General features: G+C 63.1%; 112 protein-coding genes, 2 tRNA genes and 1 pseudogene (2 of these 115 cut by a window edge). 61 read left to right on the forward strand and 54 right to left on the reverse strand.

The window, feature by feature from the left end; all coding sequences use genetic code 11:
• From I6A82_RS12345 to I6A82_RS12365, 5 genes are all read left to right on the forward strand, one after another.
• Positions 1-962: the 3' portion of a mannose-1-phosphate guanylyltransferase gene (locus I6A82_RS12345; protein ID WP_198095117.1), read on the forward strand. It extends 112 nt beyond the left edge of the window; only the last 962 of its 1,074 coding nucleotides appear in the window; the start codon falls outside the window, past its left edge; its stop codon occupies positions 960-962.
• 78 nt (positions 963-1,040) lie between these two features.
• Entirely contained in the window at positions 1,041-2,342 is a 1,302-nt protein-coding gene (locus tag I6A82_RS12350; protein ID WP_198095118.1) for a UDP-glucose dehydrogenase family protein, read from the forward strand.
• Between the two features lie 204 nt (positions 2,343-2,546).
• A complete protein-coding gene (gene hslV / locus I6A82_RS12355) occupies positions 2,547-3,104 on the forward strand; it encodes an ATP-dependent protease subunit HslV (RefSeq protein ID WP_198095119.1) in 558 nt (185 codons plus the stop codon).
• 271 nt (positions 3,105-3,375) lie between these two features.
• Positions 3,376-4,680, forward strand: a complete 1,305-nt coding sequence (gene hslU / locus I6A82_RS12360; RefSeq protein ID WP_198095120.1) for an ATP-dependent protease ATPase subunit HslU — start codon at positions 3,376-3,378, stop codon at positions 4,678-4,680.
• Between the two features lie 56 nt (positions 4,681-4,736).
• The gene (locus I6A82_RS12365; protein ID WP_198095121.1) at positions 4,737-5,798 is read left to right on the forward strand and encodes a phosphatase domain-containing protein; all 1,062 of its coding nucleotides are present in this window, start codon (positions 4,737-4,739) and stop codon (positions 5,796-5,798) included.
• 13 nt (positions 5,799-5,811) lie between these two features.
• Here the strand turns inward: I6A82_RS12365 and I6A82_RS12370 are convergent, their stop codons facing one another.
• Both I6A82_RS12370 and I6A82_RS12375 read right to left on the reverse strand, forming a co-directional pair.
• Positions 5,812-8,688: a M16 family metallopeptidase gene (locus I6A82_RS12370; RefSeq protein WP_198095122.1), complete on the reverse strand. Its 2,877-nt coding sequence runs from the start codon at positions 8,686-8,688 to the stop codon at positions 5,812-5,814.
• Between the two features lie 74 nt (positions 8,689-8,762).
• Positions 8,763-9,593, reverse strand: a complete 831-nt coding sequence (locus I6A82_RS12375) for an SDR family NAD(P)-dependent oxidoreductase (RefSeq protein WP_232343439.1) — start codon at positions 9,591-9,593, stop codon at positions 8,763-8,765.
• Positions 9,594-9,656: 63 nt separating this feature from the next.
• Between I6A82_RS12375 and I6A82_RS12380 the strand changes: the two genes are divergently transcribed.
• Positions 9,657-10,241: a NifU family protein gene (locus tag I6A82_RS12380; RefSeq protein ID WP_198095123.1), complete on the forward strand. Its 585-nt coding sequence runs from the start codon at positions 9,657-9,659 to the stop codon at positions 10,239-10,241.
• 49 nt (positions 10,242-10,290) lie between these two features.
• On the opposite strand, the gene I6A82_RS12385 is transcribed toward I6A82_RS12380, so the two are convergent.
• Positions 10,291-11,019 carry an SIMPL domain-containing protein gene (locus tag I6A82_RS12385; RefSeq protein ID WP_198095124.1) on the reverse strand — a complete coding sequence of 243 codons (729 nt, stop codon included), beginning with the start codon at positions 11,017-11,019 and terminating at the stop codon, positions 10,291-10,293.
• A 170-nt stretch (positions 11,020-11,189) separates the two neighbouring features.
• Between I6A82_RS12385 and cysD the strand changes: the two genes are divergently transcribed.
• From cysD to I6A82_RS12450, 13 genes are all read left to right on the forward strand, one after another.
• Positions 11,190-12,128 (forward strand): sulfate adenylyltransferase subunit CysD, encoded by a 939-nt coding sequence (gene cysD / locus I6A82_RS12390; protein WP_332310988.1) that lies wholly within the window; start codon positions 11,190-11,192, stop codon positions 12,126-12,128.
• Positions 12,128-14,068 carry a sulfate adenylyltransferase subunit CysN gene (cysN, locus tag I6A82_RS12395; RefSeq protein WP_198095126.1) on the forward strand — a complete coding sequence of 647 codons (1,941 nt, stop codon included), beginning with the start codon at positions 12,128-12,130 and terminating at the stop codon, positions 14,066-14,068. The genes cysD and cysN overlap by 1 nt, the downstream gene beginning before the upstream one ends.
• Entirely contained in the window at positions 14,058-14,822 is a 765-nt protein-coding gene (locus tag I6A82_RS12400) for a 3'(2'),5'-bisphosphate nucleotidase CysQ (protein WP_198095127.1), read from the forward strand. The genes cysN and I6A82_RS12400 overlap by 11 nt, the downstream gene beginning before the upstream one ends.
• A gap of 73 nt (positions 14,823-14,895) precedes the next feature.
• Entirely contained in the window at positions 14,896-15,495 is a 600-nt protein-coding gene (locus I6A82_RS12405) for a malonic semialdehyde reductase (protein ID WP_198095128.1), read from the forward strand.
• 21 nt (positions 15,496-15,516) lie between these two features.
• Positions 15,517-16,137, forward strand: coding sequence for a tRNA (adenosine(37)-N6)-threonylcarbamoyltransferase complex dimerization subunit type 1 TsaB (tsaB, locus tag I6A82_RS12410; protein ID WP_198095129.1), 621 nt, complete (start codon positions 15,517-15,519; stop codon positions 16,135-16,137).
• Positions 16,138-16,175: 38 nt separating this feature from the next.
• Complete coding sequence (rimI, locus tag I6A82_RS12415; RefSeq protein WP_198095130.1) at positions 16,176-16,586, forward strand: ribosomal protein S18-alanine N-acetyltransferase; 411 nt, start codon at positions 16,176-16,178, stop codon at positions 16,584-16,586.
• Positions 16,587-16,722: 136 nt separating this feature from the next.
• Positions 16,723-17,130 carry a MucR family transcriptional regulator gene (locus tag I6A82_RS12420; RefSeq protein ID WP_198095627.1) on the forward strand — a complete coding sequence of 136 codons (408 nt, stop codon included), beginning with the start codon at positions 16,723-16,725 and terminating at the stop codon, positions 17,128-17,130.
• 115 nt (positions 17,131-17,245) lie between these two features.
• Entirely contained in the window at positions 17,246-17,668 is a 423-nt protein-coding gene (locus tag I6A82_RS12425; protein WP_187336654.1) for a Fur family transcriptional regulator, read from the forward strand.
• Positions 17,652-18,491: a lysophospholipid acyltransferase family protein gene (locus tag I6A82_RS12430; protein WP_442945108.1), complete on the forward strand. Its 840-nt coding sequence runs from the start codon at positions 17,652-17,654 to the stop codon at positions 18,489-18,491. Before I6A82_RS12425 ends, I6A82_RS12430 begins: the two co-directional genes overlap by 17 nt.
• Before the next feature lie 70 nt (positions 18,492-18,561).
• Entirely contained in the window at positions 18,562-19,884 is a 1,323-nt protein-coding gene (miaB, locus tag I6A82_RS12435) for a tRNA (N6-isopentenyl adenosine(37)-C2)-methylthiotransferase MiaB (RefSeq protein ID WP_198095132.1), read from the forward strand.
• A complete protein-coding gene (locus tag I6A82_RS12440) occupies positions 19,884-20,879 on the forward strand; it encodes a PhoH family protein (protein ID WP_198095133.1) in 996 nt (331 codons plus the stop codon). Before miaB ends, I6A82_RS12440 begins: the two co-directional genes overlap by 1 nt.
• Entirely contained in the window at positions 20,872-21,369 is a 498-nt protein-coding gene (ybeY, locus tag I6A82_RS12445; protein WP_198095134.1) for an rRNA maturation RNase YbeY, read from the forward strand. The genes I6A82_RS12440 and ybeY overlap by 8 nt, the downstream gene beginning before the upstream one ends.
• Positions 21,370-21,422: 53 nt before the next feature.
• On the forward strand, positions 21,423-22,337 hold the full coding sequence (locus tag I6A82_RS12450; protein WP_187336660.1) for a hemolysin family protein: 915 nt from the start codon (positions 21,423-21,425) through the stop codon (positions 22,335-22,337).
• Between the two features lie 46 nt (positions 22,338-22,383).
• Here the strand turns inward: I6A82_RS12450 and I6A82_RS12455 are convergent, their stop codons facing one another.
• Positions 22,384-23,028: an MOSC domain-containing protein gene (locus tag I6A82_RS12455; RefSeq protein ID WP_198095135.1), complete on the reverse strand. Its 645-nt coding sequence runs from the start codon at positions 23,026-23,028 to the stop codon at positions 22,384-22,386.
• Positions 23,029-23,049: 21 nt separating this feature from the next.
• Complete coding sequence (locus I6A82_RS12460) at positions 23,050-23,280, reverse strand: DUF2945 domain-containing protein (protein WP_198095136.1); 231 nt, start codon at positions 23,278-23,280, stop codon at positions 23,050-23,052.
• A 95-nt stretch (positions 23,281-23,375) separates the two neighbouring features.
• Here I6A82_RS12460 and I6A82_RS12465 point away from each other — a divergent pair, with 95 nt between their 5' ends.
• From I6A82_RS12465 to I6A82_RS12485, 5 genes are all read left to right on the forward strand, one after another.
• Positions 23,376-24,524 carry a glycosyltransferase family 4 protein gene (locus I6A82_RS12465; RefSeq protein ID WP_198095137.1) on the forward strand — a complete coding sequence of 383 codons (1,149 nt, stop codon included), beginning with the start codon at positions 23,376-23,378 and terminating at the stop codon, positions 24,522-24,524.
• 46 nt (positions 24,525-24,570) lie between these two features.
• The gene (locus tag I6A82_RS12470; RefSeq protein WP_198095138.1) at positions 24,571-25,887 is read left to right on the forward strand and encodes a replication-associated recombination protein A; all 1,317 of its coding nucleotides are present in this window, start codon (positions 24,571-24,573) and stop codon (positions 25,885-25,887) included.
• Positions 25,868-27,256 carry a serine hydrolase domain-containing protein gene (locus tag I6A82_RS12475; RefSeq protein WP_198095139.1) on the forward strand — a complete coding sequence of 463 codons (1,389 nt, stop codon included), beginning with the start codon at positions 25,868-25,870 and terminating at the stop codon, positions 27,254-27,256. The genes I6A82_RS12470 and I6A82_RS12475 overlap by 20 nt, the downstream gene beginning before the upstream one ends.
• Positions 27,257-27,266: 10 nt before the next feature.
• Positions 27,267-28,139, forward strand: a complete 873-nt coding sequence (locus tag I6A82_RS12480) for a hypothetical protein (RefSeq protein ID WP_198095140.1) — start codon at positions 27,267-27,269, stop codon at positions 28,137-28,139.
• An 80-nt stretch (positions 28,140-28,219) separates the two neighbouring features.
• Positions 28,220-28,295, forward strand: a tRNA-Thr gene (locus I6A82_RS12485).
• Between the two features lie 345 nt (positions 28,296-28,640).
• Here I6A82_RS12485 and I6A82_RS12495 read toward each other — a convergent pair.
• The 5 genes and pseudogenes from I6A82_RS12495 to I6A82_RS12515 all read right to left on the reverse strand — a co-directional run.
• Positions 28,641-29,434 (reverse strand): annotated as a pseudogene (locus I6A82_RS12495) (IS3 family transposase); the annotation flags it as partial.
• A 67-nt stretch (positions 29,435-29,501) separates the two neighbouring features.
• Complete coding sequence (locus I6A82_RS12500; protein WP_198095141.1) at positions 29,502-29,975, reverse strand: hemerythrin domain-containing protein; 474 nt, start codon at positions 29,973-29,975, stop codon at positions 29,502-29,504.
• 109 nt (positions 29,976-30,084) lie between these two features.
• Complete coding sequence (locus tag I6A82_RS12505; RefSeq protein ID WP_198095142.1) at positions 30,085-30,477, reverse strand: response regulator; 393 nt, start codon at positions 30,475-30,477, stop codon at positions 30,085-30,087.
• Positions 30,474-32,852: an ATP-binding protein gene (locus I6A82_RS12510; RefSeq protein WP_232343655.1), complete on the reverse strand. Its 2,379-nt coding sequence runs from the start codon at positions 32,850-32,852 to the stop codon at positions 30,474-30,476. Before I6A82_RS12510 ends, I6A82_RS12505 begins: the two co-directional genes overlap by 4 nt.
• Positions 32,853-32,932: 80 nt before the next feature.
• Positions 32,933-33,583 (reverse strand): response regulator transcription factor, encoded by a 651-nt coding sequence (locus I6A82_RS12515; RefSeq protein ID WP_332310972.1) that lies wholly within the window; start codon positions 33,581-33,583, stop codon positions 32,933-32,935.
• Between the two features lie 118 nt (positions 33,584-33,701).
• On the opposite strand from I6A82_RS12515, the gene I6A82_RS12520 reads away from it, so the two are divergent.
• The 6 genes from I6A82_RS12520 (at position 33,702) to I6A82_RS12545 (ending at position 39,479) form a co-directional block, all read left to right on the forward strand.
• Positions 33,702-34,343 (forward strand): hypothetical protein, encoded by a 642-nt coding sequence (locus tag I6A82_RS12520; protein WP_198095145.1) that lies wholly within the window; start codon positions 33,702-33,704, stop codon positions 34,341-34,343.
• A 97-nt stretch (positions 34,344-34,440) separates the two neighbouring features.
• Positions 34,441-34,980: a Csu type fimbrial protein gene (locus tag I6A82_RS12525; protein WP_198095146.1), complete on the forward strand. Its 540-nt coding sequence runs from the start codon at positions 34,441-34,443 to the stop codon at positions 34,978-34,980.
• Positions 34,981-34,984: 4 nt separating this feature from the next.
• The gene (locus tag I6A82_RS12530) at positions 34,985-35,497 is read left to right on the forward strand and encodes a Csu type fimbrial protein (RefSeq protein WP_232343440.1); all 513 of its coding nucleotides are present in this window, start codon (positions 34,985-34,987) and stop codon (positions 35,495-35,497) included.
• Entirely contained in the window at positions 35,494-36,234 is a 741-nt protein-coding gene (locus I6A82_RS12535; protein WP_198095148.1) for a fimbrial biogenesis chaperone, read from the forward strand. Before I6A82_RS12530 ends, I6A82_RS12535 begins: the two co-directional genes overlap by 4 nt.
• A gap of 30 nt (positions 36,235-36,264) precedes the next feature.
• A complete protein-coding gene (locus I6A82_RS12540; protein WP_198095149.1) occupies positions 36,265-38,535 on the forward strand; it encodes a fimbria/pilus outer membrane usher protein in 2,271 nt (756 codons plus the stop codon).
• Positions 38,526-39,479, forward strand: a complete 954-nt coding sequence (locus I6A82_RS12545) for a Csu type fimbrial protein (RefSeq protein ID WP_198095150.1) — start codon at positions 38,526-38,528, stop codon at positions 39,477-39,479. The genes I6A82_RS12540 and I6A82_RS12545 overlap by 10 nt, the downstream gene beginning before the upstream one ends.
• A 157-nt stretch (positions 39,480-39,636) precedes the next feature.
• Here I6A82_RS12545 and I6A82_RS12550 read toward each other — a convergent pair whose 3' ends face one another.
• Complete coding sequence (locus I6A82_RS12550; protein WP_198095151.1) at positions 39,637-40,710, reverse strand: glycosyltransferase family 4 protein; 1,074 nt, start codon at positions 40,708-40,710, stop codon at positions 39,637-39,639.
• A 27-nt stretch (positions 40,711-40,737) separates the two neighbouring features.
• Here I6A82_RS12550 and I6A82_RS12555 point away from each other — a divergent pair, with 27 nt between their 5' ends.
• Both I6A82_RS12555 and I6A82_RS12560 read left to right on the forward strand, forming a co-directional pair.
• On the forward strand, positions 40,738-42,825 hold the full coding sequence (locus I6A82_RS12555; protein WP_232343441.1) for an HAD-IIB family hydrolase: 2,088 nt from the start codon (positions 40,738-40,740) through the stop codon (positions 42,823-42,825).
• A complete protein-coding gene (locus I6A82_RS12560; protein ID WP_198095152.1) occupies positions 42,819-43,709 on the forward strand; it encodes a glycosyltransferase family 2 protein in 891 nt (296 codons plus the stop codon). The genes I6A82_RS12555 and I6A82_RS12560 overlap by 7 nt, the downstream gene beginning before the upstream one ends.
• Here I6A82_RS12560 and I6A82_RS12565 read toward each other — a convergent pair.
• The gene (locus I6A82_RS12565; RefSeq protein WP_232343442.1) at positions 43,702-44,943 is read right to left on the reverse strand and encodes a glycosyltransferase; all 1,242 of its coding nucleotides are present in this window, start codon (positions 44,941-44,943) and stop codon (positions 43,702-43,704) included. The genes I6A82_RS12560 and I6A82_RS12565 overlap by 8 nt on opposite strands.
• A 31-nt stretch (positions 44,944-44,974) precedes the next feature.
• Here I6A82_RS12565 and I6A82_RS12570 point away from each other — a divergent pair, with 31 nt between their 5' ends.
• Positions 44,975-45,670: a hypothetical protein gene (locus I6A82_RS12570; protein ID WP_198095153.1), complete on the forward strand. Its 696-nt coding sequence runs from the start codon at positions 44,975-44,977 to the stop codon at positions 45,668-45,670.
• A gap of 224 nt (positions 45,671-45,894) precedes the next feature.
• Here the strand turns inward: I6A82_RS12570 and I6A82_RS12575 are convergent, their stop codons facing one another.
• Positions 45,895-48,948 carry a TonB-dependent receptor gene (locus I6A82_RS12575; RefSeq protein ID WP_198095154.1) on the reverse strand — a complete coding sequence of 1,018 codons (3,054 nt, stop codon included), beginning with the start codon at positions 48,946-48,948 and terminating at the stop codon, positions 45,895-45,897.
• 280 nt (positions 48,949-49,228) lie between these two features.
• On the opposite strand from I6A82_RS12575, the gene I6A82_RS12580 reads away from it, so the two are divergent.
• From I6A82_RS12580 to I6A82_RS12590, 3 genes are read left to right on the forward strand one after another with little or no spacing between them, the layout of a single operon-like run.
• Positions 49,229-50,470, forward strand: a complete 1,242-nt coding sequence (locus tag I6A82_RS12580; RefSeq protein ID WP_198095155.1) for a putative DNA modification/repair radical SAM protein — start codon at positions 49,229-49,231, stop codon at positions 50,468-50,470.
• A 13-nt stretch (positions 50,471-50,483) separates the two neighbouring features.
• Positions 50,484-51,914, forward strand: a complete 1,431-nt coding sequence (locus tag I6A82_RS12585; RefSeq protein ID WP_198095156.1) for a UdgX family uracil-DNA binding protein — start codon at positions 50,484-50,486, stop codon at positions 51,912-51,914.
• The gene (locus I6A82_RS12590; protein WP_198095157.1) at positions 51,911-52,228 is read left to right on the forward strand and encodes a hypothetical protein; all 318 of its coding nucleotides are present in this window, start codon (positions 51,911-51,913) and stop codon (positions 52,226-52,228) included. The genes I6A82_RS12585 and I6A82_RS12590 overlap by 4 nt, the downstream gene beginning before the upstream one ends.
• A gap of 441 nt (positions 52,229-52,669) precedes the next feature.
• Here the strand turns inward: I6A82_RS12590 and I6A82_RS12595 are convergent, their stop codons facing one another.
• From I6A82_RS12595 to I6A82_RS12610, 4 genes are all read right to left on the reverse strand, one after another.
• Positions 52,670-53,419 carry an N-acetylmuramidase domain-containing protein gene (locus tag I6A82_RS12595; RefSeq protein ID WP_198095158.1) on the reverse strand — a complete coding sequence of 250 codons (750 nt, stop codon included), beginning with the start codon at positions 53,417-53,419 and terminating at the stop codon, positions 52,670-52,672.
• 77 nt (positions 53,420-53,496) lie between these two features.
• A complete protein-coding gene (locus I6A82_RS12600) occupies positions 53,497-54,549 on the reverse strand; it encodes an AI-2E family transporter (RefSeq protein ID WP_198095159.1) in 1,053 nt (350 codons plus the stop codon).
• 28 nt (positions 54,550-54,577) lie between these two features.
• Positions 54,578-54,662: transfer RNA gene (locus I6A82_RS12605), tRNA-Leu, on the reverse strand.
• 83 nt (positions 54,663-54,745) lie between these two features.
• Positions 54,746-56,200: a coniferyl aldehyde dehydrogenase gene (locus tag I6A82_RS12610; protein WP_198095630.1), complete on the reverse strand. Its 1,455-nt coding sequence runs from the start codon at positions 56,198-56,200 to the stop codon at positions 54,746-54,748.
• 159 nt (positions 56,201-56,359) lie between these two features.
• Between I6A82_RS12610 and I6A82_RS12615 the strand changes: the two genes are divergently transcribed.
• The gene (locus I6A82_RS12615) at positions 56,360-57,550 is read left to right on the forward strand and encodes a thiolase family protein (protein ID WP_187336703.1); all 1,191 of its coding nucleotides are present in this window, start codon (positions 56,360-56,362) and stop codon (positions 57,548-57,550) included.
• A 104-nt stretch (positions 57,551-57,654) separates the two neighbouring features.
• On the opposite strand, the gene I6A82_RS12620 is transcribed toward I6A82_RS12615, so the two are convergent.
• Entirely contained in the window at positions 57,655-58,149 is a 495-nt protein-coding gene (locus I6A82_RS12620) for an SH3 domain-containing protein (RefSeq protein WP_187337019.1), read from the reverse strand.
• A 121-nt stretch (positions 58,150-58,270) separates the two neighbouring features.
• Between I6A82_RS12620 and I6A82_RS12625 the strand changes: the two genes are divergently transcribed.
• The gene (locus I6A82_RS12625) at positions 58,271-59,269 is read left to right on the forward strand and encodes a 2-hydroxyacid dehydrogenase (protein WP_198095160.1); all 999 of its coding nucleotides are present in this window, start codon (positions 58,271-58,273) and stop codon (positions 59,267-59,269) included.
• Between the two features lie 256 nt (positions 59,270-59,525).
• Complete coding sequence (locus I6A82_RS12630; RefSeq protein ID WP_198095161.1) at positions 59,526-60,794, forward strand: ammonium transporter; 1,269 nt, start codon at positions 59,526-59,528, stop codon at positions 60,792-60,794.
• A gap of 6 nt (positions 60,795-60,800) precedes the next feature.
• Here I6A82_RS12630 and I6A82_RS12635 read toward each other — a convergent pair whose 3' ends face one another.
• From I6A82_RS12635 to I6A82_RS12645, 3 genes are all read right to left on the reverse strand, one after another.
• Positions 60,801-62,204, reverse strand: coding sequence for an NAD(P)H-dependent flavin oxidoreductase (locus I6A82_RS12635; protein ID WP_198095162.1), 1,404 nt, complete (start codon positions 62,202-62,204; stop codon positions 60,801-60,803).
• Between the two features lie 172 nt (positions 62,205-62,376).
• Positions 62,377-63,522, reverse strand: a complete 1,146-nt coding sequence (locus I6A82_RS12640) for a glycosyltransferase family 4 protein (RefSeq protein WP_198095163.1) — start codon at positions 63,520-63,522, stop codon at positions 62,377-62,379.
• Entirely contained in the window at positions 63,519-64,394 is an 876-nt protein-coding gene (locus tag I6A82_RS12645) for an alpha/beta fold hydrolase (RefSeq protein WP_198095164.1), read from the reverse strand. The genes I6A82_RS12640 and I6A82_RS12645 overlap by 4 nt, the downstream gene beginning before the upstream one ends.
• Positions 64,395-64,441: 47 nt before the next feature.
• Here I6A82_RS12645 and I6A82_RS12650 point away from each other — a divergent pair, with 47 nt between their 5' ends.
• Positions 64,442-65,818 (forward strand): protein adenylyltransferase SelO family protein, encoded by a 1,377-nt coding sequence (locus I6A82_RS12650; protein ID WP_332310989.1) that lies wholly within the window; start codon positions 64,442-64,444, stop codon positions 65,816-65,818.
• A gap of 6 nt (positions 65,819-65,824) precedes the next feature.
• On the opposite strand, the gene mscL is transcribed toward I6A82_RS12650, so the two are convergent.
• A complete protein-coding gene (gene mscL, locus I6A82_RS12655) occupies positions 65,825-66,286 on the reverse strand; it encodes a large conductance mechanosensitive channel protein MscL (RefSeq protein ID WP_198095165.1) in 462 nt (153 codons plus the stop codon).
• 128 nt (positions 66,287-66,414) lie between these two features.
• Here mscL and I6A82_RS12660 point away from each other — a divergent pair, with 128 nt between their 5' ends.
• From I6A82_RS12660 to I6A82_RS12680, 5 genes are all read left to right on the forward strand, one after another.
• Positions 66,415-67,020: a LemA family protein gene (locus I6A82_RS12660; RefSeq protein WP_198095166.1), complete on the forward strand. Its 606-nt coding sequence runs from the start codon at positions 66,415-66,417 to the stop codon at positions 67,018-67,020.
• A complete protein-coding gene (locus I6A82_RS12665) occupies positions 67,020-67,910 on the forward strand; it encodes a TPM domain-containing protein (RefSeq protein ID WP_198095167.1) in 891 nt (296 codons plus the stop codon). Before I6A82_RS12660 ends, I6A82_RS12665 begins: the two co-directional genes overlap by 1 nt.
• The gene (locus I6A82_RS12670) at positions 67,910-68,593 is read left to right on the forward strand and encodes a TPM domain-containing protein (protein WP_198095168.1); all 684 of its coding nucleotides are present in this window, start codon (positions 67,910-67,912) and stop codon (positions 68,591-68,593) included. The genes I6A82_RS12665 and I6A82_RS12670 overlap by 1 nt, the downstream gene beginning before the upstream one ends.
• An 11-nt stretch (positions 68,594-68,604) precedes the next feature.
• Complete coding sequence (locus I6A82_RS12675) at positions 68,605-69,138, forward strand: NUDIX hydrolase (protein ID WP_198095169.1); 534 nt, start codon at positions 68,605-68,607, stop codon at positions 69,136-69,138.
• A 104-nt stretch (positions 69,139-69,242) separates the two neighbouring features.
• Positions 69,243-69,911 (forward strand): hypothetical protein, encoded by a 669-nt coding sequence (locus I6A82_RS12680; protein ID WP_232343444.1) that lies wholly within the window; start codon positions 69,243-69,245, stop codon positions 69,909-69,911.
• A 39-nt stretch (positions 69,912-69,950) separates the two neighbouring features.
• On the opposite strand, the gene I6A82_RS12685 is transcribed toward I6A82_RS12680, so the two are convergent.
• From I6A82_RS12685 to flgB, 29 genes are all read right to left on the reverse strand, one after another.
• Positions 69,951-70,235: a UvrB/UvrC motif-containing protein gene (locus I6A82_RS12685; RefSeq protein ID WP_198095171.1), complete on the reverse strand. Its 285-nt coding sequence runs from the start codon at positions 70,233-70,235 to the stop codon at positions 69,951-69,953.
• A 72-nt stretch (positions 70,236-70,307) separates the two neighbouring features.
• Positions 70,308-70,586: an ETC complex I subunit gene (locus I6A82_RS12690; protein WP_198095172.1), complete on the reverse strand. Its 279-nt coding sequence runs from the start codon at positions 70,584-70,586 to the stop codon at positions 70,308-70,310.
• 331 nt (positions 70,587-70,917) lie between these two features.
• Positions 70,918-73,356, reverse strand: coding sequence for an ATP-dependent helicase HrpB (hrpB, locus tag I6A82_RS12695; RefSeq protein ID WP_198095173.1), 2,439 nt, complete (start codon positions 73,354-73,356; stop codon positions 70,918-70,920).
• Positions 73,353-74,747, reverse strand: coding sequence for an MATE family efflux transporter (locus I6A82_RS12700; RefSeq protein ID WP_198095174.1), 1,395 nt, complete (start codon positions 74,745-74,747; stop codon positions 73,353-73,355). The genes hrpB and I6A82_RS12700 overlap by 4 nt, the downstream gene beginning before the upstream one ends.
• A 9-nt stretch (positions 74,748-74,756) precedes the next feature.
• Entirely contained in the window at positions 74,757-75,770 is a 1,014-nt protein-coding gene (locus tag I6A82_RS12705) for a polyprenyl synthetase family protein (RefSeq protein ID WP_198095175.1), read from the reverse strand.
• A gap of 85 nt (positions 75,771-75,855) precedes the next feature.
• Positions 75,856-76,179 carry a hypothetical protein gene (locus I6A82_RS12710; protein WP_198095176.1) on the reverse strand — a complete coding sequence of 108 codons (324 nt, stop codon included), beginning with the start codon at positions 76,177-76,179 and terminating at the stop codon, positions 75,856-75,858.
• Between the two features lie 5 nt (positions 76,180-76,184).
• On the reverse strand, positions 76,185-77,186 hold the full coding sequence (locus I6A82_RS12715; protein ID WP_198095177.1) for a chemotaxis protein CheB: 1,002 nt from the start codon (positions 77,184-77,186) through the stop codon (positions 76,185-76,187).
• Positions 77,187-77,191: 5 nt separating this feature from the next.
• On the reverse strand, positions 77,192-77,641 hold the full coding sequence (locus I6A82_RS12720) for a chemotaxis protein CheW (RefSeq protein WP_187336720.1): 450 nt from the start codon (positions 77,639-77,641) through the stop codon (positions 77,192-77,194).
• 23 nt (positions 77,642-77,664) lie between these two features.
• Positions 77,665-78,027 carry a response regulator gene (locus tag I6A82_RS12725; protein WP_187336721.1) on the reverse strand — a complete coding sequence of 121 codons (363 nt, stop codon included), beginning with the start codon at positions 78,025-78,027 and terminating at the stop codon, positions 77,665-77,667.
• Positions 78,028-78,051: 24 nt separating this feature from the next.
• Entirely contained in the window at positions 78,052-78,603 is a 552-nt protein-coding gene (locus tag I6A82_RS12730) for a chemotaxis protein CheD (RefSeq protein ID WP_198095178.1), read from the reverse strand.
• Positions 78,600-79,613: a protein-glutamate methylesterase/protein-glutamine glutaminase gene (locus I6A82_RS12735; RefSeq protein WP_198095179.1), complete on the reverse strand. Its 1,014-nt coding sequence runs from the start codon at positions 79,611-79,613 to the stop codon at positions 78,600-78,602. Before I6A82_RS12735 ends, I6A82_RS12730 begins: the two co-directional genes overlap by 4 nt.
• Entirely contained in the window at positions 79,610-80,476 is an 867-nt protein-coding gene (locus I6A82_RS12740; RefSeq protein WP_198095180.1) for a CheR family methyltransferase, read from the reverse strand. Before I6A82_RS12740 ends, I6A82_RS12735 begins: the two co-directional genes overlap by 4 nt.
• Entirely contained in the window at positions 80,473-82,788 is a 2,316-nt protein-coding gene (locus I6A82_RS12745; protein ID WP_198095181.1) for a chemotaxis protein CheA, read from the reverse strand. Before I6A82_RS12745 ends, I6A82_RS12740 begins: the two co-directional genes overlap by 4 nt.
• Complete coding sequence (locus I6A82_RS12750; RefSeq protein ID WP_198095182.1) at positions 82,785-83,069, reverse strand: STAS domain-containing protein; 285 nt, start codon at positions 83,067-83,069, stop codon at positions 82,785-82,787. The genes I6A82_RS12745 and I6A82_RS12750 overlap by 4 nt, the downstream gene beginning before the upstream one ends.
• Before the next feature lie 39 nt (positions 83,070-83,108).
• A complete protein-coding gene (locus tag I6A82_RS12755) occupies positions 83,109-84,521 on the reverse strand; it encodes a methyl-accepting chemotaxis protein (RefSeq protein ID WP_198095632.1) in 1,413 nt (470 codons plus the stop codon).
• 253 nt (positions 84,522-84,774) lie between these two features.
• Positions 84,775-86,181 (reverse strand): methyl-accepting chemotaxis protein, encoded by a 1,407-nt coding sequence (locus I6A82_RS12760; RefSeq protein WP_198095183.1) that lies wholly within the window; start codon positions 86,179-86,181, stop codon positions 84,775-84,777.
• 122 nt (positions 86,182-86,303) lie between these two features.
• Entirely contained in the window at positions 86,304-87,227 is a 924-nt protein-coding gene (locus I6A82_RS12765) for a flagellar motor protein MotB (protein ID WP_198095184.1), read from the reverse strand.
• Between the two features lie 4 nt (positions 87,228-87,231).
• Positions 87,232-88,095 (reverse strand): flagellar motor stator protein MotA, encoded by an 864-nt coding sequence (gene motA, locus I6A82_RS12770; RefSeq protein WP_198095185.1) that lies wholly within the window; start codon positions 88,093-88,095, stop codon positions 87,232-87,234.
• Between the two features lie 134 nt (positions 88,096-88,229).
• Positions 88,230-89,078, reverse strand: coding sequence for a flagellin (locus tag I6A82_RS12775; protein ID WP_187336730.1), 849 nt, complete (start codon positions 89,076-89,078; stop codon positions 88,230-88,232).
• 36 nt (positions 89,079-89,114) lie between these two features.
• Positions 89,115-90,446 carry a flagellar hook-associated protein FlgK gene (locus I6A82_RS12780; protein ID WP_198095186.1) on the reverse strand — a complete coding sequence of 444 codons (1,332 nt, stop codon included), beginning with the start codon at positions 90,444-90,446 and terminating at the stop codon, positions 89,115-89,117.
• Positions 90,443-90,739 carry a rod-binding protein gene (locus tag I6A82_RS14705; protein WP_332310974.1) on the reverse strand — a complete coding sequence of 99 codons (297 nt, stop codon included), beginning with the start codon at positions 90,737-90,739 and terminating at the stop codon, positions 90,443-90,445. The genes I6A82_RS12780 and I6A82_RS14705 overlap by 4 nt, the downstream gene beginning before the upstream one ends.
• Entirely contained in the window at positions 90,736-91,848 is a 1,113-nt protein-coding gene (locus I6A82_RS12790; RefSeq protein WP_198095187.1) for a flagellar basal body P-ring protein FlgI, read from the reverse strand. The genes I6A82_RS14705 and I6A82_RS12790 overlap by 4 nt, the downstream gene beginning before the upstream one ends.
• Positions 91,848-92,516: a flagellar basal body L-ring protein FlgH gene (locus I6A82_RS12795; protein WP_187336733.1), complete on the reverse strand. Its 669-nt coding sequence runs from the start codon at positions 92,514-92,516 to the stop codon at positions 91,848-91,850. Before I6A82_RS12795 ends, I6A82_RS12790 begins: the two co-directional genes overlap by 1 nt.
• A gap of 14 nt (positions 92,517-92,530) precedes the next feature.
• Positions 92,531-93,319, reverse strand: a complete 789-nt coding sequence (gene flgG / locus I6A82_RS12800; RefSeq protein ID WP_187336734.1) for a flagellar basal-body rod protein FlgG — start codon at positions 93,317-93,319, stop codon at positions 92,531-92,533.
• A gap of 52 nt (positions 93,320-93,371) precedes the next feature.
• On the reverse strand, positions 93,372-94,115 hold the full coding sequence (locus I6A82_RS12805; protein WP_198095188.1) for a flagellar basal body rod protein FlgF: 744 nt from the start codon (positions 94,113-94,115) through the stop codon (positions 93,372-93,374).
• Positions 94,116-94,157: 42 nt separating this feature from the next.
• Positions 94,158-94,988 carry a flagellar hook-basal body complex protein gene (locus I6A82_RS12810; protein WP_198095189.1) on the reverse strand — a complete coding sequence of 277 codons (831 nt, stop codon included), beginning with the start codon at positions 94,986-94,988 and terminating at the stop codon, positions 94,158-94,160.
• A 49-nt stretch (positions 94,989-95,037) separates the two neighbouring features.
• A complete protein-coding gene (locus I6A82_RS12815) occupies positions 95,038-95,688 on the reverse strand; it encodes a flagellar hook assembly protein FlgD (protein WP_198095190.1) in 651 nt (216 codons plus the stop codon).
• The gene (flgC, locus tag I6A82_RS12820) at positions 95,685-96,077 is read right to left on the reverse strand and encodes a flagellar basal body rod protein FlgC (RefSeq protein WP_187337029.1); all 393 of its coding nucleotides are present in this window, start codon (positions 96,075-96,077) and stop codon (positions 95,685-95,687) included. The genes I6A82_RS12815 and flgC overlap by 4 nt, the downstream gene beginning before the upstream one ends.
• Positions 96,078-96,092: 15 nt before the next feature.
• On the reverse strand, positions 96,093-96,443 hold the full coding sequence (gene flgB, locus I6A82_RS12825) for a flagellar basal body rod protein FlgB (protein ID WP_187336738.1): 351 nt from the start codon (positions 96,441-96,443) through the stop codon (positions 96,093-96,095).
• 208 nt (positions 96,444-96,651) lie between these two features.
• Between flgB and I6A82_RS12830 the strand changes: the two genes are divergently transcribed.
• The 8 genes from I6A82_RS12830 to I6A82_RS12865 all read left to right on the forward strand — a co-directional run bounded on the left by I6A82_RS12830 (position 96,652) and on the right by I6A82_RS12865 (position 102,908).
• On the forward strand, positions 96,652-97,365 hold the full coding sequence (locus I6A82_RS12830; protein ID WP_198095191.1) for a MotA/TolQ/ExbB proton channel family protein: 714 nt from the start codon (positions 96,652-96,654) through the stop codon (positions 97,363-97,365).
• Complete coding sequence (locus I6A82_RS12835) at positions 97,362-97,805, forward strand: hypothetical protein (RefSeq protein WP_198095192.1); 444 nt, start codon at positions 97,362-97,364, stop codon at positions 97,803-97,805. The genes I6A82_RS12830 and I6A82_RS12835 overlap by 4 nt, the downstream gene beginning before the upstream one ends.
• A 63-nt stretch (positions 97,806-97,868) precedes the next feature.
• A complete protein-coding gene (locus I6A82_RS12840) occupies positions 97,869-98,393 on the forward strand; it encodes a flagella basal body P-ring formation protein FlgA (RefSeq protein WP_198095193.1) in 525 nt (174 codons plus the stop codon).
• A gap of 96 nt (positions 98,394-98,489) precedes the next feature.
• The gene (flgM, locus tag I6A82_RS12845) at positions 98,490-98,768 is read left to right on the forward strand and encodes a flagellar biosynthesis anti-sigma factor FlgM (protein WP_198095194.1); all 279 of its coding nucleotides are present in this window, start codon (positions 98,490-98,492) and stop codon (positions 98,766-98,768) included.
• A gap of 8 nt (positions 98,769-98,776) precedes the next feature.
• Positions 98,777-99,070 carry a hypothetical protein gene (locus tag I6A82_RS12850; protein ID WP_187336743.1) on the forward strand — a complete coding sequence of 98 codons (294 nt, stop codon included), beginning with the start codon at positions 98,777-98,779 and terminating at the stop codon, positions 99,068-99,070.
• A gap of 158 nt (positions 99,071-99,228) precedes the next feature.
• Positions 99,229-100,026: a transglycosylase SLT domain-containing protein gene (locus tag I6A82_RS12855; RefSeq protein ID WP_198095195.1), complete on the forward strand. Its 798-nt coding sequence runs from the start codon at positions 99,229-99,231 to the stop codon at positions 100,024-100,026.
• 8 nt (positions 100,027-100,034) lie between these two features.
• Positions 100,035-102,164 carry a flagellar biosynthesis protein FlhA gene (gene flhA, locus I6A82_RS12860; protein WP_198095196.1) on the forward strand — a complete coding sequence of 710 codons (2,130 nt, stop codon included), beginning with the start codon at positions 100,035-100,037 and terminating at the stop codon, positions 102,162-102,164.
• 15 nt (positions 102,165-102,179) lie between these two features.
• Positions 102,180-102,908, forward strand: coding sequence for a sigma-70 family RNA polymerase sigma factor (locus tag I6A82_RS12865; protein WP_187336746.1), 729 nt, complete (start codon positions 102,180-102,182; stop codon positions 102,906-102,908).
• A 117-nt stretch (positions 102,909-103,025) separates the two neighbouring features.
• On the opposite strand, the gene I6A82_RS12870 is transcribed toward I6A82_RS12865, so the two are convergent.
• From I6A82_RS12870 to I6A82_RS12880, 3 genes are all read right to left on the reverse strand, one after another.
• A complete protein-coding gene (locus I6A82_RS12870; protein WP_198095197.1) occupies positions 103,026-103,874 on the reverse strand; it encodes a flagellin N-terminal helical domain-containing protein in 849 nt (282 codons plus the stop codon).
• A 234-nt stretch (positions 103,875-104,108) separates the two neighbouring features.
• Positions 104,109-105,008 carry a flagellin N-terminal helical domain-containing protein gene (locus I6A82_RS12875; RefSeq protein ID WP_198095198.1) on the reverse strand — a complete coding sequence of 300 codons (900 nt, stop codon included), beginning with the start codon at positions 105,006-105,008 and terminating at the stop codon, positions 104,109-104,111.
• Between the two features lie 254 nt (positions 105,009-105,262).
• Positions 105,263-106,150, reverse strand: coding sequence for a flagellin N-terminal helical domain-containing protein (locus I6A82_RS12880; protein WP_198095199.1), 888 nt, complete (start codon positions 106,148-106,150; stop codon positions 105,263-105,265).
• A 312-nt stretch (positions 106,151-106,462) separates the two neighbouring features.
• On the opposite strand from I6A82_RS12880, the gene I6A82_RS12885 reads away from it, so the two are divergent.
• The 8 genes from I6A82_RS12885 to I6A82_RS12915 all read left to right on the forward strand — a co-directional run.
• Positions 106,463-107,773: a sigma 54-interacting transcriptional regulator gene (locus tag I6A82_RS12885; RefSeq protein WP_198095200.1), complete on the forward strand. Its 1,311-nt coding sequence runs from the start codon at positions 106,463-106,465 to the stop codon at positions 107,771-107,773.
• A 22-nt stretch (positions 107,774-107,795) separates the two neighbouring features.
• Entirely contained in the window at positions 107,796-108,137 is a 342-nt protein-coding gene (gene fliE, locus I6A82_RS12890; RefSeq protein ID WP_425498183.1) for a flagellar hook-basal body complex protein FliE, read from the forward strand.
• A 1-nt stretch (position 108,138) separates the two neighbouring features.
• Positions 108,139-109,863, forward strand: coding sequence for a flagellar basal-body MS-ring/collar protein FliF (fliF, locus tag I6A82_RS12895; RefSeq protein ID WP_198095201.1), 1,725 nt, complete (start codon positions 108,139-108,141; stop codon positions 109,861-109,863).
• A gap of 58 nt (positions 109,864-109,921) precedes the next feature.
• Entirely contained in the window at positions 109,922-110,926 is a 1,005-nt protein-coding gene (gene fliG, locus I6A82_RS12900; protein WP_198095633.1) for a flagellar motor switch protein FliG, read from the forward strand.
• The gene (locus I6A82_RS14595; RefSeq protein ID WP_232343446.1) at positions 110,919-111,539 is read left to right on the forward strand and encodes a hypothetical protein; all 621 of its coding nucleotides are present in this window, start codon (positions 110,919-110,921) and stop codon (positions 111,537-111,539) included. The genes fliG and I6A82_RS14595 overlap by 8 nt, the downstream gene beginning before the upstream one ends.
• Positions 111,536-112,882 carry a FliI/YscN family ATPase gene (locus I6A82_RS12905; RefSeq protein WP_442945111.1) on the forward strand — a complete coding sequence of 449 codons (1,347 nt, stop codon included), beginning with the start codon at positions 111,536-111,538 and terminating at the stop codon, positions 112,880-112,882. The genes I6A82_RS14595 and I6A82_RS12905 overlap by 4 nt, the downstream gene beginning before the upstream one ends.
• Positions 112,879-113,310 (forward strand): hypothetical protein, encoded by a 432-nt coding sequence (locus I6A82_RS12910; protein WP_198095203.1) that lies wholly within the window; start codon positions 112,879-112,881, stop codon positions 113,308-113,310. Before I6A82_RS12905 ends, I6A82_RS12910 begins: the two co-directional genes overlap by 4 nt.
• A gap of 471 nt (positions 113,311-113,781) precedes the next feature.
• Positions 113,782-113,818 carry the 5' portion of a flagellar hook-length control protein FliK gene (locus I6A82_RS12915; protein WP_198095204.1) on the forward strand. Its footprint extends 1,424 nt past the window's final position, so the window shows 37 of its 1,461 coding nt (coding positions 1-37); it begins with the start codon at positions 113,782-113,784; its stop codon lies off the right edge, out of view.

Raw genomic sequence — 113,818 nt, forward strand, 5'->3', positions numbered from 1 at the left:
TTCAGCTTACCATCGCTCGTGCATCGGATCCCGCGCGGTTCGATCCGCCGATCATTGTTGCCAATGGACGCCATGCCGACCTGGTCGAGCAGCAGTTGGCAGACATGGGCGTTGAGCCCGGTGCCGTAATCCTGGAGCCCGCCGCGAAGAACACCGCGCCCGCCATCGCGCTCGCCGCGCTCGAGGCTGGCGCTGACGATACGCTTATCCTGGTGATGCCGAGCGATCACGCCATCGCCGATCCGGACGAATTTCGTACCGCCGTGGCGCAGGCGGCACCCGTTGCACGCGATGGTTGGCTCGTTACCTTTGGCATTCGGCCGAGTGGCCCGGAAACCGGTTATGGCTATATCGAGATGAACGACGTGCCGATGGGCGACAGCGGCCTAGCCACGGTCCTTCGCTTCATCGAGAAGCCGGATGAGGAACGCGCACGCTCGATGTTGCGTCAGGGCGGTTTTGTCTGGAACGCCGGGATCTTCCTGATGCGTGCAGATCGGTATCTGGCCGCGCTGGAGCAATATGAACCGGACGTCGTGTCGGCGGCGCGTCAAGCGCATGACCGCCAGACGAAGGAGGGCGCGCGCCGCCTGCCCGATGCGGACAGCTTTGCCGCCGCCCCCTCCATTTCCATCGACTATGCCGTGATGGAGCGCTCGGACACTGTGGCCGCCATGCCGCTCGATTGCGGCTGGTCCGACATCGGCAGCTGGGACGCGCTGGCCGATCAGCATCTGCCCGATCCTTCTGGCTCGGTCGTGCGCGGCAACGCTTTGGTGCATGACAGCACCAACTGCATGGTCCGAAGTGACGATGTGCGCGTCCACCTGCACGGCGTCAGCGATCTGATCGTGGTCGCCAGCGGCGGCGAAGTCGTCATCATGCCGCGCGGGACCAGCCAGAATATGCGCGCGGTCGTTGATGCCGCCCGTGAACGGGACGCGGAGACGAGCGCCAGTTGATTTCACTTCGCGCTACCGTAAAGACGCGGCAACGCAAATATCCTCCACCCCTGCGGTGCGATCGGAAGGGAAAATACGATGAAGGTCGTCATGATCGGATCGGGCTATGTCGGCCTGGTATCGGGAGCCTGTTTTGCCGATTTCGGGCATGACGTGGTCTGCGTCGACAAGGATTCAAAGAAGATCGATGCGCTCCATCAAAATGTGATGCCGATCTACGAACCCGGGCTCGATACGCTGGTGCAGCGCAATGTTGATGCCGGTCGCCTGTCCTTCACCACCAATCTGACCGAAGCGGTGTCCGGTGCGGACGCGATCTTCATCGCCGTCGGCACGCCATCGCGCCGCGGCGACGGCCATGCCGATCTGTCCTACGTCTATGCCGCCGCCGAGGAAATCGCCAAAGCTGCGGACGACAGGACCGTGATCGTCACCAAGTCCACCGTGCCCGTCGGCACCGGAGACGAGGTGGAGCGCATCTGCGCCGAGGCAGCGCCGGGCAAGACGCTCGCCGTCGTCTCCAACCCGGAATTCCTGCGCGAAGGCGCCGCCATAGAGGATTTCAAGCGGCCCGATCGCATCGTCGTGGGCAGCGAGGAAGAATGGGCGCAGGACGTGATGCGGGAGGTCTACCGCCCGCTCTACCTCAACGAATCGCCGATCCTGTTCACCAGCCGCCGCACGTCGGAGCTGATCAAATATGCCGCCAACGCCTTTCTGGCGACCAAGATCACCTTCATCAACGAGATGGCGGACCTGTGCGAAAAGGTCGGCGGCAATGTGCAGGACGTTGCCCGCGGCATCGGACTGGACAAGCGCATCGGCCCCAAATTCCTGAACGCCGGCCCCGGCTATGGCGGCAGCTGCTTCCCCAAGGACACGCTGGCCCTGCTCAAGACCGCGCAGGACAATGAAAGCCCCGTGCGCATCGTCGAGGCCGTGGTGAACGCCAATGATCTGCGCAAGCGCGCGATGGGCCGCAAGGTGATCGCCGCGATGGGCGGCGAAGCGCGGGGCAAGAAGGTCGCGCTATTCGGCCTTACCTTCAAACCCAATACCGACGACATGCGCGACGCACCGTCGATCGCCGTCGTCCAGGCGCTGACCGATGCGGGCGCGGACATCACCGCCTTCGATCCCGAAGGCATGGAAGAAGCCGCCAAGTTGCTTCCTGATGTTGTGATGACCGACGGACCCTATGAGGCCGCCTCGGGCGCCCACGCCGTCGTGATGATGACCGAATGGGACGCGTTTCGCGCGCTCGATCTGGGACGCCTTGCCAATGTCATGGCAGGCGATGCGCTGGTCGACCTGCGCAATGTCTACAATCCCGAAGACGTGGCGAAGGCCGGGCTGAGCTATTCGGGCGTGGGACGGTAAGAAAGAACTCTCGACAACTCAATCGTCATTGCGAGGCGCCCGAAGGGCAACGAAGCAATCCAGAACGGACGCAGCGCTGCGCACACTCTGGACTGCCGCACTCCGGGCTACGCCCTCCGCTCGCAATGACGATTTACTGATCGGCGGCACGGGAATTCCCTGCCCGCCTTGCCTCCCCCGCCCGCGGCTCCCATATGCCCGCGCATGACGGAAAAACTCCCAAGCTGGCACGGCACTACCATCCTGTCCGTGCGCAAGAACGGCAAGGTGGTCGTGGCCGGAGACGGCCAAGTTTCGCTCGGCCAGACGGTGATCAAGGCGAATGCCCGTAAAGTGCGCCAGCTGCATGACGGCAGCGTGATCGGCGGCTTTGCCGGTGCCACCGCCGACGCCTTTACCCTGTTCGAACGGCTCGAATCCAAGCTGGAGCGCCATGGCGGGCAGCTGATGCGTGCGGCGGTCGAGCTCGCCAAGGACTGGCGGACCGACAAATATCTACGCAATCTGGAAGCGATGATGGCCGTCGCCGACAAGGATGTGACGCTGATCCTCACTGGCAATGGCGACGTGCTGGAGCCCAATGACGGCATCGCCGCAATCGGATCGGGCGGCAATTACGCCCTCTCCGCGGCGCGCGCCCTGATGGATTATGAAGACGATGCCGAAAAGCTCGCGCGCAAGGCAATGAAGATCGCCGCCGAGGTGTGTGTCTACACCAATGAGAATGTGACGCTGGAATCGCTCGACGCGACCACGAGCTGACCGGCCCGCAACCCTTGATCTTGTCGAAGGGTGCTTTGCGATACGGACAGACGTCCTTCGACAGGCTCAGGACTTACGGAGTGGGAGGCAGGCTCAGCTTGGAACAGAATTCTGTCCTACACGAACCCATTCGGTTACGGTCTGATCGCATGACCGTCGCAGCCGCCCTCTCCACTTCTTCCAGCCCCTTCCCCGCCGTCTTCGAAAAACCCTCTCTGGACAGTGTGAACTGTGTGAAGCTGTCCGACACCCGCATGCTGATGGAAACCCCATGAAAGACACCCTCACCCCCAAAGCCATCGTCGCCGCGCTGGACGAACACATCGTCGGCCAGAAAGAGGCCAAGCGCGCGGTTGCCGTGGCGCTGCGCAATCGCTGGCGGCGCCAGCGCCTGCCCGAGGCGCTGCGCGACGAGGTGACGCCGAAGAACATCCTGATGATCGGCCCCACCGGCTGCGGCAAGACCGAGATCAGCCGCCGCCTGGCCAAGCTGGCGGACGCGCCGTTCATCAAGATCGAGGCGACCAAGTTTACCGAAGTCGGCTATGTCGGCCGCGACGTGGAGCAGATCGCACGCGACCTCGTCGAGGAAGCGGTGCGGCTGGAGCGCGAACGCCGGCGCGAGGCGGTGCGCGAGGATGCGAGCAAGGCGGCGATGGAGCGCCTGCTCGACGCGTTGACCGGCAAAGGCGCGAGCGAGGCGACACGCGAGAGCTTCCGCCAGCGCGTGACCGACAACCACATGAACGACGCAGAAGTCGAGGTGGAGGTGCAGGACAGCCCCTCCACCCCGATGGAACTGCCGGGCATGGGCGGTCAGGTCGGCATGATCGACCTCAGCGACATGATGGGCAAGGCGTTCGGCCAGAAACGGACCAAGAAGCGCAAGATGCGTGTTGCCGATGCCTGGGACAAGCTGGTCGAGGAAGAGAGCGACAAGCGCCTCGACAGCGACGATGTGGCGCGCGCCGCGATTGCGGATGCGGAAGCGAACGGCATCGTCTTCCTGGATGAGATCGACAAGATCGCCGTGAACGAGGGCCGCCAGGGCGCATCGGTCAGCCGCGAAGGCGTGCAGCGCGATCTGCTGCCGCTGATCGAAGGTACTACGGTGGCGACGAAATACGGGCCGATGAAGACGGACCATGTGCTGTTCATCGCCAGCGGCGCGTTCCACGTCTCCAAGCCCAGCGACATGCTGCCCGAGTTGCAGGGCCGCCTGCCGATCCGCGTCGAGCTCAGCGCGCTGACGGAGGAAGACTTCGTGCGCATCCTTACCGAGACCAAGGCGAACCTGCCGACGCAATATGTCGCCCTACTTGGTACCGAAGAGGTGAAGCTGCAGTTCAGCGACGATGCGATCGCGTCCGTTGCGCGGTTCGCGGCGCAGGTGAACGAGAGTGTGGAGAATATTGGCGCGCGGCGGCTGCAGACGATCATGGAAAAGCTGCTCGACGACATCAGCTTCGAGGCGGAGGACCGCGGCGGCGAGACCATCGCCATCGACGCGGCCTATGTCGAGAGCCAGCTCGAGGAGATCGCGAAGGACACGGACCTTAGCAAGTACGTGTTGTAAGGCGGCATCGGCGCGGCGCGCTTGCCTTGCGCGCGGCGCTATGCCAGCCGCAGGCCATGCCGCTTCGCCTTTTCGCCCGCCGTCGCCCCGTCGGAATCGCCGCTTATAACGGCTTTCGCAACGAGGAGGCCATGGAATTGACGGTGCGCGTGCTGCGCCAGCCGCCGCAACCGCGTGCTGATCCCTCTCGGCCAGCCAAGTTCCTGTATATGTTGCGGCTTTATGCCAGCCACGAAGTGCCCGGCGTGCGTGTGCGGCTGCGCTTCGGCGATCTGACGGCGGAAAGCGTGAGCGACGATGAGGGCTTCGCACGGTTCGAGCTGCGCCTGCCCTCCTCGCGCCCGCTGCCCGAGCATGCGGATTGGGAAAGCTGCACGCTCGACATGCCCGATGTAGAAGGTGCGGAGCCGGTGGAGGCCGCGATCCTGGCGCCCGGCACCGACAACCGCATCGCCGTCATCTCGGACATCGACGATACGATCATCGAAACAGGCGCGCACCGCTTTACCCGCAACTGGCGCCGCCTGATCCTGCAGATGCCGGAGGACCGCAAGGCCGTCACCGGCGCCAGCGACTTCTACGCGGAACTGGGCGGCGTGCGCCCCCAAGGCGGAACACGCCGCCCGTTCTTCTATGTCTCGTCCAGCCCCTGGAACCTCTACGGCTTCCTGATGCGCTTCATTCAGCTGCAGAAGCTGCCCGAGGGGCCGATGCTGCTGCGTGACTGGAGCCTCAGCCTGAAGACGCTCGGCAAATCGAGCCACGGTGCCCACAAGCGCGCCTCGATCGCGCACATTCTGGGCTTCTACCCGTCGCTGCGCTTCGTGCTGATCGGCGACGATACGCAGGGCGATGCCGAGGCCTATGCCGACGCGGTCTCGCTCTACCCAGGCCGGGTGGAGGCGGTGCTGATTCGCACCACGTCGACATTGGCCATGGGCCCGCGCAAAAGCGCGGCGATCGAGCGCATCCGCGCAAGCGGCGTCGCGGTGTGGATCGGCGATGGCTTCGACGTAGGCCAAAAGATGCTGGAGACGCTGCGTATCGACAGGACAGGCGACACCGCACGGCTGATCGATCCGGCAGACGAGGCGTCAAAGCAAGCGGCGGAGGCCTGAGCCACCGCCCTGCTCAGCCCCCGCTCTTGGCAGGCAGCACCTTTAGAACGAAGCCCTGCCCGGGCTTCAGATACTGCGCGGCCAAGGCCTGTATCTCGACCGGCGTGACATTTGTGTAATCGCTGAGCAGACTGCGCAGCCGCTGAATTTTCTGCGGATCGCGCGTGGCGCCCTCCAGCTGGTCCATCCAGAAGGTGTTGCCGGAGCTTGCCCGCAGGATGAGCTGACGGATCGGTTCGACCGCCCGTTGCAGTTCGTCCGCCGGCACCGGATTGGCGGCAAGATCCGCCGCAATCTCACGCGACAGTTTCAGGAACAGGTCGACATTGCCAGGCTCGACCTGGCTAGCGGCAACCAAATAGCCGCCGCTGTCAAAGCCGGTCGGCCAGTTGCTGGACACGAACGGACTGTAGCTCTTGGCCTGCTCAGCCCGAAAGCGCTCGAACAGCCGATCCTGAAAAATCTCGGCGAGCACATCGAGCTGGCGGCTCTGCGTCACCTTCGCCTCGCCGCCGCTGGTTTCCCAGGCGATGGCGACGGCGGCCTGATTGGCCGGGCCCTGATGCGTTTCGGTCACCGTTTCGCCCGCTTTGGCAAAGCGATGGACCAGACCGTCCGGCGCAAGGGCTTCCGCCTCGCGCGGCTTCAACGCACCGAAGCTCGCCTCCAGCGCAGCGATCGCTTCCGGTCGCTGGAAATCACCGAACAGCAGCACCTCGATCGGCCCTGCCGCCAGCTGCGGCGCCCAGGTCTCCTTGAACTTTTCCGGCGTCAATGACGCCGCGGTTTTTCCATCCGGCACCAGATAACGATGATCTTTGCCGCTGAGCAGCCAAGTGAGATCGCGCTGGAGGACCGAGGAAGCGGAGGTTTCATAGCTGGGATAGCCGACCGCGACCGCCGCCTTGGCGCGCTCCACCGGTGCCGGTGCCCAGCGCGGATCGGCGAGCTTGGCGGCGAGGAGCTGCAGCTGCCCGGCCATGTCCTGAGGACGCGTCTCGGCGGACAGTTCGAACGCATCGTCGTCGATATCGAAGGCAATGCCGATTCGGCGGCCATTGGCCAGCTTGTCGAGCGCCTCACGGTCGAGATCACCGACGCCGGAATCGATCAGCGCAGCCGGGCCGGACCAGACCGGTGCGTCGCCGTCGGGGGAAAAGGCCTGATAGCCCTTGCCGAAGCGCACCAGTACGCGGACCGTATCGCTCTCGGCCGGCGTCTGGCGAAGCAGCACGGTGACGCCGTTCGACAGCGTCAACTGCTCCATATCGAGCTGCGGAAGCGGCGTCGTGCTGACAACCGTGCCGGGAGACCCCAGCTTCGGCAAGGCATCGAAGCCTAGCGCTCCTTGAGTAATGCGCGCGCCGCTATCGGCCGTCACCGGCGTGGAGAGCGCCGCGGCCAGTGCGGGCGCGCCGCCCTCGATCGGCGTCGGGGAAGCCATCAGAATGCGCGTATTCACGCCATCGAATTGCGCCTTGGTGGACGCAAGGATGGCAGCAGGCGTAATCTTTCCCTGCATGCTCTGAAAGATGTCCAGCGCGGTTTGCGGAGCGGCCACGCTTTCGCGGATATCGACCGCATTGACGATATCGTCCGCCTGATTGGCAGCGCTTTCATAGGGATATTTTTCCAGCGATGAGCGGAACTGCGTGCCGACAAATTCGATCTCGCGGTCGATATCTTCCTGAGACGGCGGCGAAGCCTCGGCATCGGCAATCACCGAACGCACGTCTTCCAACGCCTTTTTCCAATCCGTTCCCAGCGGCACGACCTGCACCGATGTAACATTGGCAGAGCGGCTGATGTCGTCGCTGTTGATCGAGGCTTGCAGAAAGCTGCCGCCTGCGCGGGCCTTGGCCTCCAGCCGGCGGTTGATGATCAACCGCGCAATCAGATCGGTCATCAGCCCCTGATTATAGGCGATGGTGTCTTGCTTCAGGCGCCATGGCCGTTCGGTCAGAATGCTGATGGTGGCCGGAAGGGTCGGGTCCACCACCACGTCTGCAGTCGCACCGCCAGTCGTCGGATCGCCGAAATCGGGCGCGGGCACGGCTTTGCCATTGCCCTTCCAGTCCGCGAAATATTGCTTGATGAGCGCCTCATAAGTCGCCGGATCACCATCGCCCGCCATCACGATCACTGTATTTTCGGGCCGGTACCAACGGTCGTGAAACGCCTGCAGCTTATCTGGCGACGCGTTTTGCAGGGAGGCTACGGTGCCGATCGGTGCGCGATCCGCAAGGCGCTGCCCCTGGAAAAACAACTTGCGAGTGGCATCGCTCAATTTCAGCGAGGCACCATCATTCTCGCGCAGCTCCGCCTGCACGATCTGCTTCTCCGCGCCCACGGACTGGGCGTTGATACGCGGATCGCGAATCATGCCGGAGAGAATCTGCATACTTTCGCCCAGCACGCCCGGGTTCGCATTGGGCAGATCGAGCTGATAAACGGTCTGCGTCGGCGTGGTGCTCGCATTGCTGTCCGAGCCGAAGAACACGCCGAAGCGCTGCCAGATGCGCTTGGCTTCGCCGTCCGGAACATGGGTGGAGCCGCGAAAGGTGAGATGCTCCAGCAGATGCGCATATCCCAGCTCATCGTCACGCTCATGCAGCGATCCGGCATCGACACGGATACGGATGGAGGCCTGATCCGGCGGCACGCCATTATGCTTCACGGCATAGCGCAGGCCGTTGTCCAGTTCGCCGAAGGTCCAGCTCTCATCGACCGGGATTTCGCTGTTTTCATACAGCCAAGGCCGCTCCTGCGACGCGGGCACCGCCTCTACTGTCGAAGCGACGGGCACGGTCGTCTGCGCCTGTAGCGCGACCGGCATCAGCGTGGTGGACAGAAGGATGGCGAGCGCGGTCTTGCGCAGCGTGGATGTCATAAGCGAAGCTTTAGACATGGCTCGCCTTGCTGGCCAGTGAACATGCCCCAGCGGCATTGCGGCTTTTCAGGGGATTAGCGCTCGTCCATCCGCTTCGCATAGCCTTCGCGAACCATGCGATCCATCAAGTCGAACACCTGGTCCGGGCTCTCTGCCCGCATAGCGGGGAGGCCCGCTTCCATGCCGTCGGCAATCACGATTTCCCGCTCGCCCTTATTTAGCGCCTCCAGGATGCGCTGCGCCACCGCCGATGGCTCAAGCCCCTGATCGATGGCCTTGTCGCTGACGCCCCGGCGCGATCCGTCTCCCGCCAGCGCGTTGCGCGAGACATCGGTGCGCACCGATCCGGGCGCAACGGTCAGCAGATGCAGGCCGTGCTGTGCGCATTCGGCCCGCAACGCATCGCCATAGCCGACGAGGCCGTGTTTTGCCGCGCAATAGGCGGTGCGCATCGGCACGCCGACTTTGCCCGCCACGCTGGAGATGTTGACGATCCAACTTGCTTCCCGCTCCAGCAAATGGGGCAGAAGCGCCTGCGTCAGTGCAATGGGGGCCACAAGGTCTACCTCGACGATCCGCCGATAGACGGCGAAATCGGTATCGACCGCGAGGGAACGCTGCGAGATCCCCGCATTATTAATCAGTCCGTCGATCGCGCCGGTAAAGCCGACAGCATCCTGAACCCTCTCCGCCAGCGCTTCATAATCGGTGGTCTCGAACGGCAGCACCAGGCACTTTTCCGGGCCGATTTCGTCCGCCAGCGCGCTAAGTGCGTCCTCGCGGCGGCCCGAGAGCACGAGCTGCGCGCCCACCTTGCCGAACGCGCGGGCCAAAGCCTCGCCGATGCCGGACGAGGCACCGGTGATCCAGATCGTCTTGCCTTCGAACATGCGCTGCCCTTTCATTGCTTCATCACCCCTTGCCGCGATGGGTTGAAGCATCGGACAATCGGGACCAAATGGGAAGCCATGCTGATCGAAACCGAAACCACGCCCAATCCTGCGACGCTCAAATTCCTCCCCGGCCGAACGGTCATGGAGGCGGGCACGCGCGACTTCGCCGATCCGGAGGAGGCAGAGGCCTCCCCGCTCGCCGATGCCCTGTTCGGGCTTGGCGATGTGACCGGCGTGTTCTTCGGCAGCGACTTCATCTCCGTCACCGCCGCGCCCGGCACCGACTGGACGGTGCTTCGCCCGGAAGTCCTCGCCACCCTGCTCGACCATTATTCGGGTGGCATGCCGCTGTTCAAACCCAGCGCCGGCAACGGCATCGCCGTGCCGCCGGAGGAAGACGAACTTCCGCTCGACGATCCCGCCGACGAGGAGATCGTGGAGCAGATCAAGGAATTGATCGACACCCGCGTGCGCCCCGCCGTGGCAGGTGACGGCGGCGATATCGTTTACCGCGGCTTCCAGCGCGGCGTCGTCTACCTACGCATGCAAGGTGCCTGCGCGGGCTGCCCCTCGTCCACCGCGACGCTGAAAATGGGGATCGAGCAGCTTCTGAAACATTATGTTCCGGAAGTGACCGAGGTGCGCGCCGCGGGCGCCTGACCCGGGCCTCAAGCGTGCGGGGAAGGCAGCGCCCTCCCCGCTCTCAAAACTACTGCACCATCGCGAATTCGAAGTTCACGGTTACGTTGGTGCCGATCTCGCCCGGCTGGACAGGTGCCTTCGCTTCGGCCGACACCATTCGCTTGGCCATCGGGCGCGGCGGTTGCGGATAATTGCCGCCACCATCGACCGATTCCGAAACCGTCAGCAGTCGCACGTCCGAATAGCCGAAATTGCGGGCATATTCGCGCGCCTGCGCCATGGCATGTTCGACCGCGCGTTGGCGCGCCTCGGCCTTTACCGCAACGTCGTCGTCGATGAAGAAATTGGGGCCGCTCAGGTTGTTCGATCCGGCCTGCACCACCTGATCGAGCAGCTCACCCAGCCGATCGATATCGCGCACCGTTACGGTAACGTTGTTCGACACCTGATAGCCGGTGAAGCGCGGCGGCTGGTTCTGCTGATAATCATATTGCGCGTTCAGATTGATGCCGCTGGTCTGGATGTCCTTGTCCGCAACGCCCAGCTTCTTGATCCGCTCGATCAGCGCGGACATCTGCGCGCTGTTCTGGCGCAGCGCTTCGGTTGCGGTGGGAGCCTGGGTGGTCACGCCGGTGCTGAACGATGCCGCATCGGGCGCGCTGCGCACCTCCTCGGTGACGCTGAGCGAAACGACCGGCGCCTGCGCGGCAACCTGCACCTCTGCCGCCATGAGTGCCTGGGGCGCGGTTCCCGCCATCATGGCAAGGCCGGCGAGAGCATATCGAACAGTCTTCATGTGGGTCTCCCTTAACTGCTAAGTCGACGGCGAACGGGCCACATCCCGGCTCGTTCCGAATGTGAGTGCCGCTGTGGCACCCGCTTCGAAGCAAATCTTGGGGGTAGCCAAGTGAAGCCCGGTTGAACGCCTAGCCGCCTATCCGTACCTCCAATCCCGAACCCCGTTTCATAACAGCGACCAACCGAGCGACTGCGAACATGACCGCCGAGCCCCTGACCCATCTCCAGCGCCTGGAGGCCGAAAGCATCGCGATCATGCGCGAAGCGGTGGCCGAGGCGGAAAACCCCGTGATGCTCTATTCGGTGGGCAAGGACAGCGCAGTCATGCTGCATCTGGCGCGCAAGGCCTTCTTCCCAGCGCCGCCGCCCTTCCCGCTCCTCCATGTGGACACCACCTGGAAATTCCAGGCGATGTATGCGCTGCGCGAAAAAGCCGCACGCGAGGCGGGGATGGAGCTGATCGTCCACCAGAACCCCGAGGCAATCGAGCGCGGGATCAACCCCTTCGATCACGGTCCGCTGCACACCGAAATGTGGAAAACCGACGGGCTGAAACAGGCCCTGGACAAGCACGGTTTCGATGTCGCCTTCGGCGGCGCGCGGCGCGATGAGGAAAAAGCGCGGGCCAAGGAACGCGTCTTCTCCTTCCGCGCGGCGCGGCACCGCTGGGACCCGAAAGCGCAGCGTCCGGAGCTCTGGCACCTCTACAATATCCGCAAGAGCAAGGGCGAGTCGATCCGCGCCTTTCCGCTCTCCAACTGGACCGAACTGGACATCTGGCAATATATCCAGCTGGAGGGGATCGAGATCGTGCCGCTCTATTTCGCCGCGCCGCGCCCTACCGTGGAGCGTGACGGCCTGCTCCTCATGGTCGACGACGATCGCTTCCCGTTGACGGACGGCGAGGAGCCGGTGATGCGTTCGGTGCGCTTCCGCACGCTCGGCTGCTACCCGCTCACCGGCGCGGTGGAGAGCGAGGCCGCTGATTTGAACGCCGTGATCCGCGAGATGCTGCTCACCACCACCAGCGAGCGCCAGGGCCGCGCGATCGACCGCGAGGCGGGGGATGCCAGCATGGAGAAGAAGAAGCAGGAGGGCTATTTCTGATGGCCGATGCCGATCCCATCTACCGCACCGACGCGCTGATCGCGGAGGACATCGAGGCCTATCTCGAAACCCATCGCCGCAAATCGATGCTGCGGTTCATTACCTGCGGCAGCGTGGACGACGGCAAATCGACGCTGATCGGGCGCCTGCTCTACGATTCCAAGATGATCTTCGAAGATCAGCTTGCCTCGCTGGAGGCCGATTCCAAGCGCTTCGGCACGCAAGGGGGGCAGATCGATTTCGCACTCCTCGTCGACGGGCTCGCCGCCGAGCGCGAGCAGGGCATCACCATCGACGTCGCCTACCGCTTCTTCGCAACCGAGAAACGCAAGTTCATCGTCGCGGATACGCCGGGGCATGAGCAATATACGCGCAATATGGTGACGGGCGCATCGACGGCGGACCTTGCCGTTATCCTGATCGATGCGCGCAAGGGCGTGCTGACGCAGACGCGCCGCCACAGCTATCTTGCGCATCTCATCGGCATCCGGAACATCGTGCTGGCGGTGAACAAGATGGACCTGGTCGATTATGACGAGGCGCGCTTCCGGGAAATCGTGGCCGATTACCGCATCTTTGCGGACAGCATCGGGATCGAGGATTTCACCGCGATCCCGCTTTCCGGCCTTGCGGGCGACAATATCGCTGAAGCCAGCGAGCGGACGCCCTGGTATGACGGCCCCGCGCTAATCGAGCATCTGGAGACGGTGGAGCTGCCGCGGCTCGATAATCAGGCCAAGCCGCTGCGCATGCCGGTGCAGATGGTAAGCCGCCCGGACCTCGATTTCCGCGGCTTCGCCGGGCAGATCGCGAGCGGCGTTGTGCGTCCCGGCGATGCTATCCGCGTGCTGCCGTCCGGCAAGACCTCCACCATCGCGCGTATCGTCACGATGGACGGCGATCTGGAAGAGGCCGTTGCAGGCCAGTCTGTTACCCTGACCTTCGCGGACGAGATCGACTGCTCGCGCGGCGATGTCATCGCCGCCGCGGACGATCCGCCGCAGGCCGCCGACCAGTTCGAGGCGACGATCGTCTGGATGGGCGATCAGCCGATGGTGCCGGGGCGCGGCTACTGGCTGAAGCTGGGCACGCGCACGGTTTCCGCCACGGTTCAGGCGCCGAAATATCAGATCGACGTCAACGATATGACGAAGCTCGCCGCGCGGACACTAGAATTGAACGCGATCGGCGTGGCTGAGGTCACCACCGGCAGCGAGCTGGTGTTCGAACCCTATAAGAGCGAAGACGGCAGCCCCAATGCCCCGCTCGGCGGTTTCATCCTGATCGACAAGATGACGAATGCCACGGTCGGCGCCGGAATGTTGAACTTCGCGCTTCGCCGCGCGCTCAACATCCACCGCCAGGACACCATCGTCACCCGCGACGGACGGGCCGCGATGAAGCATCAGCGCGCGGCCGTGCTATGGTTCACCGGGCTCTCGGGATCGGGCAAGTCGACCATCGCCAATCTGGTGGAGCAGCGTCTGGCCGCACGCGGGCATCACAGCTTCCTGCTCGACGGCGACAATGTCCGCCATGGCCTCAATAAGGATCTGGGCTTCACCGATGCCGACCGGATCGAGAATATCCGGCGCGTGGGCGAAGTCTCCCGGTTGATGACCGATGCGGGGCTGATCGTACTGACCGCCTTCATCTCCCCCTTCCGGGCCGAGCGCGAACTGGTGCGCTCGATGATGGAACCGGGCGAATTCGTCGAAATCTTCGTGGACACACCGCTGGAGGTTGCCGAGGAACGCGATGTGAAGGGCCTTTACAAGAAGGCACGGTCCGGAAAGCTCGCCAATTTCACCGGGATCGACAGTCCTTATGAAAGGCCGGAAAACCCTGAAATCCATATCGATACCACGAAGATCAGCCCCGAAGACGCCGCCGATCTGATCGTCGATCGCGTGGCGGGGGGTTGGGCCTATGCCATCTGATCCGTTGGCCCGTCGCGATGATGCCGCGCTTGCTGCCGAGATCGCGGCAATTGCAGGCGATTATTTGTGCTCGCTTCGCGACCGGCAGGAGCTGATCGGCAAGGCGCTGGGCGCAGCGGGCGATGAGGGGGCGAACCAGCGCATCATCGAGATGCTTCGCCGGGAGCGGCCGGATGACGCCATCCTTTCGGAAGAGTGCGCCGATGTCGGCCACCGCGCGAGTGCGCGCCGCGTCTGGATCGTCGATCCGCTCGACGGGACGCGCGAATATGGCGAGGGCCGGGATGACTGGGCGGTGCATGTCGCGCTGGCGCTGGACGGCATTGCCGCCATCGGCGCCGTCGCGCTGCCATCGCTCGGAACTGTAATGCGCAGCGATGAGCCGTCCCCCCTTCCCGCCGCCGGCAATCCGCTGCGGATGGTGGTAAGCCGGACACGGCCGGCCAAGGAAGCGGTGGCGGTGGCCGAAGCGCTCGGCGCGGTGCTGGTCCCCATGGGTTCGGCCGGGGCGAAGGCGATGGCCGTGGTGCGCGGACAGGCGGATATCTATCTGCACAGCGGCGGGCAGTATGAATGGGACAATGCAGCGCCTGTGGCCGTGGCATCCGCATTCGGACTTTACTGCGCACGGCTCGATGGATCGCCGATGCGCTATAACAGCGCCGACCCGTCGCTCGGTGATTTTCTGATATGCCGGGCAGAACTGGCCGATCTGGTGAACGATGCGATGGAGAAGACCACGCCGCACTCTTGAACTTCATGGCTTGCGTGCCACCTGTGGTCCGCCATATCCGGTGCCTTCAAGACCAGACAGGGATAAGACCATCATGCCGATCCGCGAGCCTCTCGACGACCATTCACTCGACCAGATTTTCCGCGAGGCGCGCACCTATAATGGTTATCTCGACAAAGCAGTAAGCGAGCAGCAATTGCACGCGATCTGGGAGCTCATGAAGATGGGCCCGACCTCGGCAAACCAGCTGCCTGCCCGCATGATCTGGTGCCTGAGCGATGATGGTCGTGAGCGGCTGGCCGGCCATGCAAGCGAAGGCAATGCCGACAAGGTCCGCAATGCACCGGCCGCCGTCATCATCGGTATGGACGAGAATTTTCACGAGCATCTGCCCGACCTCTTCCCGCATGCCGATGCCAAAAGCTGGTTCGAGGGCGATCTGGAAAAGCGCAAGGAAAGCGCGTTCCGTAATTCCAGCCTGCAGGGCGCCTACTTCATCATCGCCGCACGCGCACTCGGCCTCGACACCGGCCCTATGTCCGGCTTCGACGCAGAAGCGGTGAACGCGGACTTCTTCGGCGACACCCCGCATTTCAAGGCGAACTTCATCTCGACGCTCGGCTATGGCGACCCCGAAACGCTTTTCGAGCGCAGCCCGCGTCCGGCGTTCGATCGCTTCAACAGCGTTCTTTAATAAGCACGCGGAGCCGGCGGTTTGCGCAAACTTGTTATCGACAGTGCCACTTCCGCCTGCTCCGCAGCCTTGTTCGAAAAGGGCGAATGCCTCGCCTCCCGGTCAGAGCTGATCGGGCGAGGCCATGCCGAGCGGCTGGTGCCGATGATCGGCGAGCTCGGCGAACTAGGCGAAATCGACGGAGTTATCACCGATATCGGGCCGGGAAGTTTTACCGGTGTACGGATCGGCATTTCGGTGGCCCGCGCGCTCGCCTTCGCACTGGGGACCGAGTGTCATGGCTATAGTGCCGTCAGCATGATGGCCGCGATGGCCTTCGCCGACGATGACCGTCCGGATGAGATTGCGGTGATTTCCATCGGCGGGCACGGCGAATATTTCGTGCAGCGCTTCGATCGATCGCTTCGCGCGCTCGACCCGCTGCGGTCTGTCCCATTCGAAGAGGCGGCCCGTGATATCGTAACGCAGTATATCGCCGGAGACGCGGCAGACGAGTTCGTCGCAAGACGCGGGGGCGGAACGGCAATCGATCTCGTTCCCGACGCGGCCCGATGGCCCTTGATCGCGGCGTTGGAGCCGCTTGCGCCCTCCCCGCTTTACGTGCGCGGTCCGGATGCGCGTCTGCCGGGTACCGCGTTATGATGATTATTCCGGGAACGCCGGAGGATCGCGATGCCATATTGGAAATCATCGAGAAAAGCTTTCCCGCGGAATTTGGCGAGGCGTGGAATGCTCGGCAGCTGGAATCGATGCTGGCGCTGCCCAGTGTCGACACGCTTCTGGCACGACAGGATCATCGTCTAAGCGGATTTGCCATTAGCCGAAGGATTTTCGACGAATGCGAATTGCTGCTGATCGCGGTCGATCCGGAATTTCGCAGGATGGGCGTGGGCGGCTTATTGCTCGAACATATGATTTCGCAATCGCGCGACGCTTTGGTCGCGAAAGTCTTCCTGGAAATGCGCGAGGGCAATATTGCGCAGGCCCTTTACTCCAAATTCGGCTTCAAGCCGATCGGGCGACGGGCGCAGTACTATCGCGGCAATGATGGTGAATGCCATGATGCAGTAACCCTTGCAGTGATCCTGTAACAAATTCTCTCGATATTGGTGATTTACCACTTTGGGATCATTGACACTGTTTCGGATGCGTTCTAAGTCGAAATTCCCCCCTCATAATAAACAGTCCGAACAAAAGGAATTTCAATTGGAACATGACGATAACGGGATGAGCGAAACGTTGATTACGCTCACGGCCGACATTGTGGCCGCCCATGTGAGCAACAATAGCGTTGCGGTTTCCGATCTCCCGCTGATCATCTCCAACGTTCACGAAGCACTGGCCGGCCTGAATGGCCAGACGCAGGAAGAAACGCCGCCGGAGCCGGCCGTTCCGATCAAGAATTCGATCAAGCGCGATTACATTGTGTGTCTTGAGGACGGCAAGAAGCTGAAGATGCTGAAGCGTCACCTCAACACCCATTATGATATGACGCCGGAAGATTATCGCGCAAAATGGGGCCTTCCCGCCGATTATCCGATGGTCGCACCGGCCTATGCCGAACAGCGCCGCCAGCTGGCCAAAGACATCGGCCTGGGCCGCAAGAAGGGTGGCCGGAAGAAGGCCGACAGCTGATTGCGTGATCGGCCATAAGCGGCGCTTTGCGGGCGCCGCCCACGGCCATTGACAGCAAGGGTGCCGGGCTTAGATTGACGCTGAACCCGGCCCCTTTCCTGGCAAGATGAGTAAAATGCACACCAAGATCGATCTGGAAGCTTTGTGTGCCGAACGCGGCCTTCGAATCACCGACCAGCGACGCACGATCGCCCGCGTCATCTCTGACTCGGACGACCATCCGGACGTCGAAGAGCTGTACAAGCGCGCTTCCGAGATCGATCCGAAGATTTCCATCGCCACCGTTTATCGCACCGTGCGCCTGTTCGAGGACGCCGGGATTCTGGATCGCCACGATTTCGGTGACGGGCGCGCACGTTACGAAGCTTCCCCGGAAGCGCATCACGACCATCTGATCGACGTTGAAAGCGGCAAGGTTGTCGAGTTCGTCGATCCCGAGCTGGAAGCGCTGCAAAAGCAGATCGCCGAGAAACTGGGCTATCGCCTGGTCGATCACCGCATGGAGCTTTATGGCGTCGCCCTTGACCGCAAGGACTGACGACGCCCCGCTCGATCCCGACAAAGGCGATCCCGCAGGGGGCATCCCGCCGCGGATAACGATCGCCGGTTGGCTTCGCCTGACGGCCCGCGTCATTGCGATGTTCTTCGCCGCGCTGATCGCGGTTCCGCTCCACTATCTCTGGCGCCTTTTCCGCCTCTCCTCCCCCTGGCCGCGCCTGTTTTTGGGCGCGACCGCACGCATCTGCGGGGCGCGTGTGCGCACCGTCGGCGTACCGCTGCGGCGCGATGTCTTTTACATCTCGAACCATATCAGTTGGATCGATATCCTTGCGCTGGCCGGTGCCAGCGGCACCGCCTTCGTTGCCAAGGCGGAGATACGCGAGGCACCAGTGGTCGGCTGGCTCTCCACCTTGAACCGCACGGTGTTCGTCAGCCGCGAAGATCGCTTGGGCGTTGCCGAACAGATCAATCTGCTTCGCGAAACAATCGCCGAAAACTGGTCAATTACCGTTTTCCCGGAGGGAACAACAACCGACGGGCACAGCCTGAAGCCGTTCAAGACCCCCATGCTCAAAGTGCTCGAACCACCGCCCGCCGGGGTCTATGTCCAGCCGGTGATGCTCGATTACGGCGCGGTGTCGGAGGAGATCAGCTGGATCGGCGTGGAGACCGGCAAGGACAACGCGATTCGCCTGCTGGCGCGAAAGGGCAGTTTCCCGATGACGGTGAACTTCCTCGATCCGTTCGATCCGCATGATTACCCCGGCCGCAAGAAAATTGCCGCCGAAAGCCGCGCGCGGATCGAGGCGGCCCTGGTGGAGGCACTGGGCAAACCTTTGCGGGAATTTACGGCGCATTGAGCGCGGTCAGATCCTCGCTATCGTTCCAAAGGTCGACTGCGACGCGCCGCCGCACTATATCCCCGCCTCTATGACAAAGACTTATCACGTCAAAAGCTTCGGCTGCCAGATGAACGTCTATGATGGCGAGCGCATGGCCGAGCTGATGGAAGCACAAGGCATGACGGCTACGGACAAGGCCGATGCCGATCTCGTTATCCTCAACACCTGCCATATTCGCGAGCGGGCGGCCGAGAAGGTCTATTCCGAAATCGGCCGGTTGCGGCGCGAGGACGGATCGAAACCGATGATCGCGGTGGCCGGCTGCGTGGCACAGGCCGAAGGCGCGGAAATTGCGAAACGCGCGCCGTCTGTTGACGTGGTGGTTGGGCCGCAAGCCTATCACCGCCTGCCGGAATTGCTGCGTGAGGCGCAGGGCGGCGCCAAGGCGCTGGACACCGACATGCCGGCGATCTCCAAATTCGGCGCGCTGCCGAAACGCGGCACCCAGCCGCGCCCCACCGCCTTTCTGACGGTGCAGGAAGGCTGCGACAAATTCTGCACCTATTGCGTGGTCCCCTACACCCGCGGCGCCGAAATCAGCCGTCCTTGGGGCGCGCTGATCGATGAGGCCAAGGCGCTGGTCGACGGCGGCGCGAAAGAGATCACGCTGCTTGGCCAGAACGTCAATGCCTGGGAAGCGGAAGATGATAAGGGACGCCAACAGGGCCTCGACGGCCTGATCCGCGCTCTTGCCGACATCCCGGGCCTTGCCCGCATCCGCTACACCACCAGCCATCCCAACGACATGAGCGAAGGGCTGATCGCCGCACATGGCGAAGTGCCCGAGTTGATGCCGTTCCTGCACTTGCCCGTCCAGTCGGGGTCCGACCGCATCCTGAAGGCCATGAACCGCAGCCATACGAGCGCCAGCTATCTGAAGCTGCTCGACCGTGTGCGCGCGGTGCGCCCGGACATCGCCCTGTCCGGCGATTTCATCGTCGGCTTCCCTGGGGAGACCGAGGAAGATTTCGAGGCGACGCTCGAGCTGGTGCGCGCAACCCGTTACGCCCAGGCCTTCAGCTTCAAATACAGCCCGCGCCCCGGCACACCGGCCGCCGACATGGACGATCAGATCGCGCCCGAGGTGATGGACGAGCGGCTCCAGCGTCTGCAGGCGCAGCTCAATCAGGATCAGCAGGCATTCAACGCCGCCAGCGTCGGCCGGCGCTGCGAGATCCTTCTGGAACGCAAGGGCCGTCATCCGGGCCAACTGATCGGCAAATCGCCATGGCTGCAATCGGTGGTGGTATCGCATCCTGACGCTGCGATCGGTGATCTTATGACGGTCGATTTAATGGAAGCAGGCCCCAATAGCTTGGCGGGAGAAGCCGTAATGAGAGAAGCTGCCTGATGGCGCGTAAGGAGCAGGCACGGGCTGGCGATCGCACGCGGCTCGAGATCGAGTTCGACAAGCCGCATCTGCTGGTGCCGCTGTTCGGAGAATTCGATCGCAATCTGGTGGCGATCGAAAATCGCCTCGCCGTCTACATCGCGGCGCGCGGAAACAAGGTACAGATCGAAGGCGAGGCCGCCGCCGCCGCGCGCGCGCGCGACGTGCTGATCGGGCTTTACAGCCGCGTGATGCGCGGTGAGGAAATCGACACCGGGCTGGTCGAGGCGGCGATCGCCATGTCCGACGAGCCTACGCTCGACGGCATCGTGCGCAAGGAAGAGCGCGATATTCCGCGCGTCATGATCCGCACGCGCAAGAAAACCATCGTGCCGCGCTCGGCAGGGCAAGTGCCTTATATGGAAGCGCTCGCCCGCGACGAGATCATTTTTGCGCTTGGCCCGGCAGGCACCGGCAAGACCTATCTGGCGGTGGCACAGGCGGTCGCCATGCTCATCACCGGACAGGTCGATCGTCTCATTCTCTCGCGTCCCGCGGTCGAGGCGGGCGAGCGATTGGGCTTCCTGCCGGGCGATATGAAGGAGAAGGTCGATCCCTATCTCCGCCCGCTCTACGACGCGCTGTACGACACCCTGCCCGCCGAGCAGGTGGAGCGGCGCATCGCCAGCGGCGAGATCGAGATCGCCCCGCTCGCCTTCATGCGCGGTCGAACGCTGGCCGATGCGTTCGTGATCCTGGACGAGGCGCAGAACACCACGCCTGCCCAGATGAAGATGTTCCTCACCCGCTTCGGCATGGGCAGCCGCATGGTCATCTGCGGCGACCCCAAACAGGTCGATTTGCCCGGCGAGGGCATGAGCGGCCTTGCCGATGCCGTATCCCGCCTTCAGGACGTGGAGAATATCTCGGTCAGCCGCTTCACCTCGGCAGACGTCGTCCGCCACCCGCTGGTCGGCAAGATCGTGGATGCCTATGAAGGGACGGGTCATGCTTAATGTCGAAACCGGGGTGGGCCCTGGCTGGGGCGATGAGCAGGAATGGATCGATCTGGCGCGGCGCGCGGTGCGTGCGGCGCTAGGCGTCAGTCCTTTCGCGAACCTGATCGACAAGCAGGTCGACGTCGAGGTGGCGGTAAAGCTGTCGGACGATGACGAGGTTCAGGGCCTGAACGCCACATATCGCGGCAAGGACAAGCCCACCAATGTCCTCAGCTTTCCGATGGTACAACCCGATCTGCTCCAATCGCTCGAAAACAGCGATGACGGCGAAGCACTGCTCGGTGACATCATCCTGGCGCGCGAGACATGCGCGCGCGAGGCCGAGGAAAAGGGCGTCACGATGGCCCAGCACGCTACGCATCTGATTGCGCACGGCACCCTTCATCTGCTCGATTACGACCATCAGAACGAAGCCGATGCCGCGCGGATGGAGGAGCTGGAAGTGAAAGCACTTGCCACGCTCGGCCTTGCCAATCCATATTCCTGACGCCCGAACCGGGGCAGCTTGAAAACACAGAAGGGGCAGCACAGCTTCCGGCGATGCCAGACGACAGCACCAATCACGCCGACGACGAAAGCGGCGGACGAATATGGCAGGGCCTGAAGGCCCTGCTGTTCAAATCGGACCACGAACCCTCGCTCCGCGAGCAGCTTGAAGAAGCGATCGACGAGCATGAGGACGATGACGACGCGCCGACCGGTGCCAATGCCGGCGACCTTAGCCGCGTCGAGCGCGAGATGCTGCGCAACCTGCTGCATTTCAGCGAGCATACGGCGGACGATGTCTCCGTGCCGCGCGCGGATATCATCGCCATCGAGGAAAATGCGAGCTTCGACGATCTGGTCGCGATGATCTGCGAGCATGGCCATAGCCGCCTGCCGGTCTATCGCGACAATCTCGATGATATCATTGGTATGATCCACATTCGCGATGCGTTCGCGATTCTGGCCAGCGAGAAGCCCAATCCGCAGGGCATCGGCGGGCTGATTCGCCAGCCGCGCTTCGTGCCCGAATCGATGGGCGTGCTCGATCTGCTGGCCGAAATGCGTGCCACGCGGACCCATCTCGCCATTGTGCTGGACGAATATTCAGGCACCGAGGGCATCGTCACGATCGAGGATCTGGTCGAGGAAATCGTCGGCGAAATCGAGGACGAGCATGATGACGAGCCCGAGCCGCAACTGACCGAGCTGGACGGCGGAATGTGGGAAGCCGACGCCCGCATCGAACTGGAAGATCTGGGCAAGGAAGTCGCGCCCGAACTGGCCGATGTCCCGGAGGATGTCGATACGCTGGGCGGCCTCGCCTTCGTGCTGGCCGGCAGGGTGCCGGAAGCCGGCGAAATTCTGGAGCATCCCAGCGGCTGGAAACTCGAAATCCTCGATGGCGATGAAAAGCGCGTGACGAGGCTGCGGCTGCACAAGCCGGTGATCGAGGACGATCCCGAAGCGTAAATGTGCCTCTCCGCCTGCGCGGAGAGGTCTAACCCTGGCGCCAGACTTACCCTCCCGCCAAACCTCGAGCGCGTTGACGCCAGGCTTCGGCTAGCGTTTCCAGCTGTGCGAGATCCTTAAGCGCGCCGGGATCGCGTTTGCCGGGCTGGATCAGGAGCGCAAAAGCGCGCGCAACGGTCCAGTCATGATCGGGTCGTTCGGTGCGCTCGATTGCATCACCCGCCGCCACCGCGCCCTGTTCGATCACCCGCAGATAAAGGCCGCAGCGGCCGGTGTTGACGATGGTCGCCATCATATCCGGCCGGCCGAAATGATGGTCCAGCTTCCAGCAAGGCTGACGACCATGGCTGATTTCCACGAGCGCATCTCCCATCCGGAAGCGATCGCCGATTTTCACTTCGTCCTCGGTAAAACCGGACGCGGTGATGTTCTCACCGAACGCGCCGAAGCGCTCCAGCCGGTCATGGTCGGGCAGTTTCTCGCGCCAGAAGGGGTAGTGATCGGACGGGTAGAGATGCACCGCCTTGTCCCAGCCGCCATGGTGGACAGGGTCGGCCACTTGGTCGCCTTCGAACCCGGTCCAGCCCAACTCCACCGGCCCTTCGACGGGATCGCGCGCGATCGCACTCGCGCTATCGCCGCGAAACGGCTTAGGCGTGCCGATGAAAAGGCCTTCGACCTTCGATTGCATTCTTCCCCTCCCCTCAAACGCTCAGTCTTTGGCGGCGCGTAATTCCGAGCCGAGTTTTAGTACCTTATCACCATCTTCCTGTTTGATCAGATAAGCCGGATTATCTTCATCGCCCTTGCGCGTGATTTCCGAGCCGTCGATCGTGCGGGTCACTTCCTTTTCGAAGCGCTCCTCGATCTGGCCTTTGGCCGTGCCATTGCCCCAGTCCCATTCAACATATTGGTTGGTCTGAAAGCTGTTGCTGTTGGACATGGGGTTTTCCTTTCGATGATCGGGGGGTGAAGCGCCCCGGCCTCCGCAAAGTTCCAGTTGGCAAATGCGGCCCTCAATGCTCAAAGCTCGCGCATATGGAAAAGGATCAGCTTCGCGTTGCCCTGTTCAGCGGCAACTACAACTATGTCCGCGATGGCGCCAACCAAGCGCTGAACAAGCTGGTCCGCCACCTCATCGACTCTGGGGTGGACGTGCGCATCTATTCGCCGACCACCAACACACCTGCTTTCGAACCCGAGGGCGATCTGGTGAACGTCCCTGCCCTGCCCGTCCCCGGCGGACGCGGCGAATACAAGATTGCCCTCGGTCTGCCCAAGACACCGCGCAAGGACCTGGAAGCGTTCGCGCCCGACCTCGTCCATGTCTCCGCGCCCGAATTTCTCGGCCATGCCGCCGTCGCCTGGGCGCGCAAACGCGGCATCCCGACGCTCGCCTCGCTCCACACAAGGTTCGAGACCTATCCGCGCTATTACGGGCTGGGCTTCATCGAACCCTGGCTGATCCGGCGGCTGACGCGCTTCTACAACAAGTTCGACCGGGTGATGGTGCCCGGCCCTTCAATCGCCGAGCTGATCGCTGGCTGGGGCGTTACGACACCGATCGGCATCTGGTCACGCGGGGTCGACCACGATCGCTTCAATCCGGCCCGCCGCGACCTCGATTGGCGCCGCAGCCTGGGCATCTCAGACGATGTACCGGCGATCGGCTTTCTGGGCCGGCTGGTGCTGGAAAAAGGGCTCGATATCTTTGCCGAAGTGGCGCGCGAGCTCACTCGGCGCGGCGTGCCCCACAAGGTGCTCGTAGTAGGCGAAGGGCCGGCGCGTGACTGGTTTGCCGAACAAGTGCCGGACGCGATTTTCACCGGCTTCCAGTCGGGCGATGCTTTGGGCCGAGCAGTGGCGTCGATGGACGTATTCTTCAATCCTTCGGTGACCGAAACCTTCGGCAATGTGACTTCGGAGGCGATGGCCTGCGGTGTGCCGGTGGTTGCCGCGCGCGCGACTGGCGCGATGGACCTGGTGGTTGAAGGTGAGACCGGATTCCTCGTGCCACCGCGCGACGTGACCGCTTATGCCGATGCGATCGAACGGCTGGCGCGGGACGCTGCGATGCGCCGTCGATTCGGCAAGCTGGGCCATCAACGGATGCAGGACCATGTCTGGCCGCGCGTCAATCAGGCCGTACTGGACGCTTATCACGAGCTGATGGCGACGAAGGGCTGAACGGCGCGGCTGGCGATCCGCCGACACCGGCCCTAGATTGGCGCGCATGGATGATCTTTTCGCCGGTGATGAGCCGCAGGAACAGCAGACGCGCGAGAACGCACCGCTTGCCGATCGGCTGCGCCCGAAGACGCTGGAAGAGGTGGTGGGTCAGGATCATCTGACGGGACCAGACGGCGCGATCGGGCGGATGGTGCGCGCAGGCCAACTCGGCTCGATGATATTGTGGGGTCCGCCGGGCACCGGCAAAACCACGATCGCACAGCTGCTCGCGGGCAGCGTGGGCATGCATTACAAGGCGATCAGCGCAGTCTTCTCCGGCGTCGCGGACCTGAAAAAGGCGTTCGCCGAGGCCGATCAGATGGCCAAGACCGGCAAGAAGACGCTGCTCTTCGTAGACGAAATCCATCGCTTCAACCGCGCGCAGCAGGACGGCTTCCTACCGTTTGTGGAGCGCGGGGTGGTGACGTTGGTCGGCGCAACCACCGAAAACCCGAGCTTCGAACTCAATGCCGCATTGCTCAGCCGCGCACAGGTGCTGGTGCTTCACCGTCTGGGGCCGGAAGCGCTCAACGTCCTGCTGGACCGGGCGGAAGCCGAGAAAGGGGAGCCGCTGCCGCTCACCGACGATGCGCGCGAGGCGTTGGTGGCCAGCGCGGACGGCGACGGGCGCTTTCTGCTCAACCAGGCCGAAACGCTTTACAACAGCCGGATCGAGGAGCCGCTGGAGCCCGGCGCGATGGCCGCCCTGCTCCACCGCCGCGTGCCGGTGTATGACAAGGACCGTGAGGGGCACTACAACCTCATCTCCGCGCTGCACAAATCGATGCGCGGGTCTGATCCGCAGGCCTCGCTCTATTATCTTGCGCGGATGCTGGTGGCGGGCGAGGAGCCGCTTTACGTGCTGCGCCGCATCACCCGTTTCGCCAGCGAGGATATTGGCCTGGCCGATCCGCAGGCGCTGGTGCAGTGCCTGGCCGCCAAGGACGCCTATGAGTTTCTCGGCTCTCCCGAAGGCGAGCTCGCGATCGCGCAGGCCTGCCTCTATTGCGCCACCGCGGCCAAATCTAATGCAGCCTACAAGGCGCAGAAGGCCGCGTGGCGATCGGCCAAACAAACCGGATCGCTGATGCCGCCGATGAACATCGTCAACGCGCCCACCAAGATGATGAAGGAACTCGGCTACGGCAAAGGCTATGCCTATGATCATGATGCCGAGGGTGGCTTTTCCGGCGCGAATTACTGGCCCGAAGAGATGGAGCCGGAACGCTATTACACGCCGACGGACCGCGGCTTCGAACGCAAGGTGACCGAGCGCATGGCCTATTGGGAGAGGATGAAGAATGAGCGCGAACAAGCTTAAGGTGGCCTGGCGGTGCACGCTCGCTCTGACCGGGGCGCTGCTTTTCGCAGGGGCCGCGCAGGCGCAGCAGACGGCGGACGATGCGCGCTATGATCGTGCACTTGCGGCGGGGTACAAAGCGCAGTTCCTGTGCTCCGGCCTGTGGAACGGCGGCAAGAGCGCGAAGCAGATCGAGGCCGACGAACTCACCGGCATTTACGAACGGATCGCGGACATCGTCCCAACCTTGACGGCCGAGATCGACGAGACCGCGGGCCAAATACGGGTGGCGTTCGACACCGACATGCCGCCGCGCACCGCGCAATGGCGCGCCGGGCTCGGCTGCGCCAGTATGCCGATCGGTGCCGATCCGGCGGATGGCGACAAGCTGCCGCGACTGGCGAGGGATATTGCCTTCCATCACTTCGACGAGCGGCCTTGGCCGATGGGCGATGCCGGGGCCACGGAACCCGACTCCGCGATGCAGGCCATCGCTGCCCGCGCGCTGGCTGGAGACTTCGGCGGGGCGAGCAGCGCCGCCCTCGTTCTTCGCGGCGGCAGGATCGTGGCGGAGCGATATAAACCCGGCTTCGACCAACACACATCGCAGCGCACCTGGTCGGTCGCAAAATCGATCGGTGGCACGCTGATCGGTCATGCGGTTCTGGAAGGTGCGATCGATCCTTCGCAGTCCGCGCTGCTTGCCCAATGGCGCGATCCCGCAGATCCGCGCGGCGCCATCACGCTCGACAATCTGATGCGTATGGCGAGCGGGCTCTACAGCGACACCGCGGGCAACCGAACCGATCCGGTCTATATGGGTGGCACCGCGGCCTTTCCGCGCGCCGCGCACTGGCCGCTGCTCCACGCGCCCGGCAGCCGCTTCCGCTACGCCAACAACGATATTCTGGACGCCTGGCGCGCGGTGTACGAACGGCTGCCCGAGGACAGCCGCCTGGCATACCCTCTCTCCTTCTTCCGCAAGCTCGGCATGACGCGAACCATCGCGGAAACCGACTGGCGCGGCAATTTCATCCTCTCCAGCCAGGTCTGGACCACGTCGCGCGATCTGGCGCGGCTCGGACAGCTCTATCTGAACGACGGAATGTGGAACGGCGAACGGCTACTGCCCGAGAACTGGCTTGAATTCGTCAGCAGACCCAGCGGTCCGCAGCCGGAGGGCGACTTCGGCTATGGTGCCACCTTCTGGTTGATGAACCATAGCGAGGGCGTGCCCCCCGATGCATTCGCGGCGATGGGCAATCGCGGGCAATATCTCGTCATAATCCCCTCGCGCGACATGGTGATCGTGCGGCGTGGCTATGACACCAGCGAAAAGCGCTTCGACATCGCGGCTTTTACCGCGGCCGCCGTGGCCGCAGCGCGCTAGAGAGCCGGCTTTGCGCCATTTCGCCGCCACGGCCTGCATCGACTGGTCCGGACAAGCCGTTGCCCGGCCCAAAGGACTGGCGGTGGCCATCGCCCGCGCGGACGGGCCGCCTGCGCTGATCGAACCCGAGAGCGGCTGGACGCGCGGCGGCATTTTCGATTGGCTGCGCTCGCTTGCGAAGGCAAAGGCGGACATCGTCATCGGGCTCGATCTTTCGCCCACCTTCCCCTTTTTGGACACTGGCGCATACTTTCCCGGCTGGAGCGAAAGCCCCGCCGATCCGCGGGCACTCTGGGCGCTGGTGGAGCGGATTGCAGCTGACGATCCGCACATGTCCGCCAACAGCTTCGTCGATCACCCCGAGGCCAGCCGTTATTTCCGCCGCCATGGCGGGCGCGAGGGCGATCGCTTCGGCGGCGGCATCGGACGGCTGCGCGAAGTGGAACGGCATCAACGCGCTACCGGCCAGGCCAACAGCTGGTCCTGCTTCAACCTGGTCGGCGCGGGCCAGGTGGGCAAAAGCTCGCTCACCGGCATGCGCATGTTGCACGCCCTGGACGGCGCGATCCCCTTCTGGCCGTGCGATCCGGTGCCGGACGAGGGGCCACTGCTTATCGAAATCTACACCAGCCTCGCCGCGCGCGCCGCGGGCTTGGGCAAGGGCCGCAGCAAGGTGCGCGACGCCGGGGGTTTACGCATGGCGCTGACGGCGCTCGGCTCCCCGGATTGCCCGCCGCTCGCCCGCTATGACGATCACGCCACCGACGCGCTGATCACCGCCGCCTGGCTGCGCGAAGCGGTACAAATGCAGGGCCTGTGGAGCCCGCAGGGAATGAGCGCGCGGGTCGCGCAGCTGGAAGGCTGGACCTTCGGCATTCGATAAGCGCACAAAACCCTTGTCGAGCGCCCGCCCCCTGCCCTAATCGCGTGCACAGCCCATCTGGCAGTCTTGCACAGGCAAGGGCCGGTTTAGCTCAGTTGGTAGAGCAGCGGTTTTGTAAACCGAAGGTCGCGGGTTCGAATCCTGCAACCGGCACCATTTCTCTTCTAAGCCCTTAAAACAAAATCGCTTTCAACCTGAGAGAACACCCATGTGACACATGAGTGTTCCCGCTCTCAGCTGGAGGCCCTGCTCATGTCCAAGATCCCCTACACCTCGCGTCGCAAGGGCCGCTACTATTTCAGGCGCAAGGCGCGTTGGCAAAATGTTGGCGATTACGTCGCTGTCATTCCGCTTGCTACCTGCAGCGCGAAGGACGCCAGGCTGCGCTCAAATTCGATGGTCGGTCGCTTCGAGGAGCTGAAAGGCGTGGTCACGACAATGATCGAAGCAGGAACGGTAATCAACCAGGAGCAGACTCAGCAACTCTTCGACAACGAACTGCGTCTTACGCTCGACCGCTTCGTACGACCGCCATGGCCCAGGCCGATGGATGACCTCCGCCTTGTAGAGCCCATTGATGGTCTCGGCCAAAGCGTTATCATAACTGTCGCCGACACTGCCGACTGAAGGCTCGATCCCGGCTTACGCCAGGCGTTCGGTTTATTCAATCGAGACGTATTGCCTGCCACGATCGCTGGAGTGGACAAGCCCGCCTCGATGGACTGGTCGGCGTTCGTGGATCGCCTGTTCGAGCGCATCGAGAACGAACCCGGCATGCGCCGTTCGGCTGACCCGCCACCCCACAATGGTGCGGGCATAAACATCGATCACGCACGCGACATAGACGAAGCCCGCCCAGGTCGCGACGTAGGTAAAGTCCAGCACCCACAGCATGTTCGGCGTCGGCGCAACTGCCGATTGACCTGATCGAGCGGACAGGGTGCCGCCTTGTCGGCGATCGTCGTCTTCACCGGCTTGCCGCGGACCACGCCTTGCAGGCCGAGATCGCGTATCAGCCGTTCCACCGTGCAGCGAGCAACACCGAACCCCTCGCGGTTCTCGCGCTTCGGCACCTTGAGCTTCTCGGCCACCTCACTGGGCACAAAGGCGCGACTGCCGCTATCGGCTTTGGCCTTCTTCAGCCACTCGTTCAGCGTCTTGGCCGAGCAGCCGATCTTCGCAGCGATCGACACAACCGCGGCCCGTCGCGAACCATGCCTGCCCTGATTCTCCAGCACCAGCCGAACCGCGCGCTCGTGGACTTCCGGTGCATACTTGTTCGTCTTCCTGCTCACCGGGGCCCCTTCCTCCCAGAAGTTGGGGCCTCCGGCAAGCCCGGGGCGGTTCAGTCTGGTAAGCTCTCTATTGGGGCGAGATCGCGAAATGCTCCGCCCCTGTCGCAAAGGCGATCCTCCCCTGCCCCATTCGCCCCAAGCGACTTTGCCGCGATGAACCGAAAATAGCGGGATAAATGCGTGTCTCCTCACGCTCCACCCTGCGTTGAAGGCGGGTCAATAGCGCCTTCAAATCCTGTCGATAGGCGAACCAGTCGTCGCGCAGTTCCGGGTCCGGCCAGCGTACAATATGCTGGCGCAAGTCCTCGCCCAGCGTGAGATCAAGACTGTTGGCATGGCTTTCCAGCAGGATTTTCTGTCGGAGCGCTTCCTTCAGGATCTGTGTTTCAACAGCAAGATGCGTGGAAAGTTCGCGAGCAAGATTCCATCGAACCTGCGCAAACCGCGCGGTAACGGGCGGCGCGTCCTCCGCAATAAAATCGCTCAGTTCGGCCGCAAGCTGCGCAATCCGTTCATGATCTTCAAGTAATTTGGCGAGCATCGATCCCCCCGTTTCATCAGTGGGTCCACCTGCTCTCCGCCTGTTTAACAAAATCCTGCCTCGCCGGGCTCACCCTAAGCGATTGCGACCAATGTCTAATGCGCTTCCATCAAGGACGATTTGGGTCGTCTAGAATGGCGCGGACTTCGTTGGCCAAGCGAAGGGGATCGAACGGCTTGATGATTACGCCCGAAGCGCCCGCCCGCCGATAGGCATCGGCCTCGGCAGAACGCCCCTTCGCCGTCATGACGATCACCGGTGTATGCCGATATGCCTCCCGTTCACGGATCGCGCTAAGCAGCTGCATACCGTCCATAGTCGGCATCATGATATCTATCATGATCGCATCGGTGGTGGGATCGGACGCAAGCCAATTCAGCGCTTCCTCTCCACTGTCAGCTGGGTAAGCGATGATAGCTGGGTCCATCTCCAGCGACAGACCGATGATAGTGCGAATATCGGGATCATCGTCGACATAGAGTAGGTGCAGTGGCTTGGTCACAACGCAGCCTCGCGACGCTCGAGAACGCGGCGGATCGTGCTACCGAGATCGGGCAGCGCATTGCGCGTCTTGATAAGAACAGCATCGACGCGCCGGGCCTGTTCAGGCGAAACATCATGCGCAGAATAGATGATCGTCGGAATGGCAATTCCATCCTGATCGATCATGAATGGCAAAAGATCCAAGCCGCTTTCGCCGGCAAGATTTAGATCGAGTACAGCCACATCGGGCCTTCTGGCGATAATCGCCTCCCGCGCCGCGGGAAGCGTCGAGACCCGGACTAGCTCTAGATCATTTCCCAGCGCTTCAGCCGCCAGCGTCAGCAAATCATAATCGTCGTCGAGATGCAGAACCACCGGGCGTGCTTTTCGATTGCCATCGATTGCACGCCGCAACGCAGAGCGCAGACGATCAGCTTCCGCGGGACGCAGAACATAATCAATGACGTCCGCACCGGTCGCGATCCCCTGCTCACCGTCCATAGCTACGACAAGCACTGGTGGACGCTCCGATCCAAGACTATCGGTCAGCTTCCGCACGAACGCCAGCCCACCCGATTCCGGCACACCGACACCAACCAGGATCGCTTCGTATGATAGCTGCTCGATGGCGGACAAAGCTTCCTGCGCACTCAGGACGCGATCGTGCGCGAAACCGGCGTCGTTCAGTTGCATTGCCAGTCCGCCCGCGAGCCGGTCATCGGCCGCGGCGACTAAAATGCGGGGGCTTGGCCGGTCAGGCAACCGAAGCGGAAGGGTGAAGGCGAAGCGGCTCCCACCGTCCGGCCGGTCCTCGAACCAGATGCGGCCGCCGTGCCGCTCCACAATCTCGCGCGAGATGGCGAGACCCAGGCCGGTGCCACCATTTTCGTTAAGGTGAGCGCGTTCGAACCGGCCGAAGATGCGATGACGGAATTCCGCAGGGACGCCCGGCCCTTCATCGTCGATCCGCATTACCGCGCGGCCGTCTATAATACTGGCCGAAATCCCCACCGTCGATCCGGCAGGCGTTACGCGGATGGCATTGGACAACAGATTGCCCGCCACCTGTAGCACGCGCCCCGTGTCGCATTCGACAGGCACTGGTCCGGAGTGCTTCCATTCGACCGAAACCGATGCCGCGTCAGCAATCCCTTGCGCCTGTACACCAGCTTCCTGAGCAAGTTCCGCAAGATCGGCAGGTGCGATTTCCAGAGCAAGCCTGCCGCTCTCGATCCGGTCGACATCCAATATGTCGTTGATCAGACGAATAAGACGCCGCGAGTTACTCTCGGCGATATCGATCAAGCGGCGGTCGCGTTCAGGTAGATCGCTGCCCTCTCGTGCTCTTATAAGACCGAGCGCGCCGATTATGGACGTCAGCGGCGTACGCAATTCATGACTGACGGTCGATATAAGATCGTCTTTCGACCGTTCGGCGCGCTTGCGCTCTGTAATATCGTGCAGCGCCATAACGAAATTCGGCCCGCCCGGTATGGACATCAGTCCCACGGTAATGTCGACCGGCACTGTCTCGCCGCCGTCGGTTGTCGCCAAACGATCGGGAAAGAAAGTGCGTGTAAGGGCGCCATCGACCAAACCGATACGATCGGAAAAGCTCCCCTGGCCCGGTGCAATGTCCACAAACGTGCAGATATCGCGCCTTACTAACGTCTCGTCCGAAAGCTTCAAAAGCGCACGGGCCGCAGGATTTGCGCTCTCGATCGTACCGCTGGCATTCAGGATCAGAAGCCCGTCGACCGTGCTATCCAAAATCGCGCGGTTACGCTCGTCCGCGCCATCTGCGGCTGCGCGCGCCTCGAAGCGATCACAGCGCGTACGCCACAGAAGTGTCAATCCGACGAAAAGCGACAAAATCAGCACGCTCATCGCGGTCACGATGAGCGTCCGCATACGGGTTCGCTGTTCGTAAAATGCCGTACGGCGGCCATCCAACGTCCGGCTTTCTCGGACCAACATCCGGTCGGCGATACGTCGTAAGCGGTCCATCACCCTTTTGCCTTGGCCCTGTTCAACAACGGCATAGGCTTCCGCCGCCCGCCCTTGTTCCCGAAGAGCGATAACGCGCTCCATCTCCATGAACTTCGCAGCAGCTAAAGTCTGCAGCTCGATATTCTCGGCGTCTCGTCCGCGCTCTCGCGAGGAGTTTGCAAGCGAAGCCATCGATCTGCGGGCTTGGGCGCGAGCCGGATAATAGGGTCGCAGATAATCCTGTTTCCCGGTGAGCAAATAGCCTCGCTGCGCCGTTTCGGCATGGGCCAAGTGGCCAAGCAAGGAGACCACCTCCATCCGCCGGTCATAGGAGGTTCGCTCTTCACTCCGCAGATGTTCGGACCGTCGATATTCATGACTGAGCCAAAAAAACAAAAGCGCCATCAGCAAGGGCACGCCAACTGCGATGGCGGCGAAGACGCGCCAAGACGGCCGCCCTGCTACGGTTTTCGCAGCGCGGGTCTTCATTGAAGCGTCAGACCACCATTTCCGATCAACGGCTGCACCGCCAGAAGTGCCTGCGTTCGATTTGTGACGCCCAATTTGCGGAAAATGGCGGTCAGATGCGCCTTCACCGTCGCCTCCGTTATATCCAAATCGGCGGCGATCTGCTTGTTGAGCCGGCCATCCGCCAACGCCACGAGCACCTTCAACTGGCTTGGGGAAAGGTTCGCGATCTTCTGGCGCGCAGCTTGGATCACAGGGTCCGGACTGCCTTCAGAAGGAAAGATACTGGCGCCTGCATCGATCCTGCGTACCTTCTCGGCAATATTGTCCAGCGGATCACTCTTAAAAATGAAGCCGGCAGCCCCCAGAGCGCGGGCCGCCTCGATCAAGCCAACCTCTTCCCGCCCGGAAACAATGACGATGCGGCTGGACCGGCTTGCCATCTGAAGGCGCATGAAGCCCGAATAGCCGTTCGAATCCGGCAACACGAAATCCAGCAAAATCAGTCGAACGGCGCGGCGCGATGCCAGCGCTTGCTCAGCCTGTTCCACAGTTCCGGCAGAGATAGGCGCGACGCCCGGCATCGCAGCCCTCGCCGCTAGCGCAAGGCCTTCTCGCGTTAACGGATGATCATCCGCAATCAGTACATATCCACCCTGGCTCAACAATCACCCCACCTGGTGCAACCGAGATTTTCAACTGGTACATATGGCTTTCGGCGAAACTTCGGTGTTTAGCAAGGTACACCAAAATACCCTTATAGTATAATATGACAGAATGAATGTTATGAAGCCAAAGCTGACGATTATAGGCGAAATCCCGACCAGTAACGATGGACTGATCGACATGCTGCAAGTCCACTGGACAGTGGAGCTGATTGCTCCAGATAAGGTGAGCAGGACAAACCAGACCATCTCCGGATATAATGTTTGTTTATTCTCCGGACATGCCAAAAATGTTGCACTTTTTGAGACGACCAAGATAGGCTTGGCGAGAGAGGATACCCCAATCTCGCTGGCTTTGGGACAGTACGAAACGCGACTGGGTGACGCCGAGCCGTTCGAAGCATTGATCTGCACCAGCTCGGCAGACGGGCTGGCCGCGGCGCTCCTCAATTGGCTGCCGCCGTCCATGGAGGGCGCACGAAAAATTGAAGAGCTATTCGGCATCAACATTATTGGTCCCATGCTTGTCCGCCTCCGACATGAACTCTCCTCGGCTGCTGGAAATTTGAGGGAAAATCGCCTGAAGCCAGGAGAGGCACATCGGATCGCGGGGCTTGTGGGGACGCTCGGTTTTGCTGAGGCAAATCGGTATTGGAGAGCCCTAGATGAGGGACATTCTTCCGCGCGTTATGACGCATATCGCAGCGCACGAACTTTGGCCTTGGCCCTCTCTCTCGAGAAACTTTCTAGCCCCACCTATTAGACTTCAGTCTAATTAGCGTCACCACCGTGGAACCATTAAAGGTTTCGTTTAGACTAAACTGATGGATCGATCCTGTGACCAGCAACAGGAACGTTCTATGACTGTTCGATATACTTATTCCGGAATCGCCGCCGCAATTGCCTTAGGCGGTTTCTTTCTCTCTCCGGCCTCCGCGCAGAGCAGCAGCAGCGGCACCATAGGTGTATCGCTCGTGGTGCAAAACGCTTGCGTGGTGAACGGCGCGAATTCGGTGCAATCCAATGTCGGATCAATTGGCAATATCGCCTTCGCCGATCAGCCGGGTATTTTCGGCGACGTCGATGGAGAACTCGTCGGCTCTCTTGGCGCGCTGCAAGTACTGTGTTCGCCGGGCGTACTGCCGGAACTGACGATCGGTTCCGGCGATAACGCGGCATCGGGCACGCGCTACATGGCTTCGGCTGGTAACAGCCTGCCCTACCGCCTGTATACCGATGCTCAGCGAGCGAACGAAATCGGCATCGGGCAGCGCCTTAGCCTGGGTACGGCCACCACTGATCCCATCATCGTGCCGATCTTCGCGCGCGTGAACAGCGGCGGCAATGTGGTGGCCGCGGGCACCTATACCGATACGGTACTGGTGACGTTGAGCTGGTAAGCCGATGCGCCCCATTTACCTCATAGTCTGCTGTCTCGGAGCCGCGTACCCCGCTGCCGAATCCCATGCGGAAACCGCCAAAAGTTTTCGCATTTCGGCTGACGTCGTGGCCGGCTGCTCTGTCTTAAGCGATGCGAGCGGACGCTGGGGCCTCATTGATCTAGGAACGGTCGACGGCGCTTCTCCGGCAACGGTCGAAGCCGGACTCGTCTCGGCGTCAGGCGCAGGACTTGCCATCGAATGTACGCCGGGCGTCACCGCCGCTTTGAGCGTCGATCTGGGCGACCACTCTTCTGGCGGGACGCGGATGCTGGCGCGCAGCGGCGGTAGTGGGGCAATTCCATATCAGCTTTATGCAGCGGACGGTTCGACACCTTGGAACCTCCAGCCGCTTCCGCTGCAATTCGGGGCCGGAGTTTCGCGCCGTTCCATTCCCGTGCGCGCTCGCGCCACGCTGACCGGCGCGATCCCGGCCGGACTCTACACCGATACCGTTCGCGTCACGCTGAGCTGGTGAGCACCATTTTCGACCGGAACCGTTTTATGCTGAAATCTGTGCTTTTGCCGATCGCCGTAATGACGCTGGCCGCCGCGCCCGCTGCCCGGGCCTCTTCGGTGGTCATCTGGCCGGTCGATCCGACCATCTCCGAAAATCAGAAAGCAACAGCGATCTGGATTGAGAACAAGGGCAAGGAGCGCGTGACTCTACAGGTCCGCGCATTCAGCTGGTCCCAGTCGGCCGGAGAAAATGTGCTAAGCCAGCAAGCTGATCTGGTGGCCAGCCCGCCTATGGCCGAAGTGGAGCCGGGGGGGCGCCAGCTTGTAAGGCTCGTTCGCCGTGCCGAGGCCTCCGATACACCCGAAGCGGCCTATCGTCTTCTGATCGACGAACTGCCAGCCGCGCCGGCCACCGATGCCGAAACACTGCAGGCGCAGCTTCGAGTGCAGATGCGCTATTCCATCCCGCTGTTCGTTTACGGCTCCAAACAAGAAAACGTTTCGCCGCAACTGGAAGCGCGGATTGTGGCGGCACCCTCCGGGCCAATGCTCTCAATCCGCAACAGCGGCAGCCGCCATGCCCGTCTCAGCGACCTACGTGGGCTGTCCGGCGGAAAAGAGGCCCTAATCAAATCTGGCTTGGCGGGCTATGTTCTGCCCGGCAGCAGCATCCAAATACCCCTTCCGCCGGGCTCGTTCGATCAGTTTCAGGTAAACGTCAACGGCTCGAACCAGACGCTCGCTTTCCAAGCGTAATCCGGTTCGGGTAAAATGTTGTCCCGCACCATGGCCGCGGCATTGCTGGCAATCTGCGCGGCCAGTCCGGCGGCGGCCAGTGATATCCCGGACATTGCGCAAGGCTCTTCGACGCTATTTGTCGATCTGGTCGTGAACGGACGCGCCGATGGCACCCTGGCGGAGCTTTGGGAAAAGGACGGAGAGCTCTGGATTGCGCCCGCCACGCTACGTGCGGCCGGCATCGCTATCGAAGGCGATGAACCGATCGAACTGAAGCAGGCTCCCGGGTTCACAGCGAATTACGACGCGGCAGCGCAGCGGCTCTATCTCGATGTAGCGCCAAGCCTTCTTCCAACCTCCCGTATTCGAGCGAAAGCCGCCATTCGCCACGTCACACAGGTCGATCCAGGGTTCGTCCTCAACTATGATGCCTACGTTCAGTTTTGGGGAGCATCGACGAGTGCATCGCTCTGGAGCGAGCAGCGAGCGTTTTCGGATCTCGCCACCGTCTCCAACAGCGGAATTCTTCGCTTCGGCGGTATGAGCCGTCAAGGATACGTCCGATACGACACCCGGATCCGCGCTGTCGATACCGAGCGCGCTTTGAGCTTCACCGCAGGCGATCTCATCACGCATTCCTTGCCATGGTCCAGCTCGGTTCGACTGGGCGGCATCGGCATCGCGCGCAATTTCCGTATCCGGCCCGATCTTGTGACCGTACCTTTACCGAGCTTCTCGGGTCAGGCGACCGTGCCTTCAGCGGTTGACCTATTCGTGAACGGTTATCGCCAGCAGCAGGCCAGCGTGGAGCCGGGGCGGTTCGTGCTGGATCAAATTCCTGTGGTTACCGGCGCCGGGGAGGCCCGCATCGTGACCACCGATGCCACCGGACGCCAGGTCGAAACCGTGGTTCCCTTTTACGTGGCCCCCGATTTGCTGCAGCAAGGCATGCTCGATTTTGCAGTCGAAGCAGGCGCGCTGAGACGCGGCTACGGTCTTTCAAGTTTTGATTATGGCGCGCTCGCCTTTTCCGCCACCGCACGTAGAGGCCTGACGGACAAATTCACCCTTGAAGCGCATGCGGAGGCTACGGCGCAGCTTGCCACGGGCGGAATAGGCGCGGTTTGGGCACCGGGACTCTGGGGCGCAGTACATGTCGCGGCGGGCATCAGCAGTCACAGTGGTGCGGCTGGCCATCAGATCACCCTCGGATACAGCTATGCCGGAACGCGTTTCGGACTGGGTTTCGACCATGTGGAACGCAGCGGAAACTATGCCGATCTTGGCACATTCGATCTTGCTTTGGTCGGCGGCGGCGCAATCCGCGGAGATCGCTTCAGCGCAAGCCTCTCGCTCGGCGCACTAGGAAGCTTGGGCGCGGGCTATTTCGACAACCGGACGCAAGGCGGCCTGCGCGCGCGGATTGCCTCGGCATCTTGGTCGTTGCCGTTGAGGCGCAGCGGCGCTTCGCTTTTTGCTGCCGCCGATCATGATTTTTCCGGCACCGGAACGAGCATGCAATTGCGCCTGATGATACCGCTGGGCGGCAGCTCCATGGTGAGCGGCGGCATGGCCCGGCAGCCAAATGGAAGCTTCCGCGGTGAAGCAAGCGCTTCGCGCGCCGTGCCGAACGATGGCGGCTTTGGCTACGCGATCGATGCTGCCATTGACGATCGCGGAACTGCGCTTGGCCAGGCAAGCGGCATATGGCGTGGACGTTCGGTCCAAGCCAGTTTCGGTGCCTCGACCACTCCATCAGGCAGTTCCGCCTGGGGAAGCGTAACCGGCGCCCTTGCATGGATCGACAGCCGTGTATTCGCGGCCAATGCCCTGCCCGACGCCTTCGCCGTGGTCTCCACCGGCGTAGCTGACGTGCCGGTTTATTACGAAAACCAGCTGTTGGGCCTGACAAATGCCGGTGGGCGGCTTTTCGTGCCCCGCGTAAACGCCTATTTTCCCAGCCGCTTCGCGATCGACCCGATCAATCTTCCTGCCAACGCCATAGCCACCAAAGTCGAAGCCCGCGCCGCTCTTCGTGAAAATACGGGCGCGATAATCCGTATGCCAATCCGATATGCGCAGAGCGTTGTGGTGCGATTGACCGATATAACGGGCACCCCTCTTCCGGCAGGCACCACAGCCAAACTTGCTGATGGCAGCGCAACGATTGTCGGTTGGGACGGCGTCACGGTCATCGATGACGCACCTTCTCATAGCACGCTGTCGGCCATTTCGAATGGAGGAGCCTGTACAGCCCGCTTCACCGTACCAAAGGACGCGCAAGCCTATAGCGATCTGGGAGAAGTGCCGTGCGTTTGATCACACTGTTCGCTGTGTGCCTGTTTGCATTGCTTCTGCCCGGGTCAGCGCGCGCGGCTTGCAGCTTAGCGAGCAATGCATCGGCCTCTCTCGGCACCGCCGGTTCCTATGCCGTGAAGGCCGGGCAGGTAGCGCAAACCTCCGCCCAGAGCGGCCTGACCTGTACCGGCGCCGTCCTCTCCGTGCTCTCCACCAACTACGCGCGTGCGAGCGCAAGCAGCACGAACGGATTTCGCTTGCGCGCGGACAGCAGCGACACAATCGCCTACCGTCTTTCCGCCGATCCGGGCGGCACCTTTTCGTTCAACCAGGGCGCGACGGTCGACTATTTCGACCCCACCCTTATTTCGCTCTTAGGTCTGCTCGATAAAACGGATTTCGCCCCACCCATCTATGTCAATCTGACGGACATGCCGAACATTGCCGCCGGAACCTATACCGACATCGTCACGATCCAGTGGAGTTGGAGAATCTGCGGCGGCGTGGGCGTCGGCGGTGTCTGTATCCTCACCTATACGGGCAGCGGATCGACCACGCTGCGTATCACACTCGTCGTTACCAGCGATTGCCGGATCGATACCCCCGATGTGCGTTTCGGCAGCGCGCCGCTCGTCAACGGCTTCGTCCCGGTTACGCAAGCTGCGCGGGTCGACTGCACTAAAGGGAGTTTGTTTACGGTCGCCTTCAGTAGCGGGCAGAACGGCACCGCCCGCCCATGGCGAACCATGACCGATGGAGCGGGGAACAGACTGAATTACAACCTTTACCGCCCCGACGGCATTACCATCTGGGACGAGACCAACCCCCTCGCCGATCCGCGGCCGGGAACCGGCGGGACTACCCCGTCCCTCCTGCAAACATTCGTAGCACGGATCGACGCGAGCCAGCCTACGCCACCTCCAGGCAGCTATAGCGACGTGGTGACATTGCTAATAAGTTTTTGATGACGGTTCCTGATCGGCAGATTTCTCCAGTTGTTGCGCTACGCACCGGTGCGGTTCCAACCGCTCTCACAGCCTGAACGACGCAAACTGCAGGGCGGCAGCCAACCTGCAACAATCGATATGATTTGGCATGCAGGTTGAACAACGGACGCAATTTTCAGCCCAAAGCTAAGGTCGAAAATTCTGAACCCTGCAAAACGGCACTGTAAAGAGCGCACATGTCTTGTGCCATGCGGGTTGCGGTAAAGCGCGCTTCGAAGCGTTGGCGGATGCGGCCTCGGTCGAGCGCGAGGACCTCAGGTAAGCGCGCCAGCGCCTCGTCCAAAGACTGCACGACGATACCGGTTACCCCGTCTTCGACGATTTCCGGTACGCTGCCCTTGGCCCAGGCTATGACTGGCGTGCCGCAGGCCATTGCTTCGATCATCACCAGCCCGAAGGGTTCCGGCCAATCGATCGGGAACAGCAAGGCCGAAGCCTCGCCCAGGAAACTTTGCTTGGCGCGATCATCGATACTTCCGACATGCCGTATCGAAGAAGATAGCGCGGGAGCCACGACCCGATCGAAATAGTCAGGATTTCCAGGATCGACGGGCCCTGCAAGCTGCAGAGGGAGGCCCGCACGGTTGGCCAATTCGATGGCCCTGTCCGGCCGCTTCTGGTCGGTCATTCGTCCGATGAAGGCAAGATAGCCGCCCGCCCCGCGCCCCTCTCTCAGCCGATCGACCGGGATGCCATGATGCACGACACCCGCCAGAGAGGAGGGCGGCACGTCTTCGGCTTGGGCGTGGGAAATGGCGACCACGCGCTCTTTGGGAAATTGACGGAAATGCTGGCGGTGGTCTTCCTCGTCCGCGCGCCAATGGATGGTCCGGAAAACGGGCGCTGCCCATGTCTGACACAGCGCGCTGGCATGAGCGGACCCATGCAAATGGACGATATCGAAAGAATCTCCCGCCCTCAGCATTTCGGCAAGCTGAGCGGCCTCCAGCTCTGCGGCGAGCCCCGGCGGCACTGTGCCCTCGCCGCGATGATCGGATAGCGAGCGAAAGCCGGAACGCAGCGGGAGATCGATACTGCTATCGCTGCCGGCAAAGATAACCGGCTCGTGCCCGAGCGCGGCCTGTGCCTGCGCGAGATCCGCAATCACGCGTTCGGTGCCGCCATAGCTTATCGGCGGAACAGGCAGGATGACCGGCGCGACATGAGCAATTCTGCAGGAAGCTAACATTTATCGGCCACTATCTCAGGAACTTGAATGCGTGATCTGACGCTCTTGCATCCGGAAGGAACGATCTCAATGCGCATTTGCCATATTGCTCTGCAGGGATGCCTTCGGCTGGCAAATGTCTCTTACGGAATTACGGCGGACACCGGCGGCCACATAAAATATTTGCTGGAACTCGTAAGGGCGAGCGCCGCAGACCCCGATGTTACGCATATCGATATCGTCACGCGCGGCTTTGAGAACGAGAAGCTCGGCGAAGCCTACGCGCCCGATGCGGGCGAGGTTTCCGGCAAATTGCGGCTGGTCCGCCTCCAGGATGGAGAAGCGGCCTATCTGCCGAAGGAGCAACTCTGGCAACAGCACGAGGCACTGTGCGATGCATTTCTTGCCTTTCTGGGCAGTTGCGGCGAGTTGCCGGACCTCATCCACGCTCATTACGCTGATGGCGGTATTCTCGCGCGTGCAGCCAAAGAACGCTTCGGCATTCCCTATATCTTCACGGGACATTCGTTGGGGGCGGTCAAGCGGCAAGCAAGTCAGGGCGTGGGCGATGAAGAGATCGAGCGTCGCATTGCCATCGAAGAACGCGTACTCGAAGCAGCCGACGCGGTAATCGCCAGTTCGCGCGATGAGGCGGAGGCCCAATATTCCCATTATGAGGGGATCGACAGCGGCAGAATAAGGGTAATCCCGCCCGGATGTGTGCTCGATCGCTTTGAAGATGCTACGCCCAGCGACACCGTTCGCGGCGAGTTGCAGCGGTTTCTTAGCGAGCCGGAGAAGCCGATCCTGCTCGCGATTGCGCGGCCGGTTCGCAAGAAGAACTTGATGGCATTGCTCGAAGCCTATGCCGGCAATGCGCGCCTGCGAAAGCAGGCCAATCTGGTGATCGTGGCCGGTTGCCGCGGCCTCTTGGGCGATCTGGAACAGGAATGCCGTGAGGTGATCGAAGAATTGATCGCCGCTATCGACCGGCATGATCTGTATGGCCGCGTTGCCTATCCTAAATCGCACGCGCCGGGCGACATCCCCGCATATTACGCGCTGGCTCGCGAGACTGGCGGCGTGTTCGTCAACCCCGCGCTGAACGAGCCGTTCGGACTGACGCTGCTGGAAGCTGCCGCCTCCGGCCTTCCCGTCGTTGCGACGGACAGCGGCGGACCGAACGACATTATCGAACGATGCGGAAACGGGCTGCTCGTCTGTCCCACCGACCGGGCTGGCATCGCAGCAGCTTGCCTCGACATCCTGTCCGATGAGGACAAATGGACACGGTATTCTAAAGCCGGATCGACGGCGGTCCGGGAATATGACTGGCAGGCCCATTGCGATATCTATCACCGGTTGATCAGAGAGATTACGTTTCCCCAAATTGCGCCAAGCGCTCACAATCGATTGCTGGTTTGCGATATCGACAACACGCTCCTCGGCGATCGCGCAGCGTTGCGTGAATTTCTTTCCTGGCAGCAGGATCATCGCCAGAATGTAGTTTTAGGCATCGCCACCGGGCGAAGTTTTCACAGCGCACAGGCGATTCTTGCCGCCGAGAATGTTCCGACGCCCGATGTCATCATCAGCAGCGTGGGAAGCTGCGTACACTGGTATGACCGCGATAGGCGGCGTTTCGTCGAAGATGCCGCCTGGTCCAATTCGCTCTTACGAAACTGGGACCCCGATGCCGTTGCCGATCTGGCGGTCGCGCTGGGTCTGGAACCGCAGGGATTCCTGGAACAGAAGCCTGGCAAAGCCAGCTTCTTTGTCGGAAAGGCCGACGTAAACACACTAGCCGAAGATTTGCGGCGTAACGGCTTTGCCGGCGAGACCGTGATCAGTCATGGTCGCTATGTAGATCTGCTTGCCCGCGGGAGCGGCAAAGGCGCCGCCGTGAAATATGTGGCGCAGATTCTCGGGCTCGAACCTAATCAAGTGGTCGTGGCCGGCGACAGCGGAAATGACATCGCTATGCTCCGCGCGTGCCAGCATCCGATTATCGTCGGCAATGCCAGCGACGGCATTAGGGATCATCCTGCCTTGGCACATGCCTATACTGCCCGTGCGACCCATGCCGCTGGCATCCTGGAAGGCGTGCAGCACTTCCGCAAGGCCGGTTTGTGGTAGGGGTTTTTCAGTCCGTCAGCGCAGCAACCATCATACGTGGACGGCAGGATCATTTCGACCATCTGATATCCGGGCTGGCGGCTCAACGCGTCGCTCCTGACGAGCTGGTGGTCGCGCATATGCAGCCTGAACCGCCCGCATTGAACCGCTCCCTCCCCTTCCCTGTGCACTTTTGCAGAGTGGAGGGAGACGAGCTTCCCCTGGCCGCCGCGCGCAATGCAGCCGCGATGAAGGCGAGCGGCGATATCCTGGCGTTTCTCGATGTCGATTGCATTGCGGATCCCGACTTCATTCGACGTGCGGCAGAAACGACATCGCTTACCGTTAATGGTGTGTTCCTGCCCGAAGTACGTTATTTGCCCGCGCACCGATCAGGCTGGCTGAAAAAATCGGGCCTGCCCGATTACGAAAAGCTGTGCGAACTGGGGCAGCGCCACCCGGCGAAGCCCGCACTAGCCGGAATACACAGTGCGCCGATCGCGGACCACGGCGAGCTATGGGGCCTCGCGTTCATCATGAAACGATCTGCCTGGTTTGCTGCCGGAGGCATGGACGATGCTTATTTCGGATATGGTGCGGAGGAGACTGATTTCGGACAGCGGCTTCGCGCGGCCGGTCTCGACCTATACTGGCTTGGCGGCACGGTAGCTTTCCATCAACATCACGCCGTTCACAAACCGCCGCTTCAGCATTTCGAATCCATTCTCCGCAATGCCGCGCTGTTTCGCGACAGATGGGGGGAATGGTGCATGGATTACTGGCTCGAAGCTTTTGAAAACGCTGGTTACATCGAGCGGACGGGTGATCGGATCGAATGCTTGCGGAAACCGAGCGATGCGGAAATCGCCGCGGCACGGCAACCGGATGACGTGCGCTTCAGCTAATATCCCAAAGTCGGTTCGCCTGTTCTTCCAGCCAGAAGGCCGCATCACGGGCAGCATTCTCATCTTGCAATGCGGCAACCGACGTCGGATCGAGCGCATCGGTCTGCGCCAATGCTTCGGTCCAGGCCGGTATGGCCGCGGGCCATGTTTCGCGAAAAACGGCAGCGCCCAAACGCTCGAGTTCGCGAGCCTTCGCCCTCTGTTCGTCAAAATAGCGCCATTCGGGCACGCACAGGAACGGTTTCGCCGCTCTTGCGATCTCGTGCACCGTGTTGTCCCCTGCCGACGCAACTACCCGGTCGGCCGCTGAAAGATACTCGGTCAGATTGTCGATCCAGCCAAGTTCCACCAAATTTCCGAAGTCGGTTTCGTGACCTTCGCGGTGGACCGGTCCGGCAATCAACCACAATGTATCGGGTTCCGCGCGCGCTGCGACGGTCAGCGGCGCGTAGGGCGTTCCCGAACCGCCGCCACCGGCGATCACCAATGTTACCGGCCGATCCGGATCCAATCCCAATTTTTCGCGCGCGTCCTCTTTCATAAGGATGGGATCGCGCGTGGTGCACAGCCCGCCGGTGTAGAACGTCCTTCTCCGCAGCGTGCCGGGATAGTCCGACTGCTCCAATCGCTCATCGAAGGGCGCAAGCATGGCGACCGAAGCCTCATATCCTGCCAAATGGCCGGCGTCGCCGCGGTCTCCATGCATACGGATGGATACCGCAGGCACGCTCATGATCCGCGAAAGCAACGCGATTTCGGCGGAAACGTCGATCAGGAACAATGCAGGATCGTAGCGATGAAGGGTTTCAGCGATCCGGGCCATATGAGCACGCATTTCTTCCACGCCCAGCGGCACGCAATGCATGGTTGTGGGAGTAGGCTGATCGTGCAGCGCTGCGCTGCGCGACGGAGCGCCGATCATGTTCGGCAAGCCGACGATGTCCGCCCCCCGTCCCAACCCGTCAAACTGCGAAGGATCAGCTGTCATGATAACCAGCGGGCGCTCTGCGGGAAGGTGCTGCGCAATCGCCATGATTCGGTTGGCGTGTCCCCTGCCCTGATGATGAGCGAAGACGGCGATGGGCCGGCGGTCGCTCGTCTGCTCGCGCCGGCAATTTTCGGTTTTCTGCATAAACCTGCAGACGTTCGACATGGCAGCACCGTTGCGCCGGCTAACATTCATCAGCTGTTTTACGGCGTGCGTGAGGGCGACAGCCGGTTTGAGGTTTGGCATGGCCTGCAGCCGAGAACGAAAGGGGAATGAATTGACGATCCGTCGCTTCCAGATTTACGGAGAACGGTGCAGCGGCACCAATGCATTGATCCGCTTGGTGGAAACCAATTTCCCCAATCTGACCTTCACCGAGGATTACGGCTTCAAACATTGGCTCGTGCCCGAAGGGACCGACATTCCTGGCGATGTGGCCGTTATCGTGATTGCACGGGAAGTGGGTGAATGGCTGCGCAGCCTTTATCGCCAGCCATGGCATACCAGCCCTGAAATGCGCGCGCTCAGCTTCCCGGACTTCATTCGCGCGCCATGGGACACGATCTGGGACACCGAGTTCTGGAACATCGATGAAGACCATCCCCTGCTCGGCACGCCTATCATGGAGGAGCGCTGCCCGGCGACCGGTGATCGGTTCGCCAACTCAGTCGTCATGCGCAATGCGAAGCTCGCCAACTGGACCACGACGGCCGAACGCGCAGGCGCTGCGATTTTCCTAACCCACGAACAGCTCGTGCATGATCCCGCGAGCCTGGTTCGGCAGATCGAGACGATTACCGGATGTTCGCCGTGCGAAGAATTCGTGCCGGTTCGAAGTTACAAGGGGCAAGGCAACCGGGCCTTTCACGCACAAGGATATGAGCCCCTGACTGCGGAAGATCGAGACTTTGTGGCCGAATATGTCGACACGTCATTGGAGAAGTTGTTCTCGGCAAGCGAGACGATCCGATGATTTCTCAGGCGATACCGAGAGGCAAGAGAGCGCGATGAGTGCCGAGCGGTGCGATTTACCGCGTCCTTGATTGAGCAGGTCACCGACTAAATAAGGTTGATCGGGAGGCCTTCCGCAAGCGCGGCTAGGTTATCCAGATCGCATCCGAACACCTGTCAAATATCCGAGAAACAAAAAGGGCGGACCGAAGCCCGCCCTTTTGCCATTTGCGTTTTATCGCAGCCTCAGAACTTGAAGCCCGCTGCAATGCCGTAGCGGCGCGGTTCTACGGTGAAGACGTTGGTGTAGAGGCCCGAGCTGGGATCGGTCAGATACTGGCCGGTGATCGCGTTGTTATCGAACAGGTTCTGCACGAAGCCGCGCACGAACCAGCGCTCCTGGTCGCCGTTCAGCTGGATCTGCGCATTGGCCAGCGCATAGCCTTCGATCTTGTCGATCTCCAGATTCTGCGGGCGGGCGTAATAGCCGCCGGTGTAGACCAGGTCTCCGCGCAGCTGCAGGCTCATGCCATTATCGAACGGGATGACATATTGCGCACCGGCCGAGAATTTGACGTTCGGCGCGCCGGGCAGTTCGTTGCCCGTCAGGTCCTGCGTCACGCCTGTGGGCAGCAGCGGGGCGCTGGAGGCGGGATCGAGCTGGAAGGGCAGCGGGCCGGGGCCGAAGATGCTGCCGAGTAGCGCGTTCAGCGGGGCCGGAGCGCCGCCTGCCACCGCTGCGGTCAGCAGATCGCAGGACGAGATCGCACCGCGCGCATTGGTGCCGGGAACCGGCGTCGTGCCGGGACGGAACAGCGCCTCGCCATTGGCCGGTCCGCTCGCGGCATTCAGGAAGCCGTTCACCACGGAAACCAGCGCATCGCCGCTGACGCCGCCCGTGGGGATCAGCACGCAGTTCGCCGCGCTCGCCACATCCTTGATGATGGTGACGTCCGGACGGCCGCCCGACGGATCGCGCGGATCGGTGAGGCTGAGGCCCTTGATCCGCGTCTGCAGATAGCTGAAGCCCAGGTTGACCGTGAACTCGGGGGTCGGCCGGATGATGGCCTCCAGCTCGGCGCCGTAAATATCCGCATCGGTATTGTCGTTGAACGAGGTGCGGTTGAGGATGCGGCTGATCTGCAGGTTCTTGTAGCTATAGTAGAACGCCGCACCATTCAGTTGCAGCACGCCGTTCGCGAAGGTGTTTTTCGATCCGATTTCGAACGCATCGATATTTTCCGGAGCGAAGGTGACGGGCGCATTCAGCGTGGGGTTCACCGGCGGGTTCACGCCGCCCGATTTGTAGCCGCGCGAATAGCTGGCGTAGAGCAGATTGTCCGGCGTCGCCTGGAAATCGAGCACCACGCGCCCGGTCACGTCGTCGAAGCCGACTTCGGTGTCGCGGAAGGGTTGGTTGCCCGGAATCGACGGGTCGGCGTCATAGCCGGGATAACCGATCAGCTGATCGAAGCTGGTGGTACCGATCGCGCCGATCACGTCCAGGATCGGGCTGCGTGCGCGAACCGTCTTCTGGTCATTGGAATAGCGCGCGCCCACCGTCAGCTTCAGCCGATCGGTAAACTCCAGATAGGCTTCGCCGAAAATGCCGTAGCTCTGCAGGTCGTAGCGCCCCACGGTGTTGGCGAAATAGGGCGGAGCCAGGAAAAGCCCGTCTCCACCACCGGCCGCACCGAGCACGGCCGAGCCATATTCCAGGCCTGTGGAAACCACGAAATAATCGCCGTTCCTCACCTTCTGATCGACATAGATGCCGCCCAGCAGGAAGTTGAACATGCCGTCGAAATCGGACGAAATCTTGCCTTCGACCGACCATTGATCGCTGCTGGAGCGCGAACGGTCGAAATCGATCGAGCGGGTGGAGCAGCCGAAACGGTTGCCGCCGAACTGACCGACCAGGTCGCTGCCCGGATAGGATGCGCAAAGCTGATTGTTCTGCAGCACCGCGCCCACGCTATTGGGGAAAAGCTGCGCGGCGGCATTAGCGCGGGCGAAGCTTTCGGCCGAGAAGGGATCGGATGTGGCCAGCGTGTAATCCACGCTGCTGTCTACCTCGTCATGCGTGAAACCACCGGATAGGGTGAAATCGAACTGGCCGATGCGCTGATAGAATTTGCCGAGGATGTGATATTCTTCGGCGAAATAGGTCGGCGTGAAATCGACATTCACCGTTCGCAGATCGCTGGGGTTCACCGTACCGGCGAAGATGTCCGGACGATTGGTGAGGTTGGCAATGCCCAGATTGCCGAGCACCCCGCCCTGCGCCAGCGATTGCAGCGCGAACAGTTGGCGCGAAGACAGGGCCGCACCCAGCGTGGCGTTGCCGTTTGTCGTCTCATATTCCAGCCGGTCCGGCGAACAGCCGAGGATGGCCGTTACGTCGCGGTTACAGAGCTGTTTCTGGATGCGCGAGCGGTTGTCGTCCTCGTGGAAATAATAGCCGATGATATCGAGCACGGTGTCCGGGCTCGGCTCGAACCGGACGGTGCCGCGGATCGCATAAAGATCGCGGTCATCGATCCGGCTATTGTCGAACTCGTTGAAGGTATAGCCGTCGCGGTTCAGATAATATCCGGCCAGCCGCACACCGAACACGTCGCCCAGCGGCACGTTGACCATACCCTTCAGGCGGATCGAGTTGTAATTGCCATATTCGGCCTCGCCCGCCGCGTGGAAGCCGGACAGATCGGGCTTGGCGGTGATGACGTTGACCACGCCGGAGGTCGCGTTGCGGCCGAACAGCGTGCCCTGCGGCCCGCGAAGGACTTCGATCCGCTCCAGATCGAAATACTCCGCCTCGAACAGGCGGGTGGAGAGCAGCGGGATATCGTTGGAATGGATCGCCGTTGCGCTGTCGCAGGAGAAGCCTACGCAAAGATCGCCCACGCCGCGGATGGTGAAGGACGATGTGGTGAAGTTGCCCTTGGAGAAGACCACGTTCGGCAGGCTCGCCTGCAGATCGAGCGCGTTGTCGATCTGCTGCGCGGCCAGCGCTTCCTCACTGAAGGCCGAGACCGCGATAGGCACATCCTGCAGCCGCTCGGACTGGCGCTGCGCGGTGACGACGATATCGCCGTACAGCGGCGCGGACCGGGCTACCTGCGGGGCCTGCGAATTTGCCTGATTGGTGTCGGTGCGGCTTTCCTGCGCATCGGCCTGGTTTGGAAGAACACCCTGTGCGGCGTCGATTTCCGTGCTGGGGTCCTGCGTCTGCTGCGCGAAGGCAGGTACAGACAAGGCGCTGGCAGCGCACGCGACAAGCAACAGCGATTTACGCATGGTTTATCCTCTCCCATTTGGTGCCGCCTCGATATCGAGGCGGATGGCCGTTTTTGCGGCTTCGTCCCCATTCATCCTATCGCGATCCACCTTTGTCCAGAGCGTTCAGCATTTTCCGTACCGAAAAAATGAAAGTGCCGTTCACTTGTTGCGCTGTGGCTACAGACCGGGCCATTTTTCTGCTCCGCCGAACCTACTGACCGGGCGAAGAAACATGAGAGGACTTTTCTTTGCCGCTTGCAGCGCAACCCTGGCGGGTCTAGAACATTGAGCGAACATCATGGCCCAACTCGATCGATCCCAGAAACTCAAAATTCTCGCGGACGCTGCGAAATATGACGCGTCTTGCGCATCATCGGGCTCAGTCAAGCGCGGCAGCAGCAAGACCGGGGGCATCGGGTCAACGACTGGCATGGGCATTTGCCACAGCTATGCACCGGACGGCCGCTGCATCTCGCTGCTGAAAATTTTGCTGACGAACTACTGCATGTTCGACTGTCATTATTGCATCAATCGATCTTCCAGCGGGGTGCGCCGCGCGGCGTTTACGGTGGACGAGGTCGTCGATCTCACGCTCGATTTCTACAAGCGCAATTATATCGAAGGGCTGTTCCTTTCGTCCGGCATCATCCGCTCGCCCGATTACACGATGGAACTGCTGGTGCAGGTGGCCAAGAAGTTGCGCATCGAGCACAAGTTCGGCGGGTACATCCATCTGAAAACCATTCCGGAGGCTGACCCCGATCTGCTGGCCGATGCCGGGCTCTATGCCGATCGGCTTTCGATCAATATCGAGCTGCCGGACGATAAGGCGATTGCGGAGCTCGCCCCGGAAAAGAGCGGGCCGCTCATCCGCAAAACCATGGCGGACCTTTCCGGCCGGATTACCGAAGCGAAGGTGGAGCGCCGCAAAAGCCGTAAGGCCCCGCTGTTCGCGCCGGGCGGGCACAGCACGCAGATGATCGTCGGCGCGGACGCATCGGACGATGCCACAATCCTTCAGACCAGTTCGAAGCTCTACACTGGCGTCGGCCTGAAGCGCGTCTATTATTCCGCGTTCAGTCCCATCCCCGACGCCAGCAAGCGCCTGCCTCTCGCCGCGCCGCCCTTGATGCGCGAACACCGGCTGTATCAGGCGGACTGGATGTTGCGCTTCTATGGCTTTTCGGTGGGCGAAATCTTGGGCGGCGCGCAGGGCGGCCATCTTGATCTGGAGGTCGATCCAAAGCTCGCCTGGGCGCTGATGAACCGCGATCAATTCCCCGTCGATCTTAACCGCGCCCCGCGCGAGATGCTGCTGCGGGTGCCGGGCCTCGGCACCAAAGGCGTCGGCGCTATCCTGCGGGCGCGGCGTTTCGGGCGGCTACGTCTGGCCGATGTCGAACGGCTGTGCCGGTCCACGAAGAAAATGCGCGCCTGGATTATCGCGGCGGACTGGCAGCCGGGCCGCTGGCTCGATGGCGCAAACTTGCGCAGCCAGATGGTCCGCCCCGCCCGGCAGATGGAATTGTTCGCGGCGTGAGGACGGCTAGGTCATGATCCGCATCGCCCTCGCCTCCCAAACCGATATCGCCGGATGGCGCGAGGCGGCGCGCAAACTGCTGCTCGCGGGCGTGATTCCCGCCCGTGTAGAGTTCAACATCGGCACCGAAACCCTGTTCGACGAGGGCGACCCCATCCCCCCGCCGGGCGACCGCAAGCCGGTGATTTCCAAAGAACTGCTCGGCGATATCCAGACCGCGCTGCTCCACAGCGATCCGGAGCGGTTCGCGCTCGGCTATCGCATCGTGTTCCGCGCGCAGACCCAGCCGAAAATCCATCAGAACCCGGCTGATCCGGACATGCACATACTGCGCGCGCTCGCCAAATCGGTGCGCCGCGACATCCACAAGATGCACGCCTTCGTGCGCTTCCGCAAAGTGGGCGAGGAGGACGGGCGCGAAAGCTTCGTTTCCTGGTTTGAGCCGGAACATCACATCACCGAAGCAGTCGCGAAATTCTTCCAGAACCGCTTCACCGGGATGAACTGGCTGATCGTGACGCCGGAGGCCAGCATCGCTTGGGACGGCAAAAAGCTGGAGGTCGGCCCCGGCGGGCAGAAGTCCGACGTGCCGCAGGAGGATGCGGTGGAGAGCGAATGGAAGACCTATTACGCCTCCATTTTCAACCCCGCGCGCCTGAAGACGAAGGCGATGATGGCAGAAATGCCCGCAAAATATTGGAAAAACCTGCCCGAAGCCGCGTTGATCCCCGGCCTCACGCGCGAGGCGGAAGCACGGATGAACGCCATGATCGACAATGCCTCGCCGGACGGCGAAAACGCCCCCGCCATTGCGGTGAAGGAGACGCAGGCGCCTGCTCATGCCAGCGGCGGATTCGACGGGCTGAAGCCGCTCTACGAGGCGCTACGCGCCGCGAACGATTGGCCGCGCGAGGATTTTTCCGATCGGCTCGTACCCGGCGAAGGGCCGGAGGATGCCCGAATGATGTTCGTCGGCGAACAGCCCGGCGATCAGGAGGATCAGGCCGGACGCCCCTTCGTCGGCCCCGCCGGCCAGCTGCTGGACCGCGCCTTCGCCGCCGCGCAGATCGACCGCGGCGAGGCTTATGTCACCAATGCGGTGAAGCGCTTCAAATTCGTCCAGCGCGGCAAGCGGCGCATCCATTCCAAGCCCAGCAATGATGATATCGAATATTATCGCTGGTGGCTGGAGCAGGAACGGCAGGTGGTGGAGCCGCAGGTGATCGTGGCGCTGGGTGCCACCGCGGTGCGCGCGCTCACCGGCAAGACGCTCACCATATCGCGCAACCGCAGCCAGCTGATCGACTATATCGGCTCTTCCAAGCTGCTGATCACCGTGCACCCCAGCTATCTTCTGCGCCTGCCGGACGGCGCGGGGCAGAAGGTGGAGTTCGAAAAGCTGGTGCGCGATCTGTCTTTGGCAAAAAGCGCCCTGCCCGCGTGAGCGAGCCGCCCAAAACGCCGGACGGGCGCTATATCGTAGTCGACGGAACCCTATGGCGCGCCACCCGCCCCGATCTGGAGCCGGAGCGCGAGAAGGAATTGGTCCGCGACCTGATGGACGCCCGCCGCGCCATCGGCCAGGCCGAGTACGGCACGGACGTCACCGCCCACCGCCGCCGCGTCGACGAAGCCAAGCGGGCTTTAGGCGAACGCGGCCCCGTCTGGTGGAACGACGGCGCACCGGATTTCAATCGTCACAAGGTGGAAAACACGCCCTATGCCGAATGGTGGGCTGAGAGGAAGGATCAAGTGTAAACCAGTTCTTGAACCAGGTTTATGCCGAGGACTGGAAGGGGAGCTGCTGCCGGATCAATCCGCGGGGTCAATATCGTCTTCGGATACGGTGACTTTTGAAAACATCCATTCCAGCAACATTATACATAGCAGTACAAATGCTAAAAACCACAGCGGCGCTTCTTTCGTTATTACAAAGATAAAAGCGAAAATCGAAGCAAATAAACTGATGCTTATCTTGGGAAGAACGATTGAGGTTCGACAATGCCGGCATTCGAATGGACGGCCTCGAGGCAATAGATAATTCTTGAATGGTATCGTTGTCTGGCACCGAGGACATCCGCCTCGAGCGATATTTTTCTCGTCGACCTTCATCGTGGGACGTTTAAACAGGATGGCTGTGCGGACGCAATGGAGCCGGCAGCTCCCGCCATCAATTCACTCTGCTCCCTGGCCGCCTACTCACTCCAGCGCCTCTCGCGTCGCGGGGCCTACTACGCCGTCCTCGGCCAAGCCTGCCGTGCGCTGGAAGGCGCGGACGGCGGCTTCGGTGCGGGGGCCGAAGTGGCCGTCCGGCATCAGGCCCAGCCGCGTCTGGAGATCGCGGACCGCGGCGCCTTCGCTTCCGCGGCGCAGGAGGCCGCCGCTGGCCGCGGCATAGGCCTGTGCCAGACGCGTGTCGTAGCGGTTTGCGGCAAAGGCGGGACCGTTATAGCCGCGGGCGAAGGCGGCCCAATCGCGCCGGGCCAGGGCGTCCGCCAGGCCGCGCGCGGTCACGAACGCGCAGAAGGCTTGCAGATGCCGGTCCTCGCTCTCCATCATCGCGGCGACCATCGCTTCGACATCGGCGAAGCCGGCGGCGGTGAAATTGTCGCCCATGATCTGGAACATTCCCCAGCTCGCCGATCGCAGCGCGGCCTCCCGGTCGAGCGCGATCGCGCGGGCCAGCCGATCATATTGGCGCGATGCGGCCCCGTAGCCCCCCCATTGCCGCGCGCTGATGTCGGGATGATCGGCAGCGAACCGGCCGTTCGTCAGCCGGTGGAAATAATGGCGTTCGAACAGGATTTTCGGCCGCCCCTGCCGATCGAACCCGCCGCGGCTTTCCACCGCGATCACCGCGCGGATCGCCCCTTCTTCGCAATGCAGTGCCGCAGCCGCGCGCGCCACCGCGCCCAAGCTGAGTGACTGCGCCTTCCCCCGGAAGTCCATGATCTTGCTCCTCGAACCATATCGGTTCGAAAAGCTAGAAAATCATTTCCTACATTGCATGCAGCAAATGCACGCGATCACTCGGAAGCGGTCTCGCTGTCATCGTCGATACCGGCATTTTCCAGCGTATCGACCTCATGACCCAGCGTCTCGCGCGACCAGAGATCGGCCACCAGCGTGTAGATCACCACCGTAATCGGCGCCGCTAGGACGATGCCGATGGTGCCGAACAGCGTGCCCATGGCGCTCAGCGCGAAGATCAGCACCGCCGGCGGAATGGCCACCGCGTGCCGCTGCACGATGGGGGTGAGCACATTGCCCTCGATCTGCTGCGCGACGAGATAGACCAGCGCGGCCCAAATGATCTTGTGCGGATCGTCCGCGAAGGCGATCAGGATGCCCGGCACCGCGCCGATGAACGGCCCGATCAGCGGAATGAAGTTGGTGAGCGCGCTAATCAGCCCCAACGCACCCGCCGACGGTATATCGACGATCAGCATGCCGATATAGACCAGCGATCCCACCGCAGTCATCGTAATCAGCTGGGCGGCAAGATATCGCCGCAGGACTGCCCCGCTTTCGCGCAGCGCGTCCAACACGCGGCCCGAATGCTTTTTCGGGAACAGTTTCGAGGTACCACGCGCATAGAGGCCGGGGTCGAGTGCCAGATAGATGCCGCCGACGATCACCAGCACCAGATTGGTGATCACGCCGATCGCACCGAAGGCGACGGTGAGGGCCTGACCGACATAGCTCTGGATGTCGGGCGTGGAGGAAAGGATCGCCCTGCCGAAGGGCTGAGAGGCCAGCCACTGCCGCGCCATGTTGTAGGCGTCGGTCAGCCGCGAGCCCAGATTGTCGAACTGGGTGCTGAGCGAGTGGCCGAACAGATAGCCGAAGCCGCTCAGCAGCGCGATGATGATGATGAGCGCAAGCAGAACGGAAAGGGTTTCCGGCACGCCGCGATGCTGCAAGGGATCGGAAAAGGCGCGGATTACCGCGGCCACAAGGATCGCCCCGGCAATCAGCATCAGCGTTGCCGTCACCTGCACCAGCAACATGGCGATGCCGACCAGCAGCAGCACGATCAGCGTGCTGCGGACGATATCGGCTTTGGTGAGATTGTTCATTGCCGGCCTCTCGATACGCCTGCCGCCATGGTGCCCCTGGCCGGAGTCGAACCGGCACTCCTTTCGGAACTCGATTTTGAGTCGAGCGCGTCTACCAATTCCACCACAGGGGCACGGGCGGCGACAGGTCCAGCGCTTTAGGGACCGCGCGGGCGAAGGGCAATGATTTGCTTGTTATCGCAGATCAAAAGCCGCCTTACCCCTTCAGCATGCCCTTGATTGCCCGGGCCGTGGCCTTGCCATAGGGCGGTTTGAAGCCGCCCATGCCCGCCACATCCAGTTTGGACTGACGATAGACCGCGCGGGCGTGGCTGAAGGTGCGGAAGCCGTCGAGCCCGTGATAATTGCCCATGCCGGAGGGGCCGATGCCGCCGAAAGGCAGATCCTCCATCGCATTGTGGAACAGCACATCGTTCACGGTGACGCCGCCGGACATGGTTTGGCCCAGTACCTGCGCCTCCTCCGCCTCGTCGCTGCCGAAATAATAGAGGCCGAGCGGGCGATCATGCGCGTTTACGTAATCGATCGCCTCATCGATCCGGTGATAGGTCTTTACCGGAAGAATCGGCCCGAAAATCTCCTCCTGCATCACCGCCATATCGTCGGTGACGTTGCGCAGAAGAGTGAGCGGCATCTTGTTTCCGTTGGAATTGAAGAAATCCTCGCCCGCCGGATTCACCTCGATCAGCTCCGCGCCCTTCTCACGCGCATCGTTGAGATATCCCGCGAGCCGCTCGGCATTGCGGCCGTTGATCACCGACGTGTAATCATCATTGGCGAGCAGCTTGGGATAAAGCGAGGCGACGCTTTCGGTCAGATCGTCGATGAAGCCGCTCTCCTGCTCCTGCGGCACCATGACATAATCGGGCGCCAGGCAAATCTGCCCGGCGTTCATCATCTTGCCGAGCGCGATTCGCTCCGCCGCCTTCTTGCGGTCCGCCGAACGGCCGACGATGGTGGGCGATTTGCCGCCCAGCTCCAGCGTCACCGGCACCAGATTGTCTGCCGCCGCGCGCATGACATGACGCCCCACCCCGGTCGCGCCGGTAAAGATCATGTGATCGAACGACAGCGCGGTGAAGGCCTTGCCCACGTCCGGACCGCCGGTGACCACGGCCAGCTCTTCCTCGTGGAAATATTTCTGGGCCAACTCAGCCGTCAGGCGGGAGGTGAGCGGGGTAAATTCGGACGGCTTCACCAGCGCCCGGTTGCCCGCGGACAGCACGCCCGCCAGCGGCACGAACACCATGCCGACGGGGAAATTCCACGGGGCGACCACCCCGACCACGCCCTTGGGCATCATATCCACCCGCGCCTGCCCGCCGAGCAGGCCGAGCGGAAACATCGGACTACGCTTCTCGCCCCGCGCCCAATGACGGAAATGCTTTTTGGCGTGCTTCAGCGCGTTCACCGACGGGCCGATATCGGTGAGCAGCGTCTGTTCCTTGCTGCGATGGCCGAAATCTTCCGAAATCGTCTCGGCAAACCAGTCCGCATTTTCGGTCAGCAGGAAGATCGCGCGATTGAGCCGGTTCTCCCGCGCGTCCAGATCTTCGGGCATCGCAGCGGTGAAGGCGACGCGCTGCCGCTCCAGCAGCGCGCGCATTTCGGCATCGCTGTGGCTCGGCGTCTGGGCGTCTTCCTCGGTCATCGGCATGGCTCTCTCCTGATATGTTTCGCCAAAGCCTAACGCACGAAGCGCTCCCACGGAAACATTACCGCCATGCGCGCGCGATAAGGACCGAATTGCGCGCTCGGCCATTGCCATTATATCACCTTCGAAACCAACGCGAACGAGAGGCCTTTTTCTATGTCCAGCACCGATCCCGTCGTCATCCTGTCCTATGCCCGCACGCCGATGGGCGCGATGCAGGGCGCGCTGTCCGATGTCAGCGCGACCGAGCTAGGCGCGACCGCGGTGAAGGGCGCAGTGGAACGTGCCGGGATCGACGGCGGCGACGTGGACCGCATCTATATGGGCTGCGTGCTGCCCGCAGGCCTCGGCCAGGCGCCCGCACGCCAGGCGGGGATCAAGGCCGGCCTGCCCAAGAGCGTGCAGGCCACCACCGTCAACAAGGTCTGCGGCTCGGGCATGCAGACGGTGATCATGGGCGCCGAAGCGATTCAGGTCGGATCGGTCGGCACCGTCATCGCGGGCGGCATGGAGAGCATGACGAACGCCCCCTATCTGCTGAAGAAGCACCGTTCGGGCGCGCGCATTGGCCATGACACCGCCTATGACCACATGTTTCTCGATGGTCTGGAAGACGCCTATGAGGAAGGCCGCGCGATGGGCACCTTTGCGCAGGAAATGGCGGACAAATATCAGCTGACCCGCGAATCGATGGACGAATTCTCGATCGAATCGCTGCGCCGCGCCAACGCCGCCATCGAAAGCGGTGCGTTCGAGAAGGAGATCGTGCCCGTCACCTTCACCAATCGCGGCGGTGAGCAGACGGTGGACACCGATGAAGGCCCCAGCAAGGGCCGCCCGGACAAGATCCCCAGCCTGCGCCCCGCCTTCGCCAAGGACGGCACCATCACCGCGGCTACTAGCAGCTCGATCAGCGATGGCGCGGCGGCAATCGTCCTGTCCAGCGAGAGCAAGGCCAAGGAAAAGGGTCTGAAGCCGGTCGCCCGCATCGTCGCCCATGCCGCGCATGCGCAGGAGCCGGCCGAATTCACCATCGCCCCCGTGGGCGCCATTCAGAAGGTGCTGGATCAGGCCGGCTGGAGTGTCGACGATGTCGATCTGTGGGAAGTGAACGAAGCCTTTGCCTGCGTCACCATGTTCGCGATGCAGGACATCGGCATTTCCCATGACAAGATCAACGTGAACGGCGGGGGCACCGCGCTCGGCCATCCCATCGGCTGCTCGGGCACGCGCATCATCACCACGTTGCTCGGCGCGCTCGAAACGCAGGGCAAGAAGCGCGGCATCGCCAGCCTGTGCATCGGCGGCGGCGAAGCCACGGCGGTGGCGGTCGAGTTGATTGACTAAGCCCTATCGGCTTTGGAAATGCGAAAGGGCGGCGGACCATCGGTCCAGCCGCCCTTTTTCTTGCGCCTCTCCAGCAGGATTATCGCGACGCGGACGACGCGGTCTTACTTCTCGTCCGGGATCAGTTCTTCCTCGCCCCATATATCGCCTGCCTGGATCCAGCCGGTCTGCCCGGCCACATCGAACAGGCACCAGCCGTCCGCGCAATCGCTGATCCGCCCGACCACACCCGGCTCGGCGCGCCAGGTGATACGGGAATTGGCCGCCGGGCTGCTGCGCATCGCGCGGATTGCCCCGGTGACGATGGCGGTGCGGTCCGCGCTCAAAAGGCGGCTGTGCATCCAGCCTTGGTCCCCATCCGGGTCCTCCACCTTGCGCCAGCCCTCCATCCGGTCGATCACTTTCACCGGCAGATATTTGCGCTTGTAGAGCCATTTGATCGGAAATTCGGTAGACGGCCCGGCCCGCATCCGCGCCTCGTCGACATCGATCGACGCCCAATAGGGCGTCTGCGGATCGCTTTGCGCGCGCAGCGGCTGCGCGGCGGGCACGAGCGAGGCGGCTAGCGCCACTGCGATGAAGGCGGATCGAAACTGCATGACGCGGACGGTAACTCCCTGACTGACCAACCTCATAGCGGCCCGCCCCGCCGCCCGGCAAGGCCGCGTCCGATCCTTGGCGCGCTTGCCTGATCCAGGCCGGGGCAGTAGCGAATGAAACATGACCGATCATCCGCGCATCGCCAGGCCCCGCGTCATCGTGACCGCCAAATTGCTGGACAGTGTCGAGGCCCGCATGGCCGAACTGTTCGACGTCAGCTTCAATGCAGACGATCACCAGATGAGCCGGGAAGAATTGGCGGCCGCCATGGCGGACTGCGACGTGCTCGTCCCCACTGTGACCGACCGGATCGATGCCGATCTGATTGCCGCGGCGCCGGATCGGCTGAAGCTGATCGCCAATTTCGGCGCTGGCGTGGATCATATCGACCTGAAAGCCGCGCAGGACAAACGCATCGCCGTCACCAACACGCCGGGCGTCTTCACCGAAGACACCGCGGACATGACGCTGGCGCTGATCCTGTCCGTCCCCCGGAGGCTGGCCGAGGGCGAGAAGCTGGTGCGTTCCGGGCAATGGAAGGGTTGGCGGCCAAGCGGCATGCTGGGCCACCGCGTGGGCGGCAAGACGCTGGGTATCATCGGCTTCGGCCGGATCGGCGAAGCGGTGGCACGGCGGGCGCGCGCGTTCGATCTGAAGATCCTTTACAACAAGCACCGCCGCCTGCCGCCGGTGCTGGAAGAAGAGCTTGGCGTCACGTTCGAGCCAGATCTGGATCGGCTGGTTGGGCGAAGCGACATCGTCTCGCTGCACGCGCCGCTGACCGAGGCCACGCGCGGGCTGATCAATGCGGAGCGGATCCGCGCGATGAAGCCGAACGCCTATCTCATCAACACCTCGCGCGGCGAGATGGTGGACGAAGGCGCGCTGATCGAGGCGCTGGAAGAAGGGCGCATCGGCGGCGCGGGGCTGGACGTCTACACCCACGAACCCGCGGTGGACGAGCGCTTGCTGGCGCTCGACAATGTCGTGTTACTCCCGCACCTTGGCAGCGCGACCTTCGAGGGACGCGAGGCCTCGGGCGAGCGCGTGATCGCGAATATCCGAATCTGGGCAGACGGCCACCGGCCTCCGGACCAGGTGCTGACCGGGCTGGGCTGAGAACGCCCCCAAGCCTACCCAGATTCCGTAGCCCTGAGCCTGTCGGAGTCGCAGACGGCCCCTTGGGCCGACGGCGTTTCTCAGCTTAGCGCTGCTGCCGTTAAACGTGCTTCGATAAGCTCAGCACTTACGGGTTTCGGGCGAGGTGCAATGGACAGAGAATGAGCCCCTCGCCTGGCCTACGAACGATTAACCAAATCGCAGCGCCTCGCGCGCTAGACCGGCGAGCGAATTCTCTCGTTATCAAGGCCGGTCCATGCGCGCTCTCAAGCTGATCCCCCTCGCCGCCGCACTGCTCGCCGCGCCCGCAGCGGCGCAGGGGCCGGAGGTGCTGACTGATACCGGCAACACCGCCTGGGTGCTGGCAGCCAGCTTGTTCGCGCTGGCCACCATCATTCCCGGCTTCGCGCTGTTCTACGCCGGACGCGTGGCCCCGCGAAACAGCCTGACCATAGCGCTTCAGACTGGCGCGGTGCTGGCGGTGGTTTCGACCTTGTGGATCCTGATCGGCTATTCGATCGCCTTTTCGGCGAACGGCGGCAACTGGATCGGGTCTGCGGCCAACATCATGCTGGCGGACACGCTGGCCGTGCGCAATGGGCAATCGATCGGCGAGATCGTGTTTGCGCTGTTCCAGATGCTGCCCGCCGTGCTGGCGCCGGTGATCCTGCTGGGCGCGGTAGCGGAGCGTGCGCGCTTCGGCTGGGTGGTGCCGTTTGCGGGTCTCTGGTCGCTGATCGTCTACGCGCCGATCGCGCGCTGGGTGATGGGCGGCGGCTGGCTGCAGGACATGGGCGTGATCGATTATGCGGGCGGCCTCACCGTCCATCTCAGCGCGGGCGTCGCGGGGCTGGTTACCGCGCTGATGATCGGGCGGCGCAAGCTGGCCGAGCAGCCGCGCGAGGGATCGTCGGCCCTGGTCGCGTTCGGCGGGCTCGGCCTCGTCTGGATCGGATGGCTGGGCCTTGTCGGCGGTTCCGATTTCGCTGCGACCGACCTCGGCGCGGGCAGCGCGATCATCAACACGCATCTTAGTGCATCGGTTGCCGCGCTCGTCTGGGCCGCGCTGGACCGGCGCGCATTTGGCCGCGTCACTCCATCCGGCTTCGCCATGGGAGCCATCGCGGGCCTCGTCGCCGCAAGCCCCGCCGCCGGATCGATCGGCCCACTGGGCGCGCTGATCCTGGGTCTGGCCGTCGCGCCCGCCAGCCGCTTCATGCTGGCGCTGGTGCGAAGCAAGCTGGGGATCGACGATGCGATGGGTGTGTTCGCCGTCCACGGCATCGGCGCAATTGTCGGCGTGATCCTCACCGCCGTCCTCTCCGCCGCCGCCTTCGACGGCGTGGGCTATGCCGAGGGCGCAGGGATCGGATCGCAGCTCGTCATCCAGCTGGTCGCCATCGGCGCGGTCACGATCTGGACCGCCTTCGCTACCCTGATCCTGGGCTATGCCGTCTCGGCCGCGCTGCCGATGCGCGTCAGCGGCGAGGAGGAGGCCCACGGCCTCGACCCCGCCACTGCGTAAATTCGCTCAGTCTCCCGTCAGGATACGGTCGACGAGTTCCTTCACCGACGGCACGAAGCCGTTGGAATAGAAAGGATCGGTCTTGAAATTATAGGCCGCATGCCCTGCGAACATCAGGTTCTCGTGCGGATCGGCACCGTGCGCGATGTTCTGCAGCGATTTCTGGATGCAGAAGGACCGCGGATCGGCCAGCCGCCCGGTCGAATAATTGTCGTGGTCCTTCCAGCTGGAAAAGGCGCAATGCGACAGGCAGCCCATGCAGTCGGCCTGGTCCTTGCGGATCATCGCGCGCTCTTCGGGCGTCACGAAGACGAGCGTGTTGTCCGGTGTCTTAAGCGCCGTGGTGAAGCCCTGGCCATCCCATTCACGCGCGCGCAGCAGGTCGCCTGCGGCCACCCAGAAGTTCTTGCCCTTCACGCCCACGTCGAGCTGATGGGTATGCTCGCCCGCCTTCTCCGTACTGAACGGAATCTGGCGCTCCGAACGGCCCTGTAGCGAGCGCAGGAAGGGGTTCTTCACCGCGCTGGAATAGAAACCGGTGGGGCTGAACTTGTGGAGGAGCACGTCGCCCTCCTCGATCTTGGTCAGCTCATCCTTCCAGATGTCCGGGATCGGGCTTTCCTTCGTCAGCAGCGGGCGCGTGCCGTACTGGAAGGCGATCTTGCCCAGATCGTCATTGTCGATCCAGTCGTTCCAATCGCGCAGGAACCAGACGCCGCCAGCCATCACGATCGGAATATCGTCCGAAATCCCTTCCTTGCGCATCATTTCGCGCAGCTGCTTCACGCGCGGGAACGGATCCTCGGGCTTGGTCGGGTCCTCGGCATTGGAGAGACCGTTATGGCCGCCCGCAAGCCAGGGGTCTTCATAGACCACCGCACCCAGAAGCTCCGGCACCTTGTGATAGGCGCGCTTCCACAGCGCGCGAAAGGCGCGGCCGGAACTGACGATGGGAAGGTAATAGACGCCATATTGTTTGGCGATTTCGCTCAGCCGGTACGGCATGCCCGCGCCGCAGGTGACGCCCGCCACCTTGCCCTTGGTGCGTTCCAGCACGCCCTGGAGCACCGCTTCCGCGCCGCCCATTTCCCACAGGACGTTGATGTTAATCGCGCCCTTGCCGCCCGCAATCTCGTGCGCACGCTCGACCTGCGCGACGGCGCCCTCGATCGCGTAATCGATCAGCTCCTGATGGCGATCGGTCCGCGTGCGGCCTTCATAGACCTGGGGGATGACATTGCCGTCCTCATCATAGCTATCGGCGTTCACCGCGGACACGGTGCCAATGCCGCCGGCCGCCGCCCAGGCGCCGGAGGAGGCATGGTTGGTGGCCGAGACGCCCTTGCCGCCTTCGATCAGCGGCCAGACTTCGCGCCCGGCATATTGAATGGGTTTCAGACCCTTGAACACTGTACTTAGCTCTCCCGTCGGCGGGCCCCATTGCCCGATCCCTCATCGAACATGGGCTGCCATACTCAAAACGCAAATTTCGCGCCGGGCTAGGGCAATCGCGCCGCGATGTCCCGCAAAAAGAGAAACGACCCGCCCGGCCCCAGGGACGCAGCTGCCGTGCCGCTATTCTTCAATAGCCCTGCGCGAAGTCCGGCCGCCCCATCGCCGATGCGTATAGCAGGCGATAGCGCGCTACCATCCGGTCCTCATTATATTGCGCCTGCGCCTTGGCCCGGTTTGCCTCCCCCACGCTCGCGCGTTTCTTGGGATCGGCGGCAAGCGTAGCGATCGCCTGCGCCAGCGCGGTCTCGTCGCCCGGCGGGGTGATGAAGGGCGCGTTCGCCGCACTCACCATATCCGCAATATCGCCCACCGCGGGCGCGGCGACGGGCAGGCCCGCGGCCATCGCCTCGACCACCGAGATCGGAAACTGCTCGCTATCCGAAGACAGCGCAAAGATATCGAACAGCCCGGCAAAGCGGTACGGGCGATCCAGAAAGCCGGGCATCAACAGGCGGTCCGTCATGTTCAGCGAAGCCGCCTCGGCCGCGATCCGGTCCTTGTCCGGCCCCTCCCCCACGATGACGAGCCTGATGCCGTCCCCGGCGGCACCGACCGCGCGCACCAGTCGGTCGAGCCGCTTCACAGGCCGAAGGCCTGCGATGGTGCCCACCGTCACCGCCCCGCGCGCCGGCTTGAAGCCGGGGATCGCCCCGCGCTGCGGCTTCTTTTCATACAGATCGGTATCGATGCCGTTGGCGATGCGGTGGATCTTGTCTGCACTCTGGTGCCAGGCGGACTGCGCGACCTGTTCCAGCCGTACCGAGGGCACAACCAGTGCCTTGGCCCGCGTCAGCGCCAGCGCGCGGAACCAGTTGCGCTTGCGGCTGAGCCGCTCCGCCTCGTCCGCGTTGAAACCGTCTTCGTGATGCACCAGCGGCGGCAGGCCCATGGAGGAACCGAGCAGCGTGTTCGCCATTACCGCGTCCATCGATCCCCAATTATAGCTGAGCACCAGATCGAAGCGCTTCATATAGGCGCCGATCCGCCGATAGCGGCCGAGCCCGGGCTTGCCCGCCAGCGAAGGCGCATCGTCCGGAAAGTCCACCTGGACGGCGGGATCGATCGCCTTGCGCGCGCCGAATTCGCCATTGGCGGCCAGCACCACATGGACGGCGTCCGCACCGAAGCGGTTCATCAGCCGCGCGGTGCGCGCTTCCTTGCCGCCCAGATCGAAACTTCCATGGCAGTGGAGCAGCCGGACGGGACGGCTCATGAAGCGGCGCTGTCCGCCGATATGCGCGCCAGGAAGCCGTCGATCGCGCGGCGGACCGGCGGCTCGTCCAGCGTCGGCGCATGGCCGATGCCGGGCACGGTTTCCAGCCGCGCATTGTGCAGCATGTCCAGCATCCGCTCCCCCACTGCGGGCGACAGGATATCGCTGTTTTCGCCGCGCACGATCAGCACGGGAATGTCCACCATGGCCTTTAGCGCGGGCCAGAGATCGACGCCGGTGGCGCTGCCCGGCACCTCGAACGGTTCGGCGATGCGCGTGTCGTAATCCTGCACCACGCGGCCCTTGGCGTTCAGCTTGTGCGTGCGCTTGGCAAAGCGGATCCAGTCGGCCAGCTGCCAGGCGGGGTAGATTTCCCCGTTCAATTCCTCCTGCGCGCGGGCGGCATGGGCCCAGCTGTCGAAGCTGCGCCCCTCACCCACATAGCCCTGGATGCGCGCCAGCCCCTCGGGCGCGATTTCCGGGCCGACATCGTTCAACACCACGCCCTCCACGCGCTTGGGCCAGGTGGAGGCGAGCAGCATCGATACGATCCCGCCCAGCGAAGTGCCGATGGCGGCGAAGCGCGTGACGTGCAGCTCCTCCAGCAGTGCCTCGATATCCTGCATGTAGCTGAGCGGCATGTAGGTCATCACGTCCTTGGCATAGGCGCTTTCGCCCCGCCCGCGATATTCCGGGCAGATCACCCGGCGGCCCGGCGCCAGATGCGCGGCGAGATCCTCGAAATCGCGCGCGTTGCGGGTAAGGCCCGGCAGGCAGATCACCGGCGGCAGCGCGCTGTTGGCGCCATAATCCCGATAGTGGAGCCGAAGCCCGTCGCGCGACCACCAGTAGCCGTCCGAATATGCGGCCATGCTTGCCATTCTCCCCGGCCATGCCCAGTTCGCAGGGCATGGATGTGATTGAACCGAAACCCGCTCCCTATAGGCCCGACGTTCAAATCGCCAGTCTTGGCGATGCGATCGGCGATCCGGTGACGGCGGCCGACTTTCCCGAAACCGTCTTGCGCTTTCGCAACGATCGCTGGGCACCCGCGGTCGGGCTGGAAAGCCTGTCGGACGAAGAGTGGGTGCGCCATTTCGGGCGGTTCGCGCCGCTGCCGGACAATCTGCCGCAGCCCTTGGCGATGCGCTATCATGGGCACCAGTTCCGCGTGTACAATCCGGAAATCGGCGACGGGCGCGGTTTTCTGTTCGCGCAGCTGCGCGACGGCGAAGGGCGGCTGCTGGATCTCGCCACCAAGGGATCGGGCACCACGCCCTACAGCCGCCGCGGTGATGGGCGGCTGACGCTGAAGGGCGGCGTGCGCGAGATCATGGCGACGGAAATGCTGGAGGCGCTGGGCGTGGAGACGTCCAAAACCTTTTCGCTGATCGAGACCGGCGAACAGCTGCACCGCGGGGACGAGCCCTCGCCCACCCGCTCCGCCGTGCTCGTGCGGCTGGGGCACAGCCATATCCGCATCGGCACCTTCCAGCGCGCCGCGTTCGAGCGGAACGAGGATTTCGTGGCGCAGCTGACGCGCTACTGCCTCGACCAATATTACGGCGCGCCGGAGGTGGACGATCCCGGTGCCGCGCTGCTCGAACGCGCGGTCGACGCCTGTGCGCGGCAGGCGGCGGGGATGACCGTGGCGGGCTTCGTCCACGGCGTTCTGAACAGCGACAATATCAACATCACCGGCGAAAGCTTCGATTACGGCCCCTGGCGCTTCACCCCGAAATGGACGCCGGGCTTCACCGCCGCCTATTTCGATGAAGGCGGGCTCTATGCCTTCGGGCGGCAGGCCGAGGCGATCCACTGGAACCTGGCGCAGCTGGCGGGATGCCTGACGCTGATCGGCGAATCGGACCCGCTGAAGGGCGCGTTCGATCGCTTCCCGGACCGCTACCGGGAGCATTTCGTTCCCCAGTTCCTGTGGCGGCTGGGCTTCGCTGCACGGGGAAGCGAGGAGGATCTGCACCTTGTCGCCGCAGCCGAAAAGGCGCTGACCGAAAGCGGCGTCTTGATCGACCGGTTCTTCTTCGACTGGATGGGCCGCCCGCAGCTGGACGATCCGGCCTATGCGGGCGACGCTTTCGCCGATTTCCGCACCCGCGCCGCCGCCTACGAACCGGCGCGGGCCCGCACCCACGCCTACTGGTCGGGCGAGCCCTGCTCGATGCATATCGAGGAGGTGGAGGCGGTCTGGGCACGCATCGCCGAGGACGACGACTGGGCCCCGCTCACCGCCAAGGTCGCTGCGATCCGCGCGATGGGCGAAGCTTACCGGGACTAGGTCAGGTCAGGCCGGGGGCGTATCGGCCGCGTTGCGCTTTTTCAGCTCGTCGCGGATTTCCTTCAACAGCTGCACCTCGCTCGGGCCCGGCGTGGCCGTTGCCTCGTCCTTCTTCTCGAACTCGGACATGATCTTGTTGGCGCTGCGCATCAGCAGGAAGATGATGAAGGCCAGGATCAGGAAGTTGATCGTCACCGTGACGAACTGGCCATATCCCAGCAGCGGCACGCCCGCGTCCTTCAGCTCGGCATAGTTGGTGAGCGATCCTTTATACCCCTCCGGCACGGGGCCGAGCTGAATGAAATAGCGGGAGAAATCGAAGCCGCCGAAGATCGCGCCGACCACCGGCATGATGACGTCCTCGGTCAATGACGTGGTGATCTTGCCGAACGCGGCGCCGATGATCACGGCCACCGCCAGATCGAGCACATTGCCGCGCAGGACGAATTTCTTGAACTCGGCGAACATTCGGGTCTCCCTGCTGAAATTCTGTCATATGTTTATGCCGCCCCGGCCGCCGCTTGTCGATTGGCGGTGGCGGGCCATGGGTCTTTGCGATTAGATGGGCCCAACGCATTTCCACGAAAGGACGATCCATGCGACCTGCCCTTCCGAAACTTTTTCCCAGGCTGCTGATCGCCGCGCTGGCCGCCGGCCTGCTATCCGCCTGCGGCATCAACAGCGTGCCGACCGCCGAAGAGAACGCCAAGGCGCGCTGGGCCGATGTGGAGGCCGCCTATCAGCGCCGCGCCGACCTCATCCCCAATCTCGCCAACACCGCCGAGCGCTATGCCGAGCAGGAGCGCAACGTGCTGACCGAAGTGACCGAGGCCCGCGCCCGCGCCACATCGGTGCAGGTGAACGCCGACGATCTGGACAATCCGCAGGCGCTGCAGAATTTCGCGCAGGCGCAAGGACAGCTCGGCCAGTCCCTCGGCCGTCTGCTGGCGAGCTTCGAGGCTTATCCGGACCTCAAGTCCAACCAGAACTTCCTGGCTCTGCAGAACGAGCTGGAGCGCACGGAGAACCGCATCAACATCGCCCGGCGCGATTATAATGAGGCGGTGCGCGAATATAACACCACCATCCGCACCTTCCCGGACATCATCGGCGCGAAGATCATCCACGGCGCCGAGCCGCTGGTGCCGTTCGAGGCCGACGCCGGCGCGGAAAAAGCCCCGGAAGTCTTTGGCAAGAGCTGATGGGCAAAGCAAACAGCAATCCTTCCCCCCGGGTGGGGGAAGGACACCTCTCCGCCGCAGCACAGGGGCTGGCGGCGCGGTTCCTGCTCCTTTTCGCGCTGTTCTTTGTCGCCCTCACCCCCGCTGCGGCACAGGACTTTCCCAAGCTCACCGGCCGCGTGGTCGATCAGGCGGGCATTCTCGGCGATGCCGACGAGGTGTCGCTGACGCAGCAACTCGCCGCGCTCGAGCTGCGTACCGGGCGTCAGGTCGTGGTCGCCACCGTGCCCAGCCTGCAAGGCTATCCGATCGAGGATTTCGGCTATCAGCTTGGCCGCACCTGGGGCATCGGCAGCAAAGAGAATAATGACGGCGTCCTTCTGCTCGTTGCGCCGGAGGAGCGGCAGGTGAGCATCGAAGTCGGCTACGGCCTGGAACCGGTGCTGACCGACACGCTGGCCAGCACCATCGTGCAGGGCGCGATCATCCCCAGATTCCGCGACGGGGACTATCCGGGCGGCATCCAGGCCGGCGTCAAAGCCATCGCCAGCCAGCTCGAACTGCCGCCCGAGGAAGCGCGCAAGCGCGTGGCCGCGGCCGATGCGCAGGCGCGCAAGCGTCAGGAAGGCGGCTTCCCCTGGGCGGGCCTGATCTGGCTGGGCTTCTTCGCCTTCATGTTCATCGGTCCGCTGATTGCAGGCGGGCGCGGACGCCGTTCGCGCTATCGCCGCGGCGCGGGGATGAGCGATGTGATCCTGTGGGGCATGCTCAGCGGCATGGGCGATAGTGGGCGCCATGGCGGCGGCGGCTTCGGCGGGGGCGGCTTCGGCGGCGGTGGGGGCCTTGGCGGCGGAGGCTTCTCCGGCGGCGGCGGAAGCTTCGGCGGCGGCGGCGCATCGGGGGGCTGGTGATGGCCAGAACCATTCAGCTCTCCGCCGAGGACCATCGTAGGATCAGCGATGCCGTGTCGAACGCCGAGCGGCATAGCGACGGCGAGATCGTGACCATCGTCAGCGAATTGTCCGATCATTATCAGGACATTTCCAGCCGCTGGGCGGCGGCGATGGCCCTCCTTTTCCTCATCGCTCTTCCCATCGCGCCCGGTTTCTGGCGCGGCGCGATGGAGCTGGTCAGCAGCGGCTGGTCCCAGGATTATAGCCCGGCAGCCCTCCTCACCGCGATCGCGGCGACGGCAGTGTTCCTCTATTTCGTCGCGACGCTGATGCTGGAAAATATGAACCTGCGGCTGTTCCTCACGCCCCCCAATGTGAAGGAAGACCGCGTCCGTGCGCGCGCGGTGCAATTGTTCCGCGTGGGCACCGAAAGCCGCACCGACGGGCGCACCGGCATCCTCCTCTATCTTTCGACCATGGAGCACCGCGCCGAAATCGTCGCGGACAGCGCCATTGCCGACAAGGTGGAGCCCGCCCGATGGGCCGAGGCGATGGCCGCGCTGATCGACCAGGTGAAGGAAGATCGCCCCGCCGAAGGCATGATCGCCGCGGTGGAGCAGGTCGGCGCGATCCTGGCCGAACATTTCCCCAAGAGCGAAGGCAATCCCAATGAATTGCCGGACCGCCTGATCGAATTATGAGCGCCGGATCCATGAACGAACAGATGATGGAAGAGCCCGAAAGCACGCAGTGGGAGGGGGACTATATCATCGTGCGCCAGCGCGGCACGTGGGAATATGTCGGCCGCCCGCGCGGCATCCGCGCCGCCGTCATCCTGGCGGTGGACGAGGGCGAGATCTTGCTGGTCGAGCAGTTTCGCGTGCCGCTCGGCAAGCCTTGTCTGGAACTGCCCGCCGGGCTCGTCGGCGATGAGGACTCCGGCGACGAGGACGTGCTGGAAGCCGCCGCGCGCGAGCTGGAGGAAGAAACCGGCTACCGCGCGGACGAGCTGGTATCGCTGGGCGAATTCTTCTCCTCCCCCGGCATGATGAGCGAAAGCTTCACGCTGGTGCGCGCCCACGGATTGACGCGGATCGGCGAAGGCGGCGGCGTCGGGTCCGAAGACATCACCGTCCACCGCGTACCGCTCGGCCGAGTGGAGGATTTCGTGGCCGCCGCCCGCGCGCGCGGCGTCGCTATCGACGTGCGCGTGATGAGCCTGCTGATGGCCGACTGGATCGATTGAACGCGCCGCACATGCTGGATGGCAAGTGGGATGTTCAGCTCAAGTAAAAGAAAGCTGAACGATGGTTCCCCGACATGACCGTTCGACATCAAGGGGAAACCATCATGAAAAGCTGGCTCATCGGCGCTGTCGCCCTCACCGTCACCGGAACGGGCATCGCCCTCGTCCCGTCCGCTGCCACCCCGGCGCAGGCGCAAGGCCGCGAGGCGGCGAGCGAGTGGACCATCGGCCCAATCATCGACCGCAAGAATTACTCGATCAACATGCCGCTCCACCCGACGCGCACGCGGCAGGGCTGGTCGGTCGCCTTTCCCGATCCGCGGCAGCCCGGCGAGATCCATTATGTCACGCGGCGGGTGCGCTCGCTCGAAGGCGCGCGGCGCATCGTAGCGCGCTATCGCATCGACGCCGCGCCCGGCACCCGCTTCGTGCCGCAGGAATATCCCGACAAGACAGCCACCGTCGGTCTCTATTTCCAGCGGCGCGGCGACAATTGGCGGGCGAAGGGCCCCTATGATTTCTTCCGCTGGTATGCGCCGGCGTCCACCGTCAAACCGCTGAAGCCCGGCGTTTACGAGATGAGCGTGGATTTGGACGGCGACTGGGGTTCGGTCTACGGAAAGAAGGCCGCGCAAAATCCCGCCATGTTCGAACGTGCGCTGGCCGATGTCGACAATGTCGGCCTCACCTTCGGATCGGACGGCGGTCGCGGCCACGGCGTCTACGCCACGGGCCCCGCGCGCTTCACATTGCTGGATTTCCGGATCGAATAAACAGCGGAGCCGGGGGGGGGTAGCGGCCTGGTGATCCAGCTATTTCCCGCCGCGCCGTTTGCTGCGACCGCTCGTCATCGGATCGGGCTTTTTGGGGGGCTTCCAGCCCTCGGGCGGGGAAACGCTCTGCCGGCTGGTGCCCAGGCCCATGGCGCCCGGCTTCTGCCGCGCGATGCCGCTGGTATCCGCCTTGGCGACGTCCTCGCCATCGGCGCCGCCGCGCAGCAGATTGATCCGGTCGCGCAGGCGCGCGGCCCGCTCGAAATCGTCATCCGCGGCGGCGCGGCGCATTTCCTCGCGCAAGTGTTCGATGGTTTCGGTCATGCACCCGGCAACGCATCGCGCGCCCGGACGCTGCATTCGTGATCGCAGAGCGCAGCGCAGGCCGCAGCGCGATCAGCGGAAATTGTCGGCGTAGGCCTGAATTTTCAGCGTCTTGGTGGGCGTCGGCACGATATGCGCCTCGATGCCGTTCTTTTCGGCATAGGCCTTGGCCGCCTCGCAGCTGGGGAAGCGCAGCGTGAGCTGCTGCTTGGTATCGCCCGAACCGGCCCAGCCGGTAAGCGGATCGGGGCGCTTCGCCTCGGCCGGATCATATTCCAGAATCCAGCGGTCGGTAAGCGCGCGGCCGGAGGACATGGCGCTTTTGGGGCGCTGATAGATGCGGGCGGTCATGGTTTTTCCCTGCCCCCGGCGCGGCGCAAAATCAAGATGGATCGGGCGCGGCGGGTGCGAGTTCGGTGTTTGTTCTGGCAATGTAGGAGATCGGTCGGCAGCGTGGTGGGATGCAAAGCGCTCCGCCTCTCCTTACGTCATTGCGAGCGAAGCGGGCCGCAGGCGACCGCAGGTCAATCAATCCAGGGCGTGCGCAGCGCTGCATCCGCCCTGGATTGCCGCCTCGCCTCCGGCTCCTCGCAATGACAAAATGGAATTAGGGCATTCCGGCGCCTTCACTTTCCCGCTCTGGCCCACTTTCCCGCTCAGGACAGTGTGAAGCCGTGTGAAGCTAACCCCCGCGCGCCTGAGCGCGCTTGGTCTTCAAGCTCGCCACGGCGCTGGCCGGGTCGTCGGGCCAATGGTGCTTGGGGTAGCGCCCGCGCATGTCCTTGGCGACGTCCACCCAGCTGCCGCGCCAGAAGGCGGGCAGATCGCGCGTCGTCTGCACCGGGCGGCCTGCCGGGCTGGTCAGGGAGAGGACCAGCGGCACCGGCGGGCGGCCCACCACAGGATGCTCGGACAGACCGTAGAAGGCCTGCACCCGCGCCTCCACCGTTGGCCCCGCCTCGGCGGCATAGTCGATGGCGTGGGTGGTGCCCGCAGGCGTCGTGAACTCGGGCGGCGCGGCGGCGGCGATGCGCTGGCTCTCGTCCCAGCCCAGCAGCCCCTCTAGCGCGCCGTGCAGCGCCCCGCGGTCCACCGCCTCGAAGCGGGTGACGCCGTCCAGCAGTGGCTCCAGCCACTGGTCCAGCGCCTCCAGCAGCGCAGGCTCGGTCAGCGCCTCCGATCCGGCGAAGGCCGCGCGGCGGCGCAGCGCCTGCGCCTTCGCGCCCCAGGGCAACAGCCCGAGGCCGTGGGTCCGCACTGCCTCCAACAGCGCATCGCGCACCGCCTGCGGATCGGGCGAATCGTCCTGCCCGCGCCTGAGCGCGATCGCGCCCAGCCGCTCCTCGCGCAGCGCCTCTATGCGGCCAGCCTTGGCATCGAAACGCACGGTGCGACGCGTCTCGATGCGCCCCGCGAAAAGCCGCCGCAGCTCATCCTCCTCCACCGGCGCGGCGGAAAGGATGCGCGCCCCACCCGCCGCACCCTGCACGTCGGCCACGGCGAGCCATGCGTGGCGGGCCAGAGGCGATGCCGGATCGAGCCGGAAGCCGCGCCCGCCCGCCGCGATCCACTCCGCCCCGTCGCTCCCCCGCCTGCGCGCCACGCGGTCCGGGAAGGCAAGTGCCACCAGCGCGCCGATCGACAGCCTCTCCCCCTGCCCTGCCGGCACGAGCGCCGCCCATCGCTTGGCGAGTCCGCGCGCCGCCTCCGCCTTACGCCCGCGTTCGCCTCGCCAGCGCTGCAGCCGCGCCTCCAGGTCCTCGCCGCGCCCGCCCAGTCCGCGCTCCTGGCAAAGCACCGCGACGCGTGCGCCCTCCTCCACCTGGCCATGCGCGCCCGCGATGACGAGCATGTGCGCCAGATGCGGTGGCATCGGCAGCGCGGCCAGCGTCTCGCCATGGGCGGTGATGTGGCCGGTGTCGCCCAGCGCATCGATGGCCTGCAGCGCCTTGCGCGCTTGGCGCAACGCCGCGGCGGGCGGCGGATCGAGCCAGCGCAGTGCAGCCACGTCGGCCTCGCCCCACTTGGCGCAGTCCAGTACCAGCGGCGCGAGGTCGCTCTCCAGTATCTCGGGCGGGTCGTACGGGATCAGCCCGCCGGTCGCCGCCTCCTCCCACAGCCGGTATGCCGTTCCCGGCGCCTGCCGCGCCGCGCGGCCTGCGCGCTGGATTGCGCCCGCCCGGCTCACCCGCTCGGTAACGAGGCGCGGTGTGCCCGCCGCCTGGTCGAAGCGGGGCCGCCGCGCGAGGCCGCTGTCGACCACGATGCGCACGCCGTCGATGGTGAGGCTGGTCTCGGCAATGCTGGTGGCACAGATCACCTTGCGCCGCCCCTCCGGATCGGGCCGGATCGCCGCGCGCTGTTCCGCCGGATTGAGCGAACCGTGGAGCGGCAGCACGCGGACGCTGGCAGGCAGCCGCTCGGCGAGGCGCTCCGCCGTCCGCTCGATCTCGCCAACGCCCGGCAGGAAGGCGAGCAGGTCGCCGTCGCGCTCGGCCAGCGCGCGCTGCACCGTGCCCGCCATCTCGTCCTCGATCCGGCGCTCGGCGCGGCGGCCGATATGGATCAGCTCCAGCGGATGGCTGCGCCCCTCGCTCTCGATCACCGGGCAGCCATGCATCAGCGCGGAGAAGCGCGCACCGTCGAGGGTGGCCGACATGGCAAGGAGGCGCAGGTCCGGCCGGAACGCGCCTTGTGCTTCGAGCGCGAGCGCAAGGCCGAAGTCGCTATCCAGGCTGCGCTCGTGCACCTCATCGAACAGCACGGCGGCGATGCCGGTCAGCTCCGGATCGGCGATGATGCGATTGCGGAAAATCCCCTCGGTCAGCACCAGGATGCGCGTGCTTGCGGAGCGCTTCGTGTCCATGCGGGTGGCGTATCCAATGGTGTGCCCCACCGGTTCTCCGGCAAGCTCCGCCATGCGTTCCGCCGCTGCGCGCGCCGCCAGCCGGCGCGGGCTGAGTAGCCAGATCTCGCCCTTGCACCAGTCCTCGCCGAGCAGTGCGGGCGCCGTCATCGTCGTCTTGCCGGCCCCCGGCGGCGCGACCAGCACGGCATTGCTGCCCGCGCGCAGCGCCGCCTTCAGATCGGGCAGCACCGCCTCGATCGGCAGCGCGCTCACGCCTCGCTCGCCGTCAGGCCGAGCCTTTCGCGCAGGAACCAGCGTCCGCACATCAGCACCGCCGTCGCCGCGAGCCCGCCCGCGAGGCCGAGCCACACGCCGACCCCGTCGAGGCCTGCATGGAACGCCAGGAACCAGCCCAGCGCGAAGCCGATCGCCCAGTATCCCAGCGCCGCGAAGACCATCGGTATGCGCGTGTCCTGGATGCCGCGCAGCAGCCCCGCGCCCACGGCTTGCAGCGAATCGACCAGCTGGAACAGCGCAGCTACGCCGAGGAAGGCAACGGCGAGGCGGTACACCTCGGCATCCTCCGGCGTTACGGGCTGCACGAACAGCCCGACCAGCGGACCGGGGATCAGCCACATCAGCGCCGAGGAGAAGGCCGCCGAGGCAAGACCCAGCGCCAGCGCCACCTTGCCGACGCGCGACAGGCCCGCGGGGTCACGCCGCCCGTGGAAGATGCCCGCGCGCACCGTCGCCGCCTGCCCGATCGACAGCGGTACCATGAAGGCGAGCGCGGCGATCTGGATGGCAACGCTATGAGCTGCGAGCGAGGCGCGGCCGATCAGGCCCATCAGGAACACCGCGGCGGAGAACACGGTCACCTCCATCGCATAGGTGCAGGCGATCGGCAGGCCCACGGCGAAGATGGCGCGAAAGCGCGGCCAGTCGGGCCGCCAGAAATTGCCGAAGAGGCGATAACGGCGGAAGCGGCGTACACCGGTCACCACCAGCACGCCGCCGAGGCCGAGGACGAGCTGCGACAGTGCGTTCGCGATCGCCGCGCCCTCCAGGCCGAGTTCGGGCAGGCCCAGATGACCGAACACCAGCGCCCAGCAGGCAATCGCATTGAAGATCAGCCCCACCGCCATGATGTAGACGCCCCACATCGGGCGCTCCAGCGCCGTAACGTAATAGCGCAGGATCAGGCCAACGAGCCAGGGGAACAGCCCCCACATCGCGATACGCACGAACGGCGCGGCGGCGGCGGAAAGATCGGCGGTCTGGCCGAGCGCGAGAAAGATGGCCTCCGCATTCCAAAGGATCGCCCAGACGGGCACACAGATGGCGGCGGAGGCCCAGATCGCCTGGCGCACCGTGCGGCGCACATCGCGCACGCTGTTCGCGCGCCGTCCATATTCCGCCGCGATCAGCGGAGAGGCGGCGGTGACGAGCCCCATGCAGAACACGCCGAACACCCAATAGAGGTTCACGCCGAGCGCCGCCGCGGCCAGCGCATCGACGTCGTAACGTCCGAGGATTACCACATCGGTGGTGTTGATGGCCGCCTGCGCGAGGTTGCCGACGACCAGCGGCAGTGCGAGGCGCAGCGTCATGAGGCCTTCGCGCCGGAACGATCCGGCGGGGTGGGTGGCAGCGATGTCGTTCATGTCCGGCGCCTAATAGGCGCGGCTGATCGCGAACTCCACCGCCTCGGTGAGCGCCGATTTGGCCGGCCCTGCCGGAAACGGCGCGATGGCGTCGATCGCGCGCTGGCCGTAATGACGCGCCCGGTCGATGCTGTCCGAAATGGCATCGTGCCGTTCGATCAGCCGGGTTGCATGGGCGAGATCTTCATCGGAGACGCGCCGCCCTGCCATCGCCTCACGCCAGAACGCCTGCTCTTCGGCGTCACCGCGCGCAAAGGCGAGGATCACGGGAAGCGTGATCTTTCCGTCGCGGAAATCATCGCCGACGCCTTTGCCCATGGTGGCGCTATCGGATGCGTAATCGATCGCGTCGTCCACCAGCTGGAAGGCAACGCCGAGATTGCGCCCGTAGCGATCCAGCGCCTCTTCCACGGCATTGTCGCGCTCGGCCACCACCGCGGCGATGCGGCAAGCGGCGGCGAACAGCGCAGCCGTCTTCGCGCCGATGATATCGAGATAATGCTCCTCACTCGTCGCCAGCTGGCGCTGCGCAGTAAGCTGATCCACCTCGCCCTCGGCGATGACGGCAGAGGCATTGCTGAGAATCTTGAGCACCTTCAACGAGCCGTCCTCGACCATCAACTCGAAGCTGCGCGAAAACAGGAAGTCGCCGACCAGAACGGCTGCCGGGTTGCCGAAAATCAGGTTCGCGGCGGTCTTGCCCCGGCGCATGTCCGACCCGTCAACGACATCATCATGCAGCAACGTCGCGGTGTGGATGAACTCCACCGAGGCGGCGAGCTTGTGATGCCGGTCTCCCGGATAATCGAGCAGCGCCGCGCAGGCGAGCGTCAGCATGGGACGCAGCCGCTTGCCGCCGCCCGCGATCAGATGCCCGGCCAGTTCCGGTATCAACGGAATGTCCGATTGCATGCGATCCAGGATCACGCTGTTCACGCGATTCATGTCGCTGGCGACAAGCGCCATCATCGGTTCCAGGGAGGCCGCACGGCCCGGTTTCAGCAGATGAACGTTCGCGGCCATGTCAGGACGGGATTTGGCAAGTTGCGCGCACTTGCGCAAGAGGGCGCGCGCCTTTCCGGAACCGCACCGACAATGTCCGCGCCGTTCAAGCTATATGAAGGGGGCTTTCGCCTGCCTTCAATTTCTCCAGCATGTCCGAAAGCCGGGTCGCCATGTCCTGTAGCGTAACCGCCGCGATCCGCTCGCTCGCCGGTTCGCGTGAACGCAGCATCTGGGCGATTGCGAGCTGCATCTGTGTGATGTGATCGATCTTCTGCAAGCTCTTCATGTGCCTTCGCAGCGTTTCCGGATCGCTGCCCAAATCATAGGCCAGATTGCCGAGCAGCCGGGTAATGTTCACCAGCTCCTCCGCCAGCACGATATCGAGCAGCGCATCTTCGGAGCTAAGTTCTGCCCTAATGGGTTCCATATAGCTCATTTGGATAGCAGTCCGGTCAGCGTTTTGGTCAGGTCCGCGGGCTTGACTTCCTGCGATGCAAAGCCGCGTTCCAGCGTGTATCCGCCGCCCGCATTGGCCGAGATGCAATGTCCGCGCACGCCCGAGATCGCGTTCGCGCCGCCTTTGGCGTCATCGCTGTCGGACAGCAACAGACCCACGGTATCGACCGTGGCAGCCTTGGCGGCTGACGCAAAGAGCAGCGAAATCGACGGGCGCTCGCCAGCCACGGGATCGCGCGGCAGCAGCTTCAACTGCCCATCGGGCCAAGCTGAAACGACCATGTGGGCCTCTCCCTGAGGTGCAAAATAGATCGTGCCTTTTTCAATCGGCATATCGGCATCGGCAACCAGGACGCGCGGCGCAATCTGGCTGTCGAGCTTCTCGGCCATCCCCTGCACCATCCCCGGCTCGAGATGCTGTACGACCAGCATGGGCGGGCAGTCTTCGGGCATCTGCTCGAAGAGGTTGAACAGCGACTGCGTGCCCGATGCATCGGCACCGACAACCGTCAGGCGGCCGTTCCAGTTGATGGGCGCGGATTTGCCCGTGCTTTTCGCACCGCCAACGGTGGGCAGCCGTGCGTTCTTCGCGGTGCCGATAATCTTGCCCAGTTTGGCGATAATCGCGTCCAGCTCCTTGGGCGCGGCAACCTTGGGTTTGGGCAGACAGGCGACGGCGCCGAGGCGCAGGGCCTCGATCGATTCGGATGCGCCATCGGTCGTGCGGGTGGAGAACATGATCACCGGCATCGGCTTGTTCTCCATGATCTCCTTCAGATATTCGAGGCCGCTCATTCCGGGCATCTCGATATCGAGCGTCATCACTTCCGGCTTGAGCGACTGGACCATCTCACGGGCTTCGGCAGCGCCGTCCGCCAGCCCGACAATCTCCACGCCCGGCACACGCTCTAGCGCGCCGCACAATAGCGCGCGCATGGTAAGCGAGTCGTCGACGACAAGGACTTTGGTGCGGGCCATGAAACTTACTCCGGATGGGATGCCGCACCGTGCGGCAATTGCTCGACGAGACGCTCGAGCGACAATACGAGGATCAGACGTTCGTCGATGTTGACGAGACCTTCGAGGAACCTGGCGGCGATGGTGTCGCCCATGTTGGGCAATGGCTGCAGACCATCCTCGCTAACGGTAACGATGTCATTAACCGCATCGACGATGATTCCCTGAAGCTGCTCGCCGATCTGGACAACGATGATCACATGGCGCGCGGTGGTATCGGTCGTGCCCCAGTTCAGCCGATGGCGCAGGTCCAGCACCGGCAGTACGACGCCGCGAAGGTTCACCACGCCGCGGACATATTCCGGAACGTTGGGAAGCGGCGTTGCGGGCGACCATGCGCGGATTTCCCGAATGGCCATGATATCGATACCGAGCACCTGATCGCTCAGCTGAAAGGTGATAAGTTGGCGGCTCATTTTAGATGTCCTCTTCAATCGGCTCAATGCATCACGCGGCGAAGCGCGGAGGCCAGCTTTTCGGGATCGAACGGCTTGACGATCCAGCCGGTGGCACCGGCATTGCGCGCGCGCTGTTTCTTCTCGTCGGAGCTTTCGGTGGTCAGCACCAGAATGGGCATCTCCCGCTCGCCTTCGCCGCGCACGCGCTCGATCAGCCCGAAACCATCCAGGCGCGGCATGTTGATATCGGTGATCATGACGTCCGGCTTGATGCTGCCCAGCTTTTCCAGAGCGTCGATGCCATCTTCGGCTTCGATCACATGATAGCCGAGATCGTCAAGCGCAGCGCGCAGCAGCATGCGCATGCTGGGCGAATCATCGACGGTTAGAATGGACTTCTGCACGGGCTAGCTCCTTGACGGCATTCATCAGAAAAGTTCGACATCGCCGATGGAAACCGGCTTTGCGGGTGGAGTGGGGACTTGCGCTGCAACGCGGGAAAGCTGGACATCCTCAACCTTGCGGCATCGCGCGAGGCCCAGAGCAGCGCGGAACTGGACGCGGCGTGCCGCACTGCCGCCCACATCTTCGCCCACCAGCGGAATACCCTCGGCCTTCAAAAAAACGCGGGCGAAAGCGATATTGTCCCCGCCGATATCGCTGTAATGCGCGTTCATCGTGGCACCGCCGAAGATCCGGGCCTTCATACGGCTGCGCATGGCGCCATGGGCCATCATTTCGTTGATCAGCATTTCCATGGCATGCACACCATAACGCTGCATCGAAGCCGCGTTTTCGACCTTGCCGTGTGCCAGCAGATAATGGTTGATCCCGCCCACCCGCGCAAACGGATCGTAAAGACAGGCCGCGACGCAGCTTCCCAGCAACGTCGTGAGCACGATTTCGGGATCGCGGGAAACGCGGGTTTCTCCCTGCGATACGTTCACGGACCGAAAGGATGTTTCAGCGCCGCTCGTCATGCCGAACATTCCTTCATCAGCTGCGCTGCAATTCTATTCAGCGGAAGCTGCGTGGTGACGGCCCCCATGCGATGGGCCTCAGCGGGCATGCCGTAGACCACCGAGGTGGCCTGATCCTGGCCGACCGTGGCCGACCCGGCATCGCGCATCGCCTTTAGCCCAACGGCGCCATCCGCGCCCATTCCGGTGAGAATGGCGCCCGTCGCGGCGGCACCGGCGTAGCGCGCCACGGAAGAGAACAATCGGTCGACCGACGGGCGGTGACCGCTCACCCGGTCCCCCTGCACCAAACGGCAATGAAAACGCCCCGGGACGCCGGCGATCTCCAGATGATTTTCGCCGCCGGGCGCAAGATAAACCTTGCCGGTCGTCAACGGTGACCCGGCCCTGGCCTCTTCCACCTTGGGCTTGGACAGCCGATCCAGCCGGGCGGCGAAGCTTGCTGTGAACGTGGCGGGCATGTGCTGCACGATCATCGTTGGCGGGCAATTTTCGGGGAAGCCGCGCAGCAGCTCGATCAGCGCCTCGACGCCGCCCGTGGAAGCCCCGATCGCGATCAACGCGTCGGACCGCGGACGGAACGCGTCGCCCACCTGCGCGGGTTTCTGGACGCTGCTTGCAAGCCGCCGTGAAGAGGCCGCAGCCTTCACCGTATCGGCCAGGCTGGTGCTGCCGGTGTCGCTCAGGATTGCCTTGTCGACACAGTCGAATGCGCCCAGCTCCAGCGCTGCCAGGGTGGCGTCCGCACCGCGCGAAGTGAGCGTGGACAGCATCACCACCGGCATCGGCCGCAGCCGCATCAGCCGCTCCAGAAAGTTGATACCGTCCATGCCCGGCATTTCCACATCGAGCGTGATCACATCCGGATCCAGGCTCTTGATGATCTGGCGGGCGGACGTAACGTCGCAGGCCGTACCGACCACCTCGATCTCCGGGTCCTGCTGCAGCGTATGCGAGACCAGGCTGCGCATGACAAAGGAGTCGTCGATAACGACTGCACGTACGGTCATGGCGCAATTTTCCGATAAGTGGTGTTGCCGACGCATTCGAAGCGACTGGCCACGATCTCGTCGAGCCGTTCGGAATGCCCGATATAGAGCGTTCCCCCCTGCTCCAGCTGATCCGCCATGCGGGCCTGCAGCCGTGCCTTGGTGGGACCATCGAAATAGATCATCACATTGCGGCAGCAGATCACATCGAACTTGCTGCGCATCGGCCAGTCGCCAAGCAGATTGAGCGGAAGAAACGAAATCGGCGCGCGCAGCGCGGGGTCGACCTGCATGGAATCTCCCGCTTTTTGCAGCCAGCTTTTGGCCAGCGGCTCGGGGACGGGTTTGACCGTTTCGTGCGGATATATCCCGGCGCGCGCGACATCGAGCATGCTGGCCGAAAGATCGGTGGCGAGCATCCGCAGGTCCAGTTGCAGGATACGCTCAGCCTCGGCGCGCTGCGCGCCCAGCATCGCCATCATCCAGGTATAGGGCTCTTCCCCGCTGGAACAGGCGGCCGACCACAGGCGAACGCGTTTGCCGGCCCGCAACCGTTCAAGTAGCGTGGGCCACACTTCCGCTGAGAAATGTTCGAAATGGTGCTTCTCACGGAAGAAACTGGTGTGGTTCGTCGTGAGCATATCGATCGCGCGATCGCGCTCGGTTTCATCACGTTCGATCAGTTTCAGATAGTCGGAGACCGATTGAAGACCGTTCGCCCGCACTCGCGGCGCAAGGCGTCCGTAGACCATCTGCGCCTTGCTGTCGGGCAGCAGGATGCCCGCGATCTTATAGGCAAGCTTGGAGATCGCACGATGATCCTCCAGGCTGAAATCGAACTCCCGCCGTCTGCTATCCGTGCTGATGGCAGCGAGCGCGTTCACGCGGCCAGTTCCATGGGTACGGCACTTGCGGGGCGGCGGGCCGTCAAGGTGTCGATATCCAGGATTAGGGCCACGCGGCCATCGCCCAGGATCGTCGCGCCGGCCAGCCCGTCGATGGCTCGGTAGTTCGCCTCAAGGCTCTTCACGACGACCTGGCGCTGATCCTGGATGGAATCGACCATGAGGGCGGCAGGGCCGTGATCGCCGTCAACCACAATCAGCACGCCGCTGCGCGGATCGGTTTCGCCATCGGGAATACCCAGCTGGCGGGCAACACGCAGCAACGGAACATGCTGTCCGCGTACGTCCAGCAGCGCTGCGTCCAGACCGATGCCGTTCACGGCACGCTCTTCCGGGCGCAGGCTCTCGACGATATGAGTTAGCGGGATCACGAACGTCTGTGCGCCGACCTTCACGATCATGCCGTCAAGCACAGCGAGCGTGAGCGGAAGGCTGAGCGAGAAGCTGGATCCGGTACCCTCGTTGGACTGGATGCCGATGCGGCCGCCCAGCGCCTGAATGTTGCGGCGCACGACGTCCATTCCGACACCGCGTCCCGAAATGTTGGACACGGTCTCGGCGGTCGAGAAGCCCGGTGCGAAGATCAGATTGTCGATCTCCTCATTGCTCAATGCCGCATCCGGCGCGACGATACCGCGCTCGACAGCGCGCTGCCGCACCCGATCGCGGTTGATACCGGCGCCGTCGTCCGCGACGGTGATGACGATCCGGCCGGACTGGTGCGCGGCCGAAAGCCGAACGACCCCTTCGGCCGACTTGCCGGCGGCGACGCGCTTTTCCGGGCTTTCCAGGCCGTGGTCCACGGCGTTGCGGATCAGGTGGGTTAGCGGTTCGCCGATACGCTCGACAACCGTCTTGTCGACTTCCGTCATCTCGCCCTCGATCTCGAGGCGTACACGCTTGCCGGTCTCGCCCTCCAGTTCGCGGATGATCCGTGGCACGCGGCTGAACACCGTCTGCATTGGCTGGGCGCGCAGCGCCATCGTCGATTCCTGAAGCTCACGCGTCAGATGATCGAGATCGCTGAGTTCGCCGATGCCGTTCAGATCATAATCGCTGAGGCGCTGGGTCAGCATGGCCTGCGTGATCACAAGCTCGCCGACCAGATTGACCAGCCTGTCGAGCCGGTCGAGGTCCACACGAATGGTCTGCGAAGCCGCCACCTTGGGTGCGCTGGAAGCAGGAGCAGCCGCCGCGCTCGGCGCCGCAGTGGCGGCGGGCGCTGACGCTTGGCTTGGCGCAGGTGCCGGAGTGGGCGCGGGAACGGGAGCGGGCGGAACCGCCTGCATCGCCGGTGCGGGCTGCGCAGCGACGGGCTGCACCGGTGCCGGGGCGGCCACCGGGGCCGCTACGGGTGCCGGAGCAGGTGTCGGCTCCTCCAGGGCGGCGGACGGGGACGCCAGATCGGTTTGAGGCGCTGCAGCATCGTCCGAAATTTCTCCGATCCGCTGGAGTTCCAGCCCATAGCCATCGGTGAAATCGAACACGCCCACGATCTCGTCTTCCGAAAGCGCACCGGGAATGTTCAGCTGCCAGGCAAGATAGGAGCATTCGGCATCCATCGCGTCCAGCGACGGAAGGGCGGACAAATCGACTGCGTGCAGTTTCGCACCCAGGCGCTCCAGCTCGCGCAGCAACAAAAGCGGTTCGCCGCCATTGTCGAATGCGTTCGGCGCGGGGCGCATCGAAAGTCGCCAGTCCGCCTCTCCCGCAACCTCGGCTGTCGACGCATCGTTCAGCTCAGCCGTCATCGGCTCGAACGGCGCTTCGTCGGAGGCGGCTTCTTCCGGCGCGGACGCGGGGCCGCCCAGCATCGCCATCAAATCATCGAAATCATCATCAGCGGCGGGCGCTTCCTGGGCCACTTCGGCTTGAGCGGGCTCAGGCTCGGCAGGAGCCTCGGCTGCCGCCGCGTTGACATCCGCCGCCTGCTTGAGGCGTTCGAGCATCGGCCCGTCGGCAGGTGCCTCCTGTCCATCCCGTGCCGCAGCGACATGATCCGACAACAAATCGAACGCCGCGAGGACAGTATCGAGTACGGACTGGTCCAGGGACAGCGTGCCGTTGCGCAGATAGTCCAGCAGGGTCTCATATTCGTGGGTGAACGCCTGCAGGCGCTCATGCCCGAAGGCCCCTGCCCCGCCCTTGATCGAGTGCACGGCCCTGAACACGGTGTTGATCGTTTCAACATCGTAGCTGTCGGGACGGATTTCGGCGAACGCCGTTTCCATCTCGTTCAGTCCTTCTTCGCATTCCTGGAAGAAGATGGCCTGGATTTCCTCGATATTCACGCGCTCGCCCCTTCTTCAGCAGGTTCTAGCAAGACGTCCAGACCGGAAAGTTTGACCATGTTCACCATCGCATCGCTCGGCTGATCGATGCGAAATTCCACTCGCGCATCTCCAGCCGCCTTGCGCGCGGCAAGCAGGACCTGCAGGCCCGCCAAACCGATCTGCTCTACCTGATCGGCCAAAAGTATGACCGGCTGGGCATTTCCGATGGCCTGCCTCAGGTTGCAGCGTAGCAAACCGGATGCGGCGCTGTTCAATGTGGCTGGGAGGAGTTGGTTCATGGTCCTGTCCCTTGGGAGACTACATAGAAAAATCGGCGATCAGAACTCGGACCAATCGTCATCGGCAAGGGCCGTGTTACCGGCGACCCGGGCCGTTACGGCCGGCTGGGCCATCTGACGGGCGGCACGCGCCTGCAACTGGTGCACAGGAGACGCGGCAGGGCCGCGCTGAGCAGAGCCAGAAACCCGGAACTGCGAAACCTGACGGGCAAGCACATCTGCCTCTTCGGCCAGGCTGCGGGCAGCTGCCGTCGCTTCTTCCACCATGGCTGCGTTCTGCTGCGTCACGCCGTCCATTTCGGACACTGCGGTGTTCACCTGCTGCAGACCATTGGCCTGCTGTTCTGCGGAGGTCGATATCGAGGAAACGAGGGTGCTGACTTCCTTGATCCGATTGATGATACGTTCCAGCGATGCGCCGGTCTCGCTGACCAGTTGCACGCCTGCATCCACCTGCCCCGTGGACGCCGTGATCTTCGACTTCACGTCCTTGGCTGCATCCGCAGAGCGCTGCGCCAAGGCCCGAACCTCGGATGCGACCACGGCAAAGCCCTTGCCCGCATCGCCGGCACGCGCCGCTTCAACGCCGGCGTTCAATGCGAGCAGGTTGGTTTGGAAGGCGATACCGTCGATTACCGAGATGATCTCGCTGATTTCCGCGGCAGAGCGCTCGATCCCGTTCATGGCCTCTACGGCGCGCTGCACGACGTCGCCGGACTGTTCGGCCTCCGAGCGCGTTTCGATAACAACCTGATTGGCCCGGGTGGCATCCTGCGCCGCCTCGCGGACCGTGGAAGTGATCTGATCCATGGCGGCGGCCGTCTCCTCCAGGCTGGCGGCCTGCTGTTCGGTGCGCTGGGACAGATCGTCCGATGCCTGACGGATATCGGCGGAACCGTTGTTGATGCTGCTGGCAGCGTCGATGACCGCGGATATGACTTCGGTAAGCGACTGCAGCGCCTCGTTGTAATAATTCCGCAGCTGATCATAGCCTTCCGGAAACGGCGTTTCGATGCGGTAGGTCAGATCGCTGTCGGACAGCTTGCGCAGACCGTCGCTGAGAGCGTCGACAACCTGCTCCTGAGCCTCATTGGATGTCTGGATCTTTTCGCCATTGAGACGGAAAACATCCATCGCCCGCGCAATGCGACCGATGCAGTCCTTGTAGTCCTGATGGGCAATCGGACTTGAAAGATCACCGGCGGCAAGGGATTCCATGCGTTCCACGGTGTCGACATAAGGGTCGCAGATCGCTTTTTTGGATACTAAGACCACGGTCGCTTGCGCAACGACTGCAAGAAACGCGATGCCCAGCATCACTTCTCCCGAGATCCACCCGAATTCGATGCCGAATGCGGTTGCTGCGACGAAAGCCGTAATGGCGATATGCACCCAGAAAAGAGCGGTGAACTTTGTCCGGATGGGTGCTTTTTCTTTAAACCAGCGCAGCATGGTATTGTCCTTATTTGCCGTGCTCCCGCAAATTTGACGTTTGCGACAACTTCCCCCCACATCGAACACCTCGATATGACCGACACGTAAACAATCCGTTTACGTTACATTTTATGTACGAAGTGATACTAATTAGGCATTCTGGGGGGATAATTCAGTCTTCCTTCGATCCTTCCGTTCGAAGCATTAACCCTCATTTGCGTTCTCTGGTTACAGGGCACACAGGCGACTGACTGCGGGTCGTTTTGGGCGACTAGAATTCGGACCAGTCGTCCTGCGCCAAAGCAGTGTTCCCGACGACACGCGCCGTCAGCGCCGGCTTTGCCATCTGGCGGGCGGCCCGATCCTGAAGCGCATGCACCGGAGACGGCGCGCTGCGTTCTGGCTTCGTTTCGATCTGGAACCCTGCAACCTGGCGGGCAAGCGAGTCCGCTTCCTCTGCCAGACTTCTGGCCGCTGCGGTGGCTTGCTCGACCATGGCGGCGTTCTGCTGCGTCACACCGTCCATTTCAGAAACGGCGGTATTGACCTGCTGGAGGCCGTTGGCTTGCTGCTCAGCCGATGTCGAGATCGAAGAAACCAGATCGCTGACCTCCTTGATCCGGCCGATAATCCGCTCAAGCGAGGCACCCGTCTCGCTGACCAGCGCCACTCCGGAATCGACCTGCTCGGTGGAGGCAGTGATTTTCGACTTCACATCCTTCGCAGCGTCTGCCGAACGCTGGGCCAGAGCCCGCACTTCGGATGCCACCACGGCAAAGCCCTTGCCCGCGTCGCCAGCCCGTGCTGCCTCAACCCCTGCGTTCAGCGCCAGGAGGTTGGTCTGAAAGGCAATCCCGTCGATCACCGAAATGATGTCGTTGATTTCGGCGGAGGCGCGTTCAATTCCGTTCATCGCCTCGACCGCACGATGCACGATATGGCCCGATTCTTCGGCTTCGGTCCATGTGGCACCGACCACCTCGTTGGCGCGCTTGGCGTCCTGAGCGGATTCGCGCACCGTGGAGGTGATTTGATCCATCGCCGCTGCGGTCTCTTCAAGGCTGGCGGCCTGTTGCTCCGTGCGCTGCGAAAGATCGTCCGAAGCGTGCCGGATATCAGCGGCACCATTATTGATGTTGGCTGCCGATCCAACCACGGCCGAAATGACTTCGGACATCGAAATCAAAGCCTGATTGAAGTTGGTGCGCAATTCTTCATACACGCCAGGGAACGCGTCTTCGATGCGGTAGCTGAGGTTGCCGTCGGCCAGCTTGTGCAGACCGTCGCTGAGCACGCTGACGACCTGCTCTATTTCAGCGGCACCCTCTACTTTCTCAGCATTGGCACGAAAGACCTCCATCGCCTTAGTCAAGCGCCCCACGCAGTCCGCATGCTGTGTGTGCAAGACCGGACTGGTGAGATCACCGTCAGCCAGCCCCTCCATACGCACGACCGTCTCCACAAACGGATCGCAGATCAGTTTCTTCGCGACCAGGACCACGGCGATATGAGCGATCAAACTTCCGATCGCCATGCCGAGCGCAGCAACCGGCGAAATCCAGGTCTGGATGGAAGCGAAAACAGCAGCGGCGACTATGGCAGCTAGGAAGCCATGGATACAAAGGAGGGCAGTAAACTTCCTCCTGATCGGCGCTTTTTCTTTAAACCAGCTAACCATAACATCCCCCACTCAACTTCTGGGATCGGCTAGCCCTATTGCACAGCCGATGCCTCACGCTGATAGTTGGAAATAGGATAATCTGGTAAACAGATGGTAAATGGCAAGTAATTACTAGATGATTACTTTGGGTGTATGCTGGAAGACGAAAGCCCTTCGGCGACTTCTTCACTAATCGCACGCCCGCTGCTGGCCTGGGTCAAGAGCGTAATCGACATGCGCCGGTTGCGCGGGTCGGCTGCATCGCCTGCGTTGTAGGGCTGCCGGTCCGACACACCTTCGATCTTGTCGAAACGATCCTCCTTCAGTCCGCCGGAAAGCAGGCCCTGCCGGGTTGCTTCGGCACGTGCCGCGGAGAGTAGCCAATTGTTCATCGTCTTGCCCGAGGCGTAAGGCAGACTGTCCGTATGCCCGCGTACGGCGATGGCGTTCGGAAGGTCACGGATCGCACCCGCCACTTCTTGGAGCAGCTTAGCGGCGCGCGGAACCAGCCGATTGCTCGAAAGCTGGAACATGGCAAAGTCCGCGGCATCGACAACCTCGATCCGTAGCCCCTCCGTCGTCCGGATGAATTTGATGTTCTCGGACAGGTTGCGCAGCTCTGCCTTTTCCTGAAGCCGCTTGCGAATTTCCTTCTCGATCGCGTCGAAGCGTTTCTGCTCCTCCTTGCGCAAGGCAAGGTCCGCGCCGTCGCGGCTGCCGGTGGCATCCTTGGGGATGGTCAACGTGCGGGTTCCGGTCTGGCCCGGCGCATGGGGATAATCATCGCGCGAAACGACGGATTCGCCCCCGAACAAACCGTTGGAGCCGGCGCTGCCCTGTTTCATTTCCACCAGCGTAGGTGCGAAGTAGTCCGCGATCGCCTTGCGCTGGTCTTCATCCGTCGCGCCAAGCAACCACATCAGCAGGAAGAACGCCATCATCGCCGTCACGAAGTCGGCATAGGCCACCTTCCACGCACCGCCATGATGGCCGCCATGGCCATCCTCGATGATCTTCTTGATGATGATGGGGCGCAGATTGTCCCCTTTGGGAGCGCTAGCCATGGCCTCAGCGCGCCCTCAGACCGTCGAACACATCGGCGAAGCTGGGCTGGTTGGCGTGGCTCAAGCCAGAGCGTGCGGCCTCGATCACCAGCGGCTGCGGATGGCCATGCAAAGTGGCGACAATGATCTGCTTGGCGGTCTCGTAGATCTTGTGATCTTCCTCGATGATCGCCTTCACCCGGTTCGCGATCGGGCCGACGATGCCGTAAGCCAGAAGCACGCCGAGAAAGGTGCCGACCAGCGCCGAGCCGATCATCTCACCCAGAACTTCCGGTGGTTGATCGATCGCACCCATCGTTTTCACAACGCCGAGCACGGCGGCAACGATGCCGAGCGCGGGCAACGCGTCTGCCAGCCACTGCAGATTGTTCGCAGGGCCCATCGCTTCATGATGATGCGACTTCAGATGCTGATCGACCACATCCTCGACCGAATGGGGATCGAGGTCGCCCGAAGAAACCACGACGAGGCGCAGGCTATCGCAAATCAGCGCCACCAATGTCTTGTCCGCAAGCAGGCGCGGGAACTCAGCAAAAACTGCGCTATTCTGGGGATCTTCGACATGCGGCTCCAGGGCCACCGGCCCTTCGGAACGCATCATCTTCGTCAGCTTTCCGCACAGGAAGATGCAATCCAGATAATCCTGCCGCTTGTATTTCGGCCCCTTGAAGACCTTGGCGAAGCCGCCGCCGAGCGCTTTCAGGTCCGGCCCGCTATTGCCGATCACGATAGCGGCCACCGCCGCCCCGCCGATCACCATCATTTCGATGGGGAGCGCATGAAGCACGGCGCCGATATCACCACCGGAAATGATGAACCCTCCGAACACCATAACCAGAAGAATGACGAGACCGATTGCAACCATCATGACGGATAAATCCCTGTAGATCGCCTGGAACGGATGATCCGTCCGGCAGTGATCGGCTGAACGGCAGCCGGGTCGACTAAGTTAACGGCCGCGGCGTCCTTCCATTAAGGCTGTTTTCCGACCGCGGGCGACGCTTAGCGGAGATAATCCATCAGCGATCTCTGCTCGATTTTCGCATACACCGCTTGTGCCGCCTCCAGTGAAACCTGGAGCGCCTGGAGACGGGTGATCGCTTCGCTGACATCGACCTCCTCAATCTCCTTGCGGCGACTGGCTAGAACGATGCGGCTTTCCGAATATTGCTCGCGCGCGCTGTTGAGACGCCCCTTTACCACGCCCTGCTCGGTCAGCATCTGGGTCATGTGATCGATGACCTTGTCGACCGGGCGCAGCATGCCTTCGCGTTCCGGCTGCGTGCCGGTGCGCATCGCATCGATCGCATCCTGAAACAGCTGTTCGATCGATGTCGTACCGCCGCTTCCGTCAGGAATGTTTTCCGCGATCCGCGCATAGGTCGGAGAAGCGACGACATTGCGGGTCCCGCCGATCGGAACTTCAATCGCAATCGTCCCGAACAACTTGCCCCCAAACGGATCGCCCTGATCGAGGATATCCCGGAAGTTGGCCCGGATGCCTTCCAGCTCGATCGCAATGCCCTCCCGGTCCACGGCGCTGACCGAATCATTGTTCGAAAGCACGATCAGTTCTTTCGCGCGCGTAAGGCCCGCCGCGATCTCGTTCATGCTCGATTCCGCCTGAACGGCGCGGGTTTCGGCGCGTCCGATATTGGCCGTGGACGCCGCCTCGTCTGTTTGCTGGCGCGCGATGAGCGAGAGTTCCAGCCAGCCCTGCGGATCGTCCGAAGGAAGCACCAGCCGCTTGCCGCTGGAAATAGCCTCCTGCTGCTCGGCGATCGCCTTACCCAGATTGAGCTGGGCCTGCACCGCGTCCCGCGGACGATTGCGATTGATGGACTGGACCATAAGCTCGGTTCCTTATGCGCGCGAAAGACGCGCCGGTCAGAAGATAGACAGGATCGACTGGGTGGTTTCTCGCGCGACCTGGATGACGCGGCTGGCGGCATCATAAGACTGCTGCAATCGGATGAGATCGGCAGTCTCGCGGTCCAGATCGACGCGCGCCACATCATCGCGGCGGCTGCGCGAGTTGCGGTCCAGCGCGGTGGCGGCGGCCTGCTCGTTCTGCGCGGCGAGCACCAGATTGGAATGCCCCGCGATCAGCTGGTTCCAGTTCTGTTCGATACCGCCGCTGGTTCGCAGACCAGCCAGCGCCACGAGATTGCCGTTGGGCTTCCCGGTGCTGTCCGCCACCGCGAGTTCTTCCGGCTTCGTGGCGATCAGCTGGATCCCGGCCGCGCCGCCCCCGGTGGTCACGAGCTGCTTTCCGGCCGCTCCTGCATCCGTCACCCCTCCGGCATGCCAGCTGTTCACCTGCGTCGCAAAATCCTCGGCCAGCTGGTCGAGCTGGGCCAGTTCGGTCGTCACGGCGCTGCGCGTGCGGCTGAGGCCGGCCAACATGCCATTGGCCGGAACCTTGCCCTCTTGCCCGTTCACATCGATGCGGAAGCTGCCATCGGGCCGATCGACCATGCTGAGCTTGGCTGACGTAGCAACACCGGCGATTTCCATATCGGCATAGCTAACGGTGGCGATGCCATTATCGCCAAGCGAAATTTTCACATCCAGCCGCTCGCTCAGAACGGCGAGCACAGAGTCGCGATTGTCGAGCAGGCCGGCATGGGCCTGCGTGCCGGGCTGCGTGCGCCGCAAATCCAGATTGATGCTCGCCAGCGCCTCAAGGCTCTGCGTCATGCCGTTGACTTCGGACAAAGCGCGCGAGCCGATCTGGTCCTTGGTCAGGTTCATGGTATCGGCAGTGCGGCGGAAGGTTTCCGCGGTGCTGTTGATCTCGTTGATGAAGGTGACGCGGAGCGCACTGTCGAAGGGAACCGCGGAAAGCTCCTGCGCGCGGGTGTAGAATTCGGTCAGCCGCTTGCCGACATGCTCGCCGGCATTGTCGAGCCCGGACTCGATGGCGCCGAGCCAACTGGTCGCGGTTTCCGCGCGCACCAGCGCAGCGCCGCTCATGCGGACGGAAGCTTCCAGAAATTCGTCACCCGAGCGGGCAATTTCACCCACCGCTACGCCGTTCAGCCCGCTCTGCACGGAGTAGAGCGGGTTCAGCGATCCGGTGATGGTGGCGTCGCCTAGGCGTACGGCGCGGCGGACGTAGTCGCCGTTTTCCGAATTGGCGATGTTCTGAGACACGGTGTCGAGCGCCGCGGTATAACCGCGCAGCGCAGACCGACCGATGGAAAAAAGCCCGCTCATATCTTGCCCTCGAACTGCTTCAGCAGAAGATCCGCGATGCCGAAGTCACCGGCCATGGAATCGGCCAGTTTGGAGTCCTGCATGTCGCGAAATTGCTCTGTTGCCTGATTGCCGAACAGATCATCGGCGAGCCCGGCGCTGCGCATCGATCCGAGCATCTGGCGCAGGAACACCGACTCGAACGCCTTCGCAGCGGCTTCCAGCTCCTCATGCTTGCCCGGCTTGGCAGGGGCGGAGGGGCTGGTGCCGGAAACGGCGCCGGCGAGGGCTTTCGAGGCGGTGATGTCGGTCACAGGATTACAAGCTCCGCTTTCAGCGCACCGGCCTGTTTCAGCGCGTCCAGAATGGCGAGCAGATCGCTCGGGCTGGCGCCGATCGCGTTGATCGACTGAACAATCTCGGAGAGCGAAGCGCCGCGGGTGATGAAGGCACTCGCCGGTTCTTCGCTGATGGCGATGTCGCTGCGCGGCTCCACCGCGGTACGGCCGCGGCTGAACGGTTCGGGCTGCACGATGACCGGGCTTTCCTGCACACGGACCGTGAGCGAGCCGTGGCTGACCGCGGCCGGGCTGATCCGCACCGCGCCGTTGATGACGACGGTGCCGGTGCGCGCGTTCACGATGACGCGGGCGGGCGCTTCGGCGGGCGTCACTTCCATATTCTCGATCGCGCCCATCAGCATGACCCGCGACTGCGGATCGAGCGGCGCGCGGATCGCAATGGAAACGGCATCGCTGGCGGTTGCCAGATCCTTACCGACCTGGCCGTTAATGGCATCCGCTACGCGCAGCGCGGTGGTGAGATCGGCCTCGGCAAGGTTGAAGGTCAGGAACGGGCTCTGCTCGAACCCGGTCGCCACTGCACGCTCGACCGATGCACCGCCGGCGATGCGGCCTACGGACGGAATGTTCACCGTGGTGGTCGAACCGTCGCGTCCCTCGACGCCCAGGCCGCCAACCGCGAGATTACCCTGCGCCATGGCGTAGATCTGTCCGTCGGCGCCTAAGAGCGGCATCATGATGAGCGTGCCGCCCCGCAGAGACTTTGCCTTGCCGATCGCCGACACAGTCACGTCAATGCGCTGGCCAGGCTTGGCCATCGCCGGAAGATCGGCGGTGACCATGACGGCAGCGGCGTTCTTGGTGGCCGGATTGATGCCCGGCGGCAGCGTCAAACCGAAGCGCGTGGTGACGCCCTTCATGGCGACAGTGGCATATTCCAGGCTGTCGTCGCCCGTGCCGGCCAGGCCCACGACAATGCCGTAACCAGTCAGCTGGTTTGAGCGCAGACCCTGGAAGCTGCCAAGATCCTTGATCCGGTCAGCCGACGCGGGCGCGGCGGCCAGAAGCGCAGCCGAAAGGACCAGGCCGATGCGGGCAATGAGGTTTGCAAAACGGTTCATCAGAACGGGCTCACAATGTTGAAGAAGCGCTGCAGCCAGCCCTGCTTGCTGGCCTGGGCGATTTCGCCCTTTCCGCTATAATCGATATGGGCCTGCGCAACGCGGGTGGAGGGCACGACATTTTCCGGGCCGATATCGGCCATGCGAACCAGGCCGCTGAACCGGACAAATTCGTCGCCGCGGTTCAGACGGATCAGCTTCTCGCCGCGCACCAGCATGGTACCGTTGGGGAAGATTTCCGCCACGGTCACGCTGATCTGTCCGGTCAGCGCGTTGCTCTGCTGCGCGCTACCACCGCCCTTGAATTTGGTGCCCCCGGAAACGCTGACATCACTCGGATCGAACAAGGCGAACGGGCCGGTGGCGGGCGGCGTGATGCCGAAACTGCCATTGCGATCCACATTGGCGCTGTTGGTTTTCACCGCCTGGGTGCGTTCGACCAGCGCGATCGTGAGAAGATCGCCAATCCGCGCGGCGCGCGCGCCGCTGGTGAGCGCGGCATAGCCGTTCGCTGCCTGAAAGATGGAGCCGTTCGACGCGGCGACCGGCTGCGGCACGGGCGGAGGTGCAAGCGTGGCGGCATAGGCCGGATCGGGCCGTGCCTGCTGGCTGGCGAAACAGGCCGAGAGTAGCGGCGCAGCGGCGAAAAGGACGAGCATGTTCTTCATTTTCGTCATCACCTTCACAGCTGCTGATTGGCGAACTGGAGCATTTCGTCCGTCGCCTTGATCATCTTGGAATTCACTTCGTACGCTCTTTGGGTTTCGATCATGTCAACAAGCTCCTCGACAATATTGACGTTCGATCCCTCGAGCATGCCCTGGCGCAAAACGCCCCGCCCTTCCTCGCCTGCTGCGCCCGTAATCGGCGCGCCGCTGGCGGCGGTTTCCTTCAGAAGATTGTTGCCGATTGATTCGAGACCGGCCGAATTGATGAAATTGCTAATCTCGATCCGGCCCAGTTCGCTGGGTTCCGCCTGCCCTGCCAGCGTCGCAGAGACGGTGCCATCCGCGCCGATGGTAATGGCGGTTGCGCCCTGCGGCACCTGGATCTGCGGCTGCAGCGGCAGACCTTCCGACGTCACCATCGCGCCCTCAGCGGTGATGCTGAAATCGCCCGCGCGGGTATAAGCGGTGGAGCCGTCGGGCATCTGCACCTGAAAATATCCGGACCCCTGGATCGCGATGTCCATCGAATTGCCGGTGGTCTGAAGCGACCCTTGCGTATCGATGCGCGCGGTTCCCGCGACGGCGACACCGGTGCCGAGCGACAGGCCGGTGGCGAACTTGTTCTGCTGGTCCGCCGCCGCGCCCTTCTGAACGACCTGCTGATAGGCCAGCGTCTCGAACTGCGCGCGGTCCCGCTTGAAGCCGGTGGTGTTCACGTTCGCCAGGTTATTGGCGATCACGCGCATCTTGGTGTTCTGTGCGTCGAGCCCGGTGCGGGCGACCTGCAAGGCTGAATTGCTCATTTACTCAGTCTCCGTTCGCGCCGCTTATCGCGGCGAATAATCGTGCCGCGGATCAGCGCGGCAGCTGCATGACGCTGGCGCCGCCATCGTCCATTTCCTTGGCGCTCTGCATCAGCTTGACCTGCGCTTCGTAGGCACGGCTGGTTTCGATCATGTCGACTAGAGCCTGGGTCATGTTGACGTTCGATCCTTCCAGCGCGCCGCTTTGCAGCCTTGCATCAGGATCAGACGGCAGAGCGCCGCCGTTCTTAACCCGGAAGAGGGTATCCTCCGCTTTAACCACCTCGCTGCCTTTCGGGTTGACGAGGCGCAGGCGATCGACCTGCTGTGGCTGATTGGGATCGCCCCCCTTGGGCACAATCCACACACCGCCATCTTCGGCGATCTGGATGCTGTCAGCGGGCGGCACGACCAGCGGGCCGCCCTCCCCCAGCACCGGAAAGCCATCGCCCGTCGTGAGCAGGCCGGTCTCGTTCATCATCAGATCGCCGCGGCGGGTGTAGCCTTCATCCCCATTGGGTGCCTGCACGGCGAGCATGGTCTGCCCGTTCATTGCGATGTCGAGCGGGCGGCCGGTCTGTTCCACTGCGCCGGGGTTGAGATCGGCCGTCAGCACATATTCGTTCGGGCTCGCGCGGCTTTGCAGGCCTTCCCCGTGGAGATATTGCGCCTGGGCGCTCACGATCTCGGCGCGAAAGCCGGTCGTGTCCGCATTCGCCATGTTATGCGCGATCGCGGTCTGGCGATTCATCACCCCCTGCATGGCGCGAAGGCTGAGATGGATCATCCGGTCCATGGGTCTACTCCTGCAAAGCCAGCTACTTAACCTTCAGGCCGATCAGACCTGCAGGTTGACGATCGTCTGCGTCATGTTGTTGGCCGTCTCGATCGCCTGCGCGTTCGCCTGGAAGTTGCGCTGTGCGGCGATGAGCGAGACGAGCTCTTCGGTGATGTCGATATTCGCCGTCTCGAGCGAACCTGAGCGCACCGTGCCGAGCGGACCGGTGCCGGCCTGCGACAGCTTGGCGCCGCCGGAAAGACCCGTTGCCTGCCAGTGCGCATCGCCCACGGGACGCAGGTTTTCGACCGCGTCGAAGCTCGCCATCGCCAAGGCACCCAGCGCCTGCTGATTGCCGTTGGAGAAGGTAGCGGTGAGCACACCGTTGGTGCCGACCGCAATGTTCGCCAGCACAGCGTTCGGATCATTCGGATCAGCATCCGGCAGGCGCAGATTGGTCATGTCGGCGGCATCTGTGGAGGTAATATTGCCATCCGCATCGATCGGCAGCAGTTGAACGATGTTACCGGTTGCATCGACGACATCGCGTTGATTGTTGACGCTGAACGAGCCGTTCCGGGTGTAGGTGATCGCCCCTGTCGTCGAGGGACTCTTGACGGTGAAGAAGCCATCGCCTGCCACTGCGAGATCGAGCGTGCGATCGGTCGATTCCAGCGTTCCCTGCGTAAACTGCTGCGTAATGCCCTGAAGCTGCGTGCCCTGGCCGGCGATCATCTTGGTGGTCTGCGTGGGCGAGGCGGCAAACAGATCGCCGAACTGCGCGCGGCTCTTCTTGAAACCGGTCGAGTTGCTGTTGGCGATGTTGTTGGAAACCACGGAAAGATCGGACTGGGCAGCCTTCAGACCGCTCAGAGAAGTAAGGAAAGACATCGGATATTCTCCTTGGGGGTAATTCGGTTCGGGTAAATTTCGGGCTTGATCAGCCGACGCCGCGCACCGCGTCGACATCGATCGGGCCGGCTGGCGTCGTCAGCACCGCGCCGTTACCGACGGACGAAATTCCGACCACGGAAACAGGTAGCCAGGTTGCAGTCGAGGACGGCACACCGCCCGAAACACGCACCTTGAGATTTCCAAGATCGACGGGCTGGCCGTTCTCATCGGTGCTCTGAAAAGCGAAGGGCACCGCGCCCGCTTCAATGGGACCGCCCGTCATGGAGCGCACGACAGAGCCTTTGCCATCGACCAGCTCGATCGTGAGCTTATCGGCACGGCCAGTAAGCGTAACCTCGCCGCGATACAGGCCGTTTGCATCCATCGCTGCAACATCGCCCTTGGCGAGCACATTCTTGCCGATGAACTGCGACGCCTCGGACAGCCGCGACGTGGAGAAGGCCGCGGAAATGTTCTTCAGCGACTGGTTCATCTCGGCGATGCCCGCAACGCTGGAAAACTGCGCCATCTGCGCGACCATCTGCTGGTTATCGACCGGCTTGAACGGATCCTGGAATTTGATCTGCGCGGTCATCAGCTTCAGGAAGCTGCTCTGATCGAGCGTGCCGCCGCCGGTGGCGTTCATCGGCTGCGCCCGCGTCAGGCCGGCGGGGAGCGTATTATCGATCGTACTCATTGGCCCATCTTCACGGTATCGAGGATCAGCGACTTTGCGGTCTGCATCACCTGCACATTGTTCTGATACTGGCGGGCGGTCTCGATCATATCGATCAACTCGGCCGCCTCGTCGACGCCGGCGTCCCACACATTGCCGTCGGCATCAGCCAGCGGATTGGTGGGATCGTGCCGCATGCGCGGTTCGGTGTTGGACTTCACCACCTTCTCGACATCCACCGTGGCGATGCCGTCTCCGCCGGTTGCCGTGCGGAACACCGGCTTGATCGCACGGTAAGCCTCCTCGGCGCTCTTATAGACGGTGCGTGCATTGGCGAGGTTGGACGCGGTGGTGTTCATGCGCGTCAGCTGCGCGGACATCGCGCGGCCGGATATGTCGAAGATATTCATCGGTCCGGGCATGGGTTATTCTCCTCGGATCGCGCGGGTGAGCGTGTTCACGCGCGCCTCTAGGAAAGAGAGCGTGGTCGAATAGCCGACCGCGTTCTCGGCGAAGAGCGTCTGTTCGGTGGAAAGCTCGACCGTGTTGCCGTCGAGCGAGGTCTGTAGCGGGACGCGGTAGCCGGCATTGCCTTCCATCGCCTGCGTGGCATCCGATCCGCTTTTGCGGACCTGGCTCATCGCCTTCTCGAAATCGAGGTCGCGGGCCTTGTAGCCGGGCGTGGCGGCGTTCGCGATATTGGAAGCCAGCATCGACAGCCGCTGCGATCGCAGCTGAAGCGCGTCCCCGTGAATGCCGAAAATTTTGTCTGCCATAATATCATTTCCTGCTTAATCCCGCTCGCCATCTGCCGTTGACGACCTGTGGCGATCGGACTGCCGAGCATGACTAAGCAAAGGGCGTGCCAAACACGCGCCTGAGCGGCTTTGATCTGTTTTCGAGCGGTTTTGGGGGGCCATTGCCATCCGGGCGGCAGCATTTTGCCGCCCGGCAAGTTTTTGCCGGGTGAGTGAGGACCGCAATATGATGTCGATCCAATGGGCCCGCTTCCTGGATCCGGGCGCGCTTCTGCTGGTCGGCCTCGGCTGCCTGCTGGTCGCGCTGGTGCAGAACGGCGTTCGCGGCATCATGATCGGTTTTGCGACATCGCTATCGCTTCACCGAACCGCGGACGCGGGCGAACAGGCGCGGCTGTCCAGCGTCATTGTGGAAGACATCGTCCACCGCCGCGGGGTGAGCTGCGCCGACAGGCCGGCTTTGGCCTGCGCCTATACCGCCAAGCTCGCCAGTGAGATGTCCGATGCGCCGGACTTCGCGGCGTTTGCCCATATCGTCACGCAGGACAGCGCCACGCGCAACGCGGCGCGCGCGGTCGCGGTGCAGATGTGGGAGGATATCGCCGATGCGGCGCCCGCGCTCGGCATGCTCGGCACCGTCATCGGCCTGGTCGAGATGTTCGGGCGCATGGAGAGCGTCGAGGGCCTCGGCACTGCTATGGCACTATGCCTGCTTACCAGCCTCTACGGCCTTGCCTTTGCGCATCTGATCGCCGGTCCGATCGCGCGCCGTCTGCAGATGCTCGGCGGGCGTGAGGCGGCGTGGCAAACCGAAATCAGCGAACGCATGCTTGCGCTGGCCCGCGCCGAATATCCCGATCGCGCGCCGCGGCGGCCTGTGGTGCCAATCCTGGGCGATCCGCCCGATACGCTCCAGCCAAAGGAAGCGGCCACTCCATGACATCGAAACGCTCCATGGTCGGATTTATCGACCTTTCGCTGATCCTGCTCGGTTCCGTCGCGCTGATCGGCGAACTGCACCAGCGCGAACTCGTGTCCCATCCTCTGATGAGCAGGCGCGAGCATATGGAAGGCGGCAACAGCGTGACCGTCGCTATCGGCCGCCTGTTCGAACCGGGCGAGGCCCGCCTTTCCGTGCAGGGCGACAGCTGGGTGCGGAACATGGCGCGCACCGCCGGCGGGCGGCGCGTTTCCGTTCGGGTTGCAATCGACGATCGTCACGGCAATGCACGTCTCGACGGCTGGGAACAGGCCGCCGCGCGAACCGCCGCGATCATGTACGCGCTCGAACGCGGCGGCGTACCGTCCGATCATATTGATCCGACCGTTCCGCCCCATGCTGGCGGTGCAGAAGGAATCACCGTCACGATTAGCGACTGAAATTTTGGCATGCCCCTTGCTTTGGAAAAACCGACAGTCTTTTCGATCCGAGGATTCGAGTTCATGCGCCCTGCCCTTCTTCCGACCGCGATCGCCGCCGCCGCTGCAATAGCCGTTGCCCCGGCCGCAGCCGCCGGTTTCCAGAATCTGACCGATCTTGATGTGGCGGTGGCCGCCCATATGGGCGCCGAAATTGGTGAGCCGGGCGGTGCACGCGCGCCGGTCGACCGCCGTCTGAAGCTGAAAGCCTGCCCGGAGGCACCTGCCGTATCCGGCCCCGTACTCGGCGCCGCGGTCGTCCGCTGCGAGCCTGTCGGCTGGTCGATCCGGGTACCGCTGAAGCTCGACGCAGCGACGCGCAGCTCCGCAGCATCGCCTGCCTCAAGGGTGAAGGAAGAAGACGCCGTCAGCCGCGGCCAGGCCGTCCGGCTCACCGTAGAGGGCACCGGTTTCGCTATTTCCCGCACCATGATCGCAGACAAGAACGGCAAGATCGGCGACATGATCTCGGTCCGCGCGGACCGGATGGCCAAGCCCATTCTGGCGCGCGTCGTCGATATCGGCGAGGTGTCGGTTCCGGGCAGCTGAGCCCCGCTTCCGCGAACGCCGAATTTTTTTTAAAGTTTTTCTTAAAGTCCAACCTCAGCTGCCGTTACCGGTACCGAGACACTGAAAGAGGTTATCATGAAACTCGATCGTACCACCGGCTACAGCCCCGTTTCCACGGCGGCATTGCGAGGCGGCAGTGCCAAGGCGGTTTCTTCCATCGGCGCGAGCCGACCCGCCAGCAACGAGACTTCGGTGCGTCAATCCGATGCAGCGACGATCGCCAGCGAAGGCGCGCCCGTCGATCAGGCCAAGATCGCCGAAATCCGCGCCGCCATTGCGGAGGGAAGCTACATCGTCGATCCGCAAAAGCTTGCGCAGAAGATGATCGCGCTCGACCTCTATAGCGAAGGCTGACGCGGCATATGCCGATCCTTTCGATCCAGACCGCGCAGGAACGCCTGATCGCCGCGCTCGACGCCGGTGACGCGCAGGACATCATGACCGCCACGGGCGAACTTTCCACGCTGATCGATGAATTGCGTGATCTTCCGGCGATCTATGCCGACAACGACACGCGCGAAGCGTTTGAGCGGATCGACAAGCTATCCCACGCCGCTGCCTTGCGGCTGCGCATGCTGACCGATCATACGCGTCAGAAGCTTGAGCTGCTCGGCCACGAAGATCGGCGCTTGCGCTACGGCCCCCGCGCCGCCTGACCGACAGTTTTATCACGAATATCGGGGCCGCCTTGCGCGGCCTTTTGTCGTGATGGGCCACATATCCGTTCAGATAATTAATCAGGACCGTTGAGCGGAATCATTTCACTGAATTGGCACAACTCTTGCTGATCTCCCACCGAAACAGGAGACGGCAAATGCCATCGGATATCAGCAACTACGCGAAAATGGGGGGTGACCGCATCACCCGTGCCATCGCGCAGTCGGCGCGCAAAACCGGTGTCGATTTCGACTATCTGATGGGTCAGGCCCGCATCGAAAGCGGCATGAACCCAAACGCGAAGGCACCCACCAGCTCGGCCACCGGCCTCTATCAGTTCATCAGCCAGAGCTGGCTGGCCGTGGTCGATCAGCATGGCGCGAACCATGGGCTCGACTGGGCGGCCAACGCCATCGGCAAGGATTCACGCGGCCGCTACACCGTGTCCGATCCCGGCATGCGCCAGGCGATCCTCGATCTGCGCAAGAACCCGGAAGTCGCAGCGGCCATGGCCGGGGAGTTCGCGTCCGACAACAAGGATTACCTCGAAAGCCGGCTGGGCCGGGAGATGGCGCCCGTCGATCTCTACCTCGCCCACTTCCTTGGTGCGGGCGGCGCGGCAAAGTTCCTCTCCGCTCACGCATCGAACCCGGACGCCGCCGCCGCACCCATGTTCGGCAAGGCCGCAAGCGCCAACCGCAACATCTTCTACGCCTCGGGCGGGCGCATGCGCAGCTTCGACGAAATCCGCAGCCGCTTCGCCGCCAAACTGGGCGACGGCGCGAATATGCCGATGGGCGGCAACAATTCGCCGGGCGGCAATGACATGCCGTACGTCCAGCCTGCCGACTATCTTCGCCTGGCCAGCCAGCGCCAGGCACCTTCCGGAACCGACCTCAACCGTAACGACAATGCGCGCCTTGCCTACATGCTGCTCGCATCGATGGGAGCCTGATCGCTCGTATGAACGCCCAATCCACCAAGCCCGGCAATGGCTTTCTCGCTCTGCTCGATATCCGCTCGGCGCTGTTGCCGCTGGCGACGCTCCTGCTCGTCGTGTTCCTGGTCCTACCGGTGCCCGCCTTCGTGCTGGACGTCGGCTTCATCACCAACATCATGATCTCGCTCGCGGTTCTGATGGTGGCGCTGAACGCCACCAAGCCGCTCGATTTTTCCAGCTTCCCGACGGTCCTTCTGTTCGCGACGCTGCTGCGCCTCGGCCTCAACGTCGCCTCGACGCGCGTCGTGCTGGTGTCCGGCAATGAGGGCGGGGACGCCGCGGGCCATGTGATCGAAGCCTTTGGTTCGATGCTGATCGGCGGCGACTATGTCGTCGGCCTGTTCGTGTTTGCGATCCTGATGATCATCAACATGGTCGTCATCACCAAAGGTGCGGGCCGCGTATCGGAAGTCAGCGCTCGCTTCACCCTGGACGCCCTGCCCGGCAAGCAGATGGCGATCGACGCCGATCTGGGCGCCGGCCTCATCACGCCGGAAGAAGCCAAGCAGCGCCGCGTGGACGTTGCCACCGAAGCCGATTTCTACGGCTCGATGGATGGCGCCAGCAAGTTCGTGAAGGGCGATGCCATTGCCGGTGTCCTGATCCTCGTGATCAACATCGTCGGCGGTATCGTGCTGGGCGTTACCAGCCACGACATGGCGCTTGGCGACGCGGCGTCCACCTACACCATGCTCGCCATCGGCGACGCGCTGGTGGCGCAGGTGCCAGCCCTGCTGCTGTCGATCGCGGCGGCGGCCATCGTCACCCGCGTTTCCTCGCCCTTCGATCTTGGCGGCCAGATTTCCTCGCAGTTCGGATCGCACAAGGCCTGGATTCCCGTGGCCGCAATCCTGACGATCCTGGGCGTCCTGCCCGGCATGCCGCATATGATCATCCTGCCGGCAGCCGGCGTTGCCGCCTACTTCGCCTATCGCTTTTCGCGCCCTGCGCCGGAAGAGGAAGAGGTCGAAGACGCGCCCCCGCCCAACCCCAATCTCATCAACTGGAGCGATGTTTCCGACGAAGCGATGCTGGGTATCGAAGTCGGCTACGCGCTTACCGCGCTGGTGGATGAGCGCAAGGATGCGCCGCTGATGAAGCGCGTGACCGGCATCCGCAAGCAGCTGTCCAAGGAGCTTGGCTTCGTAATCCCGCTGGTGCGGATCAAGGACGATCTGACGCTCGATCCCAACGCCTATCGCATCACAATCGGCGGCACGGTAATCGGCGAAGACGTGATCTGGCCCGAGGACATGCTGGCCATCGACAGCGGCGATATCGACGAGGAGATCGAAGGCCGCGTCTGCAAGGACCCTACCTTCGGCATGGATGCCCGCTGGATCTCGCCCGACAAACGGCCCGAGGCGATCGTATCTGGATACACCGTGGTCGACGCTTCCACCGTACTCGCCACACATCTCAACCACATGATTCGTCTCAACGCCGCGCAGCTGTTCGGCATGGACGAGACCAAGATGCTGCTCGACAACTTGAAGGAGCGCGCGCCGGAGCTGGTCGAAGGGCTCACCCCCAAGGCGCTGTCGCTCTTCGCGGTATCCGCGGTCTGCCGCGCGCTGCTGATCGAAGGCGTTCCGCTGAAGGACTTCCGCCGCCTCTGCTCGGCCATGGTCGAGGCAACCGGCGATGGCTGCACGGACATCCCGACCGTGGTGGAGCGCGTGCGCCAGCGTATCGGGTCCATCATCATCCAGTCGCTCGTTCCCGTCAGCATGCCGCTGCCGGTGGTCACGCTCGACCCGGAGCTGGAAGGTCTTATCGGCCAGTCGATCAAAGTGGCGGGCGATGCCAGCTTCCCAATCGAGCCGGGCCTCGGCCAGCGCATCCTTGCCGCCATCGAGGAATCGAGCGAACGGCTGATGCTGCGCCAACAGAGCTTCGCGCTGGTCACCTCGCCCGCTGCCCGCAAGGCATTGTCGGACCTGCTCCGTCCGCGCTTCCCCGACACCCCAGTGCTTTCCTTCCGCGAATTGCCCGACGACAAACCGGTCGAGGTGATCGCCACGGTCGGCGGCCAGCAGGCACCCGCTCCGGCGCCTGCCCCGCAAGCCAAGCACAGCTTCACACAGCTTTAACAGGAGGCCGTGACGATGACTTTTCAGCCCCAGCACAGCCTTACCTACGGTCGCACGCCGTCCCGGCAGAAACCGCAGCAGCTGGTCGAGGATCACATTCCGCTGGTGCGCAAGATCGCCTGGCATGTCTCGGGCCGTGCGCCATCCAGTATCGAGGTGGAGGACCTGATCCAGATCGGCCTGATCGCTCTTATCGAAGCGGCGCGGCGCTATGAAGACCAGGGCCACCAGTTTTCCACCTATGCAGGCACACGCATTCGCGGGGCGATGATGGATCATCTGCGCGCGCAGTCCAATCTCTGCCGTTCCGCCCTGCAATTCCGGCGCGATCTGCGCCGGGCGCAGGAAAAGCTGATGGGACAGCTGGGGCGCGAGCCGGGCGAAAGCGAACTGGCCGCGGAAATGGGCTTGGGCGCATCGGAATTTCTGGCCCGCTTCGATCAGGCGGCCGACGTCCAGATGGAATCGATGGACGAGGTATATTCCGAACACAGCGTCTGGTTCGCCTCCGAGGAGGATGGCGCGGATGTGGCACTGGAACGCGATCAGCTACAGCAGCTCGTCCAGGCCGGGATCGGTACGCTCAGCGAGCGTGAACAAATGGTTTTGCAATTGTTCTTCGTCGAAGAACTGAACCTCGAAGAAATCGGCGCCGTCCTAGGCGTAACCGCCGCGCGCGTATGTCAGATCAAGAAAGCCGCGCTCGATACCATGCGCAAGCGACTGGCGGCTCAGATGGGCTGAACGGGCACGCTCTTTTTATCGAATGAGCGTCATTGAAGACATCATCAAAAAGCCCCCGCCGGATCGACCGGCGGGGGCTTTTTTGTAAAATTCGAGAGTATCGAGACCGTCTTGTGCTCAACGCAGCAGGCTGAGGACGCCCTGCTGGCTCTGGTTAGCCTGAGCCAGCATCGCGGTCGACGCCTGGTTCAGGATCTGGAACTTGGCCATGGTGGTCGATTCCGTGGAGAAGTCGGCATCCTGGATACGGCTGCGGCTTTCCGACAGATTGGTCATGCGGTCATCCAGGCTGCTCACGGTCGCCTGCAGACGGTTCTGCGAGGCACCGAGGTCGGCCTGCGCGGTCGTCACCGTCTTCAGCGCGGCGTCGAGCGAACCCAGCGCGGCGGTAGCACCAACATCAGTGCTGATGTCGATTGCGGCCACAGTCGTGGTACCATCGGTAAGCTGCGATGTACGAACATCTGCAATGCTGACGGTAACCTGCTGGTTCGCATTTGCCCCGGTCTGGATGGCGACCGACTTCGCAGTGCCAGGTGTCGTTCCATCGCCCTTCAGTAGATCGACGCCGTTGAACGTCGTATTGTCGGTAATGCTAGTGATCTGATCCTTTAGCGCGGCAACCTCCTTCTGCAGGTTGGCACGGTCAGCCGCGCCCAGCGTGCCGTTCGCTGACTGAACCGCCAGCTCTCGCATACGCTGCAGCGAGTTGGTGATCTGGTTCATGCCGCCCTCGGCGGTCTGAACAAGCGAAATGCCGTCATTCGCGTTACGCTTTGCCATGTTGAGGCCGCGTACTTCCGAAGTCATCTTGGTGGCGATCGCAAGGCCTGCAGCATCGTCGCTGGCGGAGTTGATGCGCTGGCCGGTCGACAGACGTTCCATCGTCTTGCTGAGGCCCATTTCGGCCCGCGTGGACGCCGTTGTGGCCCGCATGGCGGAAACATTGGTTCCGATAACAGTCATGTTTGTTCCTTTTCCTTTTGCGGCTGCCGAACTTCCAATGGCTGCCTCAGAACATATGACGGTCCAATCGATTTTGTTTTAAGCTTATTTGAGGCTTTCTCTTTTTTTCTTATGGTTAAGAAATTCCTAACCATGAATTACCAAAAAAAAGGCGCCCGCCGGACAGACCGACGGACGCCAGTATCGTCTCCGGAGCGGATCGATCCCGAAAGACCGACCCGCCACCCCGAAGGATCAGCGCAGCAGGCTGAGAACCCCCTGCTGGCTTTGGTTGGCCTGCGCCAGCATCGCAGTGGATGCCTGGTTCAGGATCTGGAATTTCGCCATTGCGGTCGACTCGGTCGAGAAGTCGGCATCCTGGATACGGCTGCGGCTTTCCGACAGGTTGGTGACGCGGTCGTCCAGGCTGCTGACGGTTGCCTGCAGGCGGTTCTGCGAGGCACCGAGATCGGCCTGTCCGGTGGTCACCGTGCTCAGCGCGGCATCGAGAATGCCCAGGGCCGCGGTAGCACCTGCACCGTAAGAGATATCGATGTTGGAAACGATGGCGTCGACATCGGTCGTTCCATCGGCTGCCTTGAACGTCTCCTGAGTGGTACCGTCAGCCTGGAACTGCTTGAGCGAGGTGGTCTGAACATCAGCGATGTTGATCGTGACCTGCTGGCCCGCACCCGCACCGGTCTGGATCGCGACCGACTTCGCACCGCCGGCACCATCGCCCTTCAGAAGGCTAACGCCGTTGAAGGTCGTGTTGTCGGCGACGCTGGTGATCTGATCCTTCAGCGCGGCGACTTCCTTCTGCAGGTTGGCGCGGTCGGCATCGCCGAGCGTGCCGTTGGCCGACTGAACCGCCAGCTCACGCATACGCTGCAGCGAATTGGTGATCTGGTTCATACCGCCCTCGGCAGTCTGGGCCAGAGAGATACCGTCGTTCGCATTGCGCTTGGCCATATTGAGGCCGCGCACTTCCGAAGTCATCTTGGTGGCGATAGCGAGGCCGGCAGCATCGTCGCTGGCGGAGTTGATGCGCTGGCCGGTCGACAGACGTTCCATCGTCTTGCTGAGGCCCATTTCGGCCCGCGAGGACGCCGTGGTGGCGCGCATCGCGGAAACATTGGTTCCGATAACAGTCATGTTTGTTCCTTTTTCCCTTGGTGGGGCGACCGGTTAGGTACGCCTCGGAAACTGTAACGGTCGTGAAATCTGAACCTTAAACAAGAATTCGACGTTTTTTCAGAAATATATCGGTTATAGTTAAAGCAATTTAATAGCTTTTAACTGACCCGATTTCTTATTCCTCTACTGTCTCGAACGCCTGCCCGGCTTCCGGACAGACGTGTCTTGACTGTAAGGGGCGGACGCCGGTCCGCCCCTGTGGTTCAGTGTCTTTAACCGCGCAGGAGGCTCAGGACGCCCTGCTGGCTCTGGTTGGCCTGCGCGAGCATCGCGGTCGATGCTTCGTTCAGGATCTTGAACTTGGCGAGCTGCGTCGATTCCTGTGAGAAGTCGGCATCCTGGATGCGGCTGCGCGCTTCGGAAAGGTTGGTCACGCGGTCGGTCAGGCTGCTGACCGTGGCTTGCAGGCGGTTCTGCGAGGCACCCAGATCGGCCTGTGCGGTGGTGACCGACTTCAAGGCATCGTCGAGGATGGACAGCGCGTTCTGCGCACCGAGCGTGGTGTCGATATTGATCTGATCGACCGTGGCATCGACCGCGGTATCCGCGCCGGCTGCGTCCTTCTGCTTCGATTTGGTCGTTCCGTCCGCCTCATAGGAGCCGAGCGTGGCCGACTGCACGTCGGAGAGCGTGATCACCACATTCTGACCGACCTGCGCGCCGGTCTGGATGTTGATCGCGCCACCCTTCAGCAGATCGACGTCGTTGAACTTCGTGTTGGCCGTGATGTCACCGATCTGGCTGATCAGGGCGGACACTTCCTTCTGCAGGTTGACGCGATCGTCATTGCCCAGCGTTCCGTTGGCAGACTGCACGGCCAGTTCCCGCATACGCTGCAGCATGTTCGTGATCTGGTTCATGCCGCCTTCGGCGGTCTGCGCCAGGGAGATGCCGTCATTGGAGTTGCGGATCGCCATGGTAAGGCCGCGCACTTCCGAAGTCATCTTGGTGGAGATGGCGAGGCCTGCTGCGTCGTCGCTAGCGGTGTTGATGCGCTGGCCGGTCGACAGGCGTTCCATCGCCTTGCTGAGGCCCATTTCGGCGCGGTTCGAAGCAGTGGCGGCGCGCATTGCGGAGATGTTGGTTCCGATGACGGTCATGATAAATTCCTTTACGTTGTTCCCAGACCGGTCTGTTTGTTCGCCGGTTCGAAATGGGTAACGGTCAGGTTCCGGGGCCATTAAACAAAAAAATCGACCGGCCCCGCGCCGCCAATTTTCCGGCTTTATATATATAGAGAGCGCCAAATTTTTGACGTTTCCGCCGGGCGGCTGACGGCCCGCTGACGCAAATTCCCCTCCCCCTTTGTTCACCCCACGCAAATCCGCGCTTTTCGCGTTTGGCACGCCGCTTGCATCGTCATGTGCGTGGGAATGCGGTGGGTAGGCCGCGAAAGATTGGGGAATATAAGAATGTTCGTTTCGAAGACCGCCATCAGCGACGGTGCCGCCAGCAAGCTGCCGACGCTTTCGACATATCTGAATGCCGTTCTGATCGAGACCGCTGCGATCGATACGAAAGACGGTTCACCGCGCACGCGCCCCATCCGCATCCTGACCGCGGACGAGATGGCGCTTGCCTGTCACCGTGACATCATCGTCGATTTCCGCGACGGCACGCCCGAGCTGGTGCCCGCCGCGAACGGCCAGCCGATGCACATCGCCTTCGGCCCAGCCGATATGAAACTGGGCCACGCGCTTATCGCGGAAGCCGTCCGCAATGGCGGCCCTGCCATCGGTGAGCATGCGAGCGCCCGCCTGATGCGCTATGCCGCGCGCGTTGCCGCCAGCGGCGCCGCCGTCCTGATCCAGGGCGACACCGGCGTCGGCAAGGAAGGCATGGCCCGTTTCGTCCACTCGCAGTCGCCGCGCGCGGAAGGTCCGTTCATTGCAGTGAACTGCGCAGCGCTGCCCGCGACCATGGTCGAGGCGATGCTGTTCGGCCACAAGCGCGGCGCATTCACCGGCGCCAGTGGTGAGAGCGAGGGCCTGTTCCGTGCAGCCGACGGCGGCACGCTGTTCCTTGACGAGATCACCGAACTTCCTCTCGAACTGCAGGCGAAGCTGCTGCGCGCGCTGCAGGAAGGCGAAGTGCTTCCCGTGGGTGAGACAACCGCGGTCAAGGTCGACATCCGCATCGTCGCCGCCGCCAACCGCAATTTCCAGGCGGAGGTGGCCGAGGGCCGCTTCCGCGAAGACCTCTACTGGCGCCTCAACGTCATGCCGATCGAGATCGCCCCGCTCGCCGAGCGCCGCCAGGACGTGTGCGCCATCGCCGCGACCATGCTGCTCGCCATGCAGAAGGATGGCGCGGACTTCGCCTGGATCGAGGCCGATGCGCTCGAGGCGCTGATGGCGCACGCCTTCCCCGGCAATGTGCGCGAACTTTGCAACATGCTGCAGCGCGCCCTCGTCCTGCGCGAAGGCGATGCGATCTGCGCCGCCGATCTCAATCTTACCCCCGCCCCCGTCTTCACCCCCGCAGCCGCTACCATCAAGGCTGCGCCCACCACCCCCCGCGCCGACCCCACCCCGGCGATCAATCCCGTGCTGCGCGGCCGCGACCTTCAGAGCCGCGCCCGCCTGGCCGAATTCGAAGCCATCACCGCTACCCTGGAAGAAACCAGCGGCAACCGCCGCCGCGCCGCGGAACTGCTCGGCATCTCCGAGCGCACGCTGCGCTATCGCCTCGCCGATATGCGCGAGCTGGCTGAAGCCGCCTGAGAGGGACTGACCGATGCAACCGATGACCAACAGTTTGCTGGCGGCGCGCAACGCGATCCTTCAGCAGAACAAGACGCTCCAAAACGTCACCGAGACGTCCAAGCCGCTCGGCGGATCGCTGGTTGGAGACAAAGGGGGCGTAGAAACCCCCTTCTCCGCCACGATGCGCGATGCCTTGTCGCAGGTAAACGAGGCACAGACCGCTGCCTCCAACGCGGCGTCCGCTTATGATGCCGGTGAAACGACCGACATCGCCGCGGTAATGCTGGCAAAGCAGAAGGCGTCGGTCGGCTTCGAAGCCACCCTCCAGGTCCGCAACAAGCTGCTCTCGGCGTACGAGAACATCATGAACATGCCGGTGTGATATGAACGACATGACGATCTCCCAGCCGATCGACGGCAACGCCGGCGGCGCAGCAGCCCGCCCCACCCAGCGCCTGAAGCCAATCGGTTTCAGCTCCAGCAGCAATGGCGGCATGGGCGGCGGCTTCATGGACCGCGCGCGCGACTTCCTGTCGCAGCCGGCGGTGGCGAAATCGCTGCCGCTGCTCGGCTTCATCGCGGTGGCCGCCATGGCCGCTGCCGCCTGGCTCGCATTGCAATCCCCGCCCCAGCGCGACCTGTTCCGCGGACTGCCGGAAAGCGACAAGGCCGCCGTGGCCCAGGCGCTCGACAGCAATTCGATCCCCTATCAGCTCGACAACAGCACCGGCGCGCTGACCGTCAGCGAAGACGATTACTACGCCGCCAAGATGCTGCTCGCGGCGCAGGGCCTGCCCAAGAGCGCGCCGGACGGAGACAGCATGATCAGCTCCATGCCGATGGGCGCCAGCCGCGCGGTGGAGACCGAAAAACTGCGCGCCGCGCGCGAGGCCGATCTCGCCCGTTCGATCGAGGCGATCGATACGGTCGTCACGGCGCGCGTGCATCTGGCCGTCGATCCGCCCAGCGTGTTCATCCGTGAGCGCAATGAGCCTGCCGCATCGGTGGTGCTGAACCTGCAACCCGGCACGACGCTCGGGAATGAACAGGTGCAGGCGATTACGCACCTTGTCGCCAGCTCCGTCTCCGGCCTTAACGCGGACCGGGTTTCGGTGGTGGACCAGAACGGACGGCTTCTTTCCGAAACCGCTGAGAACGGTCCGCTGGGCGAAACCGGCAAGCAGCTGGCGGTGCAGGAGCAGGTCGAGGACCGCTATCGTCGCAGCCTGACGGCATTGCTCACGCCGATCCTTGGCGCCAATAATTTTGCTGCGGAGGTTTCCGCCGATCTCGATTTCTCGGAGCGTCAGGCGACCAGCGAGACCTTCCCGAAAGATGAATCGGTCGTACGCAGCGAACAGCGTAGCTGGACTGCCGAAACAGACGGCGCCAACGGCACGCCTGGCGGCATCCCCGGCGCACTGTCCGATCAGCCGCCCGAAAACGGCACTGCGCAGGACCAGATGGGTGATCCCGCCGTCCCCGCCGACATGCAGAAGCGTCAGGAGCAGGTGAACCGCAACTATGAGCTCGGCCGCCAGATCGCCGTCACCAAGGATGCAAGCGGCGTGGTCAGCCGGGTTTCGGTGGCGGTCGCCATTGCCAACGGCCCCGACGGCAAGCCGCGTAGCCCCGCTGAGATCGCCGCGATCGAAAAGCTGGTAAAAGGCGCGATCGGCTTCAATGCCCAGCGCGGCGACCAGGTTGAGATCAGCTCGCGCGCTTTCCAGCCGATCGTCACCGAAGAAACGCCTTGGTACGAGGCAAGCTGGGTGTCGCTTCTGGTGCGCAACGTCTCGGGTCTGCTGGTTGCCCTTGCCCTTATCTTCTTCATCGGCCGCCCGCTGCTGAAGCGCCGCAAGGAACTGAAGAACGCACCGGCACTTCCGGCGGCAGAGGCCAGCGAAGCCCCTGCCCTCGCCCGCTCCGCGGATGAGGCGCGCAAGGACGAGCCGGTGACGCTGGACATGATCACCGCGGCGCACAGCTATCAGGAACGCGCGCTGCTGATCCAGAATTTCGTCAAACAGAATCCCGAACACGCCACCCTGGTCGTCCGCGACCTTCTGAAGTCGGCGAAGGCCCCCAAGGAAGCAGTAAATGGCTGAGGTAATGGAACCTGAAGCAGCGGCGATCGACGGCGCCGCCGAAGCGCTCGCAGCAGCGATGCCCGATCTGCCCAGCCTGGGCGATGAACAGGCCGCGGCAATCCTTCTCCTGCTCTTTTCGGAGGACGAAGCCTCGGGCATTCTTTCGCGGCTTGAGCCGAACGAAGTCGAGCAGCTCAGCAGCGTGATGTATTCGGTTGCCGATATCGGCGCGGACGAGATCAACACCGTGCTCGATCGCTTCGTCGATCGTGCCCGCCACCGCACCACCATCGGCTATCGCTCGGACATTCAGATTCAGGCGATGCTGACCGCGGCTCTCGGCGAGCAGCGCGCGGAAGTGATGATCAGCCGGACCGCCCCGAAGAAACCCGCGCCGAACCTGGAAGCGCTCAAATGGATGGCACCCGAAGAGATCGCCGCGATGATCGAGGAGGAGCATCCGCAGATCGCAGCGCTGGTGCTTTCTTTCCTGTCGACCGACAATGCCGCCGCCGTCCTCAGCCTTCTGCCCTCCGACATGCAGGACGACGTGGTTTATCGCCTCGCCACGCTCGGCCAGGTGAGCAACGACGCGATCGAGACGATCGAGCACCTTCTCACCGCGTTCCATGCGCCCAAGGGCTCCGGTACCGTGGCCACCAAGGGCGATCCGTCCGAAGTCGCTGCGATCATGAACCAGGTCGGCAAGAAGAACAGTGCTCGGATGATCAAGGCGCTCGCCAAGCGCGACAAGAAGCTGGCCGGCACGATCGAGGATGAAATGTTCACCTTCGCCGACCTCATCACGGTCGAGCCGAAGGATCTGGGCACCATCATGCGCAGCGTGGACAACACGCAGCTGGTCCCAGCGCTGAAGGGCGCGGACGAGAAACTGCGCGCCAAGATCCTGGGCTGCATGTCCAGCCGCGCCGCGCAGACTTTGGAAGACGAGATGAACGAGCGCGGCCCCATGCCGATGTCCGAAGTGATCGAAGCGCAGAAGAGCGTGGTCGCGCAGGCTCGCCGGCTTGCCGATGCCGGCGATGTCGTGATCGGCGGAGGAGGCGACGATTATGTCTAATGGGTTCGCACAGCGCTCCTTCGCGCCGGAAGTTTCCACCTTTCGCCCTGTCTGGCAGACGCCTGCACAAGCGTTCCGGAGCGGTGCTGATAACGATGCAGCACCGAATGAAATTGACGAGCAGGCGGAAGCCGAAGCCTATTTTCGCGAGCAGCTGGACGACAGCTACCGCAGAGGCTTCGCCGACGGCCAGGCCGCAATTGCGGAGGCGAATGAGGAACTGATCGCAGCGTCCGACCGGCTGGCACAATCCGCCGCCACGTTGCGCGCGCAGCCCAGCGATGCGCTATGCGAGACGCTGATGCGCACTATTCGCACGCTATTGGAGCGGACCGCAGGATTTGCCGAACCCAATCCGGAAACCCTGAAGCAGCATTGCGCCTCGCTCGCCGCACTCGCCAAGAAGGACTGCGCGGACGCCGTCCTGCACATCCATCCACTGGACCGGATGCTGCTGGGCGAGGAAACGTTCGGCCTCGCGATCGAGGAAGATGCCTCGCTGGTGCGCGGCACGCTGAGCCTTTCGCACAGCGACGGCTGGATCGAACAGGGTACGCAGCCCGTGCTAGACGAACTGGAGGCGATGATCGCCTCGCTGGGCAACGCGTCGTGATTCCCGCGCAGGAAAATGGCCTTACCAGCCTCCTCGGCCGGATCGAAGCAATCGCCGCGGGTCCGCGCCGCATCGGCCGCTTGGTGGCACATGATGCCGGGATGCTCGAAGTGACGGGTTTCAACCACCCGATCGGTTTCGGAGGCACCATTCACACCGCCGATGGCGGCACCATGAAGGCGGAAATCGCCGGCTTTCGCGGCAGCCGCGCACTGATGGTCCCACTGGAAAGCGACGGCGCGGTCAAGAACGGCGCCCGAGTTGAGCCGGACATGCAATCCAGCCAGGCGCAGGTCGGCGATGGTCTGCTCGGCCGGGTCATCGGCCCGATGGGCGAACCGCTGGACGGCGGCGGCCCGATCGTCGCCAATGCGCTCTGGCCGCTTGCGGGCAAGCGTTCCAACGTCCTCAACCGTGGCCGCGTGACCAAGCCGATTGACCTTGGCGTGCGGGCGATCAATGGACTGCTGACCGCCGGTTACGGGCAGCGCATCGCCATCGCGGCGGGCTCGGGCGTCGGCAAATCGGTGCTGATCGGCCAGATCATCGCCCATGCCGATGTCGACGTGGCCGTAGTCGGTCTGATCGGCGAGCGTGGACGCGAGGTCAGCGATTTCGTCGAGACCAAGCTCAACGGCCCGATGCGCGGACGCACCGTCACCGTCGCCGTGCCCGCTGACTATTCGCCTGTTCTGCGCCTGCGCGCCGCGGCGCGCGCCACCGCGATCGCCGAACATTTCCGCAGCCAAGGCAAGCGCGTCCTGCTGATCATCGACAGCCTGACACGCATCGCCCATGCGCAGCGCGAGATCGGCCTGTCGATGGGCGAGCCGCCGACCATGAAGGGCTACCCCCCTTCCGCCCTCGCGCTCATCCCCCGGCTGATCGAGCGGGCGGGGAATGATAACACCACCGGCGGCTCCATCACCGCGCTCTACACCGTGCTCGCCGATGGCGGCGACATGGAGGACCCGGTGGTCGATACCGCTCGCGCCATCGTGGACGGGCACATCATCCTGTCGCGCCTGTTGTCCGAACAGGGCATCTTCCCCGCGATCGACGTCGGCAAATCGCTCAGCCGCGTCGCCGCCGACATCATCTCGGACGAACACCGCGCAGCGCAGACCAATTTCCGCCGCCTCTGGTCCGCCTATGAGGAGAACCGCGACCTCCTTTTGATGGGCGCCTATCGCGAGGGCAGCGATCCGGCAATCGACGAGGCCGTCGCCCGCCATGACGAGCTGCTCGCCTTCGTCCGGCAAGGTGCCAAGGAAGCCGTGCCGATGGACGAAAGCGTCGGACAACTCCGCCAGCAATTCGGTTTTGAAAGCGCACATGCATGAAGAAGATTCTGAAAAGCCGCCAACGCATTCTTGGGATGCGTGAGACGCAGCTGCGCATCGCCACGGGGGAAAGCGCCGCCGCGCGCGGTAGCGAGACCAATCTGGAGCAGCGCCGCGATCAGTTGAAGGCGCTCTCCGTCCACATGCACAAGGCCGGCAATGACTGCCGCGAGGGCCGCTCGCTCCACGCGCAGCTCGAGTTGGTCGAACGCCTGCAGCGCGCCGGGGACCAGATGGAAACCGCAATCGGCCAGGCCCGGCAACATACTGCCCGCATGGAGCGGCAACGGATTGCCGCTTATCAAAAGCGCGAGATGGCCGACCGTCTCGTTGGGCGGGCGAAAACCAGTGTGGAAGCCGAGACCGACCGTAAGCTCAGCGAACAACCCCGCGCTTTGCCGCGCCGCGCCATGGAGCGCAGTGCGTGAGCGCTGGCCTCCTCACTCTTGCCGAATGCTTTGCATTCCGCGCTCAGCAAAACTGGCACGCTATCTGCATAGGTTAGATCGATGATTGGCAATGCACTCCCCCTTCGCCTCCAGCTAGAGGCATCCACCGCGCCGCTCGCGGCAATCGGCTTTGGGCCCAATGGACAAAATGGCGCACCCTTCGTCTTGCCGGCCATACCCCCCGGCGATGAGGATGCGCTCGCCCTTCCAATGAATCGCGATGAAAACGCCAAGGATGGACAAAGCGAACATCGCGGCGACGATATGCTGGCGGCAATACCGCTGGTAGTGGATATGCCGCATTACATTGCCGCTCCGGCCGCCATGCTAGAGGCCCCGGCCCGGTCTGCCATGGAACCCTCGGCTGCCGATGCGGATGGCGATGCCGCAATCGATGCGCTCCCTGCTGCTTCCCCGGCTCAGGGCACAGTCCTGCACCGCATTGCTGCAATGCGCGAACATCGCATCTACGAACCCACCCAGGGTC

It is taken from the genome of Novosphingopyxis sp. YJ-S2-01 (genome assembly GCF_016093175.1).
Taxonomy (GTDB): domain Bacteria; phylum Pseudomonadota; class Alphaproteobacteria; order Sphingomonadales; family Sphingomonadaceae; genus Novosphingopyxis; species Novosphingopyxis iocasae.

Bases quoted from the DNA above. Each gene is read 5' to 3' on its own strand.
- fliG (WP_198095633.1), top strand. From the start codon at position 109,922: ATGCCCGATCTGCCCAGCCTGGGCGATGAACAGGCCGCGGCAATCCTT.
- I6A82_RS12625 (WP_198095160.1), top strand. From the start codon at position 58,271: ATGACCGATCATCCGCGCATCGCCAGGCCCCGCGTCATCGTGACCGCC.
- I6A82_RS12795 (WP_187336733.1), bottom strand. From the start codon at position 92,516: ATGAAGAACATGCTCGTCCTTTTCGCCGCTGCGCCGCTACTCTCGGCC.
- I6A82_RS12775 (WP_187336730.1), bottom strand. From the start codon at position 89,078: ATGGTCCAGTCCATCAATCGCAATCGTCCGCGGGACGCGGTGCAGGCC.
- I6A82_RS12595 (WP_198095158.1), bottom strand. From the start codon at position 53,419: ATGGACTTCCGGGGGAAGGCGCAGTCACTCAGCTTGGGCGCGGTGGCG.
- I6A82_RS12475 (WP_198095139.1), top strand. From the start codon at position 25,868: ATGAGCGCGAACAAGCTTAAGGTGGCCTGGCGGTGCACGCTCGCTCTG.
- I6A82_RS12750 (WP_198095182.1), bottom strand. From the start codon at position 83,069: ATGAACCAACTCCTCCCAGCCACATTGAACAGCGCCGCATCCGGTTTG.
- I6A82_RS12760 (WP_198095183.1), bottom strand. From the start codon at position 86,181: ATGGTTAGCTGGTTTAAAGAAAAAGCGCCGATCAGGAGGAAGTTTACT.
- I6A82_RS12755 (WP_198095632.1), bottom strand. From the start codon at position 84,521: ATGCTGCGCTGGTTTAAAGAAAAAGCACCCATCCGGACAAAGTTCACC.
- I6A82_RS12630 (WP_198095161.1), top strand. From the start codon at position 59,526: ATGCGCGCTCTCAAGCTGATCCCCCTCGCCGCCGCACTGCTCGCCGCG.
- miaB (WP_198095132.1), top strand. From the start codon at position 18,562: ATGACAAAGACTTATCACGTCAAAAGCTTCGGCTGCCAGATGAACGTC.
- I6A82_RS12705 (WP_198095175.1), bottom strand. From the start codon at position 75,770: ATGGCCGCGAACGTTCATCTGCTGAAACCGGGCCGTGCGGCCTCCCTG.
- I6A82_RS12835 (WP_198095192.1), top strand. From the start codon at position 97,362: ATGACATCGAAACGCTCCATGGTCGGATTTATCGACCTTTCGCTGATC.
- I6A82_RS12465 (WP_198095137.1), top strand. From the start codon at position 23,376: ATGGAAAAGGATCAGCTTCGCGTTGCCCTGTTCAGCGGCAACTACAAC.
- I6A82_RS12700 (WP_198095174.1), bottom strand. From the start codon at position 74,747: ATGAACGACATCGCTGCCACCCACCCCGCCGGATCGTTCCGGCGCGAA.
- I6A82_RS12385 (WP_198095124.1), bottom strand. From the start codon at position 11,019: ATGAAGACTGTTCGATATGCTCTCGCCGGCCTTGCCATGATGGCGGGA.
- fliF (WP_198095201.1), top strand. From the start codon at position 108,139: ATGAACGACATGACGATCTCCCAGCCGATCGACGGCAACGCCGGCGGC.
- I6A82_RS12670 (WP_198095168.1), top strand. From the start codon at position 67,910: ATGGCCAGAACCATTCAGCTCTCCGCCGAGGACCATCGTAGGATCAGC.
- flgM (WP_198095194.1), top strand. From the start codon at position 98,490: ATGAAACTCGATCGTACCACCGGCTACAGCCCCGTTTCCACGGCGGCA.
- I6A82_RS12840 (WP_198095193.1), top strand. From the start codon at position 97,869: ATGCGCCCTGCCCTTCTTCCGACCGCGATCGCCGCCGCCGCTGCAATA.
- I6A82_RS12730 (WP_198095178.1), bottom strand. From the start codon at position 78,603: ATGACGAGCGGCGCTGAAACATCCTTTCGGTCCGTGAACGTATCGCAG.
- I6A82_RS12720 (WP_187336720.1), bottom strand. From the start codon at position 77,641: ATGAGCCGCCAACTTATCACCTTTCAGCTGAGCGATCAGGTGCTCGGT.
- cysN (WP_198095126.1), top strand. From the start codon at position 12,128: ATGGCCGATGCCGATCCCATCTACCGCACCGACGCGCTGATCGCGGAG.
- I6A82_RS12865 (WP_187336746.1), top strand. From the start codon at position 102,180: ATGACTTTTCAGCCCCAGCACAGCCTTACCTACGGTCGCACGCCGTCC.
- I6A82_RS12510 (WP_232343655.1), bottom strand. From the start codon at position 32,852: ATGGCGCTTTTGTTTTTTTGGCTCAGTCATGAATATCGACGGTCCGAA.
- I6A82_RS12615 (WP_187336703.1), top strand. From the start codon at position 56,360: ATGTCCAGCACCGATCCCGTCGTCATCCTGTCCTATGCCCGCACGCCG.
- I6A82_RS12640 (WP_198095163.1), bottom strand. From the start codon at position 63,522: ATGAGCCGTCCCGTCCGGCTGCTCCACTGCCATGGAAGTTTCGATCTG.
- I6A82_RS12790 (WP_198095187.1), bottom strand. From the start codon at position 91,848: ATGAACCGTTTTGCAAACCTCATTGCCCGCATCGGCCTGGTCCTTTCG.
- I6A82_RS12530 (WP_232343440.1), top strand. From the start codon at position 34,985: ATGCGCCCCATTTACCTCATAGTCTGCTGTCTCGGAGCCGCGTACCCC.
- hslV (WP_198095119.1), top strand. From the start codon at position 2,547: ATGACGGAAAAACTCCCAAGCTGGCACGGCACTACCATCCTGTCCGTG.
- I6A82_RS12685 (WP_198095171.1), bottom strand. From the start codon at position 70,235: ATGACCGAAACCATCGAACACTTGCGCGAGGAAATGCGCCGCGCCGCC.
- I6A82_RS12710 (WP_198095176.1), bottom strand. From the start codon at position 76,179: ATGGAACCCATTAGGGCAGAACTTAGCTCCGAAGATGCGCTGCTCGAT.
- flgG (WP_187336734.1), bottom strand. From the start codon at position 93,319: ATGAGCAATTCAGCCTTGCAGGTCGCCCGCACCGGGCTCGACGCACAG.
- I6A82_RS12425 (WP_187336654.1), top strand. From the start codon at position 17,246: ATGCACACCAAGATCGATCTGGAAGCTTTGTGTGCCGAACGCGGCCTT.
- I6A82_RS12470 (WP_198095138.1), top strand. From the start codon at position 24,571: ATGGATGATCTTTTCGCCGGTGATGAGCCGCAGGAACAGCAGACGCGC.
- I6A82_RS12565 (WP_232343442.1), bottom strand. From the start codon at position 44,943: ATGCCAAACCTCAAACCGGCTGTCGCCCTCACGCACGCCGTAAAACAG.
- I6A82_RS12810 (WP_198095189.1), bottom strand. From the start codon at position 94,988: ATGTCTTTCCTTACTTCTCTGAGCGGTCTGAAGGCTGCCCAGTCCGAT.
- I6A82_RS12440 (WP_198095133.1), top strand. From the start codon at position 19,884: ATGGCGCGTAAGGAGCAGGCACGGGCTGGCGATCGCACGCGGCTCGAG.
- I6A82_RS12830 (WP_198095191.1), top strand. From the start codon at position 96,652: ATGATGTCGATCCAATGGGCCCGCTTCCTGGATCCGGGCGCGCTTCTG.
- I6A82_RS12660 (WP_198095166.1), top strand. From the start codon at position 66,415: ATGCGACCTGCCCTTCCGAAACTTTTTCCCAGGCTGCTGATCGCCGCG.
- motA (WP_198095185.1), bottom strand. From the start codon at position 88,095: ATGATGGTTGCAATCGGTCTCGTCATTCTTCTGGTTATGGTGTTCGGA.
- flgB (WP_187336738.1), bottom strand. From the start codon at position 96,443: ATGGCAGACAAAATTTTCGGCATTCACGGGGACGCGCTTCAGCTGCGA.
- I6A82_RS14595 (WP_232343446.1), top strand. From the start codon at position 110,919: ATGTCTAATGGGTTCGCACAGCGCTCCTTCGCGCCGGAAGTTTCCACC.
- I6A82_RS12885 (WP_198095200.1), top strand. From the start codon at position 106,463: ATGTTCGTTTCGAAGACCGCCATCAGCGACGGTGCCGCCAGCAAGCTG.
- I6A82_RS12610 (WP_198095630.1), bottom strand. From the start codon at position 56,200: ATGACCGAGGAAGACGCCCAGACGCCGAGCCACAGCGATGCCGAAATG.
- I6A82_RS12645 (WP_198095164.1), bottom strand. From the start codon at position 64,394: ATGGCCGCATATTCGGACGGCTACTGGTGGTCGCGCGACGGGCTTCGG.
- I6A82_RS12850 (WP_187336743.1), top strand. From the start codon at position 98,777: ATGCCGATCCTTTCGATCCAGACCGCGCAGGAACGCCTGATCGCCGCG.
- I6A82_RS12575 (WP_198095154.1), bottom strand. From the start codon at position 48,948: ATGCGTAAATCGCTGTTGCTTGTCGCGTGCGCTGCCAGCGCCTTGTCT.
- I6A82_RS12405 (WP_198095128.1), top strand. From the start codon at position 14,896: ATGCCGATCCGCGAGCCTCTCGACGACCATTCACTCGACCAGATTTTC.
- I6A82_RS12680 (WP_232343444.1), top strand. From the start codon at position 69,243: ATGAAAAGCTGGCTCATCGGCGCTGTCGCCCTCACCGTCACCGGAACG.
- I6A82_RS12375 (WP_232343439.1), bottom strand. From the start codon at position 9,593: ATGAAAGGGCAGCGCATGTTCGAAGGCAAGACGATCTGGATCACCGGT.
- I6A82_RS12585 (WP_198095156.1), top strand. From the start codon at position 50,484: ATGATCCGCATCGCCCTCGCCTCCCAAACCGATATCGCCGGATGGCGC.
- I6A82_RS12350 (WP_198095118.1), top strand. From the start codon at position 1,041: ATGAAGGTCGTCATGATCGGATCGGGCTATGTCGGCCTGGTATCGGGA.
- I6A82_RS12735 (WP_198095179.1), bottom strand. From the start codon at position 79,613: ATGACCGTACGTGCAGTCGTTATCGACGACTCCTTTGTCATGCGCAGC.
- I6A82_RS12780 (WP_198095186.1), bottom strand. From the start codon at position 90,446: ATGAGCGGGCTTTTTTCCATCGGTCGGTCTGCGCTGCGCGGTTATACC.
- mscL (WP_198095165.1), bottom strand. From the start codon at position 66,286: ATGTTCGCCGAGTTCAAGAAATTCGTCCTGCGCGGCAATGTGCTCGAT.
- I6A82_RS12665 (WP_198095167.1), top strand. From the start codon at position 67,020: ATGGGCAAAGCAAACAGCAATCCTTCCCCCCGGGTGGGGGAAGGACAC.
- I6A82_RS12715 (WP_198095177.1), bottom strand. From the start codon at position 77,186: ATGGCCCGCACCAAAGTCCTTGTCGTCGACGACTCGCTTACCATGCGC.
- I6A82_RS12815 (WP_198095190.1), bottom strand. From the start codon at position 95,688: ATGAGTACGATCGATAATACGCTCCCCGCCGGCCTGACGCGGGCGCAG.
- I6A82_RS12910 (WP_198095203.1), top strand. From the start codon at position 112,879: ATGAAGAAGATTCTGAAAAGCCGCCAACGCATTCTTGGGATGCGTGAG.
- I6A82_RS12520 (WP_198095145.1), top strand. From the start codon at position 33,702: ATGAAGCCAAAGCTGACGATTATAGGCGAAATCCCGACCAGTAACGAT.
- I6A82_RS12455 (WP_198095135.1), bottom strand. From the start codon at position 23,028: ATGCAATCGAAGGTCGAAGGCCTTTTCATCGGCACGCCTAAGCCGTTT.
- I6A82_RS12365 (WP_198095121.1), top strand. From the start codon at position 4,737: ATGCCGCTTCGCCTTTTCGCCCGCCGTCGCCCCGTCGGAATCGCCGCT.
- I6A82_RS12875 (WP_198095198.1), bottom strand. From the start codon at position 105,008: ATGACTGTTATCGGAACCAATGTTTCCGCGATGCGCGCCACCACGGCG.
- I6A82_RS12550 (WP_198095151.1), bottom strand. From the start codon at position 40,710: ATGTTAGCTTCCTGCAGAATTGCTCATGTCGCGCCGGTCATCCTGCCT.
- I6A82_RS12870 (WP_198095197.1), bottom strand. From the start codon at position 103,874: ATGACTGTTATCGGAACCAATGTTTCCGCCATGCGGGCCACAACGGCG.
- I6A82_RS12675 (WP_198095169.1), top strand. From the start codon at position 68,605: ATGAACGAACAGATGATGGAAGAGCCCGAAAGCACGCAGTGGGAGGGG.
- I6A82_RS12580 (WP_198095155.1), top strand. From the start codon at position 49,229: ATGGCCCAACTCGATCGATCCCAGAAACTCAAAATTCTCGCGGACGCT.
- I6A82_RS12765 (WP_198095184.1), bottom strand. From the start codon at position 87,227: ATGGCTAGCGCTCCCAAAGGGGACAATCTGCGCCCCATCATCATCAAG.
- I6A82_RS12620 (WP_187337019.1), bottom strand. From the start codon at position 58,149: ATGCAGTTTCGATCCGCCTTCATCGCAGTGGCGCTAGCCGCCTCGCTC.
- flhA (WP_198095196.1), top strand. From the start codon at position 100,035: ATGAACGCCCAATCCACCAAGCCCGGCAATGGCTTTCTCGCTCTGCTC.
- flgC (WP_187337029.1), bottom strand. From the start codon at position 96,077: ATGAATATCTTCGACATATCCGGCCGCGCGATGTCCGCGCAGCTGACG.
- I6A82_RS12500 (WP_198095141.1), bottom strand. From the start codon at position 29,975: ATGCTCGCCAAATTACTTGAAGATCATGAACGGATTGCGCAGCTTGCG.
- I6A82_RS12525 (WP_198095146.1), top strand. From the start codon at position 34,441: ATGACTGTTCGATATACTTATTCCGGAATCGCCGCCGCAATTGCCTTA.
- I6A82_RS12460 (WP_198095136.1), bottom strand. From the start codon at position 23,280: ATGTCCAACAGCAACAGCTTTCAGACCAACCAATATGTTGAATGGGAC.
- I6A82_RS12805 (WP_198095188.1), bottom strand. From the start codon at position 94,115: ATGGACCGGATGATCCATCTCAGCCTTCGCGCCATGCAGGGGGTGATG.
- I6A82_RS12540 (WP_198095149.1), top strand. From the start codon at position 36,265: ATGGCCGCGGCATTGCTGGCAATCTGCGCGGCCAGTCCGGCGGCGGCC.
- I6A82_RS12555 (WP_232343441.1), top strand. From the start codon at position 40,738: ATGCGTGATCTGACGCTCTTGCATCCGGAAGGAACGATCTCAATGCGC.
- I6A82_RS12880 (WP_198095199.1), bottom strand. From the start codon at position 106,150: ATGACCGTCATCGGAACCAACATCTCCGCAATGCGCGCCGCCACTGCT.
- I6A82_RS12420 (WP_198095627.1), top strand. From the start codon at position 16,723: ATGAGCGAAACGTTGATTACGCTCACGGCCGACATTGTGGCCGCCCAT.
- I6A82_RS12400 (WP_198095127.1), top strand. From the start codon at position 14,058: ATGCCATCTGATCCGTTGGCCCGTCGCGATGATGCCGCGCTTGCTGCC.
- I6A82_RS12450 (WP_187336660.1), top strand. From the start codon at position 21,423: ATGCCAGACGACAGCACCAATCACGCCGACGACGAAAGCGGCGGACGA.
- hslU (WP_198095120.1), top strand. From the start codon at position 3,376: ATGAAAGACACCCTCACCCCCAAAGCCATCGTCGCCGCGCTGGACGAA.
- I6A82_RS12370 (WP_198095122.1), bottom strand. From the start codon at position 8,688: ATGACATCCACGCTGCGCAAGACCGCGCTCGCCATCCTTCTGTCCACC.
- I6A82_RS12855 (WP_198095195.1), top strand. From the start codon at position 99,229: ATGCCATCGGATATCAGCAACTACGCGAAAATGGGGGGTGACCGCATC.
- ybeY (WP_198095134.1), top strand. From the start codon at position 20,872: ATGCTTAATGTCGAAACCGGGGTGGGCCCTGGCTGGGGCGATGAGCAG.
- I6A82_RS12690 (WP_198095172.1), bottom strand. From the start codon at position 70,586: ATGACCGCCCGCATCTATCAGCGCCCCAAAAGCGCCATGTCCTCCGGC.
- I6A82_RS12600 (WP_198095159.1), bottom strand. From the start codon at position 54,549: ATGAACAATCTCACCAAAGCCGATATCGTCCGCAGCACGCTGATCGTG.
- I6A82_RS12380 (WP_198095123.1), top strand. From the start codon at position 9,657: ATGCTGATCGAAACCGAAACCACGCCCAATCCTGCGACGCTCAAATTC.
- fliE (WP_425498183.1), top strand. From the start codon at position 107,796: ATGACCAACAGTTTGCTGGCGGCGCGCAACGCGATCCTTCAGCAGAAC.